General features: G+C 41.7%; 95 protein-coding genes, 1 tRNA gene and 5 pseudogenes (1 of these 101 only partly in view). 49 read left to right on the forward strand and 52 right to left on the reverse strand.

The window, feature by feature from the left end:
* From B5F25_RS03295 to tssD (B5F25_RS03415), 25 genes and pseudogenes are all read right to left on the reverse strand, one after another.
* Nucleotides 1-124, reverse strand: the 5' end (the start) of a protein-coding gene (locus B5F25_RS03295) for a prokaryotic E2 ligase family D protein (RefSeq protein WP_087247548.1). 578 nt of this gene lie to the left of the window's left edge; 124 of the gene's 702 nt are visible here — the first part of the coding sequence; it begins with the start codon at nt 122-124; its stop codon lies off the left edge, out of view.
* A 5-nt stretch (nt 125-129) separates the two neighbouring features.
* Nucleotides 130-1,239 (reverse strand): peptidase, encoded by a 1,110-nt coding sequence (locus B5F25_RS03300; RefSeq protein WP_087247550.1) that lies wholly within the window; start codon nt 1,237-1,239, stop codon nt 130-132.
* A 36-nt stretch (nt 1,240-1,275) separates the two neighbouring features.
* Nucleotides 1,276-1,497: a PRTRC system protein C gene (locus B5F25_RS03305; RefSeq protein ID WP_004326366.1), complete on the reverse strand. Its 222-nt coding sequence runs from the start codon at nt 1,495-1,497 to the stop codon at nt 1,276-1,278.
* A gap of 45 nt (nt 1,498-1,542) precedes the next feature.
* Nucleotides 1,543-2,604, reverse strand: a complete 1,062-nt coding sequence (locus B5F25_RS03310) for a PRTRC system protein E (RefSeq protein WP_087247552.1) — start codon at nt 2,602-2,604, stop codon at nt 1,543-1,545.
* 18 nt (nt 2,605-2,622) lie between these two features.
* The gene (locus B5F25_RS21045) at nt 2,623-2,832 is read right to left on the reverse strand and encodes a hypothetical protein (RefSeq protein ID WP_140406848.1); all 210 of its coding nucleotides are present in this window, start codon (nt 2,830-2,832) and stop codon (nt 2,623-2,625) included.
* A gap of 18 nt (nt 2,833-2,850) precedes the next feature.
* Nucleotides 2,851-3,066, reverse strand: a complete 216-nt coding sequence (locus B5F25_RS03315; protein ID WP_087247554.1) for a hypothetical protein — start codon at nt 3,064-3,066, stop codon at nt 2,851-2,853.
* Nucleotides 3,067-3,357: 291 nt separating this feature from the next.
* Nucleotides 3,358-5,127, reverse strand: a complete 1,770-nt coding sequence (locus B5F25_RS03320) for a DNA topoisomerase (protein WP_087247556.1) — start codon at nt 5,125-5,127, stop codon at nt 3,358-3,360.
* Nucleotides 5,128-5,202: 75 nt separating this feature from the next.
* On the reverse strand, nt 5,203-5,463 hold the full coding sequence (locus B5F25_RS03325) for a DUF4099 domain-containing protein (RefSeq protein ID WP_087247558.1): 261 nt from the start codon (nt 5,461-5,463) through the stop codon (nt 5,203-5,205).
* A 53-nt stretch (nt 5,464-5,516) separates the two neighbouring features.
* Nucleotides 5,517-7,334 carry a DUF3945 domain-containing protein gene (locus tag B5F25_RS03330; protein WP_087247560.1) on the reverse strand — a complete coding sequence of 606 codons (1,818 nt, stop codon included), beginning with the start codon at nt 7,332-7,334 and terminating at the stop codon, nt 5,517-5,519.
* A 594-nt stretch (nt 7,335-7,928) separates the two neighbouring features.
* The gene (locus B5F25_RS03340; protein ID WP_087247562.1) at nt 7,929-8,465 is read right to left on the reverse strand and encodes a TetR/AcrR family transcriptional regulator; all 537 of its coding nucleotides are present in this window, start codon (nt 8,463-8,465) and stop codon (nt 7,929-7,931) included.
* 240 nt (nt 8,466-8,705) lie between these two features.
* A complete protein-coding gene (locus B5F25_RS03345) occupies nt 8,706-9,845 on the reverse strand; it encodes a beta-ketoacyl-ACP synthase III (protein ID WP_087247564.1) in 1,140 nt (379 codons plus the stop codon).
* Nucleotides 9,846-9,847: 2 nt separating this feature from the next.
* The gene (locus tag B5F25_RS03350; RefSeq protein ID WP_087247566.1) at nt 9,848-10,471 is read right to left on the reverse strand and encodes a TetR/AcrR family transcriptional regulator; all 624 of its coding nucleotides are present in this window, start codon (nt 10,469-10,471) and stop codon (nt 9,848-9,850) included.
* Between the two features lie 478 nt (nt 10,472-10,949).
* Nucleotides 10,950-11,930, reverse strand: coding sequence for a pseudohemocyanin (locus B5F25_RS03355; protein ID WP_087247568.1), 981 nt, complete (start codon nt 11,928-11,930; stop codon nt 10,950-10,952).
* Nucleotides 11,931-12,240: 310 nt separating this feature from the next.
* Nucleotides 12,241-14,514: a hypothetical protein gene (locus B5F25_RS03360; RefSeq protein WP_087247570.1), complete on the reverse strand. Its 2,274-nt coding sequence runs from the start codon at nt 14,512-14,514 to the stop codon at nt 12,241-12,243.
* A gap of 23 nt (nt 14,515-14,537) precedes the next feature.
* On the reverse strand, nt 14,538-15,452 hold the full coding sequence (locus tag B5F25_RS03365) for a hypothetical protein (protein WP_241148345.1): 915 nt from the start codon (nt 15,450-15,452) through the stop codon (nt 14,538-14,540).
* A gap of 157 nt (nt 15,453-15,609) precedes the next feature.
* A complete protein-coding gene (locus tag B5F25_RS03370; protein WP_140406849.1) occupies nt 15,610-16,425 on the reverse strand; it encodes a hypothetical protein in 816 nt (271 codons plus the stop codon).
* Between the two features lie 212 nt (nt 16,426-16,637).
* A pseudogene (locus B5F25_RS22700) lies at nt 16,638-17,323 on the reverse strand (Imm43 family immunity protein).
* A gap of 445 nt (nt 17,324-17,768) precedes the next feature.
* Nucleotides 17,769-17,981, reverse strand: a complete 213-nt coding sequence (locus tag B5F25_RS03380; protein WP_087247576.1) for a hypothetical protein — start codon at nt 17,979-17,981, stop codon at nt 17,769-17,771.
* Between the two features lie 298 nt (nt 17,982-18,279).
* The gene (locus B5F25_RS03385) at nt 18,280-18,978 is read right to left on the reverse strand and encodes a hypothetical protein (protein ID WP_087247578.1); all 699 of its coding nucleotides are present in this window, start codon (nt 18,976-18,978) and stop codon (nt 18,280-18,282) included.
* A gap of 89 nt (nt 18,979-19,067) precedes the next feature.
* Entirely contained in the window at nt 19,068-23,393 is a 4,326-nt protein-coding gene (locus B5F25_RS03390) for a DUF6531 domain-containing protein (RefSeq protein WP_087247580.1), read from the reverse strand.
* A gap of 78 nt (nt 23,394-23,471) precedes the next feature.
* Nucleotides 23,472-24,845, reverse strand: coding sequence for a DUF5458 family protein (locus tag B5F25_RS03395; protein WP_172772635.1), 1,374 nt, complete (start codon nt 24,843-24,845; stop codon nt 23,472-23,474).
* Nucleotides 24,842-25,315, reverse strand: coding sequence for a hypothetical protein (locus B5F25_RS03400; RefSeq protein ID WP_087247582.1), 474 nt, complete (start codon nt 25,313-25,315; stop codon nt 24,842-24,844). Before B5F25_RS03400 ends, B5F25_RS03395 begins: the two co-directional genes overlap by 4 nt.
* A 47-nt stretch (nt 25,316-25,362) precedes the next feature.
* Nucleotides 25,363-26,721, reverse strand: a complete 1,359-nt coding sequence (locus tag B5F25_RS03405; RefSeq protein ID WP_087247584.1) for a hypothetical protein — start codon at nt 26,719-26,721, stop codon at nt 25,363-25,365.
* A gap of 10 nt (nt 26,722-26,731) precedes the next feature.
* A complete protein-coding gene (locus tag B5F25_RS03410) occupies nt 26,732-28,540 on the reverse strand; it encodes a phage baseplate assembly protein V (protein ID WP_087247585.1) in 1,809 nt (602 codons plus the stop codon).
* Nucleotides 28,541-28,660: 120 nt separating this feature from the next.
* A complete protein-coding gene (gene tssD, locus B5F25_RS03415; protein ID WP_087247587.1) occupies nt 28,661-29,059 on the reverse strand; it encodes a type VI secretion system tube protein TssD in 399 nt (132 codons plus the stop codon).
* Nucleotides 29,060-29,317: 258 nt separating this feature from the next.
* On the opposite strand from tssD (B5F25_RS03415), the gene B5F25_RS03420 reads away from it, so the two are divergent.
* From B5F25_RS03420 to B5F25_RS03530, 23 genes are read left to right on the forward strand one after another with little or no spacing between them, the layout of a single operon-like run.
* Complete coding sequence (locus B5F25_RS03420; RefSeq protein ID WP_087247589.1) at nt 29,318-31,810, forward strand: ATP-dependent Clp protease ATP-binding subunit; 2,493 nt, start codon at nt 29,318-29,320, stop codon at nt 31,808-31,810.
* Between the two features lie 14 nt (nt 31,811-31,824).
* A complete protein-coding gene (tssD, locus tag B5F25_RS03425) occupies nt 31,825-32,247 on the forward strand; it encodes a type VI secretion system tube protein TssD (protein WP_087247591.1) in 423 nt (140 codons plus the stop codon).
* A 12-nt stretch (nt 32,248-32,259) separates the two neighbouring features.
* Nucleotides 32,260-32,673 carry a type VI secretion system tube protein TssD gene (tssD, locus tag B5F25_RS03430; protein WP_087247593.1) on the forward strand — a complete coding sequence of 138 codons (414 nt, stop codon included), beginning with the start codon at nt 32,260-32,262 and terminating at the stop codon, nt 32,671-32,673.
* Nucleotides 32,674-32,679: 6 nt separating this feature from the next.
* Nucleotides 32,680-33,774 (forward strand): hypothetical protein, encoded by a 1,095-nt coding sequence (locus tag B5F25_RS03435; protein ID WP_087247595.1) that lies wholly within the window; start codon nt 32,680-32,682, stop codon nt 33,772-33,774.
* Entirely contained in the window at nt 33,758-34,153 is a 396-nt protein-coding gene (locus tag B5F25_RS03440) for a sodium transporter (protein ID WP_087247687.1), read from the forward strand. Before B5F25_RS03435 ends, B5F25_RS03440 begins: the two co-directional genes overlap by 17 nt.
* Before the next feature lie 9 nt (nt 34,154-34,162).
* Nucleotides 34,163-34,456, forward strand: a complete 294-nt coding sequence (locus B5F25_RS03445; protein WP_087247597.1) for a hypothetical protein — start codon at nt 34,163-34,165, stop codon at nt 34,454-34,456.
* A gap of 10 nt (nt 34,457-34,466) precedes the next feature.
* Nucleotides 34,467-34,865 carry a type VI secretion system tube protein TssD gene (gene tssD, locus B5F25_RS03450; RefSeq protein WP_087247599.1) on the forward strand — a complete coding sequence of 133 codons (399 nt, stop codon included), beginning with the start codon at nt 34,467-34,469 and terminating at the stop codon, nt 34,863-34,865.
* A gap of 44 nt (nt 34,866-34,909) precedes the next feature.
* On the forward strand, nt 34,910-35,311 hold the full coding sequence (gene tssD / locus B5F25_RS03455; protein WP_241148347.1) for a type VI secretion system tube protein TssD: 402 nt from the start codon (nt 34,910-34,912) through the stop codon (nt 35,309-35,311).
* Nucleotides 35,312-35,316: 5 nt separating this feature from the next.
* Nucleotides 35,317-35,766, forward strand: coding sequence for a GPW/gp25 family protein (locus B5F25_RS03460; protein WP_234144045.1), 450 nt, complete (start codon nt 35,317-35,319; stop codon nt 35,764-35,766).
* Between the two features lie 4 nt (nt 35,767-35,770).
* Nucleotides 35,771-37,615 (forward strand): type VI secretion system baseplate subunit TssF, encoded by a 1,845-nt coding sequence (locus tag B5F25_RS03465; protein ID WP_087247605.1) that lies wholly within the window; start codon nt 35,771-35,773, stop codon nt 37,613-37,615.
* Nucleotides 37,616-37,626: 11 nt separating this feature from the next.
* Nucleotides 37,627-38,508: a TssN family type VI secretion system protein gene (locus tag B5F25_RS03470; protein WP_087247607.1), complete on the forward strand. Its 882-nt coding sequence runs from the start codon at nt 37,627-37,629 to the stop codon at nt 38,506-38,508.
* A gap of 11 nt (nt 38,509-38,519) precedes the next feature.
* Entirely contained in the window at nt 38,520-39,680 is a 1,161-nt protein-coding gene (locus tag B5F25_RS03475; RefSeq protein ID WP_087247689.1) for a hypothetical protein, read from the forward strand.
* A 23-nt stretch (nt 39,681-39,703) separates the two neighbouring features.
* Nucleotides 39,704-40,666, forward strand: a complete 963-nt coding sequence (locus B5F25_RS03480) for a type VI secretion system baseplate subunit TssG (protein ID WP_087247609.1) — start codon at nt 39,704-39,706, stop codon at nt 40,664-40,666.
* A 15-nt stretch (nt 40,667-40,681) separates the two neighbouring features.
* Nucleotides 40,682-41,182, forward strand: coding sequence for a type VI secretion system TssO (locus B5F25_RS03485; protein ID WP_087247611.1), 501 nt, complete (start codon nt 40,682-40,684; stop codon nt 41,180-41,182).
* 12 nt (nt 41,183-41,194) lie between these two features.
* Nucleotides 41,195-41,704: a type VI secretion system transmembrane protein TssO gene (locus tag B5F25_RS03490; RefSeq protein WP_087247613.1), complete on the forward strand. Its 510-nt coding sequence runs from the start codon at nt 41,195-41,197 to the stop codon at nt 41,702-41,704.
* A 5-nt stretch (nt 41,705-41,709) separates the two neighbouring features.
* Nucleotides 41,710-42,615, forward strand: coding sequence for a PKD domain-containing protein (locus B5F25_RS03495; RefSeq protein ID WP_087247615.1), 906 nt, complete (start codon nt 41,710-41,712; stop codon nt 42,613-42,615).
* A gap of 3 nt (nt 42,616-42,618) precedes the next feature.
* Complete coding sequence (gene tssR, locus B5F25_RS03500; RefSeq protein ID WP_087247617.1) at nt 42,619-45,114, forward strand: type VI secretion system protein TssR domain-containing protein; 2,496 nt, start codon at nt 42,619-42,621, stop codon at nt 45,112-45,114.
* A gap of 24 nt (nt 45,115-45,138) precedes the next feature.
* Nucleotides 45,139-46,209, forward strand: coding sequence for a type VI secretion system tube protein TssD (gene tssD / locus B5F25_RS03505; protein WP_087247619.1), 1,071 nt, complete (start codon nt 45,139-45,141; stop codon nt 46,207-46,209).
* A gap of 5 nt (nt 46,210-46,214) precedes the next feature.
* A complete protein-coding gene (locus tag B5F25_RS03510) occupies nt 46,215-47,294 on the forward strand; it encodes an Imm5 family immunity protein (RefSeq protein ID WP_241148348.1) in 1,080 nt (359 codons plus the stop codon).
* Between the two features lie 4 nt (nt 47,295-47,298).
* Nucleotides 47,299-48,180, forward strand: coding sequence for a translation initiation factor 2 (locus B5F25_RS03515; RefSeq protein ID WP_087247623.1), 882 nt, complete (start codon nt 47,299-47,301; stop codon nt 48,178-48,180).
* Nucleotides 48,181-48,186: 6 nt separating this feature from the next.
* Nucleotides 48,187-48,555: a hypothetical protein gene (locus tag B5F25_RS03520; protein WP_087247625.1), complete on the forward strand. Its 369-nt coding sequence runs from the start codon at nt 48,187-48,189 to the stop codon at nt 48,553-48,555.
* Nucleotides 48,556-48,612: 57 nt separating this feature from the next.
* Nucleotides 48,613-50,934, forward strand: a complete 2,322-nt coding sequence (locus B5F25_RS03525) for a hybrid sensor histidine kinase/response regulator (protein ID WP_087247627.1) — start codon at nt 48,613-48,615, stop codon at nt 50,932-50,934.
* Entirely contained in the window at nt 50,915-52,198 is a 1,284-nt protein-coding gene (locus B5F25_RS03530; protein ID WP_087247629.1) for a sigma-54 dependent transcriptional regulator, read from the forward strand. The genes B5F25_RS03525 and B5F25_RS03530 overlap by 20 nt, the downstream gene beginning before the upstream one ends.
* Nucleotides 52,199-52,204: 6 nt before the next feature.
* Here B5F25_RS03530 and B5F25_RS03535 read toward each other — a convergent pair whose 3' ends face one another.
* From B5F25_RS03535 to mobA, 6 genes and pseudogenes are all read right to left on the reverse strand, one after another.
* The gene (locus B5F25_RS03535) at nt 52,205-52,618 is read right to left on the reverse strand and encodes a hypothetical protein (RefSeq protein WP_087247631.1); all 414 of its coding nucleotides are present in this window, start codon (nt 52,616-52,618) and stop codon (nt 52,205-52,207) included.
* A 295-nt stretch (nt 52,619-52,913) separates the two neighbouring features.
* Nucleotides 52,914-53,960 (reverse strand): annotated as a pseudogene (locus tag B5F25_RS03540) (TraM recognition domain-containing protein); the annotation flags it as partial.
* 118 nt (nt 53,961-54,078) lie between these two features.
* A complete protein-coding gene (gene ltrA, locus B5F25_RS03545) occupies nt 54,079-55,884 on the reverse strand; it encodes a group II intron reverse transcriptase/maturase (RefSeq protein ID WP_087247634.1) in 1,806 nt (601 codons plus the stop codon).
* 565 nt (nt 55,885-56,449) lie between these two features.
* Nucleotides 56,450-57,439 (reverse strand): annotated as a pseudogene (locus B5F25_RS03555) (YWFCY domain-containing protein); the annotation flags it as partial.
* 62 nt (nt 57,440-57,501) lie between these two features.
* Nucleotides 57,502-58,764 carry a conjugal transfer protein MobB gene (mobB, locus tag B5F25_RS03560; RefSeq protein ID WP_087247636.1) on the reverse strand — a complete coding sequence of 421 codons (1,263 nt, stop codon included), beginning with the start codon at nt 58,762-58,764 and terminating at the stop codon, nt 57,502-57,504.
* Nucleotides 58,749-59,171, reverse strand: a complete 423-nt coding sequence (mobA, locus tag B5F25_RS03565) for a conjugal transfer protein MobA (RefSeq protein WP_182283896.1) — start codon at nt 59,169-59,171, stop codon at nt 58,749-58,751. Before mobA ends, mobB begins: the two co-directional genes overlap by 16 nt.
* Nucleotides 59,172-59,863: 692 nt before the next feature.
* On the opposite strand from mobA, the gene B5F25_RS03570 reads away from it, so the two are divergent.
* The 22 genes and pseudogenes from B5F25_RS03570 to B5F25_RS22710 form a co-directional block, all read left to right on the forward strand.
* Nucleotides 59,864-60,616, forward strand: a complete 753-nt coding sequence (locus B5F25_RS03570; protein ID WP_087247640.1) for a ParA family protein — start codon at nt 59,864-59,866, stop codon at nt 60,614-60,616.
* 5 nt (nt 60,617-60,621) lie between these two features.
* Entirely contained in the window at nt 60,622-61,059 is a 438-nt protein-coding gene (locus B5F25_RS03575; RefSeq protein WP_005776852.1) for a DUF3408 domain-containing protein, read from the forward strand.
* Nucleotides 61,060-61,061: 2 nt separating this feature from the next.
* Nucleotides 61,062-61,436, forward strand: a complete 375-nt coding sequence (locus tag B5F25_RS03580; protein ID WP_005776853.1) for a DUF3408 domain-containing protein — start codon at nt 61,062-61,064, stop codon at nt 61,434-61,436.
* Nucleotides 61,424-62,083: a DUF4122 family protein gene (locus B5F25_RS03585; RefSeq protein ID WP_087247642.1), complete on the forward strand. Its 660-nt coding sequence runs from the start codon at nt 61,424-61,426 to the stop codon at nt 62,081-62,083. The genes B5F25_RS03580 and B5F25_RS03585 overlap by 13 nt, the downstream gene beginning before the upstream one ends.
* An 88-nt stretch (nt 62,084-62,171) precedes the next feature.
* Complete coding sequence (locus tag B5F25_RS03590) at nt 62,172-62,564, forward strand: DUF4134 domain-containing protein (RefSeq protein WP_004294113.1); 393 nt, start codon at nt 62,172-62,174, stop codon at nt 62,562-62,564.
* A gap of 3 nt (nt 62,565-62,567) precedes the next feature.
* Nucleotides 62,568-62,891 carry a DUF4133 domain-containing protein gene (locus B5F25_RS03595; protein ID WP_087247644.1) on the forward strand — a complete coding sequence of 108 codons (324 nt, stop codon included), beginning with the start codon at nt 62,568-62,570 and terminating at the stop codon, nt 62,889-62,891.
* Nucleotides 62,888-65,407, forward strand: a complete 2,520-nt coding sequence (locus B5F25_RS03600; RefSeq protein ID WP_087247646.1) for a TraG family conjugative transposon ATPase — start codon at nt 62,888-62,890, stop codon at nt 65,405-65,407. Before B5F25_RS03595 ends, B5F25_RS03600 begins: the two co-directional genes overlap by 4 nt.
* Before the next feature lie 5 nt (nt 65,408-65,412).
* Complete coding sequence (locus B5F25_RS03605) at nt 65,413-66,027, forward strand: hypothetical protein (RefSeq protein ID WP_206423525.1); 615 nt, start codon at nt 65,413-65,415, stop codon at nt 66,025-66,027.
* Between the two features lie 44 nt (nt 66,028-66,071).
* Nucleotides 66,072-66,431, forward strand: coding sequence for a DUF3876 domain-containing protein (locus B5F25_RS03610; RefSeq protein ID WP_004294975.1), 360 nt, complete (start codon nt 66,072-66,074; stop codon nt 66,429-66,431).
* Nucleotides 66,428-67,057: a DUF4141 domain-containing protein gene (locus B5F25_RS03615; protein WP_009121388.1), complete on the forward strand. Its 630-nt coding sequence runs from the start codon at nt 66,428-66,430 to the stop codon at nt 67,055-67,057. The genes B5F25_RS03610 and B5F25_RS03615 overlap by 4 nt, the downstream gene beginning before the upstream one ends.
* 3 nt (nt 67,058-67,060) lie before the next feature.
* The gene (gene traJ / locus B5F25_RS03620; RefSeq protein ID WP_004294973.1) at nt 67,061-68,074 is read left to right on the forward strand and encodes a conjugative transposon protein TraJ; all 1,014 of its coding nucleotides are present in this window, start codon (nt 67,061-67,063) and stop codon (nt 68,072-68,074) included.
* A gap of 32 nt (nt 68,075-68,106) precedes the next feature.
* Nucleotides 68,107-68,730, forward strand: coding sequence for a conjugative transposon protein TraK (traK, locus tag B5F25_RS03625; protein WP_004326315.1), 624 nt, complete (start codon nt 68,107-68,109; stop codon nt 68,728-68,730).
* A 252-nt stretch (nt 68,731-68,982) separates the two neighbouring features.
* Entirely contained in the window at nt 68,983-70,287 is a 1,305-nt protein-coding gene (gene traM / locus B5F25_RS03635; protein ID WP_087247652.1) for a conjugative transposon protein TraM, read from the forward strand.
* Nucleotides 70,288-70,333: 46 nt separating this feature from the next.
* Complete coding sequence (traN, locus tag B5F25_RS03640) at nt 70,334-71,248, forward strand: conjugative transposon protein TraN (RefSeq protein WP_087247691.1); 915 nt, start codon at nt 70,334-70,336, stop codon at nt 71,246-71,248.
* The gene (locus tag B5F25_RS03645) at nt 71,245-71,802 is read left to right on the forward strand and encodes a conjugal transfer protein TraO (protein WP_087247654.1); all 558 of its coding nucleotides are present in this window, start codon (nt 71,245-71,247) and stop codon (nt 71,800-71,802) included. Before traN ends, B5F25_RS03645 begins: the two co-directional genes overlap by 4 nt.
* A gap of 6 nt (nt 71,803-71,808) precedes the next feature.
* A complete protein-coding gene (locus tag B5F25_RS03650; RefSeq protein ID WP_087247656.1) occupies nt 71,809-72,669 on the forward strand; it encodes a toprim domain-containing protein in 861 nt (286 codons plus the stop codon).
* Nucleotides 72,666-73,169, forward strand: coding sequence for a DUF3872 domain-containing protein (locus tag B5F25_RS03655; RefSeq protein ID WP_087247658.1), 504 nt, complete (start codon nt 72,666-72,668; stop codon nt 73,167-73,169). Before B5F25_RS03650 ends, B5F25_RS03655 begins: the two co-directional genes overlap by 4 nt.
* Before the next feature lie 47 nt (nt 73,170-73,216).
* A pseudogene (locus B5F25_RS22705) lies at nt 73,217-73,300 on the forward strand (glycoside hydrolase); the annotation flags it as partial.
* 146 nt (nt 73,301-73,446) lie between these two features.
* Nucleotides 73,447-74,679, forward strand: coding sequence for a site-specific integrase (locus tag B5F25_RS03660; protein ID WP_005861662.1), 1,233 nt, complete (start codon nt 73,447-73,449; stop codon nt 74,677-74,679).
* Nucleotides 74,672-75,676: a tyrosine-type recombinase/integrase gene (locus B5F25_RS03665; protein ID WP_005861660.1), complete on the forward strand. Its 1,005-nt coding sequence runs from the start codon at nt 74,672-74,674 to the stop codon at nt 75,674-75,676. The genes B5F25_RS03660 and B5F25_RS03665 overlap by 8 nt, the downstream gene beginning before the upstream one ends.
* Nucleotides 75,660-76,691 carry a site-specific integrase gene (locus B5F25_RS03670; RefSeq protein ID WP_087247660.1) on the forward strand — a complete coding sequence of 344 codons (1,032 nt, stop codon included), beginning with the start codon at nt 75,660-75,662 and terminating at the stop codon, nt 76,689-76,691. Before B5F25_RS03665 ends, B5F25_RS03670 begins: the two co-directional genes overlap by 17 nt.
* A 121-nt stretch (nt 76,692-76,812) precedes the next feature.
* Nucleotides 76,813-77,193 (forward strand): annotated as a pseudogene (locus B5F25_RS22710) (glycoside hydrolase); the annotation flags it as partial.
* Between the two features lie 43 nt (nt 77,194-77,236).
* Here the strand turns inward: B5F25_RS22710 and B5F25_RS03680 are convergent.
* From B5F25_RS03680 to B5F25_RS03735, 12 genes are all read right to left on the reverse strand, one after another.
* On the reverse strand, nt 77,237-77,584 hold the full coding sequence (locus tag B5F25_RS03680) for a hypothetical protein (RefSeq protein ID WP_007560866.1): 348 nt from the start codon (nt 77,582-77,584) through the stop codon (nt 77,237-77,239).
* Complete coding sequence (locus B5F25_RS03685; protein WP_013619027.1) at nt 77,584-77,889, reverse strand: helix-turn-helix transcriptional regulator; 306 nt, start codon at nt 77,887-77,889, stop codon at nt 77,584-77,586. Before B5F25_RS03685 ends, B5F25_RS03680 begins: the two co-directional genes overlap by 1 nt.
* On the reverse strand, nt 77,873-78,208 hold the full coding sequence (locus B5F25_RS03690) for a type II toxin-antitoxin system RelE/ParE family toxin (protein ID WP_087247662.1): 336 nt from the start codon (nt 78,206-78,208) through the stop codon (nt 77,873-77,875). The genes B5F25_RS03685 and B5F25_RS03690 overlap by 17 nt, the downstream gene beginning before the upstream one ends.
* Before the next feature lie 56 nt (nt 78,209-78,264).
* Entirely contained in the window at nt 78,265-79,035 is a 771-nt protein-coding gene (locus B5F25_RS03695) for a hypothetical protein (protein WP_087247664.1), read from the reverse strand.
* Between the two features lie 2 nt (nt 79,036-79,037).
* Nucleotides 79,038-80,972, reverse strand: coding sequence for a hypothetical protein (locus tag B5F25_RS03700; protein WP_087247666.1), 1,935 nt, complete (start codon nt 80,970-80,972; stop codon nt 79,038-79,040).
* A complete protein-coding gene (locus B5F25_RS03705) occupies nt 80,969-81,562 on the reverse strand; it encodes a hypothetical protein (RefSeq protein ID WP_004326298.1) in 594 nt (197 codons plus the stop codon). Before B5F25_RS03705 ends, B5F25_RS03700 begins: the two co-directional genes overlap by 4 nt.
* Before the next feature lie 43 nt (nt 81,563-81,605).
* The gene (locus tag B5F25_RS03710) at nt 81,606-81,872 is read right to left on the reverse strand and encodes a hypothetical protein (RefSeq protein WP_022052945.1); all 267 of its coding nucleotides are present in this window, start codon (nt 81,870-81,872) and stop codon (nt 81,606-81,608) included.
* Nucleotides 81,873-81,959: 87 nt separating this feature from the next.
* Nucleotides 81,960-82,850 (reverse strand): hypothetical protein, encoded by an 891-nt coding sequence (locus tag B5F25_RS03715; protein ID WP_004326295.1) that lies wholly within the window; start codon nt 82,848-82,850, stop codon nt 81,960-81,962.
* Nucleotides 82,851-82,876: 26 nt separating this feature from the next.
* Nucleotides 82,877-83,596: an N-6 DNA methylase gene (locus B5F25_RS03720; RefSeq protein WP_087247668.1), complete on the reverse strand. Its 720-nt coding sequence runs from the start codon at nt 83,594-83,596 to the stop codon at nt 82,877-82,879.
* A gap of 21 nt (nt 83,597-83,617) precedes the next feature.
* A complete protein-coding gene (locus B5F25_RS03725) occupies nt 83,618-84,430 on the reverse strand; it encodes a DUF4121 family protein (protein WP_087247670.1) in 813 nt (270 codons plus the stop codon).
* Nucleotides 84,427-84,696 (reverse strand): hypothetical protein, encoded by a 270-nt coding sequence (locus B5F25_RS03730; RefSeq protein WP_009121403.1) that lies wholly within the window; start codon nt 84,694-84,696, stop codon nt 84,427-84,429. Before B5F25_RS03730 ends, B5F25_RS03725 begins: the two co-directional genes overlap by 4 nt.
* Nucleotides 84,693-85,631 (reverse strand): hypothetical protein, encoded by a 939-nt coding sequence (locus B5F25_RS03735; RefSeq protein WP_087247672.1) that lies wholly within the window; start codon nt 85,629-85,631, stop codon nt 84,693-84,695. The genes B5F25_RS03730 and B5F25_RS03735 overlap by 4 nt, the downstream gene beginning before the upstream one ends.
* Before the next feature lie 284 nt (nt 85,632-85,915).
* Here B5F25_RS03735 and B5F25_RS03745 point away from each other — a divergent pair, with 284 nt between their 5' ends.
* From B5F25_RS03745 to B5F25_RS03755, 3 genes are read left to right on the forward strand one after another with little or no spacing between them, the layout of a single operon-like run.
* Nucleotides 85,916-86,188 carry an HU family DNA-binding protein gene (locus tag B5F25_RS03745; RefSeq protein WP_013619016.1) on the forward strand — a complete coding sequence of 91 codons (273 nt, stop codon included), beginning with the start codon at nt 85,916-85,918 and terminating at the stop codon, nt 86,186-86,188.
* Nucleotides 86,185-86,631: a translesion error-prone DNA polymerase V autoproteolytic subunit gene (gene umuD, locus B5F25_RS03750; protein ID WP_013619015.1), complete on the forward strand. Its 447-nt coding sequence runs from the start codon at nt 86,185-86,187 to the stop codon at nt 86,629-86,631. Before B5F25_RS03745 ends, umuD begins: the two co-directional genes overlap by 4 nt.
* Nucleotide 86,632: 1 nt before the next feature.
* The gene (locus B5F25_RS03755) at nt 86,633-87,907 is read left to right on the forward strand and encodes a Y-family DNA polymerase (RefSeq protein ID WP_013619014.1); all 1,275 of its coding nucleotides are present in this window, start codon (nt 86,633-86,635) and stop codon (nt 87,905-87,907) included.
* A gap of 42 nt (nt 87,908-87,949) precedes the next feature.
* Here the strand turns inward: B5F25_RS03755 and B5F25_RS03760 are convergent, their stop codons facing one another.
* The 9 genes from B5F25_RS03760 to aroB form a co-directional block, all read right to left on the reverse strand.
* Nucleotides 87,950-88,243, reverse strand: coding sequence for a DUF4120 family protein (locus tag B5F25_RS03760; RefSeq protein ID WP_013619013.1), 294 nt, complete (start codon nt 88,241-88,243; stop codon nt 87,950-87,952).
* Between the two features lie 33 nt (nt 88,244-88,276).
* Nucleotides 88,277-89,254 (reverse strand): hypothetical protein, encoded by a 978-nt coding sequence (locus B5F25_RS03765; protein WP_013619012.1) that lies wholly within the window; start codon nt 89,252-89,254, stop codon nt 88,277-88,279.
* An 18-nt stretch (nt 89,255-89,272) separates the two neighbouring features.
* Entirely contained in the window at nt 89,273-89,617 is a 345-nt protein-coding gene (locus B5F25_RS03770) for a hypothetical protein (RefSeq protein WP_087247674.1), read from the reverse strand.
* A gap of 15 nt (nt 89,618-89,632) precedes the next feature.
* Nucleotides 89,633-89,788, reverse strand: coding sequence for a hypothetical protein (locus tag B5F25_RS22110; protein WP_008152292.1), 156 nt, complete (start codon nt 89,786-89,788; stop codon nt 89,633-89,635).
* A gap of 15 nt (nt 89,789-89,803) precedes the next feature.
* On the reverse strand, nt 89,804-90,421 hold the full coding sequence (locus tag B5F25_RS03775) for a DUF4313 domain-containing protein (protein WP_046404748.1): 618 nt from the start codon (nt 90,419-90,421) through the stop codon (nt 89,804-89,806).
* Nucleotides 90,422-90,478: 57 nt separating this feature from the next.
* The gene (locus B5F25_RS03780) at nt 90,479-91,360 is read right to left on the reverse strand and encodes a hypothetical protein (RefSeq protein WP_087247676.1); all 882 of its coding nucleotides are present in this window, start codon (nt 91,358-91,360) and stop codon (nt 90,479-90,481) included.
* A gap of 3 nt (nt 91,361-91,363) precedes the next feature.
* Entirely contained in the window at nt 91,364-92,533 is a 1,170-nt protein-coding gene (locus tag B5F25_RS03785; protein WP_087247678.1) for a hypothetical protein, read from the reverse strand.
* A 495-nt stretch (nt 92,534-93,028) separates the two neighbouring features.
* A tRNA-Pro gene (locus tag B5F25_RS03795) sits at nt 93,029-93,103 on the reverse strand.
* A gap of 303 nt (nt 93,104-93,406) precedes the next feature.
* Nucleotides 93,407-94,468 (reverse strand): 3-dehydroquinate synthase, encoded by a 1,062-nt coding sequence (gene aroB / locus B5F25_RS03800; RefSeq protein WP_087210933.1) that lies wholly within the window; start codon nt 94,466-94,468, stop codon nt 93,407-93,409.
* Between the two features lie 148 nt (nt 94,469-94,616).
* Between aroB and B5F25_RS03805 the strand changes: the two genes are divergently transcribed.
* Nucleotides 94,617-97,469 (forward strand): TonB-dependent receptor, encoded by a 2,853-nt coding sequence (locus B5F25_RS03805; RefSeq protein ID WP_087247680.1) that lies wholly within the window; start codon nt 94,617-94,619, stop codon nt 97,467-97,469.
* Nucleotides 97,470-97,766 lie beyond the last annotated feature (297 nt).

Genomic DNA, 97,766 nt, shown 5'->3' on the forward strand with positions numbered 1-97,766 from the left:
TTCCGATGGGACGCAATTCTATGAAGTACCTGGTGTCAGAATTTCTTCTGTCTTCATACTTGTAGGCTATGATAGCCGCCTTCGGCACCATCATTTTTTGAATATTTTGGGTCAGTTCATTCATGATGTTTATAAATTATAGGTAACATGTTCTACAAATTTCTCAAACCATTTTGAGAACCGTTCCGGATAATTCTCTGGTCTGAACAGTTTTTCAGTTTCCGGTGTGATGAAGGTAAATGATACGGGAGTCTGGTTATATGTTTCCTGACAGTCAGTACTGAAACAGCTTTCCATGTCTTTGGTAACCGTATCCGTAATGGAATATGTAAGCAGAATCTGATATTCGAGTGGTGGCGGCTCGAAATCCCTTTCCTTTTCGCTTGCATAATCATAGTCATAATTCAAGATATAAGGGCTGTCCTTTGCAATCAGGGACAGCCCTTCGGTAATCAGTTCCAAAAGTCTTTTTTCCTTATTGCAGGAAGGATTATAGTTGCGGATATGTTCTTCCAGATTCCTACAGAAAGCCCTGGAGTACATCCGGCACAGCTTCCTGTGGATTCTCCCTTTCTCATATGACCTGAAAAGCTTTTCCTTTCTATACAGATTCTTTTTCTCTTCCTCATCAAGCTGTTCAAAGTCCACATAATCGATACAGACTTCCGACATCTCAAAATAAGGGGTATCGGTTATATCCATCATCCTGTGATATTTGATGAACCGTCTGATGAACTCCAGTGTGATCCTTTTGATTTCCCCTTTCAGTCTTTCCGTAAAATCTATCGGTATAAGGAACAGGGTGTAATCAGGCCATTCATGGAAATGATAGATACAGAACTGGAGCCTGTCACCGACAAGTTCCAGATTTACATGATGAGATACTATGGAATCCAGCGCATTATATAGCAGGCATATTTTTTCTCTTATGGAAGTCCTGCCTGTAGGATGGTATGGCAGCTCCACATCCAGGAGCTGCGCATACTTCATGGCTGAACGGTACAGGAAATCAAGATTCTCTTTGGTGGTGACATTTACCGTTACATCCCTGTCATTCTCCACATACAGGTCGGGAGCGATGGAAGGTATTCTCGTGTTCAGAAAACCATGAGGCTTTCTGCTGGAGGGAGTTTTCTTTTCTTTCTGCTCCTGATGCCCCGGCTTATGTCCGTATTTTCGAGTTCCGATATGATAAGTCTGGCTAAATTTTCCAAAGCCCGTTCCGTAAGTTGTGTACATGGTTTTTTATTTTTACGTTGTCCTTTTTTCATGTCCTTACCCTTTTACTCCGATGGTTGTCTTGAATTCATATACCGCCCGGTCGTCTTCGATTTCCGGTCCGTGTACGGTCGCGGTGGTCAGTTCCGGATAGTTCATTGAATAGAAATCCATCACTTCAGCCGGAGACATGTTTACGTTCGGATCGTCCAGTACGATTTCCTGACTGTTCTTCTTCATCTTGAATACTCTTTTCATTCCTTTAATTTCCAGTGCCATATTGTTTATTGTTTATTGGTTTTACAAATCATTTATTTTTATATATCAGCAGTATACCATTTCTACCTGTGCCTCGTCCTTCATACGGTACTCAGCCGGAAAATCCGGATATTCCGCATACGGGTCCTCTCTTAGAAGTTCCCTGTCATTCTCGTCTTCCGGATCGAAGCAGAATGTATCATGGGCTGTCGGTGCAGTCTGGTATTCCCGTCCGTTTCCGTTCTGTACCTGTGCCGTTCCGTTCGGTATATGGCCGTTTGCCGGCTGTCGTACCTGTTGTGGTGGATAAGGAACCGCCTCAGGCTGGTAAGCCTGCTGCTGCGGATAGGGCTGCATTGTAGTTCCTTGCGGCATACCTGTTCCTTGCATCACTGGACGGTTTGGAGCAGGTTGGATATATGCTCCGTTCGTTCCATATACCGGTTGAGGCATTTCCTGTGGAATCTGTTGTGGAGCAGGCTGCATGACAGGTTCAGGATTCATAGTATGGGTCTGCTGCTCCGGGAATATGCTTGTTTGCATTCCGGGCTGTGGCTGACCGTTCATGCTGCCTTGTGGTTGGGGAATTACCGGCGCCGGTTCCTCTGCCATACCGAACAGACTTCCTTCGCTGGCCTGTTTCTGTACTTCCTGCATCCTGGCATCAATCTCCTTCTGTTTTTCGGCAGAAGCCAGAACCCGTGCCTGTTTCAGCCATGTCATTGCTTCGGAGAACCTTTTTGCGGCAGTTGCATCATCAGCCTTTTTGAGGAGCTTTTCCATCTTTTCCCGTTTTTCCCTGGCTTCCTTTGATTCGGCCGGTACTGTTGGAGCCTTGGATGATTTGGCCTGTGCCGTTGCCTTTTCTGCCTGTTTCTCGAAATTTTCCGCATTGGCAAGCAGTCCCTGTACCTTCTGTATCGGTTGGAGTATGGTCTGCAGGAAACCCATATCCAGTTCTGCCGGTGTTCCGTTCACTACCAGCGGCACCATGTTCTGCCGCGTATCCTCTTTCAGGCTGTTCCGCCTTGGCATGACTGCTACGCTCAGGCTGTTGTCCACTTTACGGATATTGATATTCAGATCCGTACCTGCTGTAATCATCTGATAAATTGATTGAAAAAACATAATTGAAAAATTTTATGGTTATACATAAGATTCCTTGAAGAATTCTTTCAGGACATCCTCCCTGTCCGGTCTGCTTGCAATATCACGCAGAGATTCCAGATAGTAGCCGATGTTTTTAGGTTCATCAACTGTATTGGGCAGACGTCTTTTGACCGGTCTGATATGTTCGTTCTGTGGCCATACAGCCGGCATGACAGGAGCAGAAGATATACATGTACTTGTTTTCATATCTGTTGGTTTTATTGGTTAGAAAAACAGGAGTCCGACAATGAAAAAGATAAATGCTATCCTGACAATCAGTAGAAGAGCTCTGAAAAGAAATCCTATGATTCCTCCGGTGAGCAGGAGCATTGCAATCATACCTGTAGGCATGATACCTTTGTCTGTCAGCATAAGTATTCCGATAACCAGTACCAGGGTTACCGCATGCTTGCTGATACTTTCGATAATCTGTAGTTCCATAATCCTTAATTTTATGAATGAATAATCCCATCGGGATGTGTTTTCCCGATTTTATAGGCCTCCGGCCTCTTGGATTGCCTTTTTGCGCAAGGCCTGGCAGGAAAAAATACCGGAGCGTAGCGAGGATGATTTTTTCCTGTCCAGCCAAGCCCATGAGGGCAGCCTTGCGACAAAAGGCAGGCAATCCAAGACCTTTGCCGCTTAAAAGCGGAAAAACAGATTCTTTTCTGTACGGACACAAAAAATGCAGACCTTCCGGCCTGCATTCTTGTGGTTATATTGATATGGATGTTATTCTTCTTTTGTGGAATAGGTGTTGAAAATGTCATCGGTCATTTCCTTGGCGAGAGTCCTGATCCTATTAAGAAAGTCCTGCCCGGTTATCATTCCGCTTTCAAGTCCGGCCAGCTGTTTTTCCCAGTCTGCTGTAAGTGAAGTATCCGCAATTTTCTTTCCACGGATGGTTTCGTAGGTGAACATGCCTTTCGGGGTCGGAACGATATATTTCCCTGAATAACGGATATACTTACGGTTAACCAGTGTACGGATGATATTGGTACGTGAGGATACCGTGCCCAGTCCGTTCTGTTCCATGTATTCCACCAGTTCTGCATCCGTGAACGGATTTACCGGCAGCTGTTTCTTGTGCACCATGTTGCATCCGCATACATTCAGGGTATCACCTTTCTCCACTTCGGGGAGTTCTTTGACGGAATATTCCGATGTCGGGATCATGTCGGAACGCATGAACACATCATGCCAGCCGGCTTCAATGATTCTTGTTTGTTCGGCCTTGAAATGTTGCGCTGCACAAACCGCTTCAACATTTGTCGTTTCTATGCGGCATGGAGCCATGAATGCTTCGAGCATCCTTCCGGCTACAAGTCTGTAAACCTGCATTTCCTTTTCGGACATATTTCCGGGACGGATACCTGTAATGATGATGGCATGATGTACATTGGCTTTTTCTGCGTTTATTACGTGGCGGGACAAACCGGATATGTCAATACCTCCAGTTCCTTTAGCGGCAGGGAACAACTCCCATGATAGCAAACGCGCCATGATTGGTGAAAGCGAGTCAAACACATCTTCCGTCAGATAACGGCTGGAAGTCCTTGGGTAGGAAATCAGTTTCTTTTCATAAAGGGACTGTGCGATGTCATACACCTCTGATGCGGTATAACCATAGCGGATGTTCGCTTCCTTCTGAAGTTGTGTCAGGTCAAGCAGATCCGGTGGAAGTATCTCCTTTACGCTGTGTCGGATACCGGTAATCAGTGCCTGATGCGCCAGCTTGCAGTCTTGGAAAAACATTGCAGCGGATTCTTTGTCGGGAAGATCCTGTGTGCGGCGCATCTTGAAAAGGATGCCGTCCTTTTCAAGGCTGATATAGATGGGCCAGCTGTCCGATGAAATATGGTTCTCCCTTTCACGGTAACGTCTGCTGATGGCAGCCAGTACCGGTGTCTGCACCCGTCCGAGTGAGTTGTTGCCGAATCCCGTCGCCTTGCACATGGCATAGCTGGCGTTGATTCCGAGAATCCAGTCCGCCTTGTTGCGGCTGTCGGCAGCAAGGAACAGGCTGTCGTAACAACTGTCCGGTTTGAGATTTTCCATGCCTTGACGCACAGATTCGTCGGTGAGAGAGGAAATCCACAGACGGAAACAAGGCTGTGTACAGTTCAGGTATTGATAGACATAGCGGAATGTCATTTCCCCGTCACGGCTGGCATCGGTAGCCGCAATGATGGTGTCACATGCCTGGAACACCCTCTCGATTACCTTAAGTTGGAGTACGGCATCAATCTCCGGTATCCATCCGTTCTCGGTGCGTGTATGCCGTACCATCAGCTCAAATTCGGACGGGATGAAGGGAAAGTCATTCCGTTCCAGTTTTTGGGCTCCGTAGTCCTTCGGCATGGCCAGTGACAGCATGTTCCCGAAAGTCCACGTAACCATGTAGCCGTTTCCTTCCACATATCCGTTTCTTACTCTGGTTGCACCGATGATTTTTCCGATTTCTTTTCCTACACTTGGTTTGTCTGTTAATATGGCAATCATGATAAATTCTGTTTTTATATCTTTCCATACGGACTTACCGTATGGAAAGAGAGATGATACATTATGGATTCTTATTTATTCACCTGAAGGGTTGATACCGTTTACGCTGATGACCGGATTTCCATTCTCGTCTTCAATCAGACTGAGTGTGGCGTCCATGGTCAGTGAAAATACAGGAGTCTTGATTTTAATGGACATGACATTGGTTTCCTCTCCCTGAAGGAGCAGGTCCATGTTTCCGTCCTTTTCAATTTGCGATCTGCTGATACCTACCGATTCCAGTTTTCCCCAGTCGATTTGTTCAGCCTTGTAGATATGATGATTGGTCTTGTTCATGTTCTTTCCTTTTTTAGTAATTGATGATTTGATTGATTTGAATTCTGTTCTGCTCAGACAGCCTGTTTTGCTCCCTTCTTCTGTTCCTGCTGCTGGGTATTGTCAGTCTGTGAAGCACGCTGTGAAGTATTGCGACGGACATCCGGATTCTCCTGGAAGAATTGCATCTGTCCGGTATTGGCATTGATTTTTATGTATGAATCGAACTGTTTGCCGTTGGGGCCTTTCATACCCGTTACGAGAATAGCCTTTCCGTCCTGAAGATTTGCTCTTTCCTGTGCCGAAAGCAGGTGTCCGTAAACCTCAGCCGGGATGGTAGGTGCCTGTCGTTCGTTGAAACCGTCCGGAGTTCTGGAATACTGTGGCCTTCCGCTTACAAGGTCCAGCTTGACGAATGACGAGAATTCCTCCCCTTTGCGGTTGATCATGTTCTCAAGATAGATGGGCTGCCCTTTTCGTAACGCTTCCTTGTCCTCCGGTGTGAGCTGTACCGAACAGATTTCCTTCGGTATGTAGATTTCTCCCGTTTCCGGATTGTGGCGCGTATATTGGAGCCCGCCTGTAACCTTGTCCATGGTAACGAAGGAGGAAAACAGTTCGCCGTTCTTTCGTTTCATATCCTCTACAAGGATGGTGTGTCCTTCGTTCAACGCTTTGAGCTGCATGGGAGAAAGCGGTACACCGCCGAGCGTCTGCTGGTTGAAGGCCTGGTCTTTCGGGAAGATAAATTCGATGCCTCTTCTTTCCGCACTGTATTGCAGATTGGCATTAAACTCTTTACCCTGATTGGACTTCATTCCCTCTACGAATATCTGTTCTCCGTTTTTCAGTTTCTGGATTTCGTCCGGAGTCAGGGTTACCCCTTTGATTTCATTCGGGATATAGACATGCTCCTGTCGGACGGCTACCAGTTCGTTGGTATTCTTGTCGATGGAAATCAGACACGGCTCAGTTGTGTTGCCACGTAGGTTAAGGTCAGCCACGCGTCCCATGTTCCCGCTTTCACGCAGGTTCTTCTTGTCCTCTTCCGTGAAGATATGTCCGAAATAAGGACGTTCCAGTTCCGGTTCTTTTCTGATACCGTGGATGCCCAGCATGACCTGTCCGCCGTTGGATATGAATGAAAGGCGTGCGTCCAGCTTGGCGGTCAATACTCCCGGAATATTGAGTGTCAGTGGCATGGTCTTGCTGGTCTTGTATCCTTTCAGCATACTGTCAAGCTGTCCGGATTGTTCCAGCATTTCCTTGGAAACGCCGAATTTGCCCAGTTCTTCCCAGTTGATCATGTTCTCGTTGTAGCGATACGTGGGTGTCTGCTGGCGTTGCGGTTCCTGCTGTTCACGTCCCTGTGCGGCAGCTTCCACCTGTGATACCTGTTCAGGCTGTGCCTGCGCTGTCTGTTCCTGCTTCTTTGCCATTGTTGTTTCCTCCTCTTTTGTTTGACTGTTTTTCTGATTGTTTACTTTCGGTACGATTTCATAGCGTTTCAGAAACTCCTTTACCGCGTCTGTTTTCTTGCCTTCGGCCAGGTCCTTGAGAGCCTGTTTGTTCTGCTTGTAATCGTTGAAGGTCATGCGGATAAGCCTGAAATGCGTAGGTTCCTTCAGCTGGCTCCAGAAATTCTTGATGAAGTTTTCAAGGATACTCGAATTCTTATCGAATTTCAGGAATGAGTTCTCGTTCTTCTCTTCCGGTGTAACCGTCTGATAATTGCCTTTCTCGTCCGCCTTGCTGATTACTCCCAAACCCTCCTTTGGGTCATTCTTGTTATGTACCAGCAAAAGCTCGTCAATTTGTTCCACATAAGGCTTTTCTGATTTCTTAGTCCGGCCTTGCCTTTTTTCCTTGTCAGGATTGTTTTCTTGTGCCATAATCTTTTGTTTTGAGTGACTACTTGATTTGTTTCACAGTCCAAATGTAAAGTGATAAATTGAATAAATGATTGATTTATAAATAGATGGCATCATAAGTCATTAGATGTCATCAGATGTCATGCTGGAGATAGGAATGAATGTAGAAACAGCAGGAAAAAAGAATGAAAAGAGGTAGGAAGGGTAGGAGTAAAAGCATAGCGAAGCCACCGGACTATGCAGATCGGAGGGAGCTGAAATCCCTGTCTTATATTGGGAGTTGATAAGCAGGCTATGTTTTTATTATTGAGTAAGGCGGATTTTCATAGTATTTATGAGGCCATATATGGAATATAAGGATAGCCGCCTTTGATTTACAGCTATGCGTCACGTCGGTCGCAGTTAATCCCTGTAATCTTTCATTTAATGCCAATCCGTTTGCCGCCGCATTCTTTTTCAGGTGAATTTTCATGGCGTCAGCCATAAAGAAAATTCTCCTGAAAAAAGGAATAAATGCGGCTGGCAAATCAGGATTGGGATTTACCTTTGATGTAAGGGATAGACTATATTTGATTAATCAAATTGAATTTCTATTTTTACCAGGAGTGTAAGTCTTTATTTGGAAGAAATCAATTTCAGAAAGGTATTGCCGATTGACATTTCAAATGATTGTCGGCTAAATGTTTGTATATCATTAACAATCAGATTATGCTTGGTGATTGTTTTACTTATGACATTAAAAAGGAAACGTTGTTCTTCAGCAAGGAGTTTTTGATACTTTTGTGGAAATTCACTCATATATTCATTTGCTGAGGATATGAATTGCATATAATGCAGTAATCCGATTTTATCCTGTTTGTCTGGGAAATTATGGATTGCCCGTTCAATAGGGTTCTTGTAATTCTGGATAAACTCACTCCATTCTTTATCTGCCAAAAGTTCCATTTCTGGAGATAGGGCAGATGAAGGAAAGAAACAATTTTCTATAACCGTGTTGACTAATTGATTTTTTGATGGAAAATAATGCATGACCGCTCCTTTAGACTTGTTTACAGCTACGGCTATATCACAAAATGAGGTGTGCTTTATTCCTTTAGAAATGAATAGCTTGTACGCTTCATTAATTATTCGTTGTCTTAAATTAGGGTCCATCTCATAGCTACGTTATATAAAATAATAGCACAGATGCAATCAACAACCCAAACGCGGTAGTGGAATACCTTAGAGATGAAGCTGACGCACCTGTGCTATATATGAATATAGCGCAAGCTGTCATATCCCATCTTATCTCTTTGAAATTTTCCACTTTTCGTTTGAAAGATGATATATGATACTATACTATGTCTTTTTTTATCTGTGCAAAAATAAGTGATTTATTGTTTATTTCCAAACTTAAACCACACTTAATAGTACTGTTCCATAAGAAAAACGTCCGCTTTCAGGAACAATCAGTAGTATTTTTTCGCCAGATTTAAGTTCGTGTGTGTTCCAGAACTCATCCAAAATCGCAAATATGGCTGCAGAAGCGATATTGCCGACCTTTGGTAAATTTGTGAACCATTTGCTTTCGTCAATTCCGATTCCTGCTTGTCTCATTTCATTTATAAGTTTATCATAAAAGAACATTGAGGAAAGATGAGGGAGCACATATGAGATTGTATCTGGTGATATATTGTGTTTATCCAGGCAAGATTTGATATGTTTTACGCAATATCGTACGACATTATCTCTTAATAGTTTTACATCTTGTTTTACGACAAATAATGAACGTTCTACCCTTTCTTGGCTACTGAATGATTTCCAGCCTTTCAGTTCTCCGTCATCGTTACTTTCTGCTCCCATGAACATACATGTGGGTAGTTCATTTGCAAATGAAGTCATCTCAATCCACTCTATTTTTAAAGCTTTTCCTTTTCCTGGATCATTTTGGAGCAATACAGCGCTGGCACCATCACTTAACATGAAACGTAGAAAATCTTTTTCAAGTGCCATATAGGGCTGTGTACCTAAGTCTGCGCACTTTTCATATTCCATATCATAATTTTTTGAGAGAAGAGTTGCAGATGTTAACTCAGAAGTGCTACATACTGCATTTCTTTTTTCTCCAGTAGCGATTGCCCAAAAGGCTGTCTTGAATGCCTGAAGGCATGATAAACAGATACCTGAAGCAGAAAATATTTCCATCGGCTTATTTCTTAGTAATCCATGAACCATAGAGGCATGAGATGGAAGCATCTGGTCTGGACTTGATGTCGCACATGTCAACAATTCAATATCCTGCTCTGAAACAGAAGCGGTCTGTAATAGTTGTCGTATTGAACTTGCTGCCATTCCTGCATTTGTATGTGTAATTTCTTGATTTTTTGTGAGTGCATAATAACGTTGTTTGATACCATTCTGTTTTAAAATAATAGGTTTGACTCTTGAATGTTTTCCAGCAATCAATCCTAAAAAGTCTTCCATGTCTTCATTTGAGACTGGTTTATTAGGGAAATAGCAAGATGTTCCCGTAATAAAAACATCATTTTTCATTTTTATTTGTTTTTGATTAAGAAATATGTAAAAAACAATTGTTCTCTTAAAGCATTCACATCCAGTCCATTCCTTAATGAATCTTGATATGATTTACCCAAGAAAATCAATCTGATTTGTTGAACAAGCAAATCGGTATTGCAAGTGCTACGTATTTCACCCTCTTTCTGTGCCTTAACAACAACAAGTTTTAATTGTGCTAATTCATTCCTTTCAATTTCATTCAATGCCTGATGAAATCCGGGATAATTTTTTTCAGCTTGCAAAATCAGAGTCATATACGCACGTGTTCCATTAATATTTGCTTCTGGTAGAACAATGTGGGAAAGGTTTTCCATTACCTTTGCAATATTGTTAATGTATTGATTGAGGTATTCGAATAAAGACAGATTGGACAGATTGTTTGATGCCTGTTTTATTCTTTGCACATCTAAGATGTAGAAGTTGATTACATCAATAAACAATTCTTGTTTTGTCGGGTAATGATATGACATACATCCTCTTGACAAACTGAGACTGTTTTCTATATCCTTCAGAGGGACCATGCTGTAATCTTTTGTCAGAAACTGTTTTAATGCGGCCTCTCTGATTAATGCTTTTGTTTCTGAACCTTTTGTTCCTTTCATGACATTTGTTTTTAATATCTCACAAAAGTAGTTTTTTTTGGGGTGAAAATACATTTTATTTTCATATTATTAGTATGTATCTGTAAAAGAACCTAGTGAATAAAAGGCATTTATGAATCAAAAAGCTTTTTCATAATACCTTGTGCTACATCTTTTTATTTTTTTTATCCTTTATCGTAGCTCTTTTTTTTCTATATTTGTTTTAAATAAGCCGATTAGTCGGTTTGTTTGGCATAGAGGAACCCAAACAGAAAGTGGAATTTCAAATTGAGATGTTCCTCTATGTCTTTTTGTATTCCATCTTCTGCAATAAATCCTTTTATTTACCATAAAAAACCGACCAGACGGTTTTTATTGCAAAAATATAAATATTCTATATAAAAACAAAGGGAAAAGCCAATAATGCATCTTGCCAATTGGGATATATGGACAAAATACATTATTGTTTTTCCCTGTGAGGAACGATATGTTATTGAATTTATCTTGGAATCATTTTTACCTTGACTTGTGTCCCCTGAGAGTTCAGGATGCGGACTGGAGTCTTTTCGCCTGCTTTCAGATAAAAAAGAAGATAATCTTTTGCACGTTGAGATTCGAATAGACCTTTTTCATGGTATTCAGCAATCCATCTTTGAATTACAGGAATTTGCCATCTGTTCATCAGCATATAGTATCCAAAACGATATTCCGGATCGCCCAAAAAGATATTGAGTTTCAGATAATCCCACCAAAACTGCTTCTTGTTTTTACTTTTGGCGTTAAGCATGACTACCTGACTATGGAAGGTTTCACGTGGATAATCCGGATAATATTCCCAAACAAACATGTCTGGAACAGCATTTTCATTGTCTTCCTTAGAAGGGATGAATGGCTGCAATACTTTCATGGAATCCTGTATTTTTTCGTATGTCTGGGTTTCGTATTCCTTGTAGTATATTAGACAATCTCTTAAACGTGAGGATGTATGATGTATCAGTGCAGTCCGTGCCCCAGTACAAGATTGGGAATTATTGTTTATAGCTGCCAGTTTTTTCATAAATCGGATTTCCGCTTTGGCTTGTTCCTCATGATCCTTTTTCATAAATGGATAATCCTGCCAAGCGATTTTCCTCATAGAACGGTGCAAGCTGGGAAGCTGCAAGGCTCCGTAAGCGCAGAAAATGGAATCACGGATAATCTTGTATATAGGGGTTCTGTCGCCTTCGTGTGCCACGTAAGGAAGATGATTTATGCTAAAGAGCTTTTCACCTTCCACAATTAAATCAGCTGAAATCGTCTTGCCTTCGTCCAAACGGCCTTGAATTTTGAAATTACGTTCTTCTTTACTGAAAAAGTCAACAGGTTGTACTGCCACTAACGTTACACAGTAATTGCCGTTATGTGGTGTGTAATCAACATTTTGCGGTGTCAATTTGGAAGCCAGTTCGTTCAGTAACTCAATTTTTCTGCTATTATTCATAGTTTGTTATCTAATTAAGTGAAACATATTGTTAACGATGCAAATGTAGGGATTGGTATTTGGATAAGAGTTCCAAATCTTGATAAAAATCATTGCAAGGTTAACTTGTTATTCGAAATTTGTCCTGCTTTTTATTTGAAATATATAGTTTATATTTGAGAATGAAAAGATGATTGTTGTTTATTCAAGAATAGTATATTTCAATTAGATGTTTTAAAATCGTTATGGAATATTGCATACTCCATAACGATTTTTCATAAAAAGTATAAGTCTGATATGTAGTGGAAATCTGTCATGTTAAAAAATAAAATTAGCTGGCATTAAAAGGACGGATTTCGGAGAGGTTTTCATTGCCACTATCAATAAATCTATCAAGCACTTTAATCATAACAATAGGTATATTTTCCTTCCACAATATTTTTGCATTCAGCTCTGTACACACCAATGCAGCCTGTTTGAGTTTTTCCTCTAGATATGCTCCAGTTCTGATATATTCATTAAGAAGGTTTCTGCTCTCCGCTAATTTGATTACAGAGGCATACAGCTTATATTGCTCATTGATACATTCCAAATGGAACTTATCCTTAACCGCAGAAGGTGGATCAATTAATTTCAGTTTGGGCAAGTCTGACCTATTTAAAATAATTACGGTATTTGTAAATTCTATAGTGTAGTCTCCTGGCAAACTATACAATAATCTATTGTTTGGGGATTTGAACTGATACTCGTTTTCCTGCTGTAAATTCTGAGGGTAAGCATTGTACCAGTTAAAATGAAATCCGATGATTACCTGTTCGTCGGTCAGCCTTAAAGCCTGAAAGGCCTTGTCAAGATTTTCAGGGAAAACCCTGTATTCTCTTTTAGATAGATATTGGAAACTTCGGAGCCAACAGTTTCTGAAAGAGTGTAAGGTCGCGGCACTGAAAGATTCCTTGAAGTTGACATATCCTATTGTCTTGTCTATACAGAATGCTTCTGCTGGCATTAATTCCCGTATTCTTCCAATACAATCAAACTTGTTGTAGCTGATGTCCTCATCAGTGGTTATGTCAGATACTTTTGTAATCCACTCCATTTCCTGGTTAATACTATTTGATGCTATCTGATAAAAATCGTGAATTTCGTCTTCAGACAGCTGTTGAGTAATTTTTTGATGTTGGATTGCGGAAGTGAGTGAATGCGCAAGTATTTCCAGTACAGTCTTCAATTTATTTTTAATCCTATAAATCTGTGACTGATCCAATGGTATTATTGTTTTGACTTCTTCTAGTGGAATGGAGTTCTGTTCTATCTGTTTTAGAATAATTGGAACATTATTCAACCATTCATGCTTCTTTGACAAGGATTCAGGAAGAGCTGGCAGTGCATAAAAATCTTCGTAAGTATAAGAACGGTTAAGGGTTGACAGACGTAACATTAGGATATACAGATATTTCTGTATCCAACCGTTAATTATGCTGTTGTTGCGTACGCCAGCCTGAAGGCCAAAGAAAGGATATTTCTGCTCATACTTGTACATTGAATCGGGACTTGATGAAAGTAAATCCATATAAAGTGGAATGATTTCAGCTAGTGAACCTGGAATCAGTACATAGTGAGGGGGCTGGCTATTTGTGAAATACAGAAGCTGATTCAGAAGTTCGTGTTCTTTCCTAAATAATAAAAGTCCTCCTAATGCGATATGAAATTCCTTAAATTCATTCCGTTCTTTTTGTCTTAATTCTACCATTTTACTGTCAGCAACAACTTGTCCAGACGTGGTATAGGAAACGTTTATACGTTCTTCAAGTTGGATAGATGGAAGATGGAGAAACAGGTGTGAATGGGCAGCATTCCAATATTTGAGAATCCATTCACTACGTTTGTAGAATAATTGCTGGTTCAAGCAAGTCCAGATTGTGCGGTAGGTATTCTGATGCATTATTGTAAACTGAAAATCATCCAGCATTGCATTAACAATGTCATTACCGTTTTTTATGGAAACCGCTTCCTTTTGTTGCATACATAGTTGCTCATTTACGGAGACAATACCTTCGTATAACTCTGGCGGATACTCCATTACAGTCCATTGTTTACCTGCACGTAAAGATACAATCCAGTCATACAATTCCTGATAACAATTGCGTAATACATCTACGTTATTTTGTTTAAGCATGGCAATAAAAAACTCGAACCATGCTTTTCTGGTCTCTTGTGGGATATTGTTTCTTTTTATAAGATGATTTTGTAACCTTTCAGGCACGTTATAGATATAGATAAGCGTGAAAATCATAAATATGCTGATTGTCAATAGTACACAGAATATTGTAGCTAAAATAATGGCAGAATAGTCTATGTATTTTGTAAAAATCCCGAAATTATAATCGTTAGGCGGAGCTACCAGCTGATAGAACAGTAAAAGTATGGTAATAATCAACAGTCCAATAAAGCACTTTGTGCTTTTTTCATTCATGAAAATCTGTATTAGGCGAGTAGATTTATACTTATCGTCTATTCTTTGGATGACGCTAATTAACAAAGGAACGGCAATACCCAGAATGGCAGCTGTTATAGGTATAATAATGTCTTTAGAAAAAATATCCATAATGTAAAGTTTTTTAGTTGTTTTTATGGTACTGGAGGAAACTTGATAAATCCTCTTTTTGTAATGGTACAGGATGAAGCTTCATCCTGTATTTTTTTAGAGATTCGAGTATAATTTGTTTCAGTTCGTGTTTTTAAATCTACCATTTCTTTCCAATCAAAGGTATGCTCTATATTAAAAACATTCTGTTCATTGGCTGAAGTAAATCGCATGGATGATTTTACATGGATATTACCCTCTTGAGACCGGACATTCCAGTTAAATCTGGGATGATATTGTAATTTTGCAGCGAGGCATAATCTTTCGACTGTTGCCTGAATTATACCTTTAGTCGTGTTTAAATCTTTCAGACTATGGGAGTAATACCATTTGAATTCGTCATAAATTTTGTAGTCTAAAGGATTTTCAAATGGCTGGAATAACTTGTAAATTTCTGTACAAAAAGATGAGTCATAATCATGTAAGGATGCTGGAATTTCCTGATCCATTAAGACACGACAACCTTTGGCTCCTGCCTGTTCCAACTTGACAGCCTTGCTCACGGCATTGCCCAGCAGCATTTGTCCTAAATTGTTGTTATTGTCCTCAATAATATCTCCATAGGCAATTCCACCCCGACATAAAATTCCATTCTGTAAACAATCCCACATGATAGTATGACATGATAGTATGACATCTTTCATGTTTTCGGACCAGACGAAAGCGCAATCGGACAACTGGGTGAAATTCACTTTAGGGTACTTATTCTGGCAGTTTGTCAGGATTTCACGAAATATTATCAATATATTAGCAGCAAATTCCTGATTCCCTGAAGTCTGAAAATGTTTAGAGACTTGCCAGATGTTAAAATCGTCTTCTGTTAGCTGGATTTTATCTTGAGTTAATGCTGTAAATCCTAATATATCTACATAGAAGACAAAACCTTTTATGTTATTCATACTTATAATATGTTGTTTATAATTGATTATTTTTTTATCTAGTAAAGTGTTTTTATATTTCGAACTACATGATACAGATGAGATGGTTAGGTGATTACTATGTTATATAAGTTTATACTATCCACATATATAGTATTTTTAAAATGGATAAAGAATCTCATTTACCTTGAACATAAATACCTTTCCAGTTTTCCGGGAAATGTTTTTCTGCCCACATACAGTTGAATCTTTGAGGTGAACAAATGGAATTTGTCGCATAAAAGACAGCGTAGAAAACAGAATACGAAGGATTCCCTTTATAGCCTTCAACATCTGCCAGAATTTCGTCCATAGTCCTGTTGAGTTCTTTTTCATCATTCACATATTTGAATTCGACTGCACACTCTAATGAAGGTATCAATATATCCGGATTATAACATTTGGCTGTTTGCTGAAATTTATAATGACTACAATCTTTATTGTCAGGAAATGCCGCTTTACAGATCTCTTTGATAGGTTTGTACACATCAGCTTCTGATGTTGGTCGTTTCCCAAGGGTGTTAAGTAGTGTAGCTGTACTATTTAATATATTTTCTAGAATGTCAAATTCTTTGCGAGCACCTATAATGCTGAAATCATCGAAAGCATCCAAATATTTTCTGAAAACAAGCATCAGCTCGCTCCCCATCTCTTCAGTATCTGATAGTATTTTTCTTTTTGTTTCGTAGAATGGTGTAATTTCTGCAAGAAAAGTATTATAATAATTTGGCAGATGCTTTGCTTCAATATAAGCCTGTACTAAAGGAAGCAGTTTTTTTGCAATATAAATCAATGATTCTTCTCTTTCTTGTTCTTCCGTTTCATAAGCATAACGTTCTTCTTGTGATAATTTGGAAAAATCAGGAATTCCGTATTCTTTAAACATCATATAGTCGTAGTGGCTACGGTCGAATGCAGTCATTATTCTTTTTATTTTCTCTGCTAAATGTTTCATATTCGTTTATTTATAGGTTAAAATAGACCAAACGGTCTATTGCAAATGTATTCCATAAAATTGAGAAAAGGAAATGTTATGGTAATAATTTAAACTGTCGGAAGCTGGATTAGAATTCGTTAAAAAGAAATCGTTATGGAGTATGGTATGTTCCATAACGATTTCTTAAAAATCAGACTGTTACCGGTATTGAGAATATCTCTAAAGGGATTTTATTTAATCATAAATTCATTTCCATATGGATAAAATTTTTCATCTATCCATAGTTTGGAGTAGTCTGATAATTTGTAAATTTCAGGTTTATACAGATTTAATACCTTATCCAAAACTCTCTCTCGGAATATTATACCATCTCCATATTCTATGCTATCTAAAACGAAAAAATTCTGTTTGATTGAACAGTCTCTCATATCAGGATATACTGTAAAACAAGTACCTCGTTCTTTCTGTAAGTCACTTTGATATGTTATGCCTTTTCCAAAATGAAAAGAATCATTGTCAAAATGATTTATACGTAAAGCGTAGTATTTTTATCTGTCATAGATTCGTTTTTCTTGTTTACTACCTTGACGGTAGCAATATCATATTTATCAACGAACCCATTTTCTTGAAGTAAAGACAAAAATTCTTCCGATACGATTTTGAGTTTTATATTGCATTTATCAAGAAAATCAAATTGCAGAATTCCTGGTTTTTTGTTGCATTCGAGGTATAAGACTGGTGGTAAATTTTCTTCCCATCCATTCTTGTTTTTCCACATCCATTGCCCGTGGTTTGGGAACTTCTGCCTTTTGCTTTCATCGTAAGTATCACAGACATCAGATCTACCAAACTCCAATAATCCTTTAGGCAGTTTATCAATTCCATAGTTCCAAATATAGAGTTCTTCTGTATTCATAAATATTATTATCTTTTTTTACAATCTATGATTATGGCAAATCAGCAATATCTGTAAAATGTGTTTTTATAATTAAATAGATTTTTTCGGGATTAACTCCTGCTCGTATTATGTCTCCAATGAAATATTCTAAAGTATTTGCTCTTTCATCATCAGGCTATTCTTTATATGGCATTAATAGATATGAAATAGCTTGAAGTGTATGATATTCTTTGGTTTCTGTATTTATAGTGCTACATTTTTTGATATTGTACACTATAACTTATATAATTCCATAGAATTATAGTTTTGCGCCTTCCATATTCTACAACCACGTTCAAATATAGCTTTCTCTTTAGAACTTATGCATGATAAATCGAGTAATTTTAAGCATTCTTGAATGCAATTCATTACTTTAATATAGAAAGATACAGTATTATTAAGTTCTTCTTTGTTACATATCAATTCAATGACATTCTTCAATTTTTCCATATTCTTCTTTAATACCTAATTCTTTCATTACTATTTTACAGCACTCACATGCAGGAACTAATTCATTGGTTGGTTTCCCTTTAAACATTTTAACCGTTCTCATAGTAGCTCCTTTGATATCATATAATGAATATTCATTATCTATTGCATTTTGGGTTATGTAGAAGATGGTCTTTTCTATGTGCATTTGATTTGGATTATGAATTGAGTGACGTAGGATAAATGTTGAAAAGCAAGAAGGAATCTATTAAATGTATCTTTAGGGTATATTTTACCGAATATCCCTAAAGATACAAATGTTAATAAGATTTTCCGTAATGTCCTGCGTGCAGTCTCATGTCTTGTTTCCTTGCCCGTCGTACATCAGGATGGGCGTATCCATATAATCGTACACAATGGAATACTATTTAATCGCCCTGTCTCTTTGCCGCCTCGAACACCCAAGTGGTAACATCTTCTGCTGGTTCTTTGGGTGGGATCTATTTTTATTTGTTAATAAGAAATGTATTATCAAATGGTAATATATCCCATTTATATTGATTATTGTAAATATAAGGGAAATCTGATATTTTATATATCTGTGGGTGCTTGAAATTTGAAATTATATTATTTTTTATATCTAAATCAAAAATAATAGATTCATTATAACAGAATTGTGAAATATAGTATATTTTTTTATTAGTTACTTTTTTTATTAATTTTAAATTGGGATATAAAAAATGTTTTACACCAGCTGCTCTTTTTTGTGTATTTATATCAAAATCAAACAACAAATCATCGCTTTTTATAAATCTTATGGCTTTGTATTTGTTATTAGTCAAATAAATACCATCCAAATTTAGAATGTGGAGTTCAGCTATTTCATAGTAACTATCTGGTAGTCCATTGTTTCTTATAAAATCAAAAAATTGATCAGAAATAAACGCAATATTATAGTCATATCCATAATAATCAAAGTATATTTCTTTATATGATTTGTTTGTTATAACCATATATAAATCAGTAGGAAATTTATATTTGCTTTGTGATGGGTTACCCATAGATAAAGAATATAATTTCCAAATTTGATTTGGAATATATTTCGGTTTATTCTTATCAAAAGTAGATTTAATTATAAAATCATTTTTGTTTGGATAACCAATAGGCATCTTGGTTCTATTAAACCAAATAAATAAATTATTCATATCAGTTTTATATTAAACATTATATAGAATAAGGTTTAAGGATATTGATTTTCAATAATCATATTTCTTATTCGATATAAACTCTATTATTAATGTAATCTTTTGGCTCCATCTCCTTTGCGTGAAAGAGCTGTTTTTAATCTTGATTGTAAATCTTGTAACTCTTTTTTTGCTAATGATTTGTCTTGATGGACTTGGTAATTTGCCCTAATTTCTTTAATTCGATTTCTAACTAAATTAGAATAATCTTCATGACTACCATTGTGAAATATACTAAATCCACCAAATTTAATTGCGTTATCAGCACTATTAGGAAGAAATATTCCATTTGTTGCGTTATGTTTGCCTTTCATTCCAATTTCTTTGAAAAAGTCTTTATTTTCATCCCAAACTTTTTGTGGAATTATATGATGTGCTTGCCAGTCACGCGAACGAATACCTTGCGATACTCCTTCACCTGCTTTCTCAAGATTATTTCCTAATAGCCAGCCTCCTTTTAGTCCTAATAAATCTAACCAGCTATTAATATCATATACATATCCATAAAATATAAGATTATTACCTGCTAATCTAATAGGATCTTGACTTATATAACTACCAATTACCGGTTCATAGTACCTAAAGCGATTGTAATATAATCCTGTTTCTTCATCCGCATACTGTCCCTGAAACCTAAACGGACAATCGAACTCCGTTCCCTTGTCAACGGCAAACACTCTCCCATAGATGTCCAGCGTGCAGTCCCAGGTCTTGTTTCCCTGCTCGTCGTACATCTGGATGGGGGTGCCCAAGTAGTTGGACACAATGGAATACTGTTTGTCGCCCTGAATCTTTGCTGTTGGTACAAACGTGCCCTCCTCGAACACCCAGGTGGTAATATCTTTTGCTTGTTCTTTTGGAGGGATGTCTACTTCGTCCGATTGTAAGCCAATGTCTTTATCGCTCCATTCGTGTAAAGGCACGTTGCCGTCCCACACCCAGCGTGTGACCTTGCCGAAATACCGCTTGGCGGTGCGGCGTCCCAACGCATCATAGCGGAATTCCACCGGCCTGCCGTCCGGGCGCACGACCCGCCTGAGCATTCCGTTGGATGCCCACTCGTAGATCCATCCCATGCCCGTAGCTATACAGCGGATACCGCGTTTCTTTTCCATACGTTTGTGGTCATGGGGCACACTGTTGTCTTGCAACTCCTTGTACTCACGGAAAATGAGGTTTCCCTCGTCATCATAGTGATAGAAGCATGATGGGTCTTCCAAAAGTCTTCCTCCCGCACCGTATTTGCGGTCTTTTCTGTCCGGCGTCTCAAAGAGATTTCCCACGAAATCCGGCACGCGGTAAATCACGTCCGTTTCGGAACCTTTTGTCATTTCCTGACGGATGAGGAAGTCGAAATGGTCGTAATCGTAGCGCATGAGCGTTCCCGTCAGCTCGTTCTCTTTGGCGAGCAGCCGACCCGCGATGCCCCACTCGTAGCGGTATGCCCCACGCTCGATGTTGCCTGTGCGCACTGATTTATGCACCTCGCGTCCAAAACGGTCACGTTCTGTTCTAACAGTGACATTACCTGAATAAGTGCGTTGGACTTCCAGCCCTGTATTGTCACGTACCCATGAAGCTTGCCAGTTTTCTCCCGCCTGTATAGTCTGCAAATTACCCTCATGATCGTATGTATGGCGTATGTCCGCTCCTAGATTGCTGGTAATGCGGCTACAGTTACCTTCGTTATCATAAGTGCGGTTGACAGTATATTCTCCCTGCTTTTCTTCGATAACCAATCCTGTTTTTTTGTCACGTGTAAACTTCAGCTTGTTTTCGCTGTTTTCAGCTTTGATAAGCAATCCATCCTTGTCGTATGCATATAATGCAGTTTCGCCATCATATTGTTCTTCCTTTAGGATGTTGTCCAGTCCATCATACAAGTATTCCGTCCATTTGCCTCCGGGACGGTTTACACGTGTAACACGACCGGAACCATCACGTTCATATTCGCGCCTCAATCCATCAAAGCCTATCTCGGTAATGACTTGTCCTAGTCCGTCCAGTTCAAAGAAATAATTTTCACCAGTCTCGTTCCCAATACGACGGAGCTGCAATTCGCTGTTATAACCGAAGGTGATGCGGTGGCGTTCCTGCTCCCGGCTTTTCAATATGCCTAAAGCTCCGTAAGTAAATTTGACTTCACGGATATTGTCCTTGGCATGAATCATGTTGCCCATAGCATCGTACTCAAAATGGTGTACGTTGCCATCAGGTTCCTCTAAACGTATCAGGTTGTCTGCACGGTCGTATGCGTAACGTGTGATATTACCTTTTATATCTGTTGCTTCTATAAGACGTCCGTGGTTATCATAAAACCAGTGGCGGGAAAGGCCATTTGGAAAAACAAGCGATTCAAGTTCATAATGAGAATTGAATAATAATGTATATACACGTCCTTGCCCGTCTGTAATGGTATGAAGTAAGCCATCTTTATAAGAATATCTGATGGTTTGACCATTCATGGTAGTACGACTTGCAAGTCTGTCCTGTTCGTCATACTTCCATGTGAGTTGTCTTCCTTCTGGTGTACGCAAAGAAGTCAGATTGTAATTGTCATCATATTGCAACCAGGTATCTTCCCCATTTTCATCTGTTATACGGATAGGAAATCCAAAATCATTATAAATAGTCTTTCGGGTGTATCCTTCCGGGTTGACTATAACTTCCAATTCTTCAGAAGCATTGTAACGATAACGGGTTATTCCGCCATTGGCATCAATAATTTTATAGATAAGTTTGTCAGAACCATAGAAATATTCAGTGACAGCATTTTCGCCATTACGGATATGGGTTGTTCCTTTGCCATAATGGATATAGTATTCCATTACACCGCCATCACCCCATGTATGTATGCAGCGTGCGTTTTCGCCATTACCCTCATATTCCCAATGAAAGGACATACCGCCTTGGTTGACAAGTCGTATCAGTAGATGATTTTCTTTGTAAAAGAAATATTTGCTGACATTGAGGGCATCAATGGTTTCAATCATATTTCCTTGTTCATCGTAGCGATAGCGTACAAGCTTAACTTCTTCATTATCCTGTTTTATAGAAACACAGGTAACTCGTCCGGCTTCATCTGTATCTACTTTAATATGTTCACCACGAGAAGAAATAATTTCAACCAAGCGTCCAGCAGAAGCATATTTAAGTATGACAGAAAAACCGTCACGTGTAGAAATGGATGATACCATACGATATCCGGACTTATTTTCCGATCCGTTGAAACGGTATTGATAGCCACGACTATCAGTGAGTTGATAACCTTGCGAATCAAGTTCCCATTTCAGTTGTTCCTTTCGGTCTATCCATTTTTCACCAGCAAGAAGTATGGGCAAATAAGATTCACGTCCATCCGCATGACGAATTACAAAAGCTTTATCATTGATTTGTTTTACTCCCATATTATAGCTATGATGCCAATTATAACCTAATGGACCATCGACAGCTGCATCACTATAATAGGTACGTTCCCATTTAATTGGAATTGGACCAGGAAGTTCAAAGTCTACATTTGTATGATAAACTCTTCCGGTAGCTGCATCTACAGGTTCTCCAAAAGTTTTGCACTTAATGGGCTGTAGGATATCTGCCAGTTTGTTTTTCCCTTTTTTACGTAAATTGTTTATGAGATCTTGAAACTTATCTCCAATCTTTTTCCATATTTTGCCAATGCCTTTCAGACCCAATTTCATGGTTAGGGCAAATAAATCAATGGTAGGAGGGCCACCTACAAGCACAGGCTTTCCCACAGAAGTTATGGTTGAAAGCATGGAAGTCGGTGCCATCAGAGCCTTACTTACCTTTTTAGGCTTCCCTTTACGTGGAATGGTAGGGATACCGACCAGATTACAGGAAAGCGAAGGATGGGTAAGTGTGGAACAGGGAGCACCGTCTGCCAAGACAGTAGAACTTCCCATCCACATTTCAGATTCCGACATACCACTTACCAAAGGTGCCGGATGAAGTACAAAAGCCGGAAGATGTAAAATACTGATTCCTGCCTGCGCAATCCACTGATTATGTACCTTTACGGAAGGAGCCATTCCCTTCAATACATTGCATGCTACACCTGCTATACCAGAGGTTGCAGGTGGTATAGCAGCGGCAATTCCCGCCATAATATCCGCCATAAGGTCATAGATTTTCCCAACATGCGGAACCGGCATAACAGGAGAAGGCGGCGTAACAGTGGGATGCATATCAATACCTATGGAAAGGTCGCCAAATTTGGCAACAGGCATCCCGGGCATGGAAGGGAGCATTCCGCCCAACCCTGCCTGAATATTATCCAAAGCTGCTTTGGAGTCTGCGAAAAGGTCGGCAAATCCACGCTTGGCACTGCTGCTTTGAGCTAAATCATTGAATGGCATACAGGTAAGTTTTGAAGTGAAAAGGCAACCGGAAGTCAGAAAAGAAATCCCAGTTGCCTTCAGAAAAAGTTATTAAATTCAAGCATCCTGAGCATAGTCGCTGTTCCAGTCATTTTCATCATCACCCTTGGTTCCTTCAAGTTTGATTACAAAACTCTTTGCAGGGAAGTACGGAGTGAGGTGAATATCCAGGAAGATGCGGTCTTTCTGTTTCGGATCACGTTCAAATCGGAGAATCTTGAACTTTTCGATAAGACGGCCAGGACCTTGGATGCTATCAAGGAACTTGCTGATTTGACTGCGTAAATCTCTTTCGGCCTTACTGTTCCAGTTTTCAAATGCACGGCGGTTGAGGAAGTCCATTAATACTTTTGTAACCCAGTCGAATACGCGGACTACCGAATAAGTCTGTAAACCTAAGTTGTCACCATTGAAAAGTGTTTTGGCTGAGAATGCCATTACTTTACCGTATTCCTTAACCATCGGAATCAAACCAATCTTCTCGATTTCTGAAATTTCACTTTTCTTCAGATTGAAAGCAACTCCGTCAACTTCACTCATTGAACCATACTTCTTACCGGCTGTTACTTGTGCCATTACTGTCTTATAGACACTGCCTGCTAGTGCAGCAGAAGGAGGTACAAGCAGATCTTCGGTTTCACCCAGTTCCGCATAGCGTCCTCTGCCGACAAGGTAGTTACAAGTCATACATACATTTGACTTATAGATGTCGCCTCCGGATAAATTGGAGTCAAAGAACATTTCAATAACATCATCCGGTTTTTCAAGGTCGGCAAAGTCTGTGTAGATCATTACTTTGTTATCGTGTGCAATCTTTGCCCATTTCTCAACAACCTTGTTTGAACCCAGAAAACCAGGGATAACCAATAATGAGTAGTTTGTTCTTAAGTCAAGGCGGTCATAGTTGGCGCGAAGTTCATTGGCAATCGCGTCAATGAAGAATGAGTTGTCAAGATCTGTAAGCTGAGCCATAGATGCATTGACAATGGAAACATTCTTAATCTTGTCCGAGTCAGTGTTCTTGTAGAAGAGCATGACTGTACGGTACGATTTTTCCAACTGTTTGACTTCCTCTACCGCTTTGAGCTGGTTTTGTGAAAGTAAATCTGATACAGCTGCTGATTTTTTCTGACAAGCATCAATCATTTCTGTGATAGATTTGCCGCTTTTCAGCATTTCTACCCACATTTCAATACTCTTTGCAAGTTCTTTACGTTCAGCCGCTTTTTCATTACTGGTCAAATAAATATTGCGTCTTGCCTTACGCTCTGGATTGAGGTTCTGTATTCCATCTACAGAAGATTCCAGTACATTGAAACCACCAAATTTGGCAAGAGCCTGTAACTCAGTATTTAAGTTTCTGGTTTGTACGGCAGCAACTTGTTGTTCCGCAGCTTCTATTTTAGGATTCTGTTCACTCATAACTATCATTCATTTACAGAGTTAGACTTTTCGTTGTTTTTCAGTTCGTCCAGCATGACTGAAAGTGCATTGACAAAGGCGTCACGTGTAGTGGGATTCTCCAGAACCCGTTGCAGAACCTTGTTCGAACGCAAAGACTTTTCCATTCTGTCTGCAAATTGTTTTTCAGCATTCAGACTGGATAGAAAAGGACTATGTTCTGTCATCTTGGCAACAGAAAAGTCACCAACATTGTTAAAACGGAAGTTCTCCTCGACTGGTGCTCCGTCCGCATCAGAGAACTCAATATCTATTTCCGGCTGGAAATGTGCAAAGACTTCGTCAATGTTGGTAAGACCTGTTACAACTTCAGGTGCTACCGGTTCGTCCTTTGTCAATTGCTCAACCATTAAAGTTCGGTTTTGTGGAATATCCGCAATACCTTCGGATGCTTCGAGTTTTACCTCGTTTCCGCCGATTCCATAATTTCCAAGTTCCATACTATTCTAATTTTAAATTAAAAATATGTTAACTATTTCTCTTGATTTTAACTGAATATGTTCTTCTTTCTTCTGGCCTTGGCTTGTTGCATGGATGGGTTATCAACAAGTTCCCTCCAATCTTTGCCAAGCCATTCCTGTAATTGTTTTTCGAGTATTTCTATGTCTGAAGGAGCCCTTACTTGTTTACCTGTATGCAAAGCGAGATAAGCGGCATAGGTAAATGTCGAGTTTCTTCTAATGTTTTCAGGAAGATAACTTCCGCCTGCCAGTGATAGTAAAAAGAACTCGAAAGCACTTTCCATCTTGCCCTCTTCATAACGCAGGAATCCACACATACGGTAACCTTCCATCACATAATAGGCATCTTTTTGCTCAACAGCTTTCAAGGCTATCTCCTTATATAGTGAAATCGCTTCGTCACGCTTCTTTTCTGCGGTAAGTATGGCAGCCTTCATGGAAGCCGCCATTTTCCAGTAGCTATATCCTGTCGTATCACCGCCCATCATAGCCTTTTGGGCTTCATTAAGAGTAATTTCACTGTACTTCATGCTGTCCTTATATTCTCTGATGGCATAGAATGCTTCAGATGCAATAAACAGTGAAGATATATAGATACCATTGTCTTTTAGTTCTTTGGCTATGTCCAAAAGTTTGTTGACTTCCCTTCCTAACAGTTTTTTATCCTGTTTTTGGGTACAGTCCATTACAACGGTAACCTGTTGTTTAAACTTGTTTTCGGGAGCTGTAAGGTCTCCTCCGGCATCTCCTTGTGCCATACGGTTGCGCAAAGCCTGAACCAGATTGAATTTGGGATAAATACAGGCTACCATCCGCGAGTTGTCAAGTCGTATGCTACGGTTTTCAGCTATATCAATAGTGGCTAACCGAATTCCTTGTGGTACACCTTCTGATAAGACTTTTGAGAACCATTCTGTACGTTTCGGACCTTTCAATTGTCCGGGAGGGAAATAGATGCAAAAGCCGGTGTCTTCCAGTCCGGAGATACAGGATTTTAACCGTAGCATCTCCTGCCATAAGGCAGCAGTAGTGTGAGGAATGTCTGTTCGGGGAAAATACTCTCCAGTTAATAGTCCGTCCTGTTTCAATGCCTTGAGAACATCATACTTTTCGTCAATTTCTTCTGTAAACCAGCTGACATATTCTTTCCAAAGTTGCTCTGTGAATTTTTCATCATCGCCCTCATATATCGAGTCAAAGCGGAAAAAAATGTCATCAAACTCTCCTACCGGGGAACGCTCTATTTCAAAAAAACGATCAATCAAATCTACGTCTGTAGCTTCGACAACCCATATTGCTAGCTTCCAGTCTTTACGGACTTCTATTTCAGCCCAGTAATCAACCGCTTTATAGTATTCTTGTATAACAGATGCTGATGCTCCCATATTAGTTTGTTTAAGAGTTTATTTTTACGATGCCTCCTGTTACGGTAACATCGGCTGTACCTTCTATGGACATGTTGTTGGCTGTAACTGTACCTGCTTTGCTGGTTTGCTCATATTGACTTTGTGCTTCAACCTTTATATTTGTTCCGGTTGTAGCTATGGCTGTCTTTTCTTTACTGATAATCAGATTTTCGTTACCAGAAACAAATGCAATGTTCTTTTCAGCTTCGAGACAGATTGTTTCGGCCTTCATGCCAATGGATTTATCCTCCATTGCAATTATTGATTCCGATTCGTTTGTGATAATCACACTCTTTTTCGCCATAATGGTAATGCTGTCCTTTCCATCAAGAAGAATCAGTTGTTTTCCTGTCTGGTCTGTTATGGTAATACTTCCTGCTTCATCATTGAAGATGATAGCATTACCACTACGGGTAATGATTGTTTTAAGCTGATTGTTGTCACCTCCTCCTTGTCCCGATCCTGAGTGGAACATGGCTCCGGAAACATAGGGGCGGTCCGGGTTTCCATGTTCATAGCCAATCATGACCTGGTCACCAACCTCCGGTACGAATACAAGTCCGCGGTTTTTGCTTACGGCATCACTAGTTCCGGCATTAGGGCTTTGTACTCTGATCCAATTTGTAGTTTTGCTGCCTTTTTGCCATTGAAAGTGCACCTTAACTCTTCCTTGCCCTTTTTCATCTTTATTTTCCTGAACTGTAGCCAGCTCCGGCATTGCTGTAGGAAACCTGACATCAGATACGGGCAGATTTGTTGTATCGCCTGGAATTCCGAAAAATGTATTGGAGTAATGACCGTCCCGGTGTACTTCGTGAATAATTTCTGTTACAAGATATTTTCCGAGTGGAGAAAGTTTCATCTTGTCGGGGAACGAAACATCAATTATTTCGCCGATTCTGATACGGCAAGTCTTTCCTGTACCACTTATATTGAGCAGTCTTGCTCCAGAAGCATTTCGTACTCTTTTCATCTGGTCATCAAGTTCTGCCTTATCCTTGATATGTGGATTGGCTGAGGATATGACTTTTACTGGATATGCCTTTTCTGAACGTGCATGTGCGATAGATTGAAGATCGCTCATCCTTTCCGGTTTGGCTGGTGTATCCGCATTATGTTCTTTGTTCTCCTGCGCTACATAATCGTATCTTGCAGATTTTCCAGGAACCATATTGGCTATCAAGCGAACTTCCTCAAGATCTACGTCATATTGAAGCTTCTCCGTATTAATATTTTCCGGTTTACCGAAGTAAATTTTATTGCCGTCATAATAGAACCACTCGCCATATAACAAAGAAAGGCGGTTCATGAATGCAAATGCGCTTTCGTTGTATTGTGCCAGATATGAAATCGGGTTCGTATATTTAGGTGCAATAACTATTTTCTCGTTGCCATATTCTTGTGTCGCTTCATTAATGATTGCAGATAATGATTGTTCAGTCCATGAATCTAGTGTGCAGTTACTGTCGAACAGAATTGTGGGGCTTTCTCCATGAATCGCTATACCACCTGCCTCGCCTTCACTTCCAATCATTTCAACCTTAGTTACCACTCCTTCAAATACATAACTGTCACTAGTCTGCCGATGGGTAAACGAAATAGTGATAGTCTCTCCAATGAAATTGATGAATTTCTCCGGAGTCTGCTGGAAGGTATTGTTTGGTGAAAGATAGTTGACAATCACTGTAAAATCGTGATGTTTGTTGAAAGACTGATGGAGACGAAGGGAAACGAACTTCTGTTCTTCTCCTTTTATCGTCACCTTTGTAGCCACCAGATTCAGAAAACTTGCTCCCATATTATTAATTTCTATAAGGTTATTACATAAATAAACCGACTAGTCGGTATGTTTTGAGGTGCCAAAATAACCGGAATTGGTATATCCCGGCACCTCAAAACTTTAACCCAAAACTAACCATTAGTTATTTTCCGGCCAGTCTTGTGTAAATGTAACTTCGTTCATCTTTACTGTCTGAGCAGAAATAGTGAACTTGATTGTCATAGGATAATCATTAGCTACACTTAGTGCCTCTTCGTACTTAATGACATAACCGTTTTCAAATACCAGTTCTTTCATTTTAGCATCTTCATCAGCTTTCTTGAAGACGATGTTTCCGTTTACTGGCTGGTACTGTTTGAACATCTTGTCCAATACGATTGTGTCAGGAGTAGATTCGACTTCCACGTTAATGGTACCTCCATAAATGTCAGATGCCGGACGTCCTTTAGGATCTACATCACGGTTAAACTTGACATCCCATCTCAATACATCAAACTCTTTAGAGTCTGAAAACTTAAATGACGCTTTAAATGCCATGTTCTTAAAGTTTTAAGTTAATAAATTGGTTCACTTTGAAATCCTCAAGGTAATCAGAATCCTGTTGCCATTTTCCTTTTCCTTTGGGATTTCTGGCGCAATGTATGCTTTTTTTCGAATATTGCAAAGAAAATCGGATGTTTTTTTCGTACAATATGCTCATGAGCATAAAAAAATTGTCGGATAATGCATTGAATTTAATTTTTTACTTTTATATTTGCATTGTTCTCCTGCGCAATTTTTAAATCTTTATTGATTATGGATACAGGAGTTAGTTTCATTAATCTTGATGATTCTGTAAAAATTGCGCTTAACATAGCACAGGCAGTGGCTCGTGAGAATGCGAATGAGTATTATATGCCCTCGCATTTATTGAAGGCTCTACTCCATAAGGAAGTGGGGCTAAGAGATTTTATTGTTAGTATTGGAAAGGATTTGGGCTATCTGGAAGAGTGGGCTGATGTATATATTGAACAATGTCCCAAGTCTACCCAACTTTCCGAGATTAAACCTTCAGAAAAAATTGATTTTATATTTCGGGCTGCGGATGATGCCCGTATTCGTCTTGGATTATTTGATATAAATCCCATCTGTGTTCTTATTGCCTTGGTAAAACCAGGAGTCGCTTTTTCAAGTGACCAGTTGAGGTCTTTTCCGATTCAGGAAAGAGACATATTATCCCTATATGTTAATAACACAGAAAATCCTGCTGTGGAAAATTATCATGCAGCTTCGGTATCAGACAACTATGGTCCCGGAACAGGAATAGGAAGTTCATCATATCTTTCCAAATATTGTATTGATCTGATGGCTGCCGCTCCTGAAAGATTATTGCCGGTTATCAATAGAGACCGTGAGACCCGTATGGTCATGGAAGTGCTGGGTAGCCGAAGTAAATCAAACGTTTTGATTGTAGGTGATGCCGGAGTTGGAAAAACAGCTTTGGTTTATGGTCTGGCATGGGATATTGTTAATAAGAAGGTTCCTTCTTTTCTGGAAGGAGCCCGTATCTTCGAGTTGGACAATGCTTCGCTTATTGCCGGAGCCACCTATAAAGGAGAAATCGAAGACCGTTTGAAGAATGTATTGAAGGAACTTCGCCATATAGAAAATTCCATCCTGTTTATAGATGAAATACATGTTCTACTGGATAGCAGACAGGGTAATTCCGGAGCGGGTAATATCCTGAAGCCGGAGCTGTCACGTGGAGATTTGACCGTAATTGGTGCTACGACAATAGACGAGTATAGGAAGATTATCGAACCTGATCATGCGTTCAGTCGTAGATTTGAGGTCGTTCAGGTAAATGAACCTGATTTAAAGTCTGCCATTCAGATGCTTCATAGCGTAAAGAAACAGTATACAGATTATCATCATGTAGGTATCAGCGATACTGCTGCGGCTGAATGTGTGCGTTTGGCCAAGCGTTATGTAAAGGAACGTCGGTTGCCTGACTCAGCCATTGGACTTTTGGATATGACCTTGTCTGCCATAAAGATGGTAAATGAAACAGGGCAGCAGGACGTAAAAGAATTGCTTGATGAATTGGATACTATTGAAAAAGCCGAAACGGAAGAAAGTGAAAAAGTTGAGGACTTAAAGACTTTATTGTTTGTTATGCGCAATAGGCTAAGCCCTATCTTGCAAGGAGTGATAACCGATGAAACGGATGTGAATGAGCTTCAGGATTATACTGAATTGAAGAGTTATCTGCTGAATGCGTTGAACTTGATGCGCGAATTTGCCGAAAAGAAAATCGAAGAGGTAGAAATATATGAAGTCGCTGCGGTGGTAGCAAGCAGAACCGGCATTCCAATAGGGAAAGTACAGTCACAGGAGAAGGAGCGTCTGTTGAATATGGAGGACTATTTGCGTAGAAGAGTTGTCGGGCAGGATCAGGCCTTGAAAACACTTACGGATGCAATCCTTGAATCGCGTAGCGGAATGAATAAGCCGGGACAGCCAATCGGCTCCTTCTTCCTTTTAGGACCTACCGGTACCGGAAAAACAGAGTTGGCAAAGGCTTTGGCTGAGACATTGTTCAATGATGAAAAATCCATGATACGCTTTGATATGTCGGAATTCAAGGAAGAACACTCTGCGGCCCTTCTGTATGGTGCCCCTCCGGGATATGTAGGATATGAAGAAGGCGGTATGCTGGTAAACAAGATAAGACAGCAGCCTTATGCAGTGGTTCTTTTTGATGAAATAGAGAAAGCCCATCCATCGGTATATGATATATTCCTCCAAATAATGGATGAGGGCAAACTTCATGACCGTTTAGGCAAAGAAGGTGATTTTTCCAATTCCATTATTCTGTTTACATCCAATGTGGGCAGCGAGTGGCTGACTAAACAGTTGGAATCGGGAAGCGTACCTTCTACTACACAGATAATGGAAGTGATGGGAAGACATTTCCGTCCGGAGTTTCTGGCCAGATTATCTGAAATTGTTCCATTCTCTCCTATCAGCGAGGATATTTTGCTGATGATATTCGACATACAGTTTAATGGCCTTAGAAAACTGCTTGACCGTCAAGGTATAGCAATTGAAATAAGTGATGATGCCCGTAAACTGCTTGCACATAAAGGATTTACCCCTAAATATGGAGCAAGGCAGGTTGCCGGTGTGATTCGTAATTATTTACGTAGGCCTATTTCCCGTCTTATAATAAAGGAAGAGTTGTCGAAAGGTAAGACCTTGAAGGTAGGATTGGATGAAGCGAATGAATTAACTTGGGATATTCACTGAAAATCAAGATTCTTATGTTTGGATATACAGTATTTTTAAAAATCGGCAATCTGGCAGCTACATCGCTGACGGATATGTATAAGGACAGCTATCAATTGATAGGGTGTGAATTTGGCTTCGCCCAAGGTATTGATTTTAAAGGTCAGGTACAAACAGAAGTTAAGGGAGGTACTTTCTATGTAACTTACCCTCATCTGCCTAACCGGGATATGATTCAGTGGATGTTGGATGCCCGCAAATATCAGAGTGGAGCTATTGTAGTTCATGATAACCAAGGTTCCGCTCTTGAAAAGATACTCTTTGAGAAAGCGACCTGTGTAGATATGGAAATCAGCTATATCCGGCAGGGAAAGAGCTATATCGCGACTAAACTTACTGTACAAGCACAGAAGTTAATGTTCGGTACAGAAGAATTTGAAAATCAGTGGGCACTCTAAAAAGAAAATGTTATGGGACTTTTTAATTTTCCGCAAGTGGACAGCAACGTGAATGTAATATTCTGCGTTGATGGTGACGAGTATGAAGTCGAACAGTTCAAAATCGGCTTTCACCAGCCTGTTGATGGTAATAAGAATCAACCGGAAGGTGAAGTTCGTGGAGGACGTATTATGATAACATTGTCACAAACCGTTAAAAATAACATCTACGGATGGGCAATCAAGCCCTGGGTGAAAAAAAATGGGGTGATACAATTTAAGACTGGAACGTCTGGGGTGATATTTGAGGTAGTGTTTACAAATGCTTATTGTATCAGCTTGAAGCGTTCTATAGGAATAGGCATAGGCTTGAACACTAGTTTGATATTATCTCCTCAAATAATCAATTTGAATGGTATTGAATTTGATAATAACTGGGTAAAATAGAAAAATATGTCTAATGAAAATGATAGTACGATAATTTATCCTGATTTGTTTTTATTGAATAATAAGATAGGACATTTTTATACAGGTCATGTACTTGGATTGGGATATGCTTTTGTACAACGTTTACCATATGATGTTGTACAAGGAAACGATTGTTATTCTAAAATAATTGATATTCAATGTATAGATCAATCAGAAGAAAGCAAAAATAAAGGATTTAATCTTGTTGCAGATAAATTAAAAAACAATATTCTAAAGAAAGATTCTTTAGGTAATTATTATGTTATATATAAAGGTGAGAAAAAAACACTTCTTTCAAGTGATGATTTAAAGATTCATTTATATTCTCTTGGTAATGATACAATGGTAAATGTAGAAATATTGTCTTACAAATATAATGGTGAGTTGAAAGGATGTAGTTGTGAGAAAATAGAGTATACAGGTGAATTACAGTCTTTTGAATATAATTTTAGTACAAATATTACAGAAATAATATGGGGATTATCTGCTGCGAGTGGAGTGGTAGGTACCGTTGTAGGTCCTTTGAATGAAATGTTTGTAGTGGAAAAAAATTTTTATGATAAATTTTTGAAAACTCCCCCTTATTTAAATCGTTTATATAGGGCAAGGGGATTTTCAGAGAATTTGTCTGAATCATTGAAAAATAATGGGATAAATATACCATCTGAAAAACTAAATGATAATATAATACCTAAGACTTTAAATAGTATAAAACGAGGCCTTGCATTGGTTGGTCGAGGTTTAACTTATTTGGATATTTTATATTCTCAACAGCTAAAAATATCCCATTTAGTGTCTTTATACATGCTGTCCTCAGCATTTCCTGTTTCTTGGGTACTTGGTGGAGTTATTGTAGGTATAGATATATTACTTTATGCAAATACTGAAAAGTCTTTGGGTGATTGGATAGATTATTATGCAGGAAAAATCGGTCTGGGGGATGAAAATGGAGTTATTATAGGTAAAGATAAAATATACCATCAAGTGCAGAGACATTACGATGATGATTTTATTATAGTACCAGATAATACCCGAGTTGTTAAACCGAAAATTAATGATTTTTATGAAAAGTATTATTGACTATTTGTTTTATAGATATTATATGGTTTGCTTTAAGAATAAAGAATTTCCTCGTTTTGGAGCGACATGTATATTATCCGAAATTATTACAATGGCTTATTTGTTTATTGTGTTAATACTGTCATTTGTTTTAACAGGTGATTTCTTCTTGCCATATACATCTGAAATAACTAGAATTATAATAGCATTAATAGGTTTTTTTCTTCCTTGGATTAAAATATATCTGCATTATGACAAAGAAAGAATTAGGGTTTTATTGGATAAATATAAAGACAATATTTATAATATAAAATATTCAGATAAGGCAGTATTAAGTCTTAGTTATATAATACCAACAATTGGACTTATTTTGATGCTATTTCTTTATCAATTTAAATAATAGTAAATTATGAATCAATATAAAATAATAATCATTTATTCAGTTTCAAATGGCCAATTAAAGAAGTCATTTGAAGAGGAGCTAGAGAAATATGGTTTGGAAAGATTGGGAGAGCAAGACATTTTTGTACTTCCTTTAGAGGAATATCGTACTAAAGTACAAGCGTTCAAAGCCTACATAAGGGCTTATTCCCGTAAGCATTTGGACAGCCAGGACACAGTCTTGTTTGTGGAATCACGTATGAATGAAGATCGTACACTGACCACTATGCTTCAAACAGATTTAATGAGAGATAATGAGTAAATAATATAGTATGAGTGCACAATCATATATCAAATTATGGACTGCTGAGCCATCGGAACATGAAGATGTTCAGGCTTATGACCTATTGGAATATGAATATGATTTCAGTCAGGATGCTGATAAGACTGGACGGGTAATCGGCAATATGCAAGGCGGAAAGATAGGTATTATAATATCAGGCTTTCCGACTGATGACTTATTGGCGTGGATGCTTAGTTCGCAAATCCATAAAAATGGAGAATTAATGAATTCTTCAGGTATTCTTGGAAGTCAGAAAGAAGTTATACGCTTCAGGGGTGCACAGTGTCTTGAAATGAATGTTCACTCTACAACCAAAGAATGTCGGACTAAACTTCTGATTCATTTTAAGGAAATGGAAACTGGAGATTCGTGCTACTTAAATATGTGAATGCTATGAGCTGGTTCAATACCCTATTCAAAAAGAAAAATGTAATGGGAAATGATGACCATTACATAATGAAATTGTGTGTGGGTGAAGAAATATATGATATTGAAGACTTCAACCTGCAATTTAAGCGTGATACTAATCGTATCGGTTTTCCGGAAGGGGAAGCATACGGTGGTATCATTATGTGTATGTTACAGGGAATGCCTGGTGATACCCTGTTAAGATGGGGAACTTTCACACAAACATATATGAATGGGGAGATACGAGTATATCAGAAAGACCAGCCCAATCAGCAGGCTGCATTTGTAGCTCACTTTACGGATGGTAATTGCATTCAGTTCCAACGAAAGGTTGACAATGTCAATCATAAGCAATATATACTTATAAGATTTGCTTCACGATTGTTGGAGTTTATCAATGATGAGTTTGAAAATCAATGGCGTTAGCAAATATGGAAACAAAATTCTGCAAATTACCTTTAGACTTTGGAGCATTGTTGAGCGAAGATGTCGAGAATAGCCGTCTGGAGTCCTGCTCGGAAATAGAGTCCATTGATCAGTTTATTGAGCTGTTGATTAGTACAGCTCCGGGTGAGCATACCTTTGACAAGAAGTTTGGCTGTAAGATTTTTTATCTTGACTTCGAAAGTATTGTGTCACATACACGTTGGGAAGGACAGTTCTCCGAATATATCACTACAGCTGTTACCACATATGAAAAGAGACTGACCAATGTCAGCGTACGTGTAATTATAGACGACACAATGTTGCAGGACAGTATGTATGAAACATCAAGTATAAAGAAGAGAGTGCAGGTTTATGTATCTGGGAATCTGGTTCGTACAGGAGAAAGAAGGACATTCTATTATGTGATTTACTTAGGACCTATTTCAACACGATAACAGTATGAGTGAAGAAAAATACAATAAAGAGCAAATTAGGAACCGGATGCTGAAGTATGCAGCAGCATTTTGGGGTATAAAGAAGGTGGAAAATTTCGATCCGGTGGTCAAACTTATGTTGGAGGCTCTGGCGAATGAGGTTTACACACTCGGAGAGGATTTTACAGCAATTGAAACCAGACTGTTGGAAAAGACAGCCCACATACTTACACCAGGCATGCTGGCATCACCATTCCCTGCGCATGGTATTGTACATGCTTCCCCTATTGATCCTGAATACTTGATAACACGTGAATCTGGTATGTATTATGAAAGTGATGTGTTGAACAGAAAACTTTCCACAGGCACGCTTTCATTTTATCCGGCCTGTGATACGATGTTGCGCAAGGTTGAAGTCAAGTATATAATATCCGATGACTTGCTTTATGAAGTCAGTCATACTTTGGAGAAAACAATGGTAGCCCGTAGCGAGGTTAAAATGCCGTCAGACTCCGTGTGGATTGGGTTGACTGTTGATGAATCCATCAACGGACTGGAAAATCTGTCATTTTATCTTGACTTTCCGAATTTAACGGACAACTATGAATATCTGTTCCTGCTACCTTGTACAGAATGGTATATGGATGGAAAAAGGATTGATATGCAGAAAGGCATTTATCAGAAAATGATACCATCCAGACACTCTGCTTATAGTTTTTTCCAGAACTATGATATAATGGTTATGATAGATAAGGAAGTGATGGATATATACAACAAGCATTATCTTACCATTTCTCAGCAGCTTGTTATAGATGATAAGGATAAGGTCTCATTTCCTGAAGAGCTCACAGATTATTTCAAGGAGTCTGTCGTGGATAAAATGAAAGACAGGCTGATATGGGTAAAGGTGAGTTTTCCAGCACATTTCACACCAGATATATTAGAAGACCTGCATGTCGGAGTAAATGTTGTACCTGTAGAAAACAAGTTACTCCATGAACAAAATACGAATATAGAAGATACATTTAGGGTAATTCCATTGCGTACAGGAAAAAGCGAGTCTTTATTGGCAGTACATAGCGTGAAGGACTCTAATGGCAAAAACTATTACGAGCTGATGTTTCAACAGGAAAGCAGTATGGAGGATTGTGGAACTTATTCTTTGAGAAAGGGTGGCTGTGAACGTTTTGACTCCCGTTCGGCAAAGGAACTTCTTGTATATCTGCTTGACTTGCTTGATGACGAATCACATGCTTTTTCTGCCGTTTCCAGTGCAAAACTACAAGCGTTGGTTGGTCAGATGGAGCAATTGATGGAGCAAATGAAGCAGATAACAGAGCAAATGAATGAAACAAGGGAAACACCTTATTATTTAATGATAGACCGTATGAATGGTAACGGACAGATAACGGTGAAATACTGGACTACGAATTGCGAGATTGGCAACCAGATACAAGCCGGAGTCGAGTTGTCCCCTAATACCAATACCTATGTGAATCCAAAAACATTGGCACTTGTCAGTACGACTTATGGAGGCAAGCACTCTCCTAAAAACAGGGAACAAATAGAACATTACAAATATGGTTTTCTTTCTCACGGACGTGTTCTTACTCAGAATGATATAGCCAGTTTCTGCAAGAAAGAACTGGGAGAACTATTATTACGTACTGATATTCGTAATGGAGTGGCAATCAGTTCGATGCCTCATGAGGGGTTGATACGTACAAAGGATGTTCATCTGATTTTGGGAACAAGATTGGATGAACCATTACAGGAAAAACGGATGAAAGACAATCTGCTTACCAAATTGGCAGCCTGCTCTCCGGATACTTTTAACTATAGGATATTTATTGAATATAATAACGCATAAACAGATTTTATATGAATCCAGTTGCACTACATTTTGTATCATCGTATTTGCTCATGCCTCTCCTTACCATAATATTTGGAGTTGTGGCATATTTTATTGCCAGGAAAAACAAACTGCTTAATAATAAGAGGCTTATTGTATATTTGCTTCTGAGTGGTATTGTACTAGCGTTACCGGGACTGGCGGGTTTCATGAACTATAACTTTATGCCATATATGTATATTTTATTGGTTGTAGTTTATTGGATCGCTGGATATTACAACAGGATGGTATTGAGAAAAGTATTTTCATCCTCCAGCAATGAGCAACCTTCATTTGGAATCCAATTTCTGATTACAGTATCGGTTATGTTGTTCGGAGCCGGTCTTTTTTCATTGGTTTTCAATCTTTGCAATGAACTGCAATATGGAATATGGGCATCCACCTGCCTGCTTCCTTTTTCATTTCCTTTATTATATGCACAGACTGTTGACTGCTATTTTGCGATTCCTTTGGAAATCTATAAAGTCTGGAAGTATTCAGAGGAGTATGATTCGGATACTTTGTATATCAATCGTGATAAGAGTATTGTGATTGATGTGGAGGTCTTTAAAAGTGTAAATGACCCGGTTGCTGAACGAATTACCGGAAAAGCCTCGGAGGATGTCATATTCGGACAGTGGTTTCAGCGTATGATAAATGACTGTAATCTGAAGTCTCCGTCAGCTCCAATTGAATATCGTAATGAAGGTGGAACTTATTACGAATGGGTATTTTATACTAAACCGTCTTTCTTCAGAAGGAGATTCTATATAGATCCGGAAGTAACACTTGCAGAAAATAAGCTGAAAAGACATGATGTGATTATTGCCAAGCGTGTAGCAAACGAATTGGTAAAATATAGAGAATATTAATATTGTGGATTATGGCAACGAAACAGAATAAAAGGAAATCATATCCCCTGGTAAATTGGACAGACGGATTGCTTGTAAGGAAAAATCATTTGATGCAACTGGAAGATCATTTCATCAATCAGTTGTGTGAATATCAGTCGTATCATCTCAACAGAACAAACTATGGCTTTTTACCTTTCAGAAAAGGAGAACCTGTTTCCGGTGATTTCAGCATTACAGAGCTTGTTACAGGTACTCTCGAAGTCAGGTTGAAACGTTGTCATGCTGTTACTGCTGGGGGCTATCTTATAGATTATGATGCTGATGAAAATGAAGAACTGACAGCCAGCTTCCACATTTCTGTTGAAGATACTGATGATAGAGAACAGAAATGGGATGTGATATTGATGGCAGACCCGTTTGAAAGACAGCCTTCCGGTACTCCGGATGAAACAGAAAGTGTACCCAGACAACCGGACGCATTGCCTAAATATCGCCTGAATGTATTGCCGGCAGGACAGGTTGATGGAGGGGAACTGGGAAGATATTATCTTGTAATAGGCCGATTGCGTAGGAATGGAAACCGTTGTGAAGTGGATGGAAATTTTATACCTCCATGCTCCAGTATGTCCAGTCATCCGGACCTGAAAGGTTATTATGCGAAGTTCGGTCAACTTATAGATTCGATAGAAAAGGCTTCTATTGATATTCTGGCAAAAGTAGAGAACGCAGAGAAACAGACTGAATTAGCAGCAAATATAGGAATGTTATGCCGTCATGTAATGTTATATATATCTGATATATACTTTTCATTCCGTAACGAAGGACAGTATTATTCGCCTATACGTTTCTTAAATGTATTTTCGACACTTGCACACCGTTTATATATTTGTCTGGGCTTTATGGGTAAAGAAGAGAAAGAAGATTTGTTGAAGTATTTTTATGAATGGAATGGTGTCAAGCCCGGTGCTTACGAAGGCGTGCTCCGTGAAAATTGTGGAATGCGTTATGACCACCATGATATTCGTTTACTGATGGTAACGACAGAGCGCTTTCTTTACCTCTTTAATGATTTGTGGACTACGTTGAGCCGTCTTGAGTATATCGGTAAACATAAGGAAAACATTGTTGTGGCTGAGCGTTCACGTCAATCTAAGGAAACCACAGAAACACGCTGGAATATTCTGGATTAGTCTGTACTTAAACAGTTTTTTGTATGGTAAAGGAAATAGATAACATAGTGAATTTTGATGAGAGTGTGCATGCATTCAATCAACCTGATACTGATTTCAAGGCTGAAGTTGTTGCCAGTGGATTGAAAGAACAGGGTTATGATGCAGAACGGACGCTCATTTTAAGGCGTGGGGATATAAGACGCGGTTATTCAAAGGATATTCATGATATACATTCAGAATATTCACACTATGACTTGACCGATTATCTTTATCTGTATGTAAACAGGCGCAGTCTTTATGACATGTTACCTGAGTCTATATTTCATCGTAACCTTTATCAGACAGGAAAAATTTCAAAAGAGCAGGTCCTGGAGGAGATTCGTATCCATCGTGATGAAGAGTTCTTCGCAAGAAGATTTTTCAAACCTTTCGAGATTTCCTTGGATTATATGCTGGTTGCTTTTCAAAACAAGGAACGGCGTATTGATGAAATGAATGTTCATCGGGATTTTATAAATATATTCTCCCGGCAATGGCCAGTCCTTGATTTGCTTCCCGTCCATTTAGCTGTAATGCTGATACACATGCTGACCTATCTGGAACAGATAACAGTAAGTACGGAGAATATAGGTAAATGTATGAGCATACTGATGGAAGTACCTGTATCCCTGAAAAAGGGTGGGAAATGCATTACGGAAGTTGATCCGGACATTGTTCCGAAATTGGGTGAGTGTGTTTTGGGAGACAATATGGTAATTGGCAATAGTTTTGATGACGGGACTTATGAAATGGAACTTGAAATCGGTCCTATCTCTGCATCCAGAATGCAAGGTTTCTCTCCAGGAGCCAAAGATTATCAGATATTGCAATCTTTGGTTGAGCTTTTTTTGCCAGCCGACAAAATAATAAATACACGTTACATAATCCAGCAGGAAGACTCTCGCTTCAAGCTTGGTTGCTCTTCTGAGCAAGGGACTTTTTTAGGAATAAGTAGTTACCTGTAAATAAAAAATAAAAGTATGAAACCTAGGAATAATTCAGAAGTAAGAAAAGCATATTTGAAGTTTGCCGCTTATTTAATGGCTTGCGTCATATTTGCCGTTTTAATTTTTGCCTGTTTCTTAAAGACATCAGGCGTTGAGGTTAAAAGAATAACAATGAAAACCCAGGAGTATGACCGGGTATATACCCGTGAAATAGCCCTTTCAAATAGTGTGGATTCTGTTTATCAATATATGAAACTGATGAACACTTCTCCACAGATTAATGATGTATTACTTCAGGGAGTAATCAGTACAAAAAAAATGAATATCCTTAAAAACATACAGGATATGGAAGAAAGGGACTGTAAATTGTACAGACAACTGCTTGGAAATATCAATCTGTTCTTAGGAGTTAAGGATTCTATCCGGTTACTGAAAATCCAGGAGGAAATGGTAAAAAATGATTTGATGCAATGTATCAAGGATAATTGGAAGACTCGTAGGAATCTTAATGTAGGCTCTGGTAATAACAAATAAAAATAGAGGATTATGGACAATAATAGAAATAACCTGAATAAACGGGAAGTCTTTATGGGACATGCCTATGTATTCCTGTTCTTTATCATAACAACTGTAATATGTTGCATTAGTATATTCATGTGGAATTCAGACTTCAGTATGTTTGAGCAGAAAGAGTTTGTAAAAGTAAAAATGAACCGTATCAAGGACTATCAACAAGAACAGGCAGATCATCAAGTTTCTGTTGATTCCTTGTTTCGTAAGATAGAGAAGTTTGAACCGGGCGTATATGCTCAATATGAAGAAGATGATATTCGTTATCTGATAAACAATCTGAAAAACACATACGAAAAAAACAACTGGGATAAGAGGTATAAGTTGTTTATGCACATTGCTGATTTTTACGACATGTGGTTGTCGGATAAAAAGCAATTGTGGAGTATTCAGCAGAATATCATTACGTTCAAGGCAAATTTGGAGGAATGTGAAATTGGACTGCAGAAGAAACTTGAAGATCTGCGTTCCGGTTCAAAAAAATAAATATTATGGGAAAGATTTATACGCGTAAATTTATGCTTGTTATAGGAGCTTTGCTGCTTTGTATAGTAATGGCTCTATTGATACGATTGTTGTTCTCAAGCAGGACAATCAGGATGACATTGAATCCGATAGAGGTAGAAGTTGGCGAACCTGTTCACTATTCAGACAGTACACGTAATGCAAAAAAATGGCTTTGGGAGTTCGGCAACGGAGATAAGTCAAACAAGCAAAGCGGGGAATATATTTTTATGGAGCCGGGACGTTATCAGATACGCCTCAGAATAGATGATGCGCTGGAAGAAAGCAAGATTGTGACTGTAAGAAGAAAAAAGAATGATTATGGAAGTGAACAGTTGGTGAAAATTGAAGCTCCGTCAACTGCTATGCAAGGTGAGATTGTTACATTCAGAGGTTATGGTGCATCTAAGGAATGGAGATGGCAGTTTGGTGAGTCTGGCATTGTAGACTCAAGGGAGCAGAATCCATTATATTCTTATTCTGAGCCTGGCAAATATGAGGTGCAGCTGATGACTGAGAATACCCAATACCCGGTAAGACATACGATTGAAGTCATTCCTCAATATACCGAAAATGATTCAACAGACATATTGGTGGTTATAGGGAATGATATTCGTGAGCATTTGCAAGCTATCGTGGATGGAAAGCCATTCAACACTCATTATAACTATATATTGAAAAAATATTTGTGCGGTAATCCTGATGTGGCTGTCACTATAAACAATAACAAAAAGAATGATTTCTATTCTTATTGTCAAGGTCTGAAAATAATTGCCCGTAAAAAGACACTTATTGATGATGTATTTGTAGATATGGGTGATGATCTAAATAATGAATGTGTTATGCAGCTGATGGTAACTCAGCACGAACGGTTTTCAGAACAAAAAAGGTAAGTTATGAAAAGAAATAGATTGTCAAGTCTGTTCCATGCCGGATGTCTGTGCGGTTGTTTTATCGGTTTGATGGCAGCATGTGGTCCGGTAAATCGTTTTACGAGGGTAAAGAAAGTGCCTCGTGAGTACGTGAACAATTATTGTATAGAAGGATTAAAAGCACCACGTGATTTTGCAGTATTCAAGGGTAATCCGTGGATTGTATTTGCTCAGGAATCTTCCTCTTCTTACATGAGTCCAAGTGGAAAGAATGAGATGGATAATGTGGAGTATATGGATGCGTTTCTGGTCATAAAAGAGAAAGGTGACTGGTTGAAGCTGATAAAATATGATCCGTCTATTTTGAAGAATGGCAGATTAAAGGAGTGGAAAAAGGCGAAATATGTCGGTTGGATTAACAAGAATGAACTTTTGCTGACAAGGAATGGTATTACGGATGTCATGACAGGATTTAAAAACAAGATGGTTCTGTTGCCAAATGATACCACAATGTTTGTAAAAGCCGAAAAATATTTAGCAAATGATTCCATAAAGCTATACGGAAACACAGACTTGACCAAAGAGATTGGTAAAATTCCAATGTATAGTCTTGTGTATCCTTACAAGAAAGCGGTAGATGGAACACATATACTTGTCGGTTGTAGTCCCGTGATTGATGCAGACAGCATTGATCTAAAAACTATAGGATGGATTGATAACAGATTGTTGACATCTTCCGGACAGCAGTTGCACATAGATGTAGCGTCATTGCCTATGGACGTTTTCACCACGATTGATAAAGAAGAAGGAGATACGATAAACTTATGTGCCTCTGAAAGAATCAAAAGCCGGAATTTGTCTGTACTTAATCCAGCTATAAAATATAGTCCGGTACTTTCTTATAGAGAAAATGATACAACACTATGCTTCCGGACTCATCTTCCTATGCCGGTTATTGACAAGGGAGACAGTTATGTCTTGAATGTAAATGGAAATCCAATCTATTATGATACTTTTAAGAACAAAATCGAACAAGATTTACAACATATCAATATAGTATTTGTAGTGGAAGGGAAAGATATTACCATTGAACGTTTCCCGGCTTTGGTAAATGCAGTTCAAAGTTTGCAGTCAGTTCTGGTAAACGATGAAAGTTTTACATTCAGGTTTGGAGCGGTACTGACTTTTAATGAAGAAGGCAGCTTGAACGATCCTATCTGTAAATTGACCCCTGATTATATGGAGATGCTTGATTTCCTTTCAGCCAAAGCTAAAAATTCGGAAAAGCTGAAGCCTGTATATGGCAGATTTGGAAGCTGGTCTGGGGTAAGAATAGGTGTAGATATGTTCAATCATCATAAAGATGAAACAAATGTATTGGTCGTAATTGGTGATAAAGGTTATAATACAGAGTTCGCAGACTCTGCCTTGGTGAATCGGATGGTAAAAAACAATTGCCGTTTGTTAGGATTCCAACTGTATGGGGGCGAGCCTGATAATTTTAATAACTTTGTCCTTCAGCTTGGCAATATGATTGATTGTTATGCTCCACGGATCAGCCAGAAGAAAAGAGAACTGATGGTATATCCGGATTTGATACGGAATGGCAATGAATATATGGAAGTAAATCATAATACTTATTGCCTGGACTTTCCAGATAAAAGTATGACTCAGGGATGGTTGGTATTTCCGCAGAAGAATGAATCTTTGGAAATGGAAAGTCTGACTCAGGCTGTAGATTCCATGTTGTTGCAAGTGAAACTTGATAATACCATATTGTACAACCAATTGGAAAGAGCTTTTGCAGAGGTCGGTACAAATCGGTATAAACTTGATTCAACATTTGTAGCTTATCATCATATAAAGAAAACTGATAAACAGACCATAATGTCAGCATGTCCTTCTATAGAATCTGGATGGTCGCTTCCATTATCTCCTGTTGTATTACCTGACAGTCTGTCTTCTACATTGGATTATTATTTGCTGGTGAATGAAGATGAATTTAAACGACTCAGGAAATACATAGAAGAACCAGCTAAGTTAGTGATTGATTATAAAGTTGAAGTTGTAAGAAAAAAGAAACAGGCTAAGGTCAATATCTGTGATTGTCCGGAAGATTATATAACAGATAATAACGATGAAACAGCTATTAGTATAAAGAGAGACAGTCTGAATGATCCTGAGTATGCTCCAACTCGTCGTGTCAGAAGAAAGCTGGTACGGCATTTCCTTTCTGAGAGAAATACAGATAAGTATTGTAAAATTAAAAGAAAGGCTTTCTTGAGGATGCCTATCTCTGAATCTTTACGAAGATTTACCTCATGCCCGGTGGATTATCCGTTTTTTGAGGTATATCGGTTTAATGACTTGAAGAAAAAGGAGATGATTACTGATGTAGAATTGGACAAACTGATTGAATATTTTAAGGAAAAGAAGAAATTGTTGGACGAAGCTGCCGGTAAATCATTTCAATCCAATGGACAGACGTATTATTGGATCAGCCGAGATTTGTTACCATAGTCGTTCATTTGAAAATTTATCATTATGATATACCAAGCAATATTGAAAATCAGAGGCAAAGAGATACCGATACTTTATTATAGTTATCGGTGTCATATTCAACATTGTGATGATCCTAATTTAAGACGAATCATACAACTTCATATTGAGGCTTGTGAAAAGACGGGTAATCGAGAATACTTGCCTGTTGAAGGAGATCTGATAACACTTATGTTTGAATGTAGTGGTGACGAACAGTTCTTTTATGACTGGTTGAATATAGAAGGAACCGTGCACAGCGGTGAAATCCATTTTATATACAATGAAGTGGAGATTGTTGATATTTTTCAGTTCCAGGATTGCTTTTGCTTGAAGATAGAAGAAAGTATGAGTGCCGTGAATTTTCCTATGGTGATGACCGTATATCTGTCGCCAGGGATTATTAAGAGGAATAATTTGGATGTGAGGGAGAAGGAATGGGGTGATAAAAATAAAGCATTAATAGCTAATAATATAGTATATTCAAAGTTTCATGAGAACTCATCATCCACTGTTATTAATAATAGTTTTTCAAAAGATGCTTCTATTGGAGAAATAGAGGTGAAATCTCAAGAAGAATTAGAAGAACTTCTTTGTGAAATGTCTAAGCAGGCTTGGCGAAGAGCTGAATATATAGCAAAATTATTACCCCAAAGTAATGGCTCTAAAACTGTTTGTTCAGATGGAATAGTAACTGTCAGTGGATATAGTAAAAGAAGAGTAAGTAAAAAGTTTAGGCAACAGGTCCCTAATATGGTTGATGTTCCTATTTCATCAGTGATAGAAGAAGCTTTAAAATTAAACCATAAATTACGTGAAAATTCTTCCATAGATAATGGAATACCAGGTAGTAGTAGCGCCTCTCATGCTGAAAAACAGATGCTTGTGAAGCAGAAAAATGAAATGGCTTTTGGGGTAAATAGAAAGATTTGTGAATGTTGTTATGAATTTATACAAAAAACAGCTGAAACAACAGGTAATACTATTTTTATAACTCAACCTGTTGATGTGACATATATTTTTAGTCCAACATCAGGAAAAGGTAGAATATACAAAATTGGAAATACAAAAATATGAATGATATGGAAAAAATAGATAACTATTTGACATTGTTGAAAGATGAAATCAGAAATAATTCTTTTGGACATTTACCATTAAAATATCGTGTTCGACTTATGCGTTATATAGATAGTCCATTAATCGTCAATAAAATATTTTATAATTGTGTAGTTAAAATAAAAAGCTTAAAAGAAGAGATATTCCAAGATAATGAGATACTACTTCAGATACTATTTGAAATAAGAGACTATTTATATAATAATAAAGGTGATAAAAATCATTTTATGATGATTTTTGATAAATATAAAAATTATCTATATGAATATGATGCTTTGGGAGGGTTATTGTTATCACTATGTTTTAATATTGCTACTGATGCATCCTTGATGTTGGATATAGCAGAATATAATGAAGAAGATGATAATGAATATGATTTTGAAATGTGGAATCCTGATTTTTTTGCAGAAATAATTTTCTCTGAAGGACTCTACTTTATTCCTTCAAATAGCGGTAGTGTAGAAAAAAGAGAAGCATATTGGATTGGGGTATTGGAGATTATAGAAAAGATATGCAGAAATGCTAATTTTGAAGTTGCTCCTTTGTATTATCAAAAGGGAATGGATGAAAATTTTATTATCCCTTCTCGTAATCAATTTGATGATACTATAGAGGCCCAATTTAAAGATATACTATTTTTTATAGTAGATTGTGAGCCTCAAAAGCTAAAGGAAGGGCTTGAATATAAGATATTATTTGTTTCAAGTGTGGTGGATATGTTTAGTATTCTTTCCTCTAAAGGAGATGTAATAATATTAAATACAAAAAATGTAGATAGAATTTGTAATGAATTTAGAAATATACGTGAACAAATGTATAAGAAAAATTCAAAACAAGGTGCATGGTTTCAAGTGGAAATATTATTAAAAAATAAAGACTTATATACACTTGATTTTAATTATGATAATTTAGAACAAATACCATCTTTATTTCAGGAACCTGATTGGTTGTTGAAGATGTTTAAAGAATATCCAAGAAGTAAAGAATATACTCCATTTTGGTTGCAAAAAATTGTTGGTAGCAAAGTTAAATATTTAAAGAGTTGATGATATGAACTATACTGGTAATATTAATCTGTTAATCAAATTTTTTATATCGATTATTGGTGATTTTGATTATACAATTAACTATATTGAGAATGTATCTAAGCCAATAGCTAAAAAATACCCTCAATATCTGATTAATAAGAAAAGCGAAGACAAGATAAAAGCCTTCTTAACCGACAGAGTGAAGGCCAAAGTGGAAAGCTTTGTGAATGCGGAGGCAAAGGACGTGATGGTGACTGAAGTGCGGGAAATGGCGGACCTGATAGCGGAATATGAAGGAGTTGAAAGCTCTTCTGCTTATGGAACCCATTCGGCAGATGTCCCTTCGTTGGGAAATACCGGAGTGGAGCTTGCTATGAGCATGGATACAGGTGCATTGGATATCCGTCCCGTCAATGTTGCCAAGCCTACAGGTGCGTCGGGAAAACCCAAGATAATGAAACGCAGTGTCATCCGTGTAACCATGGAATTGGAAGTGTTGATGGAAACCAAGCAGTATTTGCAATTCCTGCAACAGATACCGGATTTGTTAGGCTTACATGAATTCCCTAATTTAAGATGTCGTGTGATATACAATCAAAAAAAGGTAACAATCAATGAGGAATCAGCCCCTATTGAGGTAAAGGTTATAGATAATAGAAAGTATCAACGTTGGTTTATTGTTTTTACATTATTGATGATCTGTAGTATTGGTGGCATTATAGCGTTGTTCTTTTCTATTCCGAACCTGTATAAACAGGATATTCATTTTTTGCATAACGACACGATTCATCAGGATTTCACCATATCCAATAGCCGCATTGACTTGGACAATGTAAGTCTGATAAAAAACGGCGGCAAAGATACGCTTATCATTAAAGACAAGAAGATATTCATTTCTAAATGAGGAAATATGGAAGATTTGATACATATACATACCATAAAAGGAATGTTGTCCCAAAGTGGATGTCCAGAGGATTTGCTGGAACATTATCTGAAGTTTCTTCAAACAGGAGGTCAACAGGTACAGATAATCAGAGGTGAGGTGAACGTGATGTTCCAAAAGGAAGAACAATATCGGAAAAGAAGAAATGAAGCCATGATAGGAAGTGTTACTTTTCATAATAAAGACAAGGGAACAATTGGAAGTTCTGATACTGGTATATTTATCGGTATGGAGTTCATTCAATCTTGTTTCCAGCATGGAATTCCGGCACGGATGTCTAAAGTGCGTAGGGAACATGGGAAAGTGATGGAGATTGAAGTGGTATTTGGGGTATAATAAAAGAATGTCTTACAGATAGTATTGCAGGAAATAATTGTTTGAATTACAAACTAAATGTTAAGAGTGTCATTACAGAATAAAATCCTTTTGGGGTATTTGTTATTAGTGGCGGTTATCAGTAGTATGACCGCCATTTTGTTGCATGAACGGAAACGGATGCATGAAATAGAAGCAGAGACCACGGAAATACGTAAAATCCGTAAGGATATAAATACAGTCCACCGGCGTATTACAGAACTGGCAACACATGGAGAATCTGTCATTACATGGAATGAAATGGATTTCCGGAAATATAGAGACCAGCGACTGGGGGTAGACAGCCTACTACAGGTAATGAAGCAATATGTGGGTGGTTTTGTGCATACGGAACAAATTGACACTCTTTGTAATTTGCTTGAAGAAAAGGAAAATCATCTGCTACATATTATGGAAACTGTTGCAATACAGAGAAAGACGGATAGTCTCTTGGTGAATCACTTGCCGGAAGTGGCCAGAAGAGCGACCCGTGTAAGGATTGTTACTCAAAAGAAAAGTGGTATAGCCGGATTCTTTGGCGGCAAGAAAAGTGTACAGGTTCTGCCTTCTGCTCAAGAACTACATGCTTTCAGTGACAGTCTAATTGCCTTGCAACGAATACATACTGTAGAAATGGAAACTTATGCAGACAGTCTTCGTTCCAGGAACCGTACTTTGAACCGTGAGTTGTCGCAGCTGATCAGTAGCCTTGATAATCAGGCACAGGCAGTATTTGCTCAAAAAGATCAGAAAATAGCAGAAGCACAGGATTTATCTTTCTTCATGTTTGCCATAATTATAGCATTTGCAATTATTCTGCTGTTGATTTCTTTTCTTATCATACGTTCTGATTTGCGTAAGGAAGAAAGAATTAAATCCAGATTGAACCAGGTTATTAGTGAAAATAAAGAATTGCTGGAGATGCGCAAGCGCATTATCCTGACCGTTTCACATGATATACGTGGCCCTCTTGGTAACATTCATAACTGTGCTGATTTGGCATCACAGACCCGGGAAAAGAAGAAACGTGAATCATATCTGGAGGATATACGTCACTCCTGCCATCATATTCTTCATTTGGTCAATGATCTGATGGATGCTTATCGGATTAATGAAGTCGGTGATTTGCGTAATGATTTACCATTCGATTTGAATCGTTTTCTTAAACGTATTTCTGATGAGTTTTCCCGTAAGGCTATTTCTAAGGCTTTGATTTTGTACGCGGTACATGAGAATTGTAGTTTAATAGTGAAAGGTGATGCGGACAAGTTGGAACAGGTTCTGGCTAATTTACTGACAAATGCCATAAAGTTTACTCCATCGGGAACCGTTAATTTCCATTCAAGATATTCTGATGGGAAACTGAATATTGAAATCAGGGATACTGGAATCGGGATGGATGAAGAAACGCTGAAAAGAATCTTTGCTCCTTTTGAACGTGCTGCACAAAATATCAACTCAGAGGGGTTTGGCCTTGGATTATTTCTGACAAAAGGTTTGGTAAAGGTTTTGGACGGAACAATGGATGTGGAAAGTGAGCTTGGTAAAGGAAGCGTATTCAGACTTGAATTTCCTTTACCTGAAACGGATGAACCTGCAGGGGAAGATAAACAGGATAATAATCAGATATTTATGCTTCCTAAAAAGGTACTTGTTGTGGATGATGACCCGATACAGTTAAAAATTGCGGAAGATATGCTTGGCCGTAATGGTATAACCTGCACTACATGTATAAATATTCAGGACGTTGTTGCTGCTCTGGAGAAATCGGATTATGATATAGTACTAACGGATGTTCAGATGCCTGAAACTGATGGGTTTGGTCTTTTGAAACTGCTTCGTAATTCGGATATTGGCAACTCAAGAAGCATTCCTGTAGCTGTCATGACTGCGCGTAGTGATGGTAATACAGGAATATATGAAAAGGAAGGATTTGCAGGTTATATTCATAAACCGTTCAATATTCATGGATTGTTATCTTTTTTATCGACTATCATATCCCATACAAGAGTCTCAAATGCCGGAGACTTTGATTTTTCCTGCTTATTGAAAGACATAGACGACAATGGATATATGCTGTCACTCGTTATTGATGAGTCCAGAAAGGAACTTGCTGAGATGGAATTAGCCTTGAAAAAGTATGACCGTGAATTAATGCGGAAGATTGTTCACCGGATGATGCCGGTATGGGAAATGCTTGGTAAGGAACGCTTGTTGCGTGAATTTCAAAAGGAACTGCATAATAATGAAAGTGTTAATGAAATCATAGGGGAATATGCCCGGCAGGTTATTGACATTCTTGAGAAATTGATAAAAGAAACAGAAAAAGAACTTGGAAAACATGAAAATACTGATAGTTGAAGACAATATGATACTTAAGGGTATGATAGAAAAGTGGCTGCAAAAAGCCGGTTACGAAGTTCTGACCGCTATTGACGAGCCTGGGGCACGTAGTATTCTGAAGAAACATGAAATCAGTCTGGTGTTGGGGGATGTACGTTTGCCTGAAGGAAACGGTATCAGTCTTCTAGAATGGATTATGAGTTGCGGTATGGAAATTCCTTTTATTGTCATGACAGATTATGCCTGTATCTCGGATGCTGTACGTGCAATCAAGCTCGGAGCTAAGGATTATCTGGAGAAACCTGTCCATCAGGAACAGCTTCTTGAATTAATGCACAGTATGTTGAAAAGTCCGGTTATAGTACGTAAAGAGCGTTCTTTTGTAGAACGTACCAGCGAAGCTGCACGGAAAGCTGCTTCTTTTGCCCGTCGTGTGGCACCATCCGATCTTTCAGTTATGATACTTGGTCCGAGTGGTAGCGGTAAGGAAGTGATAGCCCAGATGATACACCGTTATAGTGATAGGCGTGACAAACCTTTCGTTGCAGTCAATTGTGGAAGCATACCTAATGATTTACAGGCTTCTGAATTTTTTGGTGCGGTCAAGGGTGCTTTTACCGGAGCTGTTGCAGACAGGAAGGGACATTTTGAAACAGCCAATGGAGGAACTTTGTTTTTGGATGAAGTCGGCAATATGCCTTATTCCATGCAGATTCTTCTTCTTCGTGTTCTTCAGGAAAAGGAGTTTAATCCTGTAGGAAGTGACAAAGTAAAGCGTACGAATGTGCGCATTATTTCAGCTACCAATGAAAATATGAAAAAAGCTTTAGAAGAGGGACGTTTTCGTGAGGACCTTTATTATCGTCTTGCTGAACTGGAAATTTTACAGCCACCGTTAAAGGACTGCAAGGACGACATTCTTCCTCTTGCTGAATTTTTCAGAAAAGAACATTCCTATAGAATACATGTTAAGAATGAAGGCTTTACAGAAGAAGCGAAAGCATGTATGTTGGGGTATGACTGGCCTGGTAATGTGCGGGAACTGAGCGCAAAAGTCAAACGTGCGGTCATTGTGGCAGATAACGTATTGTTGGATGTATGTGATTTGGGATTGGATAATGTGGTTTGTGGTAGTAATCCGGAAATTTATATCATTCAGGAAAGGGAAAGGATACGAAATATGTTGGAAAAAAATCACGGCAATGTCAGCCAGACAGCTATTGAACTGGGTTGTAGCCGTACAGCTCTTTATAAGAAAATGAAGAAAGTCGGTCTGAAATAATTTTTTTTATTTTTTAAGGCGGTATATCAGTCTGCATACATTGTTGCGGAATGTTTTGGACTCATGCAGTACCCATTGTCCAGGCTGAATTCTTCCCGTAATGTTTATCCCACTTTTGTATGATATTGGAAGTAAGTATATGACCACTTCATCTGCGAGCTTGTATAGAAAAACTCCACTTACATAATCCGCACTCTTCTGATTCTCCACCTTCATGAAATAGGTGCAGTCGTTTCCGTGTCTTTCCTTGGCATCCATCAGATCAAGCATTCCATAATAAGGATACATGTTGAATACCGCCCGGTTTTCCCAATATGGGAAGCCGTTACGATCTGTCCTGAGCCATTCCATCAGCTTTTCATTTTCATCCGGTAGAAACCCATTCAGTGTGATGGGCATGATGACTTGTATTTTTGCCATACCTCTTGTTTATAAAAAAAGCATGAAACCCATGCATAGTTCTAAACAGGGGTTCTGGTAAAACCCATTACAAAAACTCGCATGGGCTCACGCTATAAGATATAGCATAAGCCTCACGCAATGGCCTTTGTAATTTTTGAAATTTACCAGATTTCTGTTTAGGGCATCTTGCGACTTATGTATATAATCAACGGAAAACATCCCGTAATCCGTCGTTATGTTCTATTTCAAATTCAAAGATAGGGAATGTTCCCTGAAAATCAAACTGATTCAGGACTTATTTGTCATTCTGTATCTATTCAGCTTTTCTTTTCTCCTCTTCTGCACTTTCTATTCCCAGCCGTTCACATAGTTCTGGGTCATTCTTGATACGTTCCATTTCATCGTTGATGATGACCTGGGCATCCGCCTTTATCTGGTCGTAGTTGCGCTGTATCTGCTGGAGCATGATGTCATTTCCTTCACTGTCTTTGAACGTGTTGATAACCGGGATTTTTTTGTAAGCCTTTTCTTCCGCACTTACTTTGGCATGGTCCACGATAATTTCCGCATGGAAAATCTTCTGGTCGATTTTCTCCCCGAAATTGTCAGATACGGAACCGACAAACGTCCCCTGTGAGAGGTTGGAAATCTTGGATGCAGGAATCAGGGAATCCAGCTGGGTGTTGATCGATGTGGAGACATCCTGACGGTTGATGGATATGGACTGCCGTTTTTGCAGAATCTTACCGAAACGTTCGGAAAGTGTCTTGGCCGTTTCACCTACCACCTGACCGCTGAATATGTTGCCGACTGTATTTTGAATCACCTTGCTTTCCTTTTCACCGTAGTCACGGTTAAGCTGGCTGAAGTCCTGAAATCCCAGACAGACTGCCACTTTGTTGGAACGTGCCGTTGCAATCAGGTTGTCCAGTCCTCGGAAATAGATGGTAGGGAGCTCATCTATAATGACCGTGCTTTTAAGCTGCCCTTTCTTGTTTATCAGTTTGACGATTCTGGAATTATACAGTCCGAGCGCAGCGGAATAGATGTTCTGCCGGTCCGGATTATTGCCTACACAAAGGATTTTAGGCTCCTTCGGATTATTGATGTCCAGAGAAAAATCATTGCCTGTCATGACCCAGTACAGCTGTGGAGAAATCATTCGGGTAAGCGGAATTTTCGCTGAAGCTATCTGGCCCTGGAGCTGATCCTGAGCCCCACCTTTCCAGGCATCCATGAAAGGGGAAAGGTAGTTCTCCAGTTCCGGATAGGAAGTCAATATGGTAAACAAATCTGAGTAAGGTTTGTTCAGCAGTTCCACGGCATGAGGGAACGTGCAGTAGATACCGCCTTTGAATATTGTAGGCTCGGCACTCGGCGCCTTGCCGCATTTCTGCGGTAGGTTTCCGAGAGCCTGCCCCCGAACCGTGCTTACATGTCTCCATGTACACGGCTCTCCGTTATAATTCAACTTAGTGTTATACATTGCCATGTATTTTAGCATTACATTCTGGACAGACTGCCAATGTTTTACGGTGCATTTTGAGCATGATGCGTTCCCATTCGTTCTTGCCTGTCAAGTCTTTCAAGGCACGAACATGGTGCATCACCGTTTTGCCATGCGCTCCGCATACCTCGCACTGTTCCGCCTTTAGTCTCTCAACAAGACTTGAGGCTGGCAGAAAATTGGTGTTTGGCATTATGTCGTATTTAGCATCACATTGAGCGTCTTTTCTCTTGAAACCCTCATTATAGAACACACGGCATTTGCATTGCCCTTTTGCATCCGTGTAACTGATTACAAAGTCTTTGTCTTTCGAGTATTTCTTTTTAATCTTCCGTACACTGCTGCTTTGCTTTTTGGCGATGCTTTTGTACATACTGTATTCCATAATATAACCGAACCTTTTGCAAAGAGTAGATACATTGTTCGCTATCGAGTAATAATTGTAGAATCCTCTTATCTCCTTATTGAATTGGGCTACAATATCCTCCGGCTTGCAGTTCATCATATAACTGCGTGCCTTTGGCTTCCAATCCTCCTTGCCATTGGTTTGTATAACCCTCATGGCTTTGTAGTCAATCAACTTGTTCTTGACCACCTCTCTCGGGAGTAGAAGTACAACCTTGCGGTTGAACATTCTTTTGAGCACTCCATTCTTATCTCTCTTGGTGGCTTTGGAGTTGCGTACGGTTATTTCATATCCCAGAAATTTAGCTTTTTCTTGTGCTTGGGTTATAAGCGTTTTCTCTGCCGACAGTTCAAGTTTTAGCTTATCTTTCATGAATTGTGTGATATTCGCTTTGATTTGCCCACATTCTTCATGGCTGCCGACAACCCCAATCAAGAAATCGTCTGCGTATCTGACATATTTCAACCGTCTGTACTCTTCATCCATTTCCATGACACAAGGCATTTGTTGCATCTGTCGGTAATACCCTTTGATTTTATCAATAAGGTCTTTCCGTACCTTTGTATCGGTTTCGGATTTCAGTTTCTTTTCCAGCTTGTTCTTACGGTCTTTAATCCGACGGTAATCCTTATCCAATCTTCTGCTTGCGCCTTTATTGAAAGATTGGGCGTATTCCTCCATGTACTTGTCGAACTTGTCAAGGTAAATATTAGCCAGTATGGGACTAATGATGCCGCCTTGCGGAGTTCCACTGTACGTGTGTCTGTATTTCCAATTTTCAATATACCCAGCGTTCAGAAATTTACGGATGAGCCTTATGAACCTCTCGTCCGCTATGCGTTCTTCGAGTATGCCAATCAGAACGTTATGGTCTATGTTGTCGAAGAAGCCTTTTATGTCCCCCTCTATAAACCATTTTGTTCCGAGAAACGTATCTTGAATTTGGGTTAATGCAGTCTGGCAACTCCTACGTGGTCTGAATCCATGTGAGGTATTTTCAAAACTTCCCTCGTATATGGCTTCCAGTATCATGTGTACCACTTCCTGCACCAACTTGTCTTCAAAAGACGGGATGCCCAACGGGCGTTTCTTTCCGTTCTTCTTAGGGATATAGACCCTTTTGGCTGGGTTGGGTTTGTAACTTTCGTCTCTAAGCTTGGAGATTAGATTTTCTATTCTCTGAATACTCATTTCGTCAACTGTCTTGCCATCTGTCCCAGCGGTCATATTGCCCTGTTTGGCATAGATTCGCTGGTAGGCGGTATAGAACATCTGTTCATTGAATAGAATACGATACAACCGTTCGAACTTATAGCCCGATACATTGCTGTGTTTCACTAAGTTGTTCAATACATTCTTTGGATTTCTCATAATGTCTCTCACATTTTCCTTTGATTATATTGATTATATAACTGCTTCCCTTCGCCATGTGCAGGGCATTACCCTGCTCGGACTACTACGGAAGCTCCGTTGCCATGCCGAATATTCAAGAACGACTTCTATAGCCTTTCGGCGTTTCGGTTTAGGCAATCCCCATTTAGCGGGTGTAATAACAAGCATGACAGACTGTCGGATGCAACGTTCGTCCGTTAATCTGCTTATTGCAGACGTGTCGCAGTCAGTTCTTTGCCCCATACAACCTAAACACTTGCTGGGGTACATGCGATATGGCGTTGGTAACTGCCTTCCGCCACAGCCCTGGTATGTGCCACTGGATTGTTGTTCAACCAGTTCAGGCTTCATCCTCATGTCCGTCTTTCTGTCTTGCCATTCAGTCGCAGCGTGGCAGTTGGCTGACTTATGGCTTCTCCGACATGCTACACTCCCCCTCGGGTTTCCCTCTGGGATAAGTCGGATGACAGTAGGTCTTATTTTCATAGAACTCTAACCTAATCTATTGCTAAATAGATATTTATTACACCGCCTTATGGGCGCACTTGAGATACCATATAATGGCTGCCAGCAGGATAATCGGAGACTCTACAAAGAAATCACCCTGCTTTTCAATCCAGGTGCGGTTTAAGTTGAGCATAATGGTATAGCTTGCTTCGTATGCGTCAGAGATGTCCGTCATGAACTCCGGATTGATGGGATTGCAGCGGTGTGAACGGTGCGGATCATCGAAGTTGATGACGTAGAAATGCGGCTTTACCTTGTATTTGTCCATATTGTGCAACAAGGTATTGTATGCAATGGTGGAAAGGTCATCGAATTTATAATCATAGATATAGACACTGAAGCCCTTGGAAATCATCTGTTTGATGTAGTTGTTCACCACAGCGTATGATTTACCGGAACCCGGTGTTCCCAATACGATGGTCGCACGGAAAGGGTTGACCACGTTGATCCAGCCGTTGTTGAGCTTGCCGCCATACTGGAATCTGGTGGGCAGATTGACCGAGTATTCATTCTCCATCAGCCTTGTCTCCTGCATGAAGGATTCGTTTTCCATATTGAACACATCCTCCATCAGGGTATGCCTGTAAAGCCTGCTGATCCACAGTCCTGCCATGAGCAGGCATAGATAACCGGCTGCAAGTGTCACCACATACAGGGCAGTAATCGCTTCGTGTGGAAAAGGCAGGTCAAGCAGCCACCAGTTCATGAAAAATAGAACCGCCCCGGCAGTAAGTACCGCCCATATACGCTGCCAGGTTATTTTCTCACCCTTGACTCCGATGGTACCCATACAGGATATGGCCAGCAGAAGAACCGCCATCAGTTTTGTCCATAGGATACAGCCGAATATACCGGTTGTCCTGTCAAAGTTCATCAGTATCCGGTCTATGACATCCAGATTCAGATGCCAGGCGCTCATACTGGGATAGCAGTACACATAAACGTGGACTACCAGAATAAAAATACTGACTGCCCTGCCGAATTCCATAATCTTGGCAAGGGCTCTCAAATCGTCTTCCTGTTGCATAATGATGTAGATGATTGTGGGGGAATCCGTTGTTCCCCCTGTTATTGACTCATTTTGATTGATCAGATACCACGTGATTTGCGCTTCTGCGGTTTCTTTTTCCGTTTCATGCGGCGACGGAACGCTTCTTCCTCGTAATCGACTGCCGGATTTGCCTCAAAGGAGAAGATGCCTGCCGCCTGTTCAAGCGCACTGTTTTCTTCCATACGGTGACCGTACCGTTTCCAAAGTTCCTCCGGACCGGACTGTTGTCTGTCCTGCCAGGGTATTCCTTCCCACCAGTTGACAAGGCCGTTGAATACGTTGGCGGAAAACTCCTTTCCCATACGTGAACCGTTGAACGCCTCACGCCGTTCATGGTCTATGAATGTGACGCCATAGATACGTCCGGTATCGTTCCTTCGGAATACCACATCAATGTGCTCCTGTTTCAGCAGTTCCCTGAATTCCTGTTCCGATTTTGCGTTACGCATGGCCCATACTACCTTGCCGGATATGACCGGCGACCATCTGCCTTCCTTGAAGTCCTGTGTATGCCGTAACATACGTTCGGACAGTCCCGTATTTCCGAAACGCTTGCCGAACCTTGCACTTTTTATTGGAGGGCTGACCACTTTCCCACTATCATCTGTAGCCGAATAGATGATACCCGTATAGGGTGTTCCCATGTAATCGCCCCGAACCTGTCGGGCTTCAATGTTCAGTGTGGAAAGCAGTGCGGAATACTCTCCGAAAGTCTGGAAACGGTAGCTCTCCAGTACGGCCTTCAGTGTGTTTCCTATCTGGTGGCGTATATCCCCCTGTGAGGCATCCACCTTTTTCAGTTCCGCTTTCGGATTCCGTCTTTCCGTATCCGCACTGTTACGCAGTCCGAATTCCTGTTCCAGTTCCCGGCAGGCTGTCATTGAACGGCGGTGTTCATAGGAGTCATTGATTTTCCTTCCTTCATCGTCAATGCATACACTCACGATATGTACGTGCGTGTTGCAGGTATCGCCATGTTTGTACACGATGAACGGCTGGTCACCATATCCCATTTTCTGCATGTATTTCTCTGCCACTTCCGCCAGCCTGTCATTGTCCAACTTATCTTCCGGTGCCGGACTGAGGGCGATATGCAGGACCGGCTTGTCTGTTCTCCTGTTTGCCGTCATATGGTTCTCAAATGAAAGGAGAGCCAGACGCATGTCCTCGCTCGGCAGTCCCGGGCGGTCGGAAATCATCCGGTGTCCGGACAGGATTTCCGCCGTCCCTTGAAATACCTTTTCATGGTTATAGGACAGTGCTCCGTAAAGGTTTGTCCCGTGACTTATCTTTGCAACCATTTCTGTTCATATTCTTTGGTTAATGCCATAATCTGCTTGTTGAGCAGTATCAGTTCCAGGGTAGCCTTTTCAAGTTTGTAAAGCAAGGACATCGCCCTTTTTTCCCCGAAGTTTTTCTGTACGGCCCTTACGACCTGATTGTAATTGTTGCCTATTGCCTGGAATTGTCTGTAAAATTCCCCGAGCCGGATGTAATAGTCCATGGAAACCTTATCCACCTTGATTACCTTCAGTTGTTCTGAAAAGATTGATTTCTTGATAAAGATTGTCCTGTCCCTTGCTCCGGATTCCAGAAACAGTTTCTCAAATCTGCTTTTCTCCTGTGCGTTCAGACGGAAATTGTACTTGTAGTCCGCCGGATCAGTCTTCGGTTTTCTGCCTGTCCTTCTTGCCTGTTTTTTCTCCATGCTTTTCTGCTTTTGGGTTGTTTTGCTTTCTCCGTCAGATTTTCCGACTTTGGAGGAAAATCCCCCGACCGTTAGGGAGGGCAAGTTGGTTTTTGTATGGCAGAATAATTTCTGTCGTACAAAAACACAACTTGCTCTGTTCGTTTGAACAGAGAATCCACCTCCGGCGGATTGCTGCGCGACGTGAGCGGCGTGCTGCTGTCCGTCGGAAGATATTCCAAGCCGTCTATCGGTTCTGACTTTGCAAAATTATGGCTGTGTAAACAGTTGTGAAATAGTGGATTATATGACATATAAAGACGTCTGATGACATCTGATGTCATGGTACAGGCTACATATTACCTGTATGCTTGAAAGACCTTATTTTTGACGCGATTTAAGCGTGCAATATTGCAATAACATAATAACATAACAACATGGTATTGCAATAATATAAGGACATAATAACATGGCAATATAACATTGCAATAACATAAGGACATAATAACGTAACAACATAGTATTGCAATAACATAAGGACATAATAACATGGCAACATAATATTGCAATAACATAAGGACATAATAACACGGCAACATAATATTGTAATAACATAAGGACATAATAACATGGCAATATAGTATCACAATAGCGTAATGCCATTGTAAGATTAGTGAAAGAAAAAGTGAATATTAACCCCAAAAACAAAAGGTATGAACAAACGTCCGATTCTTGTCGCCTTCAGCAATCAGAAAGGCGGTGTGGGCAAGTCCACGGTAACAGCGGTTCTTGCCAGTTATTTTAATTATGTAAGAGGTCTGAAAGTTGCTGTCGTTGACTGTGATTATCCCCAGTTCAGTCTGGAAAAACTAAGGGGAAGGGATTTGAAGAACCTTGAAAAAAGCGAGTATCACCAACGGCTTTTCTGCCGTCAGTTTGAAGACGGTTCCCGTAAGGCCTATCCGATTGTTACTTCCACGCCGGAGTCAGCCGCAGAGATTCCCGGCAAGCTGGAAGGTGATTATGACCTGATATTCTTCGATCTTCCCGGAACGGTGAACTCCCGTGGTGTATTTGAGTCCGTCATGAACATGGATTTTATTTTCACTCCCATTTTAAAAGACCGTATGGTCATGCAGAGCAGCCTTTCCTTTGTATCGACCGTTCAGGATTTTATCGGACAGCATCCGGAAGCTCCCCTGAAGGACATACGTTTATTCTGGAACCGTATGGACAGCCGTACTTCCAAAGAACTGTATGTAATGTATAATGCAATAGTGCTCCGTATGGGTTTGAAGGTCTTTGAAACCGTACTTCCGGATCTTGAACGCTTCAACAAGGAAATGACACCTTCTTCCAGACAGCATTTTCGCTGCACCCTTCTTCCTCCTTCCGAATCATTATTGAAAGACAGCCGTCTTGAGGCTTTTGCCCAGGAGATGGAACGTATCATATTTCCGGGATAAGAACTATGGCAAAGAAAAGAGAGATATTCAAGGTGGATGAGGATGCCTTGAAGGACATGATGGCCAGTGAATCCATTTCCTGTGGTAAATCTGGAACTGATGTCGGCGAGAATGTTCTTCCTGTCACAGAAAAGGAAAAAAATGTGCCGGAAGTAAAGACACAGGGACAGGAAAAGTCCCGCAAGACGATTCGCGCTGACCCCGGACTGGAAGAGAAGGTGGAAATGTATAAGGAACTGTTTCTGGACAGAAAGAAGTCCGTACACAGAAAGCAGACCTATATCAGCTATGACATGTATTGCAGGCTGGCCCGTATCCTTCCCCTTCTGAGTGATGACATGAGTGTGCCCGCTTTTTTGGATAATGTGCTGGCACACCATCTTGAGACTTACAGTGAAGAGCTTGGCGAGCTGTTTCGCCGAAAAACCCCAAAAACATTCTGAAAATGATGTGGATTGTATTGACTGTTGCCGTATTGGTTTGCGGCCTGCTGTTATGTTGCGTTTATGTACTGTCCAATAAGATTTGTTCACTGAAAAGACAGGTCAGAGAGTTGAATGAGAAAATAGGAATAGCGAACTGCTTTCCCGAATATAGCCGTGTGTATCTGAACGATGCTCCAGTCGGGAAAGGACGTCAGATTCGTATCCGTTGCGGTTTGTACAACAAGGCAAGCCGCCTTATTCCGTTTATGGCTCCCGGCATGAGTGTTTCAGTCTATGTGAGCAATATCGTGGAGGAACACTTGAAACGCCACGGAGAATTGCTGAAGAATGAACTTGAATGCTTTCTCTATAAGGATTCTTTATGGAAGAACTGATATACTTCTGTGTACGGATTGTCTGTATAGGCTATTTGCTGTACAGCGTGTATAGCTGGAGAAGGCGTATCGAAACTGTTTGTACCCTGCTTTATGGGAAACCTTGCGTGAAGAAGGAAAAGAAAGAAACTGCCGGAACGGAATCTGCGGTTTCAGATGCAGAAGTGATGGGAAGTACCCGTTATGTCTATCTGGACGAGAATGCCGGAAAGACTGCCGCTCCCTTCATGAGCCAGCCACTTGAAAGGAATTTTATCGGTGAGGAGGAGGATGTACAGCAGGAAGATGTGGAATGCAACCTTCAGCTGGAAAAGATGAAACTCCTGCAGGAAGTCCAGGAAGACCTTGATGCGGAGTCTCCCGAAGTGGAATCCGTATCACCTGTTCTGTCCAGCAGGGACATGGAAGTACTCGGCGAATATCTGACACATCAGGATGAAGCCGACCATGAGAAGGCCATGCAGGCAGCCCGTGTCCTGTTCTCCATCAGGCAGACCAGCCTGATGGACGTGTTCCTTTCCAATATGGAGAATTCCGCTATTGTAGAGGAACTGATAGACAGGTATCTTGATGAGGACGGCAATCCCAGACCGCTTAAGGTAAAGGATAGGAATGAACCGTCTGACGAGTGGCGGAAATATATCTGACACCGATATGTTCAGGCATCCCGGAAATCTTTTCGGGATGCTTTTTTTATGTCTGTAAGGCTTCCTGAATGACATCTGATGACATCCGGTGACACCTGATGACGGTGTTGTATCACAGCGGTTTAAGCCTTATATATTTGCAGTCGAATTCAAAATTTATGTCAAACCCCAAAATGATTCGACAATGAAGAGAAGAATCCTATTTTCAGTATTGTGTGTGCTGGCAGCGGCAGGTGCCTTCGCACAGGGACAGGGTCTTGCCGGCATCAATGAGGCTACCAGCCTTATGACCTCGTATTTCGATCCGGCCACCAAATTGTGTTATGCCATTGGAGCCGTACTCGGTCTGGTCGGCGGTATCAAGACGTATGGCAAGTTCAGCAGCGGCGATCCCGATACGTCCAAGACTGCGGCAAGCTGGTTCTTCGCCTGCATCTTCCTGATTGTGGCCGCCACCATTCTCCGTTCCTTCTTCCTGTAAGCCATGGATTACCGTATCAACAAAGGAGCAGGCCGTCCGATTGAGTTCAAGGGCTTGAAATCACAGTACCTGTTCTTTTTTGCCGGAGGCCTTGTATCGGTCTTTCTTGCGGTGGTTGTCCTGTATATGGCCGGTGTCAGCCAGCTGGTATGCCTGTCTTTCGGAGCGGTATCCGGTTCCCTGGCCGTATGGCTGACCTTCCGCATGAATGCCCGCTACGGTGAGCACGGGCTGATGAAGATGCTAGCCGAGAAACGCCATCCGCGCTATCTGTCAGCCCGTTGCAGAATATTCAGAGCATTAACCAAAAAGAAGAGAAAGAAATGAGAAGTGTATTGAAGGCCTGTGATCTGGAAGACAGATTCCCGATTCTGGCCGTGGAAAACAACTGTATCGTAAGCAAGGATGCGGACATTACGGTAGCCTTCGAGGTCGAGCTGCCTGAACTGTACACGGTGACGGCGGCGGAATATGAAGCCATTCACGGTACCTGGGTAAAGGCCATGAAGGTGCTTCCCAATTATTCGGTCGTGTACAAGCAGGACTGGTTCGTCAAGGAAAACTACCGGAGCGAAGGAGACGGGACGGAAAGTTTCCTGTCCCGCAGCTATGAGCGTCATTTCAACGAACGCCCGTATCTCAGACACCGCTGCTTCCTGTATCTGACAAAGACCACACGCGAACGTGCCCGTCGCCGCAGTGATTTCAGTACCCTGTGCCGCGGCTATATCCTTCCCAAGGAAATCACGGACTGGGATTCGGTCGTGAAATTCCTGGAGGCGGTGGAGCAGTTCGAGCGTATCATGAACGATTCGGGGCATGTCAGGATGAAGCGTCTCAGAACGGAAGAGGTGGTCGGAACGGAAGAATGTCCCGGTCTGATTGAAAGATACCTGACTCTCGGAATGGAAGACACGCACCCCGTATTACAGGACATCTGCCTTGATCCGGAACGCATGCGCATCGGTGACAAACGTCTTTGCCTGCATGTGCTTTCCGATACGGAAGACCTTCCCGGCAGTGTGGGCACGGACATGCGCTATGAGCGCTTGTCCACGGACCGTAGCGACTGCCGTCTTTCGTTTGCGGCTCCGGTAGGACTCCTGCTTTCATGCAACCATGTCTATTCGCAGTACGTGTTCATCGATGACGCACAGGAAATCCTGCAACGCATGGAAAAGACCTCACGCAACATGCTGTCCCTGTCGAAATACAGCCGCAGCAATGCCGTGAACTATGAATGGGCAGAAATGTATCTTGACGAGGCGCATACGAAAGGGCTTGTTCCGGTTCGGTGCCACTGTAACGTACTGGCCTGGGCGGAAGACGAGGAAGAGTTGAGGCGTATCAAGAACGATACCGGCAGCCAGCTTGCCCTGATGGGATGCGTACCCCATTACAACACGATAGATACCCCGGTGCTGTACTGGTCTGGTATTCCAGGCAATGCGGGCGATTTTCCGGCTGAGGAAAGTTTCTATACCTTTCTGGAACAGGCTGTCTGCCTGTTTGCTTCGGAAACGAATTACTGCAATTCGCCCAGCCCGTTCGGTATCCGTATGACGGACAGGCAGAGCGGCGTACCGCTTCATCTGGACATCAGTGACCTGCCCATGCGCAAGGGGATCATCACCAACCGCAACAAGTTCATACTCGGTCCCTCCGGCAGCGGTAAATCCTTCTTTACGAACCACCTTGTCCGCCAGTATTATGAACAGGGTACCCATATCCTGCTGGTGGATACCGGAAACAGCTATCAGGGACTTTGCAGCCTGATTCATGACCGGACACATGGCGAGGACGGTATCTATATCACCTATGAGGAGGACAATCCCATCGCCTTCAATCCGTTCTATACGGATTCCGGGGAATTTGACGTGGAAAAGCGTGAAAGCATCAAGACACTGATACTCACACTCTGGAAACGTGAGGATGAAGCCCCAAGGCGTTCGGAAGAAGTGGCCCTTTCTGGAGCGGTGAACGCATACATCCGCAGGATAACGGAAAACAGGGATGTCAGACCCGATTTCAACGGATTCTACGAGTTTGTGCGTGATGACTACCGCCGGATGATTGAGGAGAAGAAAGTCCGTGAGAAGGATTTTGACATCGACGGTTTCCTGAACGTGCTGGAACCGTTCTACCGTGGCGGTGACTATGATTTCCTGCTTAATTCGGACAAGGAACTGGATCTTACCAACAAACGCTTTATCGTATTTGAACTGGACAATATCAGCGGAAACAAGGTGCTTCTGCCCGTGGTCACGCTGATAATCATGGAAACCTTCATCGCCAAGATGCGCCGTTTGAAAGGCATCCGCAAGATGATACTCATTGAGGAATGCTGGAAAGCCCTTATGTCAGCCAATATGAGTGAGTACATAAAGTATCTCTTTAAGACCGTCAGAAAATATTTCGGGGAGGCCGTGGTGGTCACCCAGGAAGTGGATGACATCATCAGTTCCCCTGTCGTAAAGGAAGCTATCATCAACAACAGTGACTGCAAGATTCTTCTTGACCAGCGGAAATACATGAACAAGTTCGACCATATCCAGCGGCTTCTCGGACTGACCGACAAGGAACGCGGACAGATCCTGTCCATCAACCAGGCCAACCATCCCGGACGTTTCTACCGTGAGGTCTGGATCGGTCTTGGCGGTACCCACTCGGCCGTGTATGCCACGGAAGTCAGCGATGAAGAATATGCCGTATATACCACGGAAGAGTCGGAAAAGCTGGAATTGCAGAAGCTGGCCAAGGAACTGGGCGGAAATCTGGAACTGGCCGTAAAACGCATTGCGGAAATGAGAAGGGAAAGGAAAAGGTCAAACGGTAAAGCATGACGGTTATGAATGACAGTTTTGAATCGGATGAAAGAAAGCGTAAGGAGACAATCGAATGTCTCTACTGGTCCCTGATGAACGGATGGGACATACCGAAGGAGATCCGTGAACATTACGGATTTTCAGAAGACTATGAGCTGTACCACCGGCTTGAAAGTATGGAACCGGAAGATTACAGGGAAAGAAGGCTCAGAGACGAGATACCTGATGCCGTAGAGGTCGATGTAAGACTGACACATGCTGTGGAGAAGGTCTTCGAGCGGCTTTGTTCCCCTCCTCCCGTACAGTATCTCGACAAGCTGTACGGGGAACTGGAAAAGCTGGGAGGTTTCATCGCCAACCCGAAGAATATTGACAGCCCTTTCATTAATTCCGGTTTTCTCATGAAATACGGCATTGACCGGAATTCCCCGGATGAAATCAGACGGCAACAGGCAGAAAAGGCCTATAAGGAACTTTATGCCAGGTTTGAAACCATGGTCGGCCTGAAGTCCCAAAACAAAAAGGACGACAACGCTATCCGCAAGGAATGCCGGCAGCCAGCCTGTAAAGAAAGGCTGTCCGGAAAAGCCCGCATCCCGGTCAGTCCGAAGCCAAAGAGACGCAAGATGGGACTTTGAGAGATTCAGTAAAACAAGAACAACATCATTAAAAAAGACAAGACATGAAAAACAGACAGTTGTACAGACTGGCCGCCTGCCTGATCGGGGCGGCATCACTGCTGCTGCAGAGCTGTAGTGAGAGCAGGTTCAAGGACTGTGACCGCCTGTGCGGTTCATGGAGCAGTGTGGAAGGCAAGCCCGATGTCCTTATATATAAGGAAGGGGACGCCTACAAGGTGACGGTCTTCGCACGCAGCGGAAAGACACGGAAGCTGAAGCCGGAAACCTATCTGCTGGTGGAAGAAAACGGTAACCTGTTCATCAATACCGGTTACCGCATAGACATCGCCTACAATGAGGCGGCTGACGTATTGACCTTTTCTCCGAACGGTGACTATGTAAGGAAGGAGGTACGTCCATGAGAAAAAGACTGCTGCTGCTTTGTGCAGGAACCTTTTTTCTTGCCGGACAGATACGGGCACAGTGGGTGGTGACCGATCCGGGAAACCTTGCCCAGAGTATCATCAACATGTCGGACAATATCGTGCATACCTCTTCAACTGCGACAAGTACCGCCCAGAATTTTGCGGAGACTGTGAAGATATACCAGCAGTACAAGAAATACTATGATGCCCTGAAGTCCGTCAACAATCTGGTGAAGGATGCCCGTAAGGTCAGTGAGATTATCCTGATGGTCGGTGACGTGTCGGAAATCTACGTGACCAATTTCCAAAAGATGCTGGGTGACGAGAACTTTTCTCCCGAAGAGCTGGATGCCATCGCTTTCGGTTATACCAAACTTCTGGAAGAGAGCAACGGGGTGTTGCAGGATCTCAAGCAGGTAATCAACGTCAGCACCCTTTCCATGACCGACAAGGACCGTATGGACGTGGTGGATGACTGTTATGCCAGTATGCGCCGTTACCGCAATCTCGTGAATTACTATACGAACAGGAATATAGCCGTGAGTTTCCTGCGTGCCCGCAAGAAGAATGACCTTGACCGTGTCCTGAAGCTCTATGGCAATGACACCTCCAAATACTGGTAGCCTATGGTATTGTTATCCGTGGATTTCTCGAATCTCCATACCATTCTGGAGAGCCTTTACAATGAAATGATGCCCCTTTGTGAGGATATGCTGGATGTAGCCAAGGGACTTGCCGGACTTGGTGCCCTGTTCTATGTGGCCGTCCGTGTCTGGCAGTCGCTTGCCCGTGCCGAACCGATAGACGTGTATCCGCTTCTGCGTCCGTTTGCGATAGGCATCTGCATCATGCTTTTCCCGACCTTGGTACTCGGAACGATGAATACGGTGCTGAGTCCGATTGTGCAGGGAACCCACAAGATGCTTGAGGGGCAGACGATGGACATGCAGCAGTACCGTGAGCAGAAGGACAGGCTGGAACGTGAAGCCATGCTCCGCAATCCGGAAACGGCCTATCTGGTCAGCGATGAGGAGTTTGACCGTCAGCTGGACGAGCTCGGATGGTCGCCCGATGCCATGGCAACCCGCATGGGCATGTATATGGAAGTGGGCATGTACAATCTGGAAAAGAATATCCGGGACGCCTTCCGCAGTCTGCTGGAACTGCTTTTTGCCGCGGCATCCCTGCTTATAGATACGGTAAGGACCTTTTTTCTGGTTGTATTGTCCATCCTTGGTCCCATTGCCTTTGCCTTCAGTGTGTGGGACGGTTTCCAGTCCACGCTCAGCCAGTGGTTCACACGTTACATTTCCGTCTATCTGTGGCTTCCCGTGAGTGACCTTTTCAGCTGTATGCTGGCCAAGATTCAGGTACTTATGCTGCAGAACGACATCCTGGAGCTCCAGAACAATCCGAACTATTCGCTGGACAACTCCAATTCGGTATATGTGATCTTCATGCTCATAGGTATCATCGGATATTTTACCGTGCCGACCGTGGCCGGATGGATTGTGCAGGCAGGCGGTGCCGGAAACTACAACCGCAACATCAACCGTACCGCGACCAAGGCCGGAGGATTTGCAGCCGGTGCCGCAGGTTCCGGACTGGGAAATATCGGAGGGCGTCTGCGTGGAAAATAAACAGAACAGGAACATAAAAATCATGAAAACAGATGGAATTCAAATCACTGACCAATATTGAAAGCAGTTTCAGACGGATACGCCTGATGCTTGCGGTCTTTGTCGGATGCTGCACGCTTGTGACCGTGTTTGCCCTGTGGAACTCATACCGCTTTGCGGAGAAACAGCGTGAGAAGATTTATGTACTCGATGGCGGCAAGTCACTGATGCTTGCCCTTTCGCAGGATCTTTCACAGAACCGTCCGGCTGAAGCCAGGGAGCATGTAAGAAGGTTCCATGAGCTCTTTTTCGGGCTGTCGCCACAGAAGGATGCCATTGAGCACAATATCAACCGTGCCTTGCAGCTGGCGGACAAAAGCGCCTATCATTACTATGTGGATTTTGCAGAGAAAGGATATTATAACCGTCTCATTTCCGGTAATATCAATCAGGTAGTACGGGTGGACAGCGTGGTCTGCGACTTTTCCGGCTACCCCTACAGGGCCAGGACGTATGCCCGCCAGATGATTATCCGTGAGAGTAACGTGACGGAACGTTCATTGGTGACTGACTGCCAGCTTCAGAATACCTCCCGTTCCGATGACAACCCCAACGGCTTTATCATCGAACATCTGACTATACTGGAAAACAAGGACATAAGGAGCGTAGAGCGATGAAAAGGAACCTGACGAGACAGGCGGACCTTCAACTCAGGAGGTTCTGCCACAGACTTACCGTTAAACAGCGCAAGGCTGTTCTCTGGATACTGTTTGTCCCGTTTGCCGCCGCATGTGTCTATACGGCATGCAGACCGTTTATAGGCAGTAAGAACAGGGAGTCCGGAATGGAATTTATGGAAAAGGATTCACTCCGTATGGAGTTCATTCAATCTATTGTAAGAAATGGAGAAAGAAAAAGTCAAGAAAGTAATGGAACGGCTGATGAAACCGTTCAGGCTCCGGTCCTCAAAGGACAGGAAGCCGCTGGGTGAGGAACAGAAACGCAAACGCGCCGGATTTGTTGTGTATCCTCTGATGTTCCTGCTGTGTCTGGGAAGTTTCTATCTGATATTCTCACCTTCCGGGCAGGAACGGGAGCGGCAGGATAAAGGCCAGGGATTCAATACGGAAATCCCTTCTCCCGAGGACAGCCGCCTGGAAGGGAACAAGAAGGATGCCTATGAAAAGGCTCTGATGGAACAGGAAAGCAGGAAAAGGAAGACATTCTTTGAAGCTGCGGAGTCCATGTTTGCCAAAGAGGAACGGAAAGACAGTGTCCGTCTTCCCGATAACATTCCACCGGAGAGGCAAACAAACACGGAAACTGAAATAGAAGGAGGCAATGCCGGACCGGTCAGTTCCTCGGCCGGAGCCTACCGTGAGATGAACCGTACGCTGGGAAGCATCTATGAACCGCGGACCGATCCGGAAAAGGAAAGGCTTCTGGAAAGGATTGAGGAACTGGAGCGTATACAGCAACAGCAGCAGAAGCAGGAGCCACTGTCAGGCATGGAGGAAAAGATGGCCCTGATGGAAAAATCCTACGAACTGGCCGCCAAATACAATAACCGTCAGGCAGTGGAGACTCCTTCTCCCGTCAGAAAAGCGGAGGACAAAAAAGCCATACCGGTGAAACAGGTTCACAATGAGGTGGTATCCTCGCTTTCCAGACCTATGAGCGACGAAGAGTTCATATCCGCCTTTTCGGGAGAACGCAATGCCGGTTTCAATACGGCTGTCGGCCGGAAGACCGTAACGGAAGGCAATACCATTGCTGCCTGTGTACACGGTACGCAGACCGTATCCGACGGACAGGCCTTGCGCCTGCGGCTTACCGAGCCCATGTCCGTTGCCGGACGTTTCATACCGAAAGGGACTGTACTGGTAGGTGGCACACGCATACAGGGTGAACGGCTGGAAATCATGGTCAATGCCGTGGAATACAAGGGAACTATCCTGCCGGTGGAACTGGAAGTCTATGATCTGGACGGACAGCAGGGAATCCTGGTGCCGGGTTCATTGGAATATGACGCTGCCAGAGAGATTGCCGCCAACATGGGAACCTCGATGAACAGCAGTATCAACATTTCCACCGATGCCGGGGCGCAGATTGCCTCCGATCTGGGAAAAGGTGTGATACAGGGCGTTTCCCAGTACATATCCAAACGGATGCGTATGGTAAAGATTACGCTGAAGGCCGGACACCGGGTGCTGCTCCATTCACCGGAGAAATGAAATACAGTAAACTATGAAAGAAAAGACAACCATTAAACAAAAGCACATGAAGAAGATTCTGATGATGTTTGCCCTTTTACTGGGCGTATCGGCTGCCTGGGCGCAGCAGAGCAGCGGTGATTATTATGAGGGGCTGACCCGCAAGATCGGTTTCAGCCAGATGATTCCGCCGCACGGACTGGAAATAACGTATGACAAGACTGTCCATGTCATTTTCCCGGCTCCGGTCAAGTATGTGGATCTCGGTTCTACAAACCTGATAGCCGGCAAGGCCGACGGTGCCGAGAATGTAATCCGCGTAAAGGCCACGACACGCAATTTCAGGGAGGAGACCAATATGTCTGTAATAACCGAAGAAGGGAACTTCTATACCTTCAACGTGAAATATGCCGACGAGCCGCTGTTGCTGAATGTGGAAATGTGTGATTTCATCCATGACGGAGAATCGGTGAACCGTCCCAACAATGCCATGGAAATCTATCTGACCGAGCTGGATAACGAATCCCCCCGTCTGGTACGTCTTATCATGAAATCCGTGTATGAGAATGACAAGCGCCGTATCCGTCATATCGGCTGCAAGCGTTTCGGTATCCAGTATCTGCTCAAAGGGCTGTACACCCATAATGACCTGCTTTATTTCCATACCCAGGTAAAGAACTCCTCGAATGTGCCCTTTGACGTGGATTTCATTACGTTCAAGGTGGTGGACAAAAAGGTGATGAAGCGTACGGCCATGCAGGAGCAGGTGATTTATCCGTTGCGTGCCTATAATTATGTGACACGTGTAAACGGCAGGGATTCGGAATGTACGGTATTCGCCCTTCCCAAGTTTACAATACCGGACGACAAGAAACTGGTTGTGGAGATGTATGAGAAACAGGGCGGCCGTCACCAGAGTTTTGAAGTGGTCAACGAAGACCTGGTGCGTGCGGAAACCATCAATGAACTGAAGATACGATGAGAACGAAAGTATTGTATATGCTGGCATTGCTGCTTGTCCTTTCCGTGGGACAGGCAGACGCCCAGCGGATTCTGCCAAGGATGCAGGGTGTGGAAATGCGTGGAGGTATGGCTTCCGATAACGGATACTATATGGGAATGACACTTTCAAGCTATGCCAAAGGCGGGAACAAATGGGTATATGGAGCGGAATACCTGCACATGAAACACGGTTACCGCCATGTGACCATCCCTTCTGCACAGTTTACGGCAGAAGGCGGATATTACCTGAATTTCCTTTCCGATGCGGGAAAAGTGTTCTTCCTCAATCTGGGAGGATCGGCACTGGCCGGATATGAGACGGTAAACTGGTCCGATAAAATACTCTATGACGGGGCCACCCTGAAAAACGGCGATGCCTTTGTGTACGGCTGTGCCCTGACGCTGGAGATGGAACTGTACCTTGCCGACCGTGTGGCATTGACAGCTTCCTTGCGTGAGCGTTTCCTGTGGGGCAGAAGTCTCGGACATTGCCATACCCAGTATGGAGTCGGCATTCGTTTTATGATAAATTAGCGGGTTATGGAACTGGAACAGATTAGACGGATTTCCCTTGTCGGTTTTCTTGAAGATATGGGGCATATACCGGTATCCCGTAAAGGAAATGATGTCTGGTTCAGATCACCTTTCAGGAATGAGAGAACCGCATCCTTCAAGGTGGATACGCAGCGGAATGTCTGGTTTGATTTTGGCCTCGGAAAGGGAGGTGACATCTTCCATCTTGCCGGAGAACTTACCGGAAGTACCGGTTTCATGGAACAGCTGGAGTTCCTTTCAGGGAAATCCGGCATCCTTCCCCTCCGGCCTTTACAGGAACGTAAGAAGATACCCCGCGTTTCCGGATTCGAGGACGTGAAAGTGACGGAACTGAGTCATGAGGCTTTGAAAGGTTACCTGAAAGAGAGAGGCATTGATCCGGCCATAGCCGGGAGATTCTGCAAGGAAGTGGCATATGGAATACGGGGCAAACGGTATTTTGCCATAGGCTTCATGAACCGGAGCGGCGGTTATGAACTCCGTAACCCGATGTTCAAGGGATGCATCTCTCCCAAGGACATTTCCTATGTGTCCCTGTCCGGAAAGAAACAGGATACGTGCTGTGTGTTTGAAGGATTTGTGGATTTCCTTTCGGCATTGGTATTGCGGACTGTGACGGACGAGGATTGCCTGGTGCTGAACTCTGTATCCAATCTGGAACGGTCGTATGCCGTACTGGAGGGTTACGGCAAAATCCGGTGCTTTCTTGACCGTGACCGGGCCGGAATTACCGCACTGGAGACTTTGAACATACATTTCGGGAATAAGGTTATGGACTGTTCCGGTCTGTATGATGGATTAAAGGACTTGAATGAATATCTGACAAAAACAAAGGAAAACAAATGAAGACAGAAAAGAATATGAGAAAAGGATTTGGGCTGGCAGGCAAGATTGCCATGTTCTGCATAGGTCTGGTCAGTCTTGTACTGACCTCGTGCGAATCCGAGCTGGAAATCCAGCAGAGTTATCCGTTTACCGTGGAAACAATGCCGGTTCCAAAGGAACTGAACAGGAATGAGATGGCGGAAATACGATGTGAACTCAAAAGTGAGGGCGATTTTGACGGTACGGTCTATACGATCCGTTATTTCCAGTATGACGGGGAAGGTTCCCTGAAACTGGACAACGGTCTTGAATTCAAGCCGAATGACCGTTATCTGCTGGAGAACCGGAAGTTCAGGCTGTATTATACTTCACTATGTGACGAGGCGCAGAACTTCATTGTCGTTGTCGAGGACAACTGGGGAAACATGACGGAAATGGAATTTGACTTCAACGATGCAGGTGATGAAGAAACAGGTACTGTGGAAGATTCTTTGTCAGTTCAGGAAGGAGGTGCCTTATAATAACCGTAAGACTTCTAAGGTCAGTACTGCCGTTGGTGGTACTGGCCATGACGGTAACTTCCTTGCGTGCACAGGAGAATGTGGAAGGCTCACAGTGGGAAACGGCTGTCAGGTGTATCAAGAAGTTCGATTATGACAAGTAATATGTTATGTAAAGTGCAAGACTTATAAAGTGAGCAAACTTATTGAATATTAAAGAATTTATTTAGTCCCTTCGTATAAAAACTTCTCATTATATTGCATTCTGTATATATCCTAATTATTAAAGAATGATTTTATGGAAAAAGTAGAAATTAAAAAGCTTATTGAGCAATGTCTCAATTATTTTTATGAAAGTGGTTATGCGAAGGGCACTATTGACTATTACAAGTGTTTGTGGACAAAAGGCATTTTACAGTACATGTCGGACAAAGGGATTGATATGTATACACCTGATGTAGGTGCGAAGTTTATAGAGTCCACTCAACATCAAGACATGAGTAATCATGAATGTGAAAGGATACGTAGTATACATGCTCTTAATGACATTATGACTGTCGGATATATTAGAAAGCAATGTGTTAGAGCAGCTTTCTACCCTCTTGATGGTGCTATTGGAAAACAGATGGAGAAGTTGGTTCTACATTTGATTTCTTTACGCCGTGGCAAAAATACGTTAAAGCACTATCGTTCATGTTTGGGTAATTTTTTGTATTACTTAGATATGATTGGAGTACAAAATATAAAGCAGATAACAGAGGAACATGTTATACGGTTTCTTTCTTCCCAACAGCTAAACAGGGAAAAGACTTTGTCTATTATTCGATGCCTCTTTCTTTTTTGGAGACAAGAGAACATTATAGATGGACGATTTGAGGAATTCTTCGCTACATATAAATTACGAAAGAAAGAACGCATACCATCATATTATACAACGGAAGAGATTAAGGTTATAGAAAATTCTGTATCGCGAAGTAGTGCTTTGGGCAAGCGCAATTATGCAATGATTTTATTAGCATCAAGATTGGGCTTGCGTGCTTCAGACATTATGAGTTTGAAGTTCTCAGATATAGATTGGGATAATGATCTCATTAAATTGAGGATACAAAAAACAGGTAAAACCATTGAACTTCCATTATTGGCAGATGTCGGTAATGCCATAATAGACTATCTTAGATATGGACGTCCAGCATCTACTTCCCAAAACATATTTCTATCAAGTCGTGCCCCGTATATTGCTGCCACTCAGTCTATGGTTTGTGGTAATATCAATAAAATAATCCGCCTGTCTGGTGTAAATATTGATAAAAAACGCCATGGTCCTCATTCTTTACGGCATTCCTTAGCAAGTAATATGCTTGAAAATGGGGCTACCATGCCTATTATATCAGAAGTTCTTGGACATCGCAACACTGAAACAACGATGACTTATCTAAAAATAAACCTTGTAGCTTTAAGGAAATGTGTATTACCTGTACCACCTATTCCAGATAGTTTTTATACGCAGAAAGGAGGAGCATTTTATGGCTGAACAGTTCAATTACAGTAGTGTTTTATCTCCATACATTAAACGAATGTTGGAAATCCGGAAATCAATGGGTATTGTTGATTCTCGTGTAAGATGGATACTTAAAGAATTTGATGATTTTGCTAATTCCATAGGATTGCAGGAACCACATATAACAGAAGAGTTTGTTAAGAGATGGCATAAATCACGGATATCAGATAAAGAGATCACTATTTATGGCAAATATCTTGTATTGCGCCAACTGACCTCATTGATGTGCCGCAATGGATGCGTATGTTATATACCGATTATACCAAAGCAACCAAAATCGGAGTTTACACCTTATATATACACACATGACCAAATATCTCAATTGTTTACAGCTGCCGATAGCAGCCGTTTGTTTAACAATTGTATGAAAACAGCTATCATTTCCATGCCAGTCATTCTTCGATTACTTTATAGCACAGGAATGCGTGTGTCCGAGGCTTTATATATGCGTAATGAGGATGTGAATCTTGACTCTGGATACATACATCTCCGCAAGACAAAAAACAGATGTGAACGCCTTGTTCCTATTGGTGAATCTATGGTAATTGTGTTAAAACAGTATATAGAATATCGGAATAGAATGCCTATAGAAAAAATTTCTCATCCCAATCATCTGTTTTTTACCAAATTAGACGGGACAAGCTTCAGGGTATGTACTCTTTATGTCTTTTTTCATAAACTGCTAAAAATATGCAATATACCATATATAGGAAATCGACAAGGGCCACGTATCCATGACTTGAGACATACTTTTGCCGTACATTCGCTTGTACAAATGGGACATAACGGTATGGATTTATACACAGGGCTACCAATACTTTCCGCATGTCTTGGGCACCGTTCTCTTTCATCTACTGAAAAATATGTACGACTTACCTGTATGATGTATCCGGAGTTTGAAAAACAGTGTTCTCCTATAAATGCTTTTGTTTATCCAAAAATAACAACAGATTATGACTACCAGGACTGATTTTGCAAAATATCTAACGAGATTTTTATCTGAATATTTGCCACATCAACGAAATGTGAGCAAAAACACAATTGCTTCTTATCGTGATTCTTTCGTACAATTCATCAATTATATGAAAGGTATCAATGGAATACCCGTTGAACGACTTCTATTGAAACATCTTACACGGGATAATGTCATCAATTATCTACAATGGCTTCACAATACTAAAAAGAATACTTCAGCAACATGTAATTATAGACTTGCTGCAATCAGGTCATTCTGTTCGTATCTCCAATATATAGTAATAGATAATATGGTAGAATGGCAAAGTATATTGTCGATAAAGGCAAAAAAAACAGAAATAAGCCCTCCTAATTATCTTTCAATGGAGGGAATAAAATTATTATTGGCACAGCCTGACACAACTTCATGGAAAGGACGTCGTCATTTAGCATTATTGTCATTAATGTACGATACTGGTGCAAGAGTACAGGAAATCGCAGATCTCACAGTAGATTGTGTACGTATTGATACAACACCATACACTATACGATTAACAGGGAAAGGACGTAAAACCCGTATAGTCCCCTTGGCAGAAGCACAAGTTGACATTTTGCGTAGTTATATGGAAGAAAACAATTTGAATGATCCCAACATGATAAAAAAGCCTTTATTTTTCAATGGTAGGCATGAAAAATTAACAAGAGAGGGTATTACGTATATTCTGAAAATCTATGCAGACATGGCAAATAAACAGCAACCAGAAATTATTCCAAAGAAAATAAGTTGTCATTCTATTCGACATAGTAAAGCAATGCATCTTTTACAGGCAGGAGTAAATTTAGTATACATACGTGATATTTTAGGGCATGTTTCCATACAGACTACTGATATTTATGCACGTGCCGACTCCAAAGCAAAACGTGAAGCACTTGAAAATGCCTATACCAGATTAACCCCTAATACTATAACAGAAAAAGAGTGGGAACGAAATAAGAACCTATTAGAGTGGTTAAAGGGACTTGGACATTGATAATATTATGTAAAGTGTAAGTGACAAGTTGGTTCATAACAACTTGATTATAAACCAACTTTTACTCGCACTTTACATAACATATTACTTGTCATAATCAAACTTATGATAAGCTACTCATAAATATGAAGGATGGCATGGTCCGGAACATCATCCTTATGTCGCATACGGTCACCGTATCAGAAAAGGGGAAAAGTTTCCCGTCAGGCTGACAGAAAGTGAGGGAGACAGTATTCTGAGAAAGGACCTGAAGGAAATGTGTGCATTGTTCCGTCACCTGGGAAAGGATTCACTTTTGGTTACGTGTCTGGCATACCAAGTGGGACCATATAAGTTGCTCGGTTATGGCAGGATGCCCAAAAGCACGTTGATAAGGAAACTGGAAGCCGGTAACCGGAACATTTATGTGGACTTCATACGATATTGTCACTATAAGGGAAAGAAAATTTCGTCAATAGAAAGGAGAAGAAAAGAAGAATACAGATTACTGTTTGTGCCATAGAAACAAGACAGCCGTGAATTTATCATGATTCACGGCTGTCTTGTTATAATATCCTGTCTAAAAAAAGTGACAGGGGATAAATGAACCGGTTATACTGTTTCAGAGCATCCATATCCAGCTTCATGTTTTTGTAAGGATTTGAATCGTCCGTATAGAAATAGATGTCTGTTGTCTGGTTACCATTTTTTATAATTTTCCCGTTCAATGGTATCGCGTCCACATCCTCGAACTTTTCAAGGGGAAGGCCTTCAATAGAACCGGTTTCCTGTTTGCCGAGACTATTTGTATAGTGATTGAACAGTACAAATCCTTTTCGGGCATAATCAATGTGAATGCCGTACGGACGGTTGCGGTAAAAGTTTTCTCTGGCTTTTTCCTGATAATTTTCCATTATAATACCGGTTTGACAATTTCAATCTTCAATCCGAGTGCATCAATGATACGGCAGAACGTACTGATACCCGGATCTACAATACCTTTTTCTATTCTGGAGATATAGGACTTGTTGGTCCCGATTTTTTCAGCCAGTTCGGACTGGGTCATCTTTTCCTTCTTTCTGGCATCACATATAATCTGTCCCATGCAGTAGGCGTATGCCTCCTTACGGAACTCCTCACGTTCAGGTGTTCCCGGCTTGCCGAATTCCTCATCCATGATAGCATCGATGCTGGTCAGGTTTTCATTTTTTGTTTTCATAATACTCCTCCTTTATCTTTAATGCCTTTTCTATTTCGGAAGGCGGTGTCTTCTGTGTCTTTTTCTGAAATCCGTTGAACAGGATTACGATGTTCCCGTCATCAAATATGAAGAATACCCGGAAGATGTTGCCTCCATATTCAGCACGGATTTCATATAGCTCTTCACGCAGATACTTTACGAACTTGCTGCTTACCCTTTCCTGAACTTTCAGCATATCAAGAATATAGTATATCTTGCGGGCTTCCTCTTTTCTAATGGATGATATGAAGTCCGTGAAATAATTCTTGTAGGCTGATATGGTCCGTTCCTGTTTCATGCAGCAAAGATATAAAAAGTTTACATATCAGGCAACCTTGAAAGATAAAAAAGATTTTATGCTTTATTACCCAGGTCTGTGAAGTTGATGCACCCCGTTACTATAAAATCCTCTTTTCCGTAGTCAGCCAGTGATTTCAAATCAGAGAGGCTTTTACAGTAGAAAAATATCGTATTATCATATTCTTCAGGTATATCAGTAATTGCGATGTTTACGTATTCAGTATTAAGACTGTCTTTCCATATAATCTCGCACTCTGCAAGTTCAGGTTTTCTCCCGTATCTTTCGACAAATCTCTTGAAACCGTTTTCCATATCTTTTTTTACGGCTTCTATGTCGCAGAGAATGGTATAATTGTCACACTTCTCACACCATCCATATAGGAATGACTCATCATCATAATTATAGAACTGTTTTGTATTCGGATTGATGAAGGCATTGCATATTACATGATTTCCTCCACATTTGCAACATATAACATTTTCTTCCAGTCCTGTATTTTTTATCTGAAAGATATTTGTTATGGCTTCCAGTATCTCGTTAAGCCATACCGGATTGGCCAGAGCCGCCTCATGGCGGCTTGTGACCTTGTAATTTTCTCCGGTTATCTTATCATGGACTTCAAGTGTGATTCCTTTTCCGACAGCAGTTACCTTGTGTACGGAGCATTCGCACGGATCACCCATCTTGTCAAACCAGATTACGTAAACCGGATTGTCATTGTCTGTCAGTATTACTTCGGAAACCGAGTTTACCTTCATCAGTGCAAGTATCCTGCTGATGATTTCATCGCACAGGTTTTCAATTCTTTTTTGGAAAATATTCATATTCAGATAAGATTTAGATGTTGGACTTCTTTTTTGTATTTCTCCAGTGAAGACTTGTATCCCTGTTCATGGATAACGTCCTTCAGCTCTTTCAGGGTATATGTCCGGGCTACGTCCAGTCCGTAGTCTTCCGCAAAGGCTTCTATTCCGGTCAGACAATACCCCATATTGCGGTGTACCGTTTCTGCATTGATTTCCATCGAATCATCCGTTTCTTTGGGGAGTACAGTTTGTTCCTTCAACTGACGGATCTTGTATTGCAGGCCGGAGGCGAGCCTTTCCATGTTCCTGTCATGGTAGGTCAGTCCGTCCTTGCGGATACAGTATTCCACTGTCTGCCCCATGAAAGAGTTGCGGAATATTTCGCAACCCCGTATGGTACGGATATGTTCCACCTCATAATACCGCATGGCCTGTACATCCTTCAAATCCTTTTGAATCTTCGGAATCCGGAATTGCGGGTCGTTGTCACATATTGTCTTTTCCAGCCATGTCCGGTGGAATGTGGTAATCTGTTTTCTGAACACTGTTTCGGCAGGCATATATCGGTTGGGATGGCGTGTCATGATGAGATAGTATTCACTTTCATGCCATCCGCGTTTACATTTTTGCAGGGCAATGTAAGTGAGTCCTATACGGCAGTATCGGCGGCTGTCATTACGATCTCTGATATGCTCGAAATCCGTTTCACATCCATAGAATTCGGCCGGAAGTCCTGTATATTTCTGGAACTCCATGACACGCTCCTTGAAATAACGGATATTATCCTGGTCTTTTTGACATAACAGCCTGGACATTTCAGGTGTGATGAATTCCATCCGCAGATAATGGAAGAATTGCGGCTTCTCCTTGAGAACCTTCTCGGCAAGTTTTCTGGTCTGTAGTTTTTTCGGCAGTTGAGGAAACCAATACATGCTGTTTCCGTGTTCGGTGAAATATTCCACAAGTTCCCTGTTCCAGCGTTCCGATGTAATATCCGGATAGAACGAATCCCTTCTGGCCAGTGCCATACAGACCTCTTTCGTCATCAGGTTCGGCTCAAGATGGAAGTTGTAACTGTTGATATCTCTCTTTACTTCAAGTGTATGAATAAGTCTTTCCGGTGTCCGGAATCGTCCGGGAAGTTTGTTAAACAGGTTAGGTTCCAGCTCCATTGCTTTGTCAGCCATGGCATCATCCGCATGTTTGGAGAACCACTCGTAATGTCCGTATGAATCGAAAATGTCGTGCAGGTTGCCTGTCTTGTGACAGATGGCCTTCCATACGGTGTCATAGTCAAGCCAGCATGTATCCACTTCCTTGATACAGCGTATGGCCCATTCCTTGTAGTATGCTGCCTGTTTGAAACATTTAGGCATCATTTTGTCGATAGTCATGGTTGCGATACGTCCGTCATGGATCAGTTCTTTCCAAAGTCTGAAATCCTTGGCTTGTCGCGGAACGAAAGAAAGCATGACGCTTGTTTCATATAAGAACTGCTGTTCATACCTCTCTGAACAGTACCGGTAACCTCCGTTTTGCTGTACGTCACGGTAAAGGGAGTATATTGCATCACGGACTGTTCCGTTGTTCCATGAGGATGAAGGTATCAGATGCAGGTAGTGCATGAAATTCCTGTGTGCGAACAGCGATTCAAGTATGTCACTGTTCCTGTATTTTTCCGGTATGTCAGGAAAATTACTCTTTTCGGCCTTTATTGCCCTTAGACAAATCTGGCGGTTACGTTTTTCTTCAGGTATCTTCGAAAGCTGCCAGGAACGCCATCCGTAATCATCTGTTTTGAATATACTGTCAAGTATTTCAGAAGTAATATATTTCTCCGGCAGATAGTTGACCAGTTCCGGACGGTGTTCGGCTGCGGCCAGTTCAACCATTTCCATTGTGATGAATTTGTCCGGCATATAGGATATAGCCTTTGTCATATTGATTTCTTTCATGATTCCAGTTTTTTAGGTTTGATGACTTTTATAAGTTGTGTTTTGCGGAATACATATACCGTTTTCCCTTTTTCACTGACTCTTTTGGGAAGGCTTTTCCAGGTATCCCATCCGTTGACAATTTCCGGAGTGAATTCCAGTTTTCCCGTTTCGCCGATTACGGCAAAGGAAAGTCCTTTGTCCAGAGGGGAAGGCGTATGGTCCTTGTCGGGAACAAAGACAGAAAATTCAGGATTGCTGATTTCATAGATTTTTCCTTCATAGCCCAGAAACCATCTGCCATTTTCATACAGGTAAGTCCAGTCACCGAGCAGGAAGAACTTTTCCTTGCCGGATATTTCCTTTGCTTCGTGAATGGGATTCCCATTATTCAAAGGCCAACAGCTTGTCTTGTTTTCATTTGATGAGAGGCTGCCTCCCAGATGGAGCAGGTTTCCCAAAGCGAGCAGTTTTCTCACCCTGTCTTCCGTACGGTAGAATGTCCTGAGTATTCTTCCGCAGTTTTCAAAATCCCCTTTTTCAAAAACGGTGATGTACCGTATTCCTTCCGGCAGGGACATTCCGATGTAAGTGTTTTCATCATTTGTCATAGTCGTATATTTTTATATGATTGTTTATGAATGGGATTCTTTGTCATTCCAAGTCTCTTGCGCGGACTGGATTATAGGGACAGGACTGTACCAGGTAATTGGTATTTCTGCCCTGAGTCTGACTGTGCTGTCTGAAACATTCGATGTCATCTTCCTCCAGTTTCAGTTTTCTTCTGTTCTTTTGCAGGAAGTCTGCTGCCTTTTCTATGGAAGAGAAGACCGCCTTTGGCTCGAATGAACTGTATTCGTGCCATGCGTTGCAGCTGAAAAGGATATACATTTCAGCCTTTATTCTGTTACTTGCTGCCATATCTTATCTTATTATTACGGTTGATAAACGACAAAGCCCGATTCCGCTGGTGACGGAACCGGGCCTGTCGTATTTCGGTTTCAGGTTCTAATTCTGGTTATATGAAAGCAGGAAATCGGCCATTGCTCCGTTCTGTGGAATCATGGCAGGAAAATCAGTCTTTCCAGGCTTGTAGATTTCTGTCGCTACATTGTAGACATCCCACGCTGTAATGCGTGGCTGTTCAAGTGAGAGTTTGAGCAGTTCTTCCGTAAACACGGAAATCTGTCCCTGGTTAAGCGGATAGGTATCCACCTGTGATGCCAGTCTTTTGTCTGCACTGTCATGGGATACACGCAGAGCCGTCAGCATACCGATAATCATGTATAATTCACCGGGTGTCAACACCTTTTCCTTGAGCCTTTGGATTCGGCTTCTGTCCGCATCCATGTCACGCTCAAAATTGCGCATCCAGTCATCCACCTTCCCGAACAGTTCCTCGGTAGTCACCTTGTCCTTGCCGTAGTTGGCAACGCTTCGTTCGGGTGAAAGGATACACTGGTTGTGGCAGATACGTACGCAGGGACCTATTGCCGCCTGGATACCGTCCTGATGGTAGGCTACCACGAGTGTGGTTGTCAGTTCGTCGGTATCCCCGTTCAGAATACGGATTGTTGTGAAGATTCTGCGCAGTACATGTGCCTCTACCGCCTTCTCTCCATAGGTCTGTTCCACCTGTGGCAGGATGACCACTCCGGGCTGTGTCCGGTTCTTGTTCTGGGCGGCGAAGATTTCCTCCACCTCGTAGTTCAGGTTGTGACGGCGGCAGATGTCCGTCATGCGCTGGATGACCTGGTAGTGGTAGATTCCCCTGACCGGATTGCCGTAGATGTCGTTCTCCTTGTAGGTACGCTGTAGTGTTTCAAGGTCCATTACTTCGATTCCGTTGTTCTGGAAATCAAACTGTCTCTGATTGTTCAATGTTGCTAAAGCTTCCATAATTATATTTTTTAAATGGTTGGTAATTATTTGTCCAATAGGTTGATGATACGGACTGCCTCTTTGAAGCGTCCGATATTTTCCGGAAGAGGATTCCTGTATTCCTCTTCCTTCATGCGTCTTATAGAAGGTATTCCCGTCAAGGGCAGAGCCTGGTTGACTTTCCATCCGTCGGTGAATGCCTTCGGCTGGAGACTGTCATGACAGATCACTTCCCCGACACATCCGTGGACGAGCATGTTGCATACGGTCATCATGCAGCAGGTCCGGCTGATGTCTTCTCCGACCAGGTAGTTTCCCGGATTGTGCGCATGGTATGCCAGCAGGAGTCTTCCGCTTCCGCATGTAGGGTCTCCCATCCTCTGTCCGGTCTCTTTTTTACCTGCCGCGCACATGACCATGAGTTCACAGATATGTGACGGCGTGAAGAACTGTCCGTTTGCCTGCTGTCCCGGTTTTGAGCAGTAAGCCATGTGGAGTTCACCGAAAGCGTCGAACCAGCCCGACCTGCCGATCTGCCTCTGCATGATACGTGTCCATTCGGCTGTCATTTCCATGAACGAGGCGTTTTGCTGACGCTTGTATTTCCAGTTGCTTATTGGCGGTGCTCCAGGAGAGAAGCCGTGGATGATGAAACGCAGCAGGTCGTTGAATACGGTCTGTATTTCATAGCCGCATGATGAGGCAAAGCCTGTGATGAGCCTGTCGAGTGGCCTGACTTCGTTGGAGATTTCATATCGTGCCATATTCCTTTATTTTATAATTGGTTATAGACTGTCGTTGATTCTGTATACTGTTACGGTATGGTTTTCATTGTCCGTGTGTATTCTGACGGGACCGTATCCCATGAATTTCATGCGGATTTGTCCGTGCTGTCCCATACCGTTCCACTGCTCACGTGATATTTCCTTAATATCCATGCGGTACCCCCAAAGTACAAGAGAGTCAGGCAGGATTCCCTTGTAGAGTCTGCCTTTCAGGATTGCGGCCAGTTCGTCCAGCTCGCTCCGGCTGTACAGCGTGAATGAATCGCTGCGGAAGGTGTATTCGCCTGTCCTTTCCCTGTCCCGGTGTTTCATGATATGATAGCGGAACCAGTTACGGGTGGTGTAACCGTCATACAACGGATTCGGTTCTCTGTATTCCCATTTCCTGACCGGAGCATCGAACCTGAGACTGCCCGTATTGCTGCGCTTCCCGAATCCCCATGTTCTGAATATGCGTATTTCAGAACCTGCGGGTTTCATGTTCCGGATATTGACCTGAGTCCAGGGACTTCCGGTGGTATCATAGGCGGCTTTTCCCATGTCATCGAAACAGAATACCGTTTCCGGTATCAGGCATATATCCGCATATTTGCCTGTTATCCGTTCTATATGAGCCTTTCCGAAATAGTCACCAGAACGTGAGACAAATTCAACGCAGTCTCCTTCTGTCGGGCACATCTGCCTGCTTCGGACATTCTCCATCAGTTCCAGCATACGGTTCACTTTCCGTACTTCCTTTTCTGTAATGGGATACCCGAAGTCACCGTTTGCCAGTTCAAGACTGTCAAGGTCATATCGTATCTTTGTATTCATCCTGTTCTCCTCCTGTTTTGTGTATAGCGTTCAACCTGTCGGGTGATCATATCACAGAATTTCTGGCCGTTTTCTTCCTCACCCCTGAAATAGGCGGCCATCATCAGCAGGTTCTTGTTGTAATAATGCACCCATTTGTCATGGAAATGTGCGCCGGGAACCTGTCCGAATGTTTCCTGAAACAGTTCCAGGGTCAGATCCTCGTCCTGTCTCCTGTTGTATTCCCATATTGCCAGAAGCAGCATGTCATTGTAATTCAGTCTCATATTGCGTTGGTATTTGAAATGGCCATTATGATGTTGCAGCAACCGATTTCCCGGACATTCTCCTTCAGCTTTCCGTTGTTTACCAGTCTGTCGTATGCCTCATGCACAAACCTGTATGCAGGCGAATCATATCCGATACCGTGAAGATGTGATGTCGTCGCCACATTTATCCGTGATGCCATCATGGAAAGTATGTCCTCTTTCCCTGCCCGGCGGTTGCTGAAGGCATCCAGTATATTCCGGTGGATGCACGTTCCGTATCTGGCACGGTAATATTCCATTTCTTCTTCATCGGTGAAGGAATACACCTCTTCCGCTATCGTATCCTTTACAAGACGGAATGTACGGCCTCCTTTTTTCAGTATGGCTGTAATCTGTGGAATATGCAGTGTTTCACAGTAGCCGCTTATTTCCATCGGATGCACGTACAGGCGTGTCTTTCCTTTTACAAGATAAATGGCCTGTGATGTACAGCCTGTTCTGTCCGTGTCGAATCCCTCTCCATGAAATTTCTCTTTTATTTCCTTGTAGAATGCGTCCGTTTTCTCATGGGAAAGACCTTTTCCCCATTCATATCCGCTTTCCAGACTGAAAAGCAGATGGAAGAGGGTTGTCCGCCCTGTCTTGCTTTCCCAGTAGCCGTAAAGGTCAGTCGTGCCAGATTTCGGTCCGAACCTGTATCCGTCCGGAGTATAGCTTTCCATCACTTCCAGGAGTGAGTTCATGAAATTTTCCGATTCTTCCGAATTCCACCATTCTGACGTATCGTCATCCATGGCATAAGCCGGTATATGGTTCATAACCTGCAGGCATTCCGGAGTTTCTTTCAGAATGTCCAGCATCCTTGTGACGGCTTCCTTCCTTTGCCTGATGGAGAACAGTTCCGTTCCGGTATCCGCGTGAAGCCTGTTCTGTGTCTTCTGGTCTGTAATCATGACTTCTGATTTTTATTGTTATACATTGTCTGCCTGTAAGGTACAGGCATTCTTATTTCTTGTTGTCCCTGTTGTCTGTTTGCCCGCATCCCTGCAAGGCTTGGCGGAAAAAAATACCGGAGCGAAGCGAGGATGATTTTTTTCCAGACAACCAGCCCGGCAGGGCCGCCTTGCGGGAGTTGCGCGGCAAACAGCTATTTTTGCAGCAAGAAATGAGGATGCGTGATTGTTTTTTATGATAGACTGAAAATGACTACATTTGCAGATGAAATATCTATTGTAATATGACAAAGGCAGAGCTTGTTAAAGAAATATCTCAGACTACAGGTACAGATTCAGTCACGATTCTGTCTGTAATAGAAAGTTTTATGTCAGAAGTAAAGTCTTCACTGGAGCGAGGAGATGAGGTGACCCTTCGCAGTTTCGGAACTTTCTGCTTGAAACATCGTGCGGAAAAGGTTGCACGTAACCTGTCATTGAATACGTCAATGGTTATACCGGAACATGATATACCATCATTCAAGCCATCCACTGAATTTTTGAAAAGACTGAAATGAAACTTATTTTATATTCAGCAGATTTAAGTACGGAACTTGAGCTGGCTTTTGCTGATCAGGGAATTCGTGCAGGTTTTCCTTCTCCAGCCCAGGATGCAATGACAGAAAGTATTGATTTGAACAAGGAACTTGTCAGACATCCTGCAACGACATTTTACGCCCGGGCCGTAGGTGATTCCATGCTCGGGTGCGGTATTGATGACGGTGACTTGTTAATTATAGACAAGGGACTGGAGCCGGGAGACGGCGACATTGTGGTAGCCTATATCGATGGAGAGTTTACTTTAAAAAGAGTCCGATTGGAACCTGATGGAAGTTGTTTGTGGCTGATGCCTGAAAATGACTCCTATCATCCCATTAAGGTAACGGAAGAAAATGATTTTATCGTATGGGGAGTGTTGACTTATAACATCAAGTGCCAGAAAAACAAAAAACACAGATAGTATGGTGGCTCTCGTTGACTGTAACAATTTCTATTGTTCCTGTGAACGGGTTTTTAATCCCGATTTGCGGACTGTTCCCGTTGTTGTCCTGAGCAACAATGACGGCTGTGTGGTTGCACGCAGCAATGAAGCAAAAGCATTGGGCATTCAGATGGGGACACCGCTGTTTCAGATTCGGGATATGTTAGAAAAGAATAGAGTGGCTGTATTCAGTTCAAATTATTCCCTTTATGGTGATATGAGTCGCAGGGTTATGTTGCTTTTGTCGGAATATGCTTCTGAATTGACCCAGTATTCCATAGATGAAGCATTTCTAGACCTGAACGGCATTTGTAAAGATGATAGCCTTCATGCATACGGGAAGAAAGTAGTCCGTGCAGTTACCAAAGGAACCGGAATACCGGTAACAATGGGTATATCCTATACTAAAACCTTAGCGAAGGTTGCAAGCCGCTTCGGGAAAAAATATAAGGGATATGAAGGCGTGTGTATCATAGATTCTGAAGAGAAGAGAGAAAAAGCCCTACGACAGACAGATATAGGTGATGTTTGGGGCATCGGATTCAGGAATAGGAAAAAATTGAACTATTATGGCATCCGTTCAGCATGGGATTTTACACAGAAATCTGAAAGATGGGTCAGACAGATTCTTACAATAACCGGTGTGAGGACATGGCGTGAATTGCGCGGAGAAAATTGTATTGAAATTGAGAACCTTGCAGAAAAGCAGAGTATCTGTACAAGCCGTAGTTTTGCCGATGCTGGCATAGCCAGTCTTGATGTACTTGAAGAGGCTGTTGCAAATTTTGCTTCCTCTTGTGTACGTAAGCTCAGAGAACAAGGAAGCTGTTGTAGGGCAGTTACATTGTTTGCTTATACGAGCAGATTTCGTCAGGACTTACCAAGTTTGTCCGTCAACAGAACATTCTATCTGCCTGTACCTTCCAATAGTTCTCAGGAGATTATCGGAACTGTAGTAAAAGGTTTACGAAATGAGTGGAGGAATGATAAAATATATCATTTTAAAAAGGCTGGTGTTATCTTATGGAATATTTGTCCAGATTCAGCAATACAGACCGATCTCTTTGATAAGATTGACAGGAACAGGCTGAAAAGACTGGAAGATACCATTGAAGCAATCAATCGGAAAAACGGTCATAATACGGTAAAAATAGCTGTTCTTGGAAATGGCAAAGGATGGAATTTGAAATGTGAGCATATTTCCAAACAATACACTACCAACTTGAAAGATATTATTGATGTTAAGTTGAAGTGAAGGCGGAAATAGATTATCCATTCCCGCCTTTTTCTTTTTTAATTATGTATGTATGCTCCATCCGTGGAAACGTTCCATGGTGACTGCAAAGGATTCGTCCGGATTTCCATGATACAGCAGTCCTCCAACTATGCCTGTATTCCCGTCCGGATAACGTTCGCGGAATCCGAACGAATACGGCGCATGGTCGTAATAAAGTTCGATTTCGCATGGACGGTTATCGTTCTTTTCCCATTGCTTGAGACGTTCAAGACAGTTTTCCAGTGTCTTGTCATTGATGGATTTTGCATACTGTACGACCTTGTCGTAATGCTCTTGTGAACAGCAGATTTTCATATCGTTTGAATTTATTGGTTAGTAAATGTTTTTTCAGTCAATCCAGAAAGTACCGCAATGAGGGCATCTGCATCCGGCTGGATATTCATTAGAATATCTCACGTCACGATGGCGTTTGTAGTTCATGTCACCGAAGGTGCATTTCCCACTTCGGAATGTCTGCTCATAAGCGGCTTCCTGTTTCTTGTATTCAGCCATCCGGCTTTTTCGGACAGATCCGGTAAAAGGTATCATGCCCGTTTCCCATTTTGTGGAATCACACCAGTCATTGGTCATGCCGCAGACTTCATTGGCATAGGAATAGTGTACCTGTGAATCGACAAACAGGTTCTCCCTTCGGAAAGGGAAAGTGATGTCCAACGGAATGCGTACATGATGTCCGGAACCGTTCCGGCTGTCGGCAATGGCGACCACTACATTCCCGTGGAAACGGATGCTCTTGAAATCGTTCTCAGGGTCTTTGCTGATGAGCCTGTCAAACATGGCGTTGAAGTAGATGCGTAGTTCTCCGCCGTATGTGGCATTCTCTACCAGTTCTTCAATCTTCTCGTCAAACTGCCCCTTTTTCAGATGCAGTGCACGGCGTACCTTATGGCAGGCCATGGCGACTGATTCTCCCCGCAGTGAACAACCGGTCAGATATCCGCTGATTTCCACTCCGAGCGAATAGAAGAAATTAGTGACGGACGAGTTGCGTATCAGATCCTTTACCGGGTCGGAATCGTTCCGGTCGTAGATAAGTTCCCTGATTTCATCTTCATGATCTTCAAACTCTCCGGCTAAATTGTCCGTTTCCATATTCTTTCTTGTCTCCTCCAGATAGTCGTGCATGTTTGAACTTTCCTGTTCTTCATACCATTCGTATGCCTTTTCATAGAGTTTTTCCATATTGTTGGAACGGATGCATTCCTCCTGGATGTCTTCATGCTCATCAAGATCATCCCGGTAGTCCACGTAGTAGAGGCTTACATACTGTGGAATATAGTCTGTAAGTTGTAATGTCTGGTTCATGATTCCTGATTTTAAGAGTTATACAAACGAAAAAGCCCTGCTTGTCGTGCAGGGCCTGATTCTTGTGGAACTGAAACCTTTGGAATGTCTGTTTGTATGGTATCTCCATGTCTCAAGCAGATAATCCTTGGTTTCCTTGATACTTCCGTGTACCATACATCCTTTTTCATCATACAGGTAGCAGGTGTTAAGGAGAACCGGTATGCCGTCATACACCTTGTACATGTGCAGCTCAATATCATTCTTTATGGCGGCGGACTTTTCCTTTTCTACTTTTCTGTGTATGGCTTTTCTGACCTTGCCGATATGAGGAGAGGTATAGCCGATTATTTCCGAATGGAATGCAAACTGATATTTTTCCATAACACTTTGTCCGTATTAAAATTCTGATATAAGTTCATCTTCATATACCTCCAGTTCAAGACCGCTCTCGACAATCCTGACCAGCCAGCGGCATTCCAGTCTTTCCATCAGTTCGACGGCACGGTATCCCTTATAGGGACGTTTCAGAAATACAATGTCTCCAGTTTTCATATTTGTTCCTCCTTTTTATTGTGCGTAGATTGTTTCTATCAGTTCTGCATCCGTAAGATAGCGCAGTTCCTGTGTGGAGCAGAACAGGCAGATGCCATCCAGCAGTTCATTTGCCGCAGCATCCAGGTTCCGTACTCCTTCGATCAGAGATTCTTCCAGTTCCTTGCTTGAAACAAGATATATTCCGTGAATGTCTTGAACAGTTCTCAAAGGGAAACGTCTTTCCTGATAGATGATGTCCTTTATCATGTCATCCTGTGGTGGCAGTTTGGCGCTGATTGTCTTGAACTGTTCGGGTGCGAGTTCCTTCAACCTGTCAGGATTGAAGCGGAACATTCTGAATCCCTGATATTCAAATCCGGCAGGTTCTGCTATTCTGTTAATGGTCAGGAAATCATGCACATGTCTGTTGCAGTCCCGGTTGTCCACATAGGCATGGAACGGGGGAAGGGAATTGAGGTTGACGGTGATGTCCGTGTAGGATTCCCAGCATTCCGGATTCTCTTTAGACCGGGATTCAAGTCCTACATACAGATTGTCATTGTCGATATAACTGTTCAGGACGAGTCTGACCTCAATGCGTTCAGCCGGATCTGTGGCTGTTTTCCAGTATAGAGTGTTCGATTTGTTCATACTTGTATTGTTTTTATGAGGGAATACGGCAGTTATTCTACCGCATTCCCCCGAATGTTATGATTTGATATTTATTTGTTCCTGTGCCGATTCCTTTTTCACGGTCCTCAATCTTTTTAGGAGATACAGGAAATATTCACGGTCATAGATCCGAAAAAGAAATTCCTCTGATGTTTCCTTGATGTGTCCGATGAAAGTTGCGGATTCCCTGCCGGGAGGATATTGAAAGAAATGTCCGTCGGAAACAAGAGTGAGCTTCTTTCCTGATACATGGTCTATCAGTTCGTCCGGAGTTGCGTAATGTCCTTTTCCTTTATAGAACTGATAATGGTTCCGGCGAAGACTTTTCAGGGTATTCGCCATGTCCGTCCTTGCTTGTCTGGAATCTGATTGGATGACAAGGTTGCAGATGAATACAGGCTGTTTCCCGTCCACTGAAAAATAATAGGGAATGAATCTGGTTCCGGTTGTGACCGTTTTGCTTGTTTCCTCTTTTGAGATTACGGCTTTCCGGTTGATGATTGTCATGTACATGTCTATTTCGTTATCCAGTTGAATTTGCGGTGTGTATGCCGGTCTCATGCCTTTAAAGTAACGGCTTTCTCTGGTGAAACAGAAAATATATACACTGTTGTAATTGTAATCTCCGGCAAAGAATGAATCCTGCTTCATACGGAGTGGACGTCCTACGTGTAACAGGTCATAATATTCACCTTCTGTAATTTCTTTGAACGGTGCACATAATGATTGGAGATACAGGCGGTTCATCTTGTCAATCCTTTTGGAAGTGACGACTGTCAGATACGGGTTATTCTCCTGTGTGCGCAGTTCTTCAAGAGTCTCTCCCCCACGGTCACTTCGGACTCCATCGGTCATACAAGTCAGGCATGTTCCGTTGTAGTATCGTGAATCGATTACATATCTCAATCGGTCTTTCATGGCTTATAGGTTTTGAAGGTTCAACACTCTTTTGACTGCATATACGGCATTCTGTGTAAGCTGCCGTTGCCATGCCTTATATTTGGGCGACCATTTGAAACCGTATGATTTCAGTTCCTTTCGCTTCTGGTCGTCCGGAATACTGTCAAACAGGATTTGCAGGCGGTCTGCCTCATAGTTCCATACCAGCGTTCCACCTTCAAATTTCAGTTCACGGTTTTCCCGTTCTCTGATTTCCTGAAGTTTCAGTCTGGCCTGGCGTGCCATTTCCGGCAGTTGGAAGAAACGGTTTCGTGGAGTGATAATCGGTTTTTTGCATTGTGCATTGAAGTCTGTAATGAAGTCCACCGCTTTCTGTACGATTTCCACTTCTCCTTTTCCCGCATAGGTGCTTACTTTATTAAGGATACTGCTGACAAACAAGGCACGGCTGTATCCTCTTGCTTTACCGGTATCAATATCATGAATGGTCTGTGCGCTGCTTGCAATGTCACGCTTCAGACGGTTCCATGCCTCTTCCTGCTTCTGTTCTTCCGGTTTGGCAGCCTCTTTCATCCTTTCCATGGCAGCCTTGAAGCGGTTACGCCAGTCATGAAATTCATCAAATCTGTTCTGGTATGCATCCAAGGCCTTGTTGTTGCGCTGGCAGTTGAATTTGGCAGGCCCTGTCACCATCGGACTGGCACATCGTGAGAGACTGCCCAGCAAGGCAGAGAACTTACTATGGTATGCACTGACATACTCGTTCTGCTTTTCTTCCGGAATCTGTTTCAGATCCTCTACAAGTTGTTTTTCATATTGCATGATGTCTGTTTCCGCCCTTGCTTCAGGTTCGTAGGAACTCCATCTATACGCGTTGTATGCAGCATCAAGCAGGTCTTCCAGATAGCCGGGATACAGGAATTCCACAGCTTCCCATTTTTCAAATTCAGACGGATGAAGTTCTGTTTCTCCGTCTGCCGCTTCGATGGTGTGTACATAGGACCCCATTCCCGTACGGCGTTTACGGAAATGAAAAAGGACGGCTTCGTCATCCGTCCCTTGTTCTCTGATTTTCTTCACTCGGTAAGCATTCTTTCTTGTCAACGTGATAACCGTCTGTTTTCCGGTCTTGTCCTTCATGAGGTCTGCTACTGTACCTTCACATACCTTCTTTCCAACTTCTTCAGTCATATTCTTTTATTTAAATTAGACATGACCGGCTCCGTGGAGCCAGTATTTCAATTTCTTACTGGCCCGGCTGTTCTTTGCCAATGACCGGTGCAAGGCTTGGCGGAAAAAAATACCGGAGCGAAGCGAGGATGATTTTTTTCCAGCCAACCAGCCCGACAGGGCCGCCTTGCACAGTCAGTGGCAAAGGGCGATATTTGCTGTAAGAAATGAAATAATGGATATTATGCTGGATGATATTTTATAGTAAAGCATGTTCTTTGTGCCTTATAGCAAGTTTGATTTTTTGCATTATTTAAGAATATGGGTCCTTAATGTGGAGTATAGACTTGTTCCGTAATATGAAAATAAACTAATATGAATAAAAGAAAAATGAAGCTTAGTATTTTTCTTTTATTAGTTGTAGACATGTTGTAGCGGAAAAAATGTTGTAGATTTGTTGTAGGAATCAAAAAAAAGGAGTTAAGATGTTTATCTTAACTCCTTGATTTTCAGCAGTCGGGGTGACTGGATTCGAACCAGCGACCACACGCCCCCCAGACGCGTACTCTAACCGGGCTGAGCTACACCCCGTCACTTTTGTTTTGCGAGTGCAAAGGTAACACTTTATTTTGAATCTGCAAACAAAAAAAGATTTTTTTTGCTTTGTCCTCAAGAGGCTATTTAAATTTATATGAATATCAGGTAATACCCGTTAGCGGAATTAATGTTGTATATAATTCTATTAGGGCTACTTCATTCTATGTCCTCCAATGAGGGGATGTATATCCCTGGTATGGAGGACATAAAACCAAACCGTCTGCGGATGGGGGTTATGAACCAAGATAATAGCTAAACTATGAGCGTGTTTTTCATTGTTTCTCTACTACAATTCTGTTATCCCATCGTTTCTGAATAAAAATCAAGCATATCATAAATATCATCTTGAGTGGCAGTCTGGTTGATATGAATATCACCTACTTCGCTGATTAGTGTAAAGTTAACCTTTCCTTCAGCACTGTTTTTCTTATCATGACACATAAAAGCATACAAACGCTCATAATCCTCGCAGGTGAAAGCCACACGGCCATAATTTTCTTTAATAAATTGCAAAGTCTGACGAAGTTTTTCCTTGGGGAATCCCATACGTAAGTGAGAATAATACAGTTCGCATACCATCCCAGCCGCTACAGCATAACCGTGCAAAATAGGACGACCATTTTCCAAAGCAAGACTTTCGAAAGCATGTCCTACCGTATGCCCGAAATTTAACGCTTTACGGATACCTTTTTCAAATGGGTCTTGTCTTACAATCTGCTCTTTCACCTCAATGGACTTACCTACCAATCTTTGTAGGCACCCGTAATCAATCCGGTTCAAATCAAAACCAACCAGTTCGCTCCAGTGGCAGGCGTTACTGATTAGCCCATGTTTCAACATCTCCGCATAACCAGAAAGCAGATTTTCCCGGTCAAGCGATTTCAGAAATCCGCAGTCTATCAATACAGATTCGGCTGGGGCAAATGCGCCGATTTCATTCTTCAGCCCATTGAAATTTATGCCAGTCTTTCCTCCCACAGATGCATCTACCATCCCCAACAATGTGGTCGGAATATTAATCATCGAAATACCCCGCTTAAAAGTAGCAGCTGCAAAACCTCCTAAATCGGTTACCATACCTCCGCCTAAATTTATCATCAGCGAACGACGTGTAGCCCCTTTCAAACTCAATTGCGTCCACACATACGCCAATGTTTCCAGGTTTTTGTGCACATCCTCTACCCCTATACAAATTTCAACGGCATTTTTCAAGAAAGGAAACCTACAGATAATCGGAAAACAAAAGACATGTGTGTGTTCATCTGTCAAGACAAACACTTTGTCGTGTTCACTTTTCGTTACCGCTTTCTTTAAATCATTTTCCAACTGATTGCAAATTACTACTTCCTGCATACTCATAATTATTTGTTTATTTGGGGGCAAAAATAGAAAAAAGTTAGCAGCAAGACGAAAGCATTAACAAATATTCAGGATGAAAGATTAAACCTTATCTTGCTTTTTCTGTCAAACAGGCGACAAACATTTAGACATTAATTAAAAGAAGACAATGAAAACGTGGGTTATGGGGTTACTACTGATGTTCGCAGGAACAGCAACCTTTGCACAAGGCAACAGTAGATTAGGAAAGATTTCAGGAAGTGTAATTGATGCAGATGACCAATCACCGGTAATGGAAGCTACAGTACAAGTGTTATCATTACCAGACAGCACAATGGTGACTGGTCAATCAACCGATTTGAACGGACGGTTCTCGATCAATGTACGTCCGGGAAATTATGCATTGAAAATATCATTTATAGGCTATACATCTGATGTAAGAAGGGTGTCTATTACAAAATCCAAACCAAATCTGAATATCGGAACGGTAAAAATGCACATGGATGCCGTAATGTTGGAAGCGGCAACCGTAGTAGCCCAGGCTCCCGAAGTAACCGCAGTAGCAGATACACTGGTGTACAACAGTTCGGCATACCGCGTACCTGAAGGCTCTGCCCTGGAAGAACTGGTAAAAAAACTTCCCGGGGCAGAAGTGGACGAAAATGGAAAAATCACCATCAATGGCAAAGAAATTACGAAAATCATGATTGACGGAAAAGAGTTTTTTGCAGATGACCCTAATATCGCCATGAAAAACCTTCCAGTCAACATCATCGACAAAGTACGGGCATACGACAAACAATCAGATATGGCACGTGTGACAGGTATTGAGGATGGTGAAGAGGAAACCGTGCTTGACCTAAGCGTAAAGCCGGGTATGAACCACGGATTTTTCGGGAACGTAGACGGAGCGTACGGTACAGAAGACCGATATAGTGCCAAACTGCTTGCCAACTACTTCAAAGACAAAAAACAATTCACCGTTATAGGTTCGGCAAACAACGTAAATGATAATAGTTTTCCCGGTGGAGGTGGCGGTTTCCGCCGTCAGGAAAACGGCCTGACAGCTGTGAAAATGCTGGGAGCGAACTTTGCTACCGAAAACGACAAGTTCAAATCGGAAGGAAGTATAAACTTCAATTACAAAGATGCTGACCAAATCAGCAAACAGTCGTCTGAGACATTCGTTTCCACCGAAAGCAGTTCGTTCAAGAATGCTATGGACCATACACGCAATAAAACGACCAATCTGACAGCAGATGCTTTCATGGAATGGCGTCCGGACACAATGACCACGCTGATATTCCGGCCACGTATCCGTTATGGAAAAACTGACAACAGCAACGGACAGAATTCATACACTTTCGACCAAGACCCTGTATATTCTACAGATGAACTGTTCAACACCGATGATATTACCTCACTGGTGCCCGAAGCCAACATTGTCAATAGCGTGTTGAAAAACTCGTTGAGCAAGAGTGATGATATTACTGCCGGAGGTTCGGTGATTATCAACCGCAGACTGAACAGCGAAGGACGCAACATCACCTTCCGCGGCAGATACAACTATACGAATAGCAGCAGCGAACAATTTTCACTTTCAGAAACCGAATATTTCCAACAAACGGATGAAGAACGATTCGAACGTTTAAACCGGTATATCAATACTCCCACCAAAAACAGTGAATACAATGCGCGGCTGACCTATAGCGAACCTATATTCAAAGGTGGGTTTTTACAATTCGGATACAACTTCCAGTATAGCCACTCTACCACCGACCGTTCTACTTACGACATGCCCGAAGAGTGGACCCTTGACGGCAACACTTCCGGAGGAACACTCAATACCGACTTAAGTAAGAATGCCACCTATAATTATTACAATCACCAGGTAGATGTTTCATTCCGTTGGATACGCGAAAAGATGCGTTTCAATATCGGTATGTCCTTCCAACCCCAATGCTCTACACTTAGTTATTCGCAAGGCGACTATCAAGTAGATACTGTACGGAACGTGTTCAACTTCACACCGACCCTAGACTTCCGCTACCGCTTCTCCAAAACCAGCCAGTTGCGTATCCGCTACCGTGGAAGAAGTTCACAACCTGATATGATAGATCTGCTTCCGATTTCGGATAATACCGACCCTCTGAATGTAACGGTAGGAAATCCGGGACTGAAGCCAACTTTCACCAACCATTTGCGCGTGGAATACAACATATTCAAAACCGAAACCCAGCGTGGTATGTTCTCGTTCTTCAGTTTCCAAAACGTACTAAACGACATCAGCAACCGACGTATTTATAACTCTGAAACCGGAGGATACACCACCATGCCTGAAAATATCAACGGAAACTGGAACTTATTCGGCATTGTGGGAAGTAACATTGCCTTACGTGACAAACGTTTTACCATCAACACCTTTACACGTGCCAATTACCAAAATATGGTGAGCTATATCAGTGATAACCAGACCACAACTGATGCCGATAAGAACACTACCAAACGACTGTCATTAGGCGAACGTTTACGCGGAACGTTCCGAAATGACTGGTGGGAGTTATCACTCAACGGTTCACTGGATTATACCCATTCGCGCAACAGTTACCAAACATCGAACAATATGGATACTTACCAATTTTCGTACGGAGCCAGTACCAACGTGCGCCTGCCTTGGAACATGACTATATCGACTGATATTTCTCAAAATTCACGTCGTGGATACACCGATGCCAGCATGAACCGAGACGAACTGATATGGAATGCACAGATAGCTCAAGATTTCCTAAAAGGCAATGCAGCTACAGTAAGCATTCAGTTCTATGACATTCTGAAAAATCAAAGCAACATCAGCCGTACCATCAGTGCAGCCGTGCGACAAGATACCGAATACAACGCTATCTACAGCTACTGTATGGTACACTTCATCTACCGACTGAACCTCTTTGGAGGCAAACAAGGACAAATGGGTGGTCCCGGCTTCCGTGGAGGACATGGTCCGCACGGACCTCGCCGGTTCTAAAAAACGATCAACAAACGGGCACTTATACTTTATTATACTCACCGCTATCATTCACATCCAAGAAAAGGCTCACAGCGTCGCCGACAGAACACCTGTGAGCCTTCTTTTTGCATAGAGCCAAGACATGCTGACATAAAACCATTTTTTTAACCTGACTATACAAGTCTTACCGGACATCGAACCCCACCGTCAAGTTAGAAGTGCAACTCCGCCACCGCCTTCCTCCGTCCTTGGAGCGTAGCGAAAAGGGCGGAGGAAGGCGGTGGAAGCCCGGAATCAGGGTCATCCGGCAATACA

Source organism: Bacteroides sp. An19, from assembly GCF_002160215.1.
GTDB lineage: Bacteria > Bacteroidota > Bacteroidia > Bacteroidales > Bacteroidaceae > Phocaeicola > Phocaeicola intestinalis.

Excerpts from the sequence above, each read along its gene's own strand:
- B5F25_RS03580 (WP_005776853.1), top strand. The coding sequence starts at position 61,062 with ATGATGTGGATTGTATTGACTGTTGCCGTATTGGTTTGCGGCCTGCTG.
- B5F25_RS03470 (WP_087247607.1), top strand. The coding sequence starts at position 37,627 with ATGAATCCAGTTGCACTACATTTTGTATCATCGTATTTGCTCATGCCT.
- B5F25_RS03520 (WP_087247625.1), top strand. The coding sequence starts at position 48,187 with ATGGAAGATTTGATACATATACATACCATAAAAGGAATGTTGTCCCAA.
- ltrA (WP_087247634.1), bottom strand. The coding sequence starts at position 55,884 with ATGAGAAATCCAAAGAATGTATTGAACAACTTAGTGAAACACAGCAAT.
- B5F25_RS03445 (WP_087247597.1), top strand. The coding sequence starts at position 34,163 with ATGAATCAATATAAAATAATAATCATTTATTCAGTTTCAAATGGCCAA.
- B5F25_RS03805 (WP_087247680.1), top strand. The coding sequence starts at position 94,617 with ATGAAAACGTGGGTTATGGGGTTACTACTGATGTTCGCAGGAACAGCA.
- B5F25_RS03480 (WP_087247609.1), top strand. The coding sequence starts at position 39,704 with ATGGTAAAGGAAATAGATAACATAGTGAATTTTGATGAGAGTGTGCAT.
- B5F25_RS03585 (WP_087247642.1), top strand. The coding sequence starts at position 61,424 with ATGGAAGAACTGATATACTTCTGTGTACGGATTGTCTGTATAGGCTAT.
- B5F25_RS03475 (WP_087247689.1), top strand. The coding sequence starts at position 38,520 with ATGGCAACGAAACAGAATAAAAGGAAATCATATCCCCTGGTAAATTGG.
- B5F25_RS03360 (WP_087247570.1), bottom strand. The coding sequence starts at position 14,514 with ATGGATATTTTTTCTAAAGACATTATTATACCTATAACAGCTGCCATT.
- B5F25_RS03570 (WP_087247640.1), top strand. The coding sequence starts at position 59,864 with ATGAACAAACGTCCGATTCTTGTCGCCTTCAGCAATCAGAAAGGCGGT.
- aroB (WP_087210933.1), bottom strand. The coding sequence starts at position 94,468 with ATGAGTATGCAGGAAGTAGTAATTTGCAATCAGTTGGAAAATGATTTA.
- tssD (WP_087247591.1), top strand. The coding sequence starts at position 31,825 with ATGTTTGGATATACAGTATTTTTAAAAATCGGCAATCTGGCAGCTACA.
- B5F25_RS03605 (WP_206423525.1), top strand. The coding sequence starts at position 65,413 with ATGAATGACAGTTTTGAATCGGATGAAAGAAAGCGTAAGGAGACAATC.
- B5F25_RS03785 (WP_087247678.1), bottom strand. The coding sequence starts at position 92,533 with ATGACTGAAGAAGTTGGAAAGAAGGTATGTGAAGGTACAGTAGCAGAC.
- B5F25_RS03345 (WP_087247564.1), bottom strand. The coding sequence starts at position 9,845 with ATGAAAAATGATGTTTTTATTACGGGAACATCTTGCTATTTCCCTAAT.
- B5F25_RS03460 (WP_234144045.1), top strand. The coding sequence starts at position 35,317 with ATGGAAACAAAATTCTGCAAATTACCTTTAGACTTTGGAGCATTGTTG.
- B5F25_RS03745 (WP_013619016.1), top strand. The coding sequence starts at position 85,916 with ATGACAAAGGCAGAGCTTGTTAAAGAAATATCTCAGACTACAGGTACA.
- traJ (WP_004294973.1), top strand. The coding sequence starts at position 67,061 with ATGGTATTGTTATCCGTGGATTTCTCGAATCTCCATACCATTCTGGAG.
- B5F25_RS03575 (WP_005776852.1), top strand. The coding sequence starts at position 60,622 with ATGGCAAAGAAAAGAGAGATATTCAAGGTGGATGAGGATGCCTTGAAG.
- B5F25_RS03510 (WP_241148348.1), top strand. The coding sequence starts at position 46,215 with ATGGAAAAAATAGATAACTATTTGACATTGTTGAAAGATGAAATCAGA.
- B5F25_RS03705 (WP_004326298.1), bottom strand. The coding sequence starts at position 81,562 with ATGACAAATGATGAAAACACTTACATCGGAATGTCCCTGCCGGAAGGA.
- B5F25_RS03320 (WP_087247556.1), bottom strand. The coding sequence starts at position 5,127 with ATGATTGCCATATTAACAGACAAACCAAGTGTAGGAAAAGAAATCGGA.
- B5F25_RS03325 (WP_087247558.1), bottom strand. The coding sequence starts at position 5,463 with ATGAACAAGACCAATCATCATATCTACAAGGCTGAACAAATCGACTGG.
- B5F25_RS03715 (WP_004326295.1), bottom strand. The coding sequence starts at position 82,850 with ATGGAAGCTTTAGCAACATTGAACAATCAGAGACAGTTTGATTTCCAG.
- B5F25_RS03355 (WP_087247568.1), bottom strand. The coding sequence starts at position 11,930 with ATGAATAATAGCAGAAAAATTGAGTTACTGAACGAACTGGCTTCCAAA.
- B5F25_RS03380 (WP_087247576.1), bottom strand. The coding sequence starts at position 17,981 with ATGCACATAGAAAAGACCATCTTCTACATAACCCAAAATGCAATAGAT.
- B5F25_RS03595 (WP_087247644.1), top strand. The coding sequence starts at position 62,568 with ATGGATTACCGTATCAACAAAGGAGCAGGCCGTCCGATTGAGTTCAAG.
- B5F25_RS21045 (WP_140406848.1), bottom strand. The coding sequence starts at position 2,832 with ATGAAAACAAGTACATGTATATCTTCTGCTCCTGTCATGCCGGCTGTA.
- tssD (WP_087247619.1), top strand. The coding sequence starts at position 45,139 with ATGATATACCAAGCAATATTGAAAATCAGAGGCAAAGAGATACCGATA.
- B5F25_RS03735 (WP_087247672.1), bottom strand. The coding sequence starts at position 85,631 with ATGATTACAGACCAGAAGACACAGAACAGGCTTCACGCGGATACCGGA.
- B5F25_RS03665 (WP_005861660.1), top strand. The coding sequence starts at position 74,672 with ATGGCTGAACAGTTCAATTACAGTAGTGTTTTATCTCCATACATTAAA.
- B5F25_RS03765 (WP_013619012.1), bottom strand. The coding sequence starts at position 89,254 with ATGAACCAGACATTACAACTTACAGACTATATTCCACAGTATGTAAGC.
- traM (WP_087247652.1), top strand. The coding sequence starts at position 68,983 with ATGGAACGGCTGATGAAACCGTTCAGGCTCCGGTCCTCAAAGGACAGG.
- traN (WP_087247691.1), top strand. The coding sequence starts at position 70,334 with ATGAAGAAGATTCTGATGATGTTTGCCCTTTTACTGGGCGTATCGGCT.
- B5F25_RS03775 (WP_046404748.1), bottom strand. The coding sequence starts at position 90,421 with ATGAACAAATCGAACACTCTATACTGGAAAACAGCCACAGATCCGGCT.
- tssD (WP_087247593.1), top strand. The coding sequence starts at position 32,260 with ATGGGACTTTTTAATTTTCCGCAAGTGGACAGCAACGTGAATGTAATA.
- B5F25_RS03610 (WP_004294975.1), top strand. The coding sequence starts at position 66,072 with ATGAAAAACAGACAGTTGTACAGACTGGCCGCCTGCCTGATCGGGGCG.
- B5F25_RS03410 (WP_087247585.1), bottom strand. The coding sequence starts at position 28,540 with ATGGGAGCAAGTTTTCTGAATCTGGTGGCTACAAAGGTGACGATAAAA.
- B5F25_RS03700 (WP_087247666.1), bottom strand. The coding sequence starts at position 80,972 with ATGAAAGAAATCAATATGACAAAGGCTATATCCTATATGCCGGACAAA.
- B5F25_RS03685 (WP_013619027.1), bottom strand. The coding sequence starts at position 77,889 with ATGAAAACAAAAAATGAAAACCTGACCAGCATCGATGCTATCATGGAT.
- B5F25_RS03305 (WP_004326366.1), bottom strand. The coding sequence starts at position 1,497 with ATGGCACTGGAAATTAAAGGAATGAAAAGAGTATTCAAGATGAAGAAG.
- B5F25_RS03495 (WP_087247615.1), top strand. The coding sequence starts at position 41,710 with ATGGGAAAGATTTATACGCGTAAATTTATGCTTGTTATAGGAGCTTTG.
- tssD (WP_087247599.1), top strand. The coding sequence starts at position 34,467 with ATGAGTGCACAATCATATATCAAATTATGGACTGCTGAGCCATCGGAA.
- B5F25_RS03400 (WP_087247582.1), bottom strand. The coding sequence starts at position 25,315 with ATGGAACTTGGAAATTATGGAATCGGCGGAAACGAGGTAAAACTCGAA.
- B5F25_RS03440 (WP_087247687.1), top strand. The coding sequence starts at position 33,758 with ATGAAAAGTATTATTGACTATTTGTTTTATAGATATTATATGGTTTGC.
- mobB (WP_087247636.1), bottom strand. The coding sequence starts at position 58,764 with ATGGTTGCAAAGATAAGTCACGGGACAAACCTTTACGGAGCACTGTCC.
- B5F25_RS03670 (WP_087247660.1), top strand. The coding sequence starts at position 75,660 with ATGACTACCAGGACTGATTTTGCAAAATATCTAACGAGATTTTTATCT.
- B5F25_RS03435 (WP_087247595.1), top strand. The coding sequence starts at position 32,680 with ATGTCTAATGAAAATGATAGTACGATAATTTATCCTGATTTGTTTTTA.
- B5F25_RS03340 (WP_087247562.1), bottom strand. The coding sequence starts at position 8,465 with ATGGACCCTAATTTAAGACAACGAATAATTAATGAAGCGTACAAGCTA.
- B5F25_RS03660 (WP_005861662.1), top strand. The coding sequence starts at position 73,447 with ATGGAAAAAGTAGAAATTAAAAAGCTTATTGAGCAATGTCTCAATTAT.
- B5F25_RS03690 (WP_087247662.1), bottom strand. The coding sequence starts at position 78,208 with ATGAAACAGGAACGGACCATATCAGCCTACAAGAATTATTTCACGGAC.
- B5F25_RS03535 (WP_087247631.1), bottom strand. The coding sequence starts at position 52,618 with ATGGCAAAAATACAAGTCATCATGCCCATCACACTGAATGGGTTTCTA.
- B5F25_RS03600 (WP_087247646.1), top strand. The coding sequence starts at position 62,888 with ATGAGAAGTGTATTGAAGGCCTGTGATCTGGAAGACAGATTCCCGATT.
- tssD (WP_241148347.1), top strand. The coding sequence starts at position 34,910 with ATGGGAAATGATGACCATTACATAATGAAATTGTGTGTGGGTGAAGAA.
- B5F25_RS03365 (WP_241148345.1), bottom strand. The coding sequence starts at position 15,452 with ATGAATAACATAAAAGGTTTTGTCTTCTATGTAGATATATTAGGATTT.
- umuD (WP_013619015.1), top strand. The coding sequence starts at position 86,185 with ATGAAACTTATTTTATATTCAGCAGATTTAAGTACGGAACTTGAGCTG.
- B5F25_RS03770 (WP_087247674.1), bottom strand. The coding sequence starts at position 89,617 with ATGGAAAAATATCAGTTTGCATTCCATTCGGAAATAATCGGCTATACC.
- B5F25_RS03390 (WP_087247580.1), bottom strand. The coding sequence starts at position 23,393 with ATGCCATTCAATGATTTAGCTCAAAGCAGCAGTGCCAAGCGTGGATTT.
- B5F25_RS03485 (WP_087247611.1), top strand. The coding sequence starts at position 40,682 with ATGAAACCTAGGAATAATTCAGAAGTAAGAAAAGCATATTTGAAGTTT.
- B5F25_RS03780 (WP_087247676.1), bottom strand. The coding sequence starts at position 91,360 with ATGAAAGACCGATTGAGATATGTAATCGATTCACGATACTACAACGGA.
- tssD (WP_087247587.1), bottom strand. The coding sequence starts at position 29,059 with ATGGCATTTAAAGCGTCATTTAAGTTTTCAGACTCTAAAGAGTTTGAT.
- B5F25_RS03525 (WP_087247627.1), top strand. The coding sequence starts at position 48,613 with ATGTTAAGAGTGTCATTACAGAATAAAATCCTTTTGGGGTATTTGTTA.
- B5F25_RS03650 (WP_087247656.1), top strand. The coding sequence starts at position 71,809 with ATGGAACTGGAACAGATTAGACGGATTTCCCTTGTCGGTTTTCTTGAA.
- B5F25_RS03755 (WP_013619014.1), top strand. The coding sequence starts at position 86,633 with ATGGTGGCTCTCGTTGACTGTAACAATTTCTATTGTTCCTGTGAACGG.
- B5F25_RS03395 (WP_172772635.1), bottom strand. The coding sequence starts at position 24,845 with ATGATAGTTATGAGTGAACAGAATCCTAAAATAGAAGCTGCGGAACAA.
- B5F25_RS03530 (WP_087247629.1), top strand. The coding sequence starts at position 50,915 with ATGAAAATACTGATAGTTGAAGACAATATGATACTTAAGGGTATGATA.
- B5F25_RS03310 (WP_087247552.1), bottom strand. The coding sequence starts at position 2,604 with ATGTTTTTTCAATCAATTTATCAGATGATTACAGCAGGTACGGATCTG.
- B5F25_RS03725 (WP_087247670.1), bottom strand. The coding sequence starts at position 84,430 with ATGAATACAAAGATACGATATGACCTTGACAGTCTTGAACTGGCAAAC.
- B5F25_RS03300 (WP_087247550.1), bottom strand. The coding sequence starts at position 1,239 with ATGTACACAACTTACGGAACGGGCTTTGGAAAATTTAGCCAGACTTAT.
- mobA (WP_182283896.1), bottom strand. The coding sequence starts at position 59,171 with ATGGAGAAAAAACAGGCAAGAAGGACAGGCAGAAAACCGAAGACTGAT.
- B5F25_RS03490 (WP_087247613.1), top strand. The coding sequence starts at position 41,195 with ATGGACAATAATAGAAATAACCTGAATAAACGGGAAGTCTTTATGGGA.
- traK (WP_004326315.1), top strand. The coding sequence starts at position 68,107 with ATGGAATTCAAATCACTGACCAATATTGAAAGCAGTTTCAGACGGATA.
- B5F25_RS03695 (WP_087247664.1), bottom strand. The coding sequence starts at position 79,035 with ATGAATATTTTCCAAAAAAGAATTGAAAACCTGTGCGATGAAATCATC.
- B5F25_RS03315 (WP_087247554.1), bottom strand. The coding sequence starts at position 3,066 with ATGGAACTACAGATTATCGAAAGTATCAGCAAGCATGCGGTAACCCTG.
- B5F25_RS03720 (WP_087247668.1), bottom strand. The coding sequence starts at position 83,596 with ATGGCACGATATGAAATCTCCAACGAAGTCAGGCCACTCGACAGGCTC.
- B5F25_RS03515 (WP_087247623.1), top strand. The coding sequence starts at position 47,299 with ATGAACTATACTGGTAATATTAATCTGTTAATCAAATTTTTTATATCG.
- B5F25_RS03730 (WP_009121403.1), bottom strand. The coding sequence starts at position 84,696 with ATGAGACTGAATTACAATGACATGCTGCTTCTGGCAATATGGGAATAC.
- B5F25_RS03370 (WP_140406849.1), bottom strand. The coding sequence starts at position 16,425 with ATGAAACATTTAGCAGAGAAAATAAAAAGAATAATGACTGCATTCGAC.
- B5F25_RS03465 (WP_087247605.1), top strand. The coding sequence starts at position 35,771 with ATGAGTGAAGAAAAATACAATAAAGAGCAAATTAGGAACCGGATGCTG.
- B5F25_RS03350 (WP_087247566.1), bottom strand. The coding sequence starts at position 10,471 with ATGAAAGGAACAAAAGGTTCAGAAACAAAAGCATTAATCAGAGAGGCC.
- B5F25_RS03615 (WP_009121388.1), top strand. The coding sequence starts at position 66,428 with ATGAGAAAAAGACTGCTGCTGCTTTGTGCAGGAACCTTTTTTCTTGCC.
- tssR (WP_087247617.1), top strand. The coding sequence starts at position 42,619 with ATGAAAAGAAATAGATTGTCAAGTCTGTTCCATGCCGGATGTCTGTGC.
- B5F25_RS03330 (WP_087247560.1), bottom strand. The coding sequence starts at position 7,334 with ATGGCACAAGAAAACAATCCTGACAAGGAAAAAAGGCAAGGCCGGACT.
- B5F25_RS03645 (WP_087247654.1), top strand. The coding sequence starts at position 71,245 with ATGAGAACGAAAGTATTGTATATGCTGGCATTGCTGCTTGTCCTTTCC.
- B5F25_RS03405 (WP_087247584.1), bottom strand. The coding sequence starts at position 26,721 with ATGGGAGCATCAGCATCTGTTATACAAGAATACTATAAAGCGGTTGAT.
- B5F25_RS03655 (WP_087247658.1), top strand. The coding sequence starts at position 72,666 with ATGAAGACAGAAAAGAATATGAGAAAAGGATTTGGGCTGGCAGGCAAG.
- B5F25_RS03710 (WP_022052945.1), bottom strand. The coding sequence starts at position 81,872 with ATGGCAGCAAGTAACAGAATAAAGGCTGAAATGTATATCCTTTTCAGC.
- B5F25_RS22110 (WP_008152292.1), bottom strand. The coding sequence starts at position 89,788 with ATGAAAACTGGAGACATTGTATTTCTGAAACGTCCCTATAAGGGATAC.
- B5F25_RS03680 (WP_007560866.1), bottom strand. The coding sequence starts at position 77,584 with ATGGAAAATTATCAGGAAAAAGCCAGAGAAAACTTTTACCGCAACCGT.
- B5F25_RS03760 (WP_013619013.1), bottom strand. The coding sequence starts at position 88,243 with ATGAAAATCTGCTGTTCACAAGAGCATTACGACAAGGTCGTACAGTAT.
- B5F25_RS03385 (WP_087247578.1), bottom strand. The coding sequence starts at position 18,978 with ATGAATAATTTATTTATTTGGTTTAATAGAACCAAGATGCCTATTGGT.
- B5F25_RS03420 (WP_087247589.1), top strand. The coding sequence starts at position 29,318 with ATGGATACAGGAGTTAGTTTCATTAATCTTGATGATTCTGTAAAAATT.